Source organism: Chlorogloeopsis sp. ULAP01 (assembly GCF_030381805.1).
Lineage (GTDB): Bacteria > Cyanobacteriota > Cyanobacteriia > Cyanobacteriales > Nostocaceae > Chlorogloeopsis.
Genome location: NZ_JAUDRH010000017.1, coordinates 57,672 through 173,014, shown reverse-complemented (window position 1 = coordinate 173,014; position 115,343 = coordinate 57,672). Strand labels below are relative to the sequence as shown.

Below are 115,343 nucleotides of genomic sequence, written 5' to 3'. Positions count from 1 at the left end.
GGGTCAGTAATTTTACTTAAATTGCCTTGATTGTCGTATTCTAGCTCGGTGATGCGACCAGCAGGGTCAGTAATAGCAGTTACCTTACTTCCGGTATAAGTAAACGTCGTTGCCAGACCGACTGGGTCAACTATCTGAACAAGCTGTCCCGCAGTATTGTATATATACTTAGTTTCATTGCCATTGCGATCGCGCACCAACTCCAGTTTGTTTTGGGCATTGAAGTGGTAAGTAGTTTGGTCTTTCATCGTCCGGCGGAAGCTGCCGTCAGCCAGACGTACTAACGCAGACATATCACCTGGAGGAGAGACGTAAGTACCGCCAGGCGCGGTGGGCGCTTCAAACAACAGTTGACTGCTATCACCATCAATTAGCAGCACGGAACCATCGTCGTTTTTAACTAATTCCTGCAATCCTGCCAGTCCCCAGCCACTGCCAAAGGAACTGTTGATAGTATTGATGTTGATTAATTTGCCCGTACTGGTTGTTGAAGAACCATTTAAGCTGGATGTAAATAGCCCACTTGTGAGTTCGTAGGTATACAGTCCGGAGGGTAGGGAGCGCAGATCTGCCTGAAGAGCAGCATCAATGGTGCCGCCAGAGTCGGGCAGCGACCAGAAATGCTCGCCACCAGATAGTCCATACTGCCCTTTAGCAATACCTGGAACTTGGTAAGTGAAATCGCCCTGTTTGACTGTGAGTTTGGCAACTAACAGACCGCCAGTGGTGTTAACCAACCGAACATCATCGTAGCCAAAATGCACAATTGGTCTAGAGTCGGCACGCAGCGAATTGTATTTCAGGCTGAGTCCGCGAGTTTCGCCCAAGGATTGGTAAGTTACAAGGTCATGGGTTTCCTGCACTGCCCCAGAGTGGAGTTCTACTTCCGAGTTAATCGATTGAGTGGCTTCGCATTCGTTGCAGCCTTCATCTTGATTGCGTGGGTTTTTGTTTAGGTTTTTAGGTGTCCCGAATACAGCTGGTGGTGGGGCAAAGAAATGCCAACTACTGTTGCGAATTCCACCCGAAATCGTCTCAATCACGCTGCCATCAGCACTGACTTTCCCAGTTCCCACGTTGTCAAACAATCCGGTTTTGGGATTAATCGACCACAAATCCATCTGGGTTCCCGGTGGGTAGCCAGCACGATTGGGCAATGTTAAGGGTGCAGGAGCAGTGAAAACCATTTCTCCTGGTTGAACAGTCACCACCAAATCTGGATGCAGGTTTTCTGGCAGTGCTGCGGGAGTCAGGTTTGTTGGTACTTCGGTGATACTCAGCTTGCCCGTAAACAAATTACCTTTTTGGTCGTAAAGCGTATTGGAGGCGACAAATACAGCCGAACCAGGGAGAGCAGCACTTGTAACAGTTTCGTCTACATTGGGGTTAATGGTGTGGGCATTGGCAGTATCAAGGGGCGGCAGGTAGATGGGGCGGCTGATAACGTTGTTAACACCTATATATACCTCGTGTTCCAACACCAATGGCAGCTTTTCAGCAATAAACGGGTATGTCACTGTACCATCAATCGACTCGCCACGTATCTTCAGGGTGTCGCTTGTTAGCGGACCGCTAAACTCTAACAGGAACGAACCATCAGCAGCTGTGGTCACCTGCCAGCCTCCCAACTCAATCACCACCCCTGCCAAAGGCGCTTGGTCGGTATTTTGAATCACACCAGAAATGCGGGTAGTAGTTACCGGGTCTGGGGTAACGGTGAGGGTGACATCTTGGGTAGTTTCTAAGCCACCACTGCTGGCAACTAGGGTAAAATTGTAAGTCCCTATTTCGTCAGGACTGGGTGTGAAAATCAGAGTACCATCACCTGAAAGCTTGCCTTTTGGCAGCGGTCGCTCGGAACGAATCGAAAAGGCGATCGGGTCTCCATTTGGGTCTGACCCGATCAACGGGATTTCCAAGCGCCCACCTACCATTACACTCAAAGAACCTAAAGCATTGAGTTGAGGCGGTTGGTCTGGCGGTCCTTGTAAAAAGACAGGTTCTAAAGCAAAGCGTAACAGCGACGGGTCGTCAAAGACAATTTGCACCGTGTCTGATACTGCTCCAGGAAGCAAACCTCCTGCCTGAATGGCATTGCTGAGATTGATGTAGGGCGAACCGGCAGGATGGGTTCCAGAAGCATTGAGCAAATTCACTCCAGCAGGCAGGTTCGTCAAGACAACCGCTAATTGACGCGAAAGGGTTGTTGTTCCAGCGTTGCGTACCTGTACGTCTGCGGTGTAGCGACCGGTGGTGGGATCGAGGCGGACGTTGCTTACCAACAGTTTGGCATCCAGGGTGGTCTTAAAGCTGTCTACTGGCAGAGCAGAACCAGGTGTTGCCCGGTTAATTTGAGTCGGGAAGACTGGACCGGATACGCCTTCAGGGTCAACAGTATTTGTCAGGTTCTGCACCTGTACTACACTGCCAGTATCGCCGTCGTTGTTAATGAGTTGGAAGACTAGCTGACCGTTGGTTTTATAGGCAAGACTGGTCAGGTCAATTTGGACGCGGCGACCGTCATAGTTCACCAATCCAGGGGTAAACTCAGCTTTGTTACCAGAAAGCGAAAATAACGCCGTTCCTGGTTCACCCTGGTCTAGGAGCGTAACATTGGGATTGGTCGGGTCAACCAGGTACACTAAAAATCGGTCTTCTGAAGCGGCGGTGGTATTAGTGGCATCAAACTGGGCATTGAGTTCAAACTCAAGTTGACGCTTGCCTTGAGTCTGACCTAACTCAACCGTCATGGCAGTTTGCGTCACAAAGCTGTTCTGTTCAGCCAAAGTGATAGAATTGGCAGTCCTATTGCCCCAACCTTCTGTGAGAGTTGATCCGACGAAGAAGTCATTGGAGACTGTAAAGTTAGTAGTTGTTTGTGTGAAATTACCAGCAACGTCAAAAACTTCTAGCACCAGATTGTGGAAACCAGCAGCCAGACCAGATGTGGTAATAATTTGGCTAAACTGTCCCTGGCTGTTGGTGGCAAGAGGTGAAAAGGCTTGTCCATCTATGCTATAGTGAGCGCTGCTGACCCTACTACCCATGTCGCTGGCACTACCAATTAGCCGCGCCGTGGTGCTGTAGTCGCCAATTGAATTTGGCGTTAAAAGCGATACTAGCGGGTTGGCGGTATCGAGGTAAAAGGAAACGCGATCGCCACCCAAGCGGTTGCCTTGCAAATCTTCAAGTTGTAGGTGGAAATTGTAAGCTCCGTCTGGCAGAGATGCGCCATAAATATTTGCCAATAAAGTACGGTCTAATAAAAAGCTACCGTCGGCACTAAGATTATTAGTTATATCTAGGTAGCTGGACGCTGGAGTATCGCCAAAGCCAGCACGCAGACGAACAGTATTGCTTGGGGCGCTGATTCTGCCAGAAACCGTGGGGTCAGATGTAATGCCATCCCGGTTGGTGCCATCGACAGAAGTATCATTTGCCAGTCCTACTTGAATCAGTGACGAATGAATATTGCTAACCAACAAATTCTGGAGTACGTAGTCGCCTAAAGCTCTTCCTGTTGCTAAACCATCGATGTTCCCGGAATTGAAGTGGATGCCGCCGTAGATGCGACTAATACCAGCTTCATCTGCGGCTGCTGTAAAATTGCTGAAGGAGCGAGTTACGCCTGGTAAGCCTGCTGAAGTGCTAGTAAAACTAAAGTCACTGCCAAAGAAGTTGGTCAAAATGACATCGGCAACACCACTAAAGGTACTGTGTCCGGACACGTACTCTGGGAAGGGTGGGGTTTGCAGTAGTGGTGTCCAAGTTGGATCGCTAATTGTGGCTGGATTATTATCGTTGTCTGCTTGCCGAATTGCAGTGACGGGTCGCCAAAAGTCGTAAGTGTACTTGGCATCCCAAGCCGCAATCCCAGCATCAGCTAGACCAATATTAAGCAGGGCAAACAATCGGGCATTTTCTTCTAAAGTGTTGCCTCGCTCTAGAGCCACAGTTTCGGCAATTTTGTTCCAATGTCCTGGAGGAGTATATGTACCTGCACCATCAGCCCAGAATCTAGCAATTTCTGTTTGCTCGGCGGTACGGGTGGTGCTGTCGCTCTTACCTAATTCTTTAACTTGATTGAACTCAGCTGCATACTGCTCGCTATCTAATGCTGGAGGACCGCCAGGACGGAACTGGCTGCCTGCGGTCATGGCAAAGGGAGTTACCCCAGGCCATTGGGGCAACAAAGCCGCACCGTAGCCAGATGGGGTAGGCTGCCAATCTCCAGGGTTGGTGGTTGGAGTATAAGCTAGGACTGTTTTAGACCCATCCGTACTCCGCCAAGCCAGGATTTCATCTGCTACTCGTTGTCCCAAGGCAATGCCATCGTCTTCTGCTTGCCCGTCTGGAATTGCTGCTAGAGATGCTGCTAAAGTAACATCAAATGTAGCTTTTTGCAGGGGATATAAATTAACGAGGACGCGGTAAGCTGCTGCTGCTGCCGCCGAAGCAGCGGAAGTACCAGCAGGAGCGCTGGCGTCTACCACGTAGACGCTGTGGGTGCGAGTAATGGCATTTACAGCATCGTAGATGGCTGCATGTACCATTGCCATATTGCGAGAGGCTAGAGGCGGTGCACTCCTATCCGTCTGGATTGCCTTCAGTACCGTGGCGTTCCAATCTAATACCACGTCAGTCTGAGTAATGCGGGTAATCGAGTTGTTAAATACGCTTTCATTACCAGCCGCATCGGTGACGCTTACAGATACAGCGTTTGCCCCAAACTTAAGGTGTACTCCAGTGAATTGGAAATTACCAGTCGCATCAGCTGTTGTGGTGCTGCCTGTTTCTTGCAGCACGACGGTTGCGTTGGCTTCAGTTTTACCAGTTAGGCTCACTGTTGCAGCTGTTGTCTGCAAGTTGCTATTGTTTGTGGAATCCAATCCTGGATCGAGTCTCAAAACTAGCTGTTGGGGCGGTGTAGAGTCAAGGGTAAAAGTAAAGTCAAAGACGTTGGAAGTGTTGCCGTATTCGTCTATTGCCAACAGACGTAACGTGTGAACGCCATCTGGTAAAGTGCCACCATAAATACTCTCAAGCTGGGTACGATTAAACCTGAAGGTTCCGTCGGCTTGCCGCTGCGGTAAGACACTAACAAAGTTGGCAACAGAAGGGTTTTCAAAGCCAGCCCGGAACTCGACTACATGATTGGCATCGATGACAGTGCCAGCAATCGTGGGATCGGAGGTGATGCCATCTGTATTGTTCGTGCCAGTGTCGCGCACTAAAGAAGCAGTAATTGCGGGTGCTTGTTTATCAAGGGCAAGCGTCACGTTATATTGAGTTGTGGTGACGTTGCCAGCATTGTCGGTGGCAGTGATGAACAGCGTGTGCGGTCCATTGCTAAGACCGATAAAGTCCAGTTCTTGGTCAAAGGCTCCTGTTGCGTTCAGCGATACTGCAATAGGAGCCAAATTGTCGAAGCGGTACGATAGTGCAGTTACAGTACTGCCAGTACCATCGACACTACCAGTAAGTTTCGCTCCTTGCTTTAATGGTGCTATATCAACTGGGTTCGCTAGCACTAGCTGGGGTAAAGCGCTATCAACGGTGATTTGCAATGGCGCACTCACAGTACTGACATTGCCAGCAACATCGCTGGCGATCGCTGTGAGATTGTGTACTCCATCAGTAAGGTTGTTAGTAACGATTTGCCACCTACCACCGTCACCAGTTGTAGCTTTTCCTACAAACTGCCCGTCACTAAATAGCTCAACCGTAGAGCCAACATCAGCATTACCTGCAATCGAAGGCGTGATTTTGTTGGTGAGATTATCGCTATTGCTAGAACCACTGTCGCTTTGAGCTAATAAATCTAAATTGCTAGGTGGAGCAACTTGAGTATCAACGGTAACAGTGAGTTGGTGAGATAGAACGCTAACATTGCCAGCTACATCTTCACAAGAGGCAGTAAATACGTGCTGCCCATCACTCAACTGTCCAACTTGCAACTGCCACTCTCCCGCTTCAGTAGCAGTTGTTTGCCCCAGAAGTTGCCCATCCTTAAACAACCGTACTGTCGTTCCAGCCTCGGCATTGCCTTGAATCGTTGGAGTAGCGTTCTTAGTAATATTGTCGCTGTTGCTAACTCCAGTATCGCTAGCCGATGTTAACTTTAAATTCCTTGGCGCATCAGGAGCAACAGTGTCAATTACTACTTGCAGTGGATTAGATGCCGAACTAACGTTACCAGCAGTATCAGTTGCGGTAGCTGTGAGATTGTAAGTACCGTCAGTGAGACTATTAGTAACAAGGAGCCATGTACCGTGATTGTTGGCTCTGGTTTGACCGACAAATTGCCCGTGATCGAAAAGTTGAACTACCGCCCCAGCTTCAGCATTACCCGTAATCGTGGGTGTATTTTGATTTGTGATGTTGTCAGCGTTACTAATACCGCTGTCATTGCTGCTTAACTCGAGATTGCTGGGTACTGGTGTAGTGGTGTCGAGGGTGAAGGTGAAGTCAAAGACATTTGAGTAGTTACCGTATAAATCTTTTGCTTGCAGGTGCAAAGTGTAAGTGCCATCGCCGAGAGTACCGCCGTAGATAGTCTCTAACTGAGCGCGGGTGAAGCTAAAGCTACCGTCATTATTGCGTTGTGCCAGAACATTAGTACAATTGGCAACTTGTGTGTTATTGAAGCCAGCACGAAACTCGACCAGGGGGCTAGTATCGGCAATAATACCGCTAATTGTGGGGTCGAAGGTAATTGTGTCTGTATTGGTTTGTCCAAAGGGTGCGGTATCGCGAGCTAAAGATGCAGTAATGACTGGTGGAGTAATGTCTGGCATTAAATCGGTGACACCAATCACAGTCGCTTTACCGTTAAAGGTAATATTGCCCTTGGCACTAATTGAACCGTACACTTTTGAGTTGCCGTTGAAGGTAAAGTCTTTGGCACTTAAGAACAACCCACGGGTATGAGTGGCTCCGTTATAAGTAATGCTGCCTGAAGAAAATACTTTCAGGGTGTCACTAGTGTTAGTGGTTGCAGTCGCGCCGTTGAAGATGATGTTACCCGTACTGCTGCCATTTGCCAGTAAAGTCGAACCAGCAAATCTGGCACCACCGTTCATGTTGATAGAACCAGAGGCGAAGACAGATAAATCCCGTGCCTGGATGTTGGAGAGGTTGATGTTACCATTGTTGGCAATTAAGACAACGTTGTTAAAGTTGTGATTGCTACCGTTGAAATTAATATCTCCTTGGTCAACGGTGATGACGTAGTTGTTTAAAGTAACATTGGCGGGAAGATTTAATCCTCCACCTGTAACTCTCACAACAGTTGGAAGTGTTGGCGTACCAGGAGGTGGAAACTTCTTCGCCCAATCGTTAGCATTATTAATGCGGTTTTGTTGAACGTTGAAGGTAACGGTTGATGTTCCGGCTGGGATTGTGCGTGCTAGTTCAAGTTGTTTGATATCTGCATAAACTGGCACGTTTATTGTCTGCTGTTCTACTACTTGTGGGGGAATTAAGCCAGCATACTTGTTGCTCGAACCATTGGCGATGCTTGTGGTATAGCCCGGTGCGACTGCAACGGCTTTATCTACTAAGATTTGTTTGCCCGATGCATCTAGGATGGGGTTGCCGTTGGCATCTCTTTGTACGGGCAGAATCTGATTGCCGTTGATAATAAAACCTTTACCTGCATAAATGAGGGCATCATCTGTTAAATCTGTGGGAATGCCATCAAAATCGCTATTACCGTTGATGGTGAGTGTTCCACCACTACGGATGGCAAAGGGTAGATGATTGGTTTGGCTAGTTGAAAGTTGAGTTTGAGAAGAAGATTTAGTACCCGTGAGAAAATTGGGTGCGTTTGTGTTTACTAGCTCTGTGGAAGTATTATTACCTGTGAGTGGGTCAAATCCTTTGGCTGGGTTGGAATTTTTACTTTTGTTACTGGCAGCTAAAGGTATTGGGGTAAGTGATTGACTGGGGTCAAAAATATTGCTGACACCAGGAGTGTAGGTAATAGCTTCGTTTTGATTTGAGTCTTGATTTGAAGTTTTGGATTTGGATTTTTCTAGTCTTTCTAACTCCTCCGAAATGGGGTCGAAGCTACTAGAAGATTTAAATGCTTTATGTAACTCTGACAAGGGAGAATTGTCATCCAAAGGAGCACCCAAAGATGCACTGTCTAGTAGAGATTCTGGCAGCAGTCCTCCGTGATTAGAAGATGCACCATTGCTTCCTTTTTTTTCATGGCTACTCATGACGCCTACCCTTGCCAGTAATAAATTTTTGATTTTAAAAATGTGGATAAAATCTGAAAGCGTTTGCCACTCGCTTCGCTCGAATTAAAAATTATCAATTCAAAATTCAAACATTTTGAACCCCATCAATGAATTTAGGAGTTGAAAACATAAATTTATTAATTCAAAATCATTGATTTCTTCATCTTAAATTTTGAATTTTGAATTTTGAATTGGTTTGACATCAGTCTAATCTTTGCAAGACTTTCAGCTACTACATGCTAATTACATCAGGGACGGTAGAAGAGTACATAGCTTGTTCGGCAAGAAACTTTGTGTTAACAATTTCTTGGAAAGTTTCTAAATCTACTTGCCAATTTTCAATACCTTGATATAAAGTAGTGAGTTTTTCTGTTTCTGATTCACCGTTGACTTCATAGGTGAAACTACCATTGAACATGACGATGGGAGTGGTTGTTTCATCTGGTGAACGCAATACCGCTTCATTTACATTCAGGTAGAAGGGAGCGCGTTTGAATCTGTAAAATAAGTTGAGTGATGCTCGCATCGGTTCTTCCCCAACTTCAAGCCAAGCACCGGGAGATAGGAGTGTTTTTGTCATGTATTGTCGTGCTGCATCACCAGAACCAGCAAAAGGTACGTATCCTCTAGGATTGATGCCTACAGCTTCAAATTCAATATTTGGCAGAGTTTGCATATATTTGCGAGACATCGCCGGAATTTGAAGTGACTCAGTTGCCAACTCAGCGATTGGTTCTACGAAAATTACTCGGTTGGGTTCGGCAATGATGGTAATACCATTGGTGAAGGTAACTTGGGCAACACTATTGGTATAGATGGGTTGACGAGCTAATTGCCAATCAGATGGGACAATGCCAGTGCAAAAGAGAAAATCTGGATTTAAAATCGTGGGCTTGTGATTTTTAGCGGCAATAATAATTGCTAATTCTTGAACGATTAAATTTTGGCTCATGATGTTTCTCTATAGAAGTAATTTAGATTTCAAAAAGAGTCAGAATACCCGCCCCGTGAATAAGAGGGGATTGAAATCAAGAATTCAGCTATCCTGGAGCCAGAATAAATTCTGAGTTCTGAGTTCTGTAGGCGCGTAGCGACTACTTACAGAAGTCGCTATCGCGCCTACCGCAGGTATTGTGCATTCTTCTTCAATTTGTAATCTTCTTTATTCATAAAAACATGAGGAATTACGCTTAAAAATTACGGATGGAGCAATTTCAGTAAAAAGCGAATTTTTGGGAATGATTTTTAAATTCTTATTGAAAAAGTAGGGTCAAAATTTAATTTTCTAACATAGTGGGGGTTTTGTAAGTAATGCGTAAAGCAGGATTCCTTTATTTTCGCTCAGTTAATGCTGTTTCCTTTACTGCACAACGGTTCGCCACTGTAAGTAGCTCTACTAAAGTAAAGTGTGGAGAAAATTTTGCATATACAAATCAAACGCAAAAGACAACAATTCAAACAGAAACCAAGCTTGATTTTAGTTGCTTGTTGCACTTCTAGCCTCTTTTAGAATAGAGCTATCTCTGCCAATGAAGTAATTTTTTTTGCATTGCACTACGTATCATTACCAGTATATTATTGCAGGCTACAAGCGATCGCCTCCGGTGGACGCTGTTGCCCAACCGTTTTTTATAGATTAGTGGCATAGAGTTAGGTCGAGGGGAAGTATTATCTTCCCCTCGACCTAACTCTATGCCTTTATTATTTTCATCTAGAAGCGTTTGGAGATTTTTTCTTTAAAACTTCATGACTTTATTATTTCTTAGCCCAAACCATAAGTACGTAAAATTAAGCCCTTCACGCTTCTGCAATTTCAAGACTTTATTTTAAATGTTCAATTAAAAATTTGACAGCAGTAATTGAAATAAATTTTCCATTTTTGCTGGTTTTATGAGTCGATAGGTATAATTTCATTAGTATTGGAAACTTCAATTGTAGCATTTGGACTGTTCATATCTGTGGTTTGTTCGAGTAGACGTGTTGCTTCCTCAAGCAATGCGCTTACGTTCTGAAGCAGGGTTCGCACCTGGGTTAACTTGTTTCGCCGTTCTATACCAAATTGTGCTTCTATATACCGCGCATCATCATCATGGCTGAGGTGAATTACCCGTACTTGTTGTTCTTTCTCTGAAGGTGCAAATATTGCGTTTTCGGCAGTTAGTTTATAGTATGAGTACGTACCACTGGGGCGTTTAACATTGTAGATGTGGAGTTCGCAACTAGGTGGTGCGATGTACTGTCCGTCGAAGTTAGTAAGTCCAGTACGAATATTATCTAATGTGGTGGCGATCGCCTCGACGGCGGAGACAATACCTAACGATTCTGGTGACTGTGGGCAACCGCGCCTCATCAGCATCATAATGGCGGCACAACGACGAGTCAGGCGAATTTGTTCTTGATACTGGCGCATTCGTTCTTCCCTGATACGAACAAGTTCGAGTTCTTCATCAGGGGTTAGTTCAACCGCACTCCCACAAGTTTTGTAATTTAAGCAGTCGCCAGGGTCTATACCTGGGTGCAGCATCATACTGGCACAGTCAAATCCAAGTCCACATTTTTTCTTGGGCATGGGTTATCGTTCTTTGTTCTAGTTACTTTTATAATTTAATATAGCTAGAACAAAGGTGAGTGATTTCCTGTGGGCTTATGGGTGAGATAAACGATGTTAGAATTTTTGCGCCGGGGCAAGATATTGCGTCGTGGCAGTCGTTGTTTGAGGAGATGGAAGCGCAGGGACTAATTGAAATTATCCAAAAACCGGACAAGTTTTATGAAGTCAGGGGAAGTGAGAAACTTAAACGAGGGTATTTCAAGATTAAGTTGTTGCGCTCTGGTTTATAAAAACATAACTCATGACTTAGAACCAGAAAACAACCTCGAAATCTATTATGACTCGGATGTACAAATTTTGACGCTAATACGTAGTGGAATTGCTTAATACATCAACCTAGATGTATGAATGCTTTCTACGAAGTATTCAAATTTGAACACTTCGTATTTCATATATCAACAATAGGAATTCTCAGTAGATTAAATTCTCTCTACTAGCAGATTTACTACTGCTCAATACCTCTTTGCGATCGCTGTTTATTCATTAATACTTGTTGCGTAAAGAAACGCAGACTGTCAATCTGCTCAATTTCGTTTCTTGTTAATCGAGTTGGTATTTCTTCGTACCAGCTTCCCTGACTGTAGCAGGTTTGCATCACAGGAGTATTATCCCCATGACGGCAAACACTCAGAGTATTGCTATCTAAGCTGGCACTCAACTCCCGTCCTTTGATACGGAAGTTATTGGTAACAAGCATATAGTCAGTAATTATAGAAGGCAAATGTTTGAGAGTAGAAGGCAGAAGGTTAAGAGAAGGAGGAACAGGGGAAGATTGCTCTTCCAGGAATTGTTTAGCAGTAAGACCATTTTCTTCTGAAATATCCTGTTGTGGGTACTGTTTTTGGGGATGCGGCTGAACTTTTTTCTTAGTGTTATTTGCTTTCAATGTGGGGTTGTCTTCCAATTTGGATTGTATTACTGGAATCTCACTTGGATAATTACTGTTTAGTATACATGTACTAACAGGTGTTTTGGAATTACTATCGGTATCACCATTGCTATCACTTGCACTGCTGCTAGTAGGTTTATCACTATATAAGTAATCATTCTTACTTAGTATTTTGCTATTTATGCGGTTAATTGCTCTGGCTTTAGCTTTTTGAATTACTTCTTTATCTTTATCTGAGTTGTACATTATTCCATATTCAGACCGCAGTTTGTTCCAGCTATAAGGTTTGTATACTTGATAACCTGCAATTTTGACATCATTATGAATGTAGGTAAAGCCTAGTAGTTCTTCCCCCTGCATCTTAGGCAATACTCCAATGCTGTTTTCCTCCAGGCGTTGAATGAACGTAGAGACGGTGGGACTGTCCTTAATGGCTTCTCCTATTGCTTGGCGAATAATTTCCTTACTGGTTGGGGTTTTGTGCTTACTGTTGACTGCTCTAATACTTTTTGATCGGTTGGGGCTGGTGAGTGTAATTATTCCGTACTCTTGCTCTAACCTAGAGGCGACGGCTTCATTTGTTGTCGGTGTTACTTCCAATCCTAGTTCCGCCGCGATGCGTCTAGTTGAGACTTGGGAGTTGAAATAATCATAGGAATCATTAACTAAGCTGCCATCTAACCGAATCCGGGAGGTGATTATATGCAGGTGTTCGTGGTTGCGATCGTGGTGGCGTACTGCCACAAACTGACTGGTAGTTGCTACAGATGATTCTTCCTTGGGCAAGTATCCCATATCTTTGAGATATTCTCTTGCTACATAACTGTACTGACTATCAGATAAATGCTCGTGGTAGTTCGGGCGGTGTGCGATTGAGATAATGAGGTGGGCGCACTGCCGTTTAACTGCTTTGTTTGTGTACTTGATGGTGAGAAACTGCTGGTTAAATTCATCTGGCTTTGTTCCCATCATATTAGTATCGACAATCGCAGCATCATCTTTCCCCAAGACATACTTGAGCGTGTCGAGAAAATTGGGTTTTTTGTAGATGACGGGAATCAAATTGAGACAGCTAAAAGCGTGGGCTATAGAACTTGTAATGCCTTATTTATCTTGGCTTGAGGGTGATTTATCGGGAACGTCTATGTTAAATGCAGCTACGATGGTCTGATCTACAAGTGCGATCGCCTTATTAACAGTATCCAAAATTTGCTGGTTGTTTGTTTCTTTCGCTAAGTGAGATAACATCATCAGTTCGCTTTTAAGGTTTCCAGCAGTAGCGCGGATAGTTATCAAGTCGGCAGACGGTTTTGCCGTTAGTACCCGCCTTAATCCACAGGAACGTAAATACTCAGATGCAGTTACCCCTGTGGCGATCGCTTTTTCCTCAATGGTAGTTTTCTCTTCCTCAAAGAGGTATACCTTGATGGATTTAGTTCGCTTTACGGGGTCATTTACCATACCTTAGTCATCAAAAAGTAAATATAAAACGGAAGTAGTATTTATTAGAACTACATGATAAACGATTGTATTGAATATATTGTCAATTAATCTAATTTATTGCGAATAAGATAAGGATAAAATGACCCCATTGAACATACCTTGTTTTAGTTCTGGATTGTGCGACAACAGCAATGGTTTATTGTGGAACGGGACTGATGTAAATTCATACGCAGAGAGGGTTGTAGAGTTTTGTTCCAAGACGATTGATGTTTGAAGTAATGCTAAAATAGTTGGGTCAATTTGCCCTCAGAATACCTCAATCATGGGAATTCTAAGAGTTTATTTATCAGTTAACAACATATTTTTATTTAAAAAATTAGACCTAATTTTCAATTGATTGGGGTAATTAGTGTGTGAATTGGGGTAGTTAGGAGTAAATACGGGGGTAAGTTCTTCTACAGTGTGGTTAAAGTAAGAGTATTGACAAATAGCTTACTGAAAAGCTTGGTTTGCAGATTATATAGAAGTAAAGGTATGGCAAGAGCGAGTAAGCCTGCTGATTCTGTTGAGTTGGCGCGAATCATGCGGAATAAGGATACTGAAGATGGGATAGTAATTAGCTATCTCCAGTCGAAGAAGCGAGGGCAAACCGAGTTAGTATGTGAGGCGCTGCGGGCGTATTACCTACCGTTTGCACTATCGGCTGCCGGAGTATCTGGTATGGAATTGCAGTCAGCCCTCCATGATGCGATCGTGCAACTTGAAGCCCAGATAATTAAGATGAAACGGACATTTGGGATGGAGGGGTTGCCCCAGGTAGTTCTTGTTAATCCTCATAGTGGAGTTTTCTCGCAAGGTGTAATTGGCTTAGAACAAACAATTGGAACTAATAGTGTGGGAGTAACTCCTGTTTCAGCTAATTTAGTTCCTCCTTCGGTTTCTTTTTTTGATTCCACTGAGCCAAGTCCTGACTCGTTACCTGTTATCTCAGAACCAGCCGGATCAAATATTTTGGAAAAAGATTCTGAAGACGATGGATTCTTTAATGATGATGAGGATGACCCAATTGCTAAAGCAGAAATAGAAGTTGATGCAGGATTTCGTCTGGAGTAAAGGGATTATGAGGAATAGGTGTTAAGTGTTAGAGAAAAGTGTACTCTCTGCCTTCACTACCTGATGTGCTGTATGAGAGGCATCGGCAAGCTCCAAAACAGCATTGATGAATGGACAACCGCGAAAATTGGGACTTGAGTACCACTCACGCAACACATCAAAGGCTGCCAGTAAGCGTTTTTTGAGTGTAATGCCTCGCTCTCCTCATTCACAGGAGGCATTGGGGAGAGAGGCGATCGCCCCTTACCCACATCCTTTCAACTACTCTCCCGCTAATAATCTCGATTGTTTCCCTACAGACCATCTCGAAGTACAAGCCCAGTCTTTAAAACGCAACATCCACAGCAATATCCTGCCAGCGAGTAGCCAAATCCTCCGCAGTAGAAACCTCAACAGCGGCAAGGTTTAATGGATAGTCCACATTGTCTCGCTCGATCCAGCGCACTGCTGTGAATTGACCATTGCTTGCCCTTAATATAAATCCAGACTCTTGGCATTCACCAGAAGCGAGATATAACAATCCGGGGGCTACTTGATCGGGTCGCAACTCAAGAGGCTCATCTTGTACGTTCCACATCCGCGTTTTGGCTACCGGCGAAATCGCATTAACGAGAATTCCATGCTCTTTGCCTTCAACCGCGAGCACATTCATCAGACCTATCTGTGCCATTTTTCCCATCGCATAAGGGGCAAGACCACTGAGTGCATATTGCTGATAAATCGCTCTATCCGAAGTCGTCAGCACAATCCGTCCGTAGTTTTGCTGTTTCATCGTCCCAAAGGCGGCTTGAGCCAGCCATGTTGGTGCCTCTAAATTAATGCTGATGGCGCGCTGTAGAAAATCAGGCGTTAGTTCTTGCACTGACTGATAGGCAACCCATCCGGCATTGTGAATCAAGATGTCGAGGCGACCAAACTTCAAGAGCGTAGTTTCCACTAGACTTTGGCAGTTATCTCTACTATCAAGGATTGCGTTGATTGGGAATGCAACTCCACCTGCTTCTTGAATTTTCCGTGCAGCATCAGCCGCCACGTTCGGATCGAATCCGGTTCCATCTTTGTTAACGCCTGCGTCATGTATAACGACACGCGCTCCTCTTTCCGCAAGCAGGTGGGCATAGGCTGCCCCCAAACCTCGCCCGCTTCCAGTAATAATTGCTACTTGATCGTCGAGCCGAATCACTTCACTTTCTCCTGACTTAAATTCTGCTTTTTAGTAGGTGTATGCACTGTTTAATGACTAGCGAGCGAGCTTAACTACCAGACTCTAATTAAGCTGAACCGCCAAGCGGCTTCGGCTTGAATGAATTGTTAGGCGGCGTACCACTCATTTCTTGGCGCATACCGGACTGTAAGACACGCGAGTTAGGGGGTAGCCATTAACTTCTCGGACTAGTTCTCCGCTTTCAGCCGCTGTCTGCTTCTTGATATCAGTCCATTCTTTGTCTGAGAGGAACTCTTTCCAGCGTAAATCCATTGTGCTTTTGTCCGGCCAAGCCAGAAGATAGATAAATTCAACCTTCTCACCAGAATCACTTTCCCATATGTCAATGATCTTAAAACCATGTCGCTTCATGATCCTTAGAGCATGATCCTGAAAGCGCTTATGAAAAGCCTCTTTGTTGCTGCGATTGACCTCATAGATTCTTAGTTGCTGAAGTTCGCTGCCATTGCTTGGGCAAACATAGCGATCCTGTGCATTAACAATGCCAGGGAAGGCGATGAGCCAAAAGAGTGCTAGAGCTTTGAAAGTGTGCATGATGTTGTGCCTCATGGCTTAGTAAACGTTCTATAGTTACCTAACTAACCATTACCCCACTGTTTTTATCTGTATAATCCGTACTTACAGTAACCTGCTGCCAAGCATCCAAATCCGTTTTGACCCATTCCAGTTTTTCCTGAATCAGGCTCATGGCATCCGTGCCTAACGCCAGTCGCATCGGCGGATGAGGACTTTCCACAGCTTGAATGATGGCTTGTGCCGCCGATCGTGGATTGCCAAGTTGCTTACCATCCATATCTTTGAACCACTGCAACGAGGCACCGGTTACGGTCGCATAGGCATCAATGGATTGTTTAACTGCTGCCAGAGAGCGTCCATTAAAGTCTGTGCGAAATGCCCCAGGTTCAATTAAAGTCACTTTAATTCCAAAGGATCTCACCTCTTTAGCCAGGGCTTCAGATATACCTTCAAGGGCAAATTTAGTGCCACAGTAGATACTGCTACCACCAAACCCCACTAATCCTGCTGTAGATGACATATTCACAATGTGACCGCTACCTTGCTGGCGCATCAGAGGCAAAACAGTTTGGATTAGATGAACTGCCCCAAAGAAGTTGGTTTCAAACTGTTGGCGAATATCAGCATCACTGACTTCTTCGAGTGCGCCAATCAGTCCATAGCCAGCATTGTTGACGAGTACATCAATTCGACCAAATGTTTTGATTGCTGCATCAACGGCTGCTTGTATCTCTTGGCATATGGTTACATCTAGACGCTCGCCGAATGCAGTTTTTGGATAATGGTCAATTAAAGCGCGAAGTTGCTCTGGTTCGCGAGCAGTCGCCAGCAGATGGTCGCCCTTCTTCAACACAGCTTCTGCTAGCGCACGTCCGAATCCTGTTGAGCATCCTGTAATTAACCAAACTTTAGGAGCGACACAATTTTTGTCTAAGTTCATTTGTTTTCTCCAATCCAAAAACGATGAGACGCGCCTCATATTTCTTACGGTAGGAGACAGCCATGCGACTGTCCAATATATATTTGACTAAGATTAATAGGTTAGACATATAAGTAAGATGGAATTACGGCACCTGCACTACTTCATCGCGGTGGCTGAAGAACTACACTTTAGTCGAGCAGCAGAGCGGTTGCACATTTCCCAACCTCCGCTCAGTCAGCAGATTCGTGGTTTGGAAGATGAACTAGGAGTCAAGTTGTTTGAACGAACGAAGCGGCAAGTACATCTGACTGAAGCAGGCAAAATGTTTTTAGATCGCTCCTATGGAGTGTTAGCGCAACTCGAACAGGCGATCGAAGTGACACAACAGATAGGGCGGGGTGAGGTTGGACGGTTGGCGATCGGCTTTGTCGGCTCTGCAACGTATAGTGTACTGCCAGATATTGTAAGTGTCTTTCGAGAACAGTTTCCTGCTGTACAACTGCGATTGCATGAACTGACGACGCAAGAGCAAATTCAAGCCCTGCATCACAAACAAGTTGATGTCGGCATTGTTCGTTCTGCCATCATTGAGCCAGGTTTGAGTGTAGAATGCATTTTGCAAGAATCATTGGTATTGGCGTTGCCAGAAACCCATCCGTTCTCTGCTCAGACTAAAGTGTCTCTCTCCGCTTTGGCAGATGAATTATTTATCCTATTTCCTGCCAAAATGGGACCCATCTTTTACGAGCAGATTATTAACATTTGTCAACAAGCTGGATTTCATCCGAAAGTTGCTCAAGAGGCAGTTCAGATGCAAACTATCATCGGCTTGGTTGCAGCAGGATTGGGCATTGCTTTCGTTCCCGCCTCCTTGCAAAACTTCCACAGAAGCAGAGTCATTTACAGACCCTTACAAGAGCAGATACCTAAAACCGGACTTTATCTTACTTGGCGGCAGCATGATTCCTCACCAGTAATAAGAGCATTTCTGGGCTTGGCACGGAAGACGACACAATGGGGAGAGTGAAGATATTCAAGCGTTAGGTGATGTTATCCCACTCGCAGATCCAAACTTACAAGCACTACGCCGTTTTACGCAACGAATGATTCAAGCACGGGGTTGGCTTGAAGATGATGAAATTGAGGAATTTTTAGCAGTTGGTTATGCTAAACAACAAGTGCTAGAAGTCATTCTGGGTATAGCAATCAAAGTGATGCACAATTACACAAACCACATTGCTAAAACGCCCCTTGATAAACCATTTCAGCCATACACTTGGTCAAAGCCTATGGTCAAACATATCAACAGCGTTTGACTAAAGTGGAAAGGCGATCGCATTCTAACTCCGCAGGTGCAATTACTTTCATGATATTTCATTTGTAAAAGTTGCAATCAACAATTTTGCAACAAAGCAAATTTGTAATAAATCCCATTTGACATACCTTGTTATTTTATTAGACTGCTCAATTGTGGTGCTTTTAGTGAGGTAAGGGGCGTGAGTAGCAACGGAACAGAAAACCGGGATAAGAAAAAAAATCTTGAAAAATCAGTCATTCAGCCATGTATATACATGATATAGTAAGACAGCATGTATAACTTAGGACAATGGATCAATATTCCGGTACTAGACAAAAATCTCAAAGACGACCGCGTACACCAGATGGTAAATTTGAAACTGATTATGGAGATTCCCCCAAACGGTTAAGGTCAATTCGCCTAACCGATGAAGCATGGGAGAAGCTGTTAGAAATAGCCGATAAAAATCAAGTAACCAGAAGTGAAGTGATAGAAATTTTCGCTCGCGGTGGCGAATTATATTAAGTGTTACCTCTAGTTTATTTAGTAAAAAAGTGTAATTTTTTACTAAATTTGGCATGAATCCATATTTCGACAATCAAGAGTATTGTCTATTCTCTTGATAAGTTTTTAATTGTGATAGTTTTAATCATGTAGTCATATACAAATTAAATTTATATTGATAAGTTATTGCCCTAAAGACGGAATTTTTTCAAAAGCAGAAAGTGCTACTTCTTGCGCCCGTTGTGAAGTAATTTTAGAGTTTGGGTCAGTTGGATACAAACTGCTTAGAACAATACCGAAATTCCGAGACCAAATGGGAGCATACAGCGTTAATTAAACAACGCTACAGCTATCAAGAATTTCACTCCCAACCAGAACACTGGAAACTGGTGCGTTGGCTCTACCAACGGTCAACTTTAAGTCCAGAATCTCCCAGCGTTTTGTTTGACTTAACTACAGCACGGTTGGCAGAACGGAAAATACTGTTACCAGGGGTGAGTGTGCTTGCTGGTGCAGCTTTTATTTGGATTCCTGGTGTTGGACCAACGTTAATAATTGGACACTTAGCCAGCACAGCATTATTAGGTGGTATTGAAGGTGCTGTGGCTGGTGCAGTTGGAGGAGGAGTGCTAGGCACTTTAACAGGCTGGGGAATTTCTGCACAGCACGTCCTCAAGTATGAAGATAAGCTCAAAGATGGTAAGTAGTGTCTATGCAGGAAATGATACGTAGCTTTAAGTTAATTATATACGCGGTATGTTGGCCATCTGAAAGTGATACCATTTCACGAAAATCTTGATACAATTCACTCCCCCAGCTTGTCCAAATGTATCAACTTTAAAGTGAAACGGTATAACCCCCTGACTCAGAGCCAATCTTCCAAAACCTTTCTACTCCTAATCTTTGTCGCCGCTTTCATGATTAACTTTGTCTGGGAGATGGGGCAGATGTTCGCTTACGAGCAATTTGCTACATCTGCTGCTCAAACATGGCTAATTTGCGGTTTAGCGTCAATCGGAGATGCTGTCTACATCAGTGTGCTGTACTGGCTTGGTCACCGTATCACCCACGATCGGGATTGGATTGCTCATCTCAATGGCTTAAGAATTCTAACGCTCGCAGGTGCTGGTCTAACCAGTGCAACACTAATCGAGTGGATTGCCTTAGTAATGGGCATCTGGAGCTACAGTGAAGCCATGATCCGACTTCCGCTTCTAGAGGTCGGGATTCTGCCCGTGCTTCAGTTGATGATTCTACCCGTTCTAACTTGGTTGGATTGTGGGACAAATTACTCAAACAAAGGGGATTTAGACTGTTTTGTGTGCGTCATTTGGCGCTTCATTGATGCCAGGCGAATACACCACCGAGGCGCGATCGCAATGGACAAACAAGCCGAACAGAAATCTAAAGATTTAGCCTCTGAGTCTAAGCCGACGTAATAACATGGCATTAATCGAAACAACAACGGTCGAAACGCTCATCAAGATAGCGCCTACTGCCGGAGACAATAGAATTCCAAAGGAATAAGCGACTCCTGCGGCTAAAGGAATAGCAATGATGTTGTAACCCGTTGCCCAAAACAGATTTTGCAGCATTTTATTGTAAGTCGCTTTTGCCAACTTCAATGCATAGGTGGCATCGAGGGGGCTACTATTGATTAATACCAAATCTGCTGATTCAATTGCGACATTGGTTCCAGCCCCGATCGCCAGTCCTAAATCTGCCTCGGTTAGAGCAGGCGCATCATTAATGCCATCTCCCACAAACGCAGTTGGTTTTTCGGCTTTGAGTCTGCGGATAATTGAGGCTTTATCCTGTGGTAGCACACGGGCATAGTAGCGATCGATGTTCAAATCCTCGGCAACGGTCTTGGCAACCGCTTCGGCATCGCCCGTAATCATCACCACTTGCACACCCATTTCCTGCAATCTCGCGACTGCTTCTCTTGCAGGTTCCCGCACTTGATCGGCTAACCCAAAAACAGCCAGTACTTGCTGGTCATCCATAAGAACGATCGCGCTTTCTCCCCGCGACTCACTTTGCTCTAATCCTGCTTGTAAGGCTGCTGGAAATTTCAGCTTTAACTCGCGTACCCATTCGGGTCTACCGACTCGATAACGTTGATTGTTCACTGTGCCTTCCACACCGCTACCGGGAATCGCTTGAAAATCCTCGCCTTTAGTAAATTCAATCTGACGACGATCGGCTTCTTGCACGATCGCTTGAGCCAGAGGATGTTCAGAGAGCGATTCTAATGTTGCCGCAATTCTTAACGCTTTGAGTTCATCAATTTGATCTGTGTAAATTCGTTGAACTCCAAATCGTCCTTCTGTTAATGTCCCAGTTTTATCGAAGGCGATCGTTTGAATGTTTCTTGCTCGCTCAAAGGCTTCTCGACTGCGAACTAAAATTCCATGTTTGGCAGACATCGCTGTTGCATTGACAATTACGAGTGGGATCGCCAAGCCTAATGCGTGTGGACAAGCAATCACTAGCACCGTGACAGCACGATTAATCGCAAAAGTACTATCAGGAGCGAATGCCAGCCAAACAAGGAAGGTCAGTGTTGCAACTGCGATCGCAATCAGCGTCAACCAATACGCTAATTGATCCGCTAAGGCTTGATAGCGGCTTTTAGAGCTTTGCGCTTCCTCAACCAGGCGCATGATTTGGCTGAGGGTGGTTTGTTCACCTGTGCGAGTGACTTTCACAGTCAATGCGCCATCTCCATTTACAGATCCGGCAACCACTTCATCATTAATATGCTTGGTGACTGGGCGGGATTCCCCAGTCAGAAAAGCTTCATTCACACTCGAAGCACCTTCTGTGACTTCGCCATCGATCGGAATTTGTTCACCGGGACGAACCAGAATTAGGTCATCGTGTTGTAGCGTATCGACCTGAACATCCTCAATTCGTCCATTTACCAAACGATGTGCCACGGTAGGTACGAGTTCTGCTAAATTCTCTAAGGCTCGACTTGCTCCCTGAACCGATGCCATCTCGATCCAGTGCCCTAGCAGCATGATGTCAACGAGTGTTACCAGTTCCCAGTAAAACGGTTCGCCTCTCAGCCCAAACGAAACAGCGAGACTGTAAATAAAAGCAACGGTGATGGCGAGCGCAATCAGCGTCATCATGCCAATCTTGCTGTGCAATTCCCGCCATGCCCCGCGCAGAAAAACCCAACCGCCATAAAAGTAGATGACTGTACTGAGAATTGGGGCGATCCACTCTGAACCAGGAAAGGCGATCGCGCGATACCCAAACCACATTTCAAACATGGGTGCGTAGTACAGCACAGGCAAACTTAGCACTAGGCAGATGAAGAATCGTCGCTTAAAGATTTCTGGACGATGGCCTGCGTGCTTATCGTGGTGGGAATGTTGCTGTCCAGCTTCATGTAAATCCTGACGGACATCAGCAAGCTGTTTCTGATGTTCATCATGTCCAACGTACTCTTGCTGGGGTTGCTGATGCCCGTGATGCTTATTATGGCGTTGCATAATTCTCTCTATAAAAGTGCAACAGAAAATAGATAGTTAAAGACTCTTAAAACAACCTACAAGAATTATCCATCTCAAGCTATAAACACTTAATTAAATGATAGAACTAACTGGAGTTTCCGAATTTGACGAAGATTACAAGCGCTATGTTGAGAACACGCCTGCCTTTTTCCTTGTCTCGGTCGTAAGGCTAAGGGCAGTAATACCTAAAACAAAACTTCGGAGGACTGGGGTGAAAAGACGAAAAAGGATAAAAATCCTGTTTAATCGTCAAAATGCCTTTGCTATGGCACTTTTACTGCTGTGCTTATCAATCTGCTATTGGCTGCTGCATTTTGAGGTTAAGCTGTTGACACCAGAGGGCTTTAGACAAGGAGTTAAAAATTTAGGAGTCCTTGGTCCATTAGTCTATATCGGCATATTGACTTTATCTGTAGTTGTTAGTCCTATTCCCAGTGCGCCGTTAGCAGTCGTCGCTGGTGCTATGTGGGGAACGATTCTAGCAGGAATTTACAGTGTGATCGGGGGCTTTCTAGGTAGTTTAATTGCTTACTTTTTAGGGCGCACTTTAGGGCGTTCGGCAATCAAAGCTTTGACTGGGAAAATTATCTATTTCTCTAAGCAACGAGGAGAAACCTATCTTAGCTGGTTAATTTTTATTACGCGCCTGCTGCCAATCTTTTCTTTTGACCTGATTAGCTACGCTGCGGGGATTGCTGGTCTTTCTCTTGCTAAATATGCTATTGCCACTTTTTTGGGCATGATTCCTTCGACGTTTTTACTGACTTATATGGGAGGAGTTTTTAAGATAGGGATGCCTTTGGGAATCGCTATTTCTATTGTTTTTCTGATCATCCTCATTGGTTTGCCTTGGTTAATTAGGCGCTATAACTGGCTAGGCATGAAAGATGTTTTTCGCGTGGAGTAAATGAACTACCTCGTCTATGCCTTTGGCACAGACAAGATTTCTCGTTCAAAAAGCCGTTGAATAGCCTGCAACAAGGCGCACTTGACTATGCTCACTATCACCGCTGGCGATGTCACCTTGCAGACCAATATCAAACACACTCTGATACCCTACCTGCTGGCGTAACCCTACCCCAGCGGACACTATGGCTCCATCTCCTGTTTCCTCACCAGCACGCACCCCTACTTCCGCTAGAATCGTGCGATCAAAACGGCGAGGGTAACCTAGCGGTCTGGAGTAGCCAAGAATTACACCAGGGATAACAGAGCGCTCATCACTATCAGGCACTGTGTTTAGATTCAAATCGACGTTGAAATGCAGGCGATCGTATTGCCCTACGGTCTTGCTGGCAATACCGCGCAAGCGAAAGTCCACACCTCGTGAATCCCGTCCAGTCGGGAAGTAAGTATCAGCTCGGACAGCGAAAGCAGGTGTATTGTTGTATTCTCGGTTGAAGTTATGGAACACACCTACAGATACATCACCGATGTCGAAGTCGGTGTCCTCAGAATCAGTTCGACCACCAATGCTGGGGTGAATACCGATATTGAGGTGGGTGTTAGGTGCAAAGCCATAGAGATACTCGATCTCAAACTCACCACCTACCGAGCGTCCCTGTGGCAGGGTTACCACGCCACCCAATTCTATTGCCTGCTCGCGATAGCCGATAGACTCGGCGTCATCAAAAGATAACGGACGGTTGGCATCAATGTTGTTATGGTCAACGGCGCGTGTCGAAGTAGCTGCTAGCGCTACAAATGCCGTTGCAAATAGGGTGGCGATCGCATGTTTGGTTAGTTGTTTCATTGAATTTTTACTTTTGTATTCGTTATTCTAATGACAAGGGGAACTAAATTAGTGACCGACATGGCTTCCCGCCGGAGTCTTGCCTGTATTAGGTACTGTCATGTCTTGCTGCGTAGTGCTTGAATTATGGTTACTAGAACCGTGATTCATATGCTCATGATTCGTCAAGCCTTCTGGCATCATGCCCATCCCTGGCATACCTTCCATAAAGCGATGGTCGTGCAAACCATCACCACCATAGTTCTCACCCGGTTTCATGCCTTTGTGATTAGCTGCCATCACCATCCAAATTGCACGCTTAATCTGTCCTTCCTTCTGTTGTTCGCTCATCCAGTCAGAAGCGAGAATGTCATTGACCATGTCGTGCAACATATGCAAGTTGTCAAAGACGTTTGAAATGTGTGGAAAACGGGCTGCAAATTTGGGACTGACTTCAGCAAACATTGGCATGAACGGGCGATCGGTACGATACAATTCCACCTCGTGGTATTGCTTACCTGCTGTGGTGTAGGCTGCACGCTGTTGTTCGAGTGTCTTGTTGTAAAGCAAGTCATACATTGAACCTTGCAGCCAGTGGTAGCCCCAGAATAACCCATTCACTTTTGGATACTTACGACGGAATGCCTTGGAATAGGGCTGCGAATCCAAGTAGCCCATGTTCATCGGCAGGCTAGTAATGGCATAGGGTACGTTATCGACATAGAACTTATACAGGCGCTCAATCTCTGCTTCTTTTTGGGCGTCTGTCAACTTGGTGCTTGCTAGCACGTCTACGGTTTGGGCATGGAGAATGTGTGCCCAGTCAAAAACCTGTTCCAACACTCCATATTTGCGCCCGAAAGTCGGTGAGATGTTGGCTTCATCGGGCATGAAGCGCGGAGGATTTTTTAGCACCCAATTAATTCGCTCAAAGGTTTTAGTTTCCAAGTCTTTAGCTTTGCCCGTTACCAAGTCTTCGTAAGCAAAGGCGTGTCCCACAGCGACTGCATTTAAATCCAAAGCCAGCGGTCTAATGTTGTAGATGGCGTCGTTGTAAACACCGCGCTTGCGATAGATATGATTTCTGTCCTTATTGTCCATCCAGCCTGGCAGGTTAGTTGGCACGGGTGGTAGTTTCTGGGCGTTAGGTGTTGGAGCTTTCATGTCATTCATATCATGTCCTTGATGCCCCTGATGTTCCTGGTTTTGCTGCTGGGCAGTTGCTGGATGCAATCCTATACTTGTGAGCAATACAGCAGCGATCGCCATAGCTGTCGTTTGTTTGATAAGTTTGTGTCGCATTGTCTAATACTCCTTGTTCTCAATTAATTGAGGATTAAGCTATCAGCCAAATGCTAATAGCTGATAGCGAAATAACTTAAATCTTTATGCAGTTGGATAGCCAACCGCAGCGATCGCTTGTTTAATTACTGTCTCTGATGCTTGAGTTTCTACACTAACAACTTTTGTTTTTGAATTGGCTTGCACAGTGGCAGTAGCATCTATTGTTTGAATAGCTTTGGTAATAGTTTCTACACAAGCAGAACAAGCCATTTTGGGAACCAAAAATTGCACCTTCATAGCATTAGATCCTTCATCTAGAGTGACTAATCTCTTGATAATAGTTGAGTGAATATTTGATGAATTTACTCAACCTAAAATTAGCTTAAATTCTCCAGTCAACAGGAGAGTCAAGAGTTAAATTTAATTAGGTCAAAAACAAGTTTTATTTCTAACTGAAGTTCATAAATTAATTGAAGGGTTTCCCTTCTGCCTACTTATCCTGCCTTATGGAAACACCTTGTAGCATGATGGAAACCGAGTTTTGTCTGTCTACAGAAGTCACTGTGCGTCTACTGCTTTCTCATCAGCTTAATTGTTTAAGTTTTTTTCAATAAAAGGACAAATTGTTTGCTCTGGAGTTTCAGGTATAATTTCCCAACCTGAAAGCAGTCCTTCTAACTCTTGCCTCAGAATGAGTAATTGCTGAATTTGTTCATCAATGGCTGTCAGCTTATCTTTTAACTTAGTTTTTATATGTTCGCAGGGTAAGTTACCCCCATCATGAACATCCAAGAATTCCTTAATTTCTAATAAAGATAACCCAAGACTTTGGGCACGTTTGATAAAGTTCAAGCGAGCCAAAACATCAGAGTGAAATAATCTAAATCCACCCTCGGTTCGACCTGATGCTTTAAGTAGACCTAACTCTTCATAGTAACGAATTGTTTTAATCGGTATGCCGCTAGACTTAGCAACTGAACCAATAAGTTTTACCTCTTCTTGGACTAACATATTTAGCTACCCTTTAACTAAATACAACTACCAGTTTTATGGTAGACTCTCTAGTTAACTGGAGAGTCAAGTAGAAACAGTACCCTTAGTCAGGTAATAGCGCATTGCGCGATCGCACCAGCTGTTGGCGAATCTTAATAATAATGATGTAGAGTATTGGCACTACAAACAAGCTCAAAAACGTAGAAACGAACATCCCACCAAAAACCGCCGTCCCCAATGACAGCCGGCTGGCAGATCCAGCTCCTGTTGCAACAAGCAGTGGATAGCTGCCGATCAAAGTTGAAACCGTTGTCATGAGAATAGGACGCAATCGTGCTTGTGCAGCTTGCACTACTGCCTTAGTAATTGAAAGTCCCTGTTCTCGTAGCTGGTTGGCAAATTCTACAATCAAAATCGAATTCTTGCTGGCTAAACCAATCAGCATGACTAAACCAACTTGACAGTAAACATCGTTGTACAAACCCCGCAGAGATTGAGCCGATAAAGCTCCCAAGACTGCCAGGGGAACCGCTAGCATAATGATTAAAGGATCGACAAAATTGTTGTATTGCGCTGCCAGTACAAGGAAAACAAAAAAGACCCCCAAACTGAAAATAATTGGAGCTTGACCGCCAGATTCCACTTCTTCTAAGGAGATTCCCGACCATTCAAAACCGAAATTTGCGGGTAAAACCTCAGCCGCTAGCTTTTCCATAGCCGTAATTGCTTGCCCAGAACTAAACCCAGGAGCAGCGGCTCCGTTGATTTCAATGGAGCGGTAAAGGTTATAGTGATTAATTGTTTGTGCTCCAGTCGTTGATTTAATCGTTACAACGTTACTAAGGGGTATCATGTTGCCAACTCTTGAGCGTACATACAAGCGACCAACATCTTTTGGGTTAGAGCGAAATTGTGAGTCTGCTTGAACATAAACGCGGTATGTTCGCCCAAATTCGTTAAAATCATTTACATAGCGCGAACCGATAAAAGTTTGTAGGGTACTGAAAATTTCATCGATTGGAACCTGTAGAGCTTCTGCTTTGCTTCGATCTACTTCAACTATCAACTGGGGCGCGTTGGCAGTATAGGTACTAAAGACTCCTTGCAATCCTGGAGTTTGATTGGCGCGGCTAATTAGCTCGTTCTTGACTCGATCCAGTGCATTAATGTCTCGATTGCTTTGATCGCCTCGGTCTTGCAGTTGAAACACAAAACCGCCTACACTGCCAAGACTCTGGATAGTTGGAGGATTGACGGCTAGAACAGGTGCTTCTGGAATTCCCATCAACGGTGCGCGTACCCGATTGAGAATTGCTGATACCGATTGCTCTGGCTTTTGCCGCTCTGACCACGATTTGAGGGGAGCCATAATCAATCCGCGATTGGGAGTGTTGCCGCTAAAACTAACACCGCCCATTGCAAATACGCCTTCAATCTCAGGGACGTTGAGTAATTCTTTTTCGGCTTTCATGACGACTGAGCGAGTATAATTCAATGAAACCCCATCCGAACCCTGAATCAGGTTGACAAAATAGCCTTGATCTTCCTCTGGCAGAAATGCTTGAGGAACGCGCAGATACAACCAGCCTGTTAATACCAACGACACGGTAAATAACAGCAACACAACCATCTTAAAGCGAGTAACAGTGCTGAGAATCCGTTGATAGCCTCTGCGCATCCAGTCGAGAAGGTCATTTACCCTTGCAAAAAACCAGCCAAGCCAGCCGCGTGGTTGTTGTCCTCGACGTAATAGTATGGCGGACACGGCAGGAGTAAATGTAATGGCATTAAAGGTGGAAAGCGTAATCGAAAATGCGATCGTTAGTGCAAATTGTTTGTAGAGTTGTCCTGTTGTTCCCGGAAAGAAGCCAACCGGAACGAAAACCGCCATCAGAACTAGCGAGGTGGCAATTACAGCTCCAAACAATTCGTGCATTGCTTGAGAAGCCGCCTGACGCGGACTGATACTTTTTTCCTCAAGCAAACGAACCACATCTTCAACAATAATGATTGCATCATCGACAACCATTCCGGTCGCCAGGGTTAAACCAAATAAAGTCAGACTATTAAGTGAAAAATTAAACACTTTGACAAATGCAAAAGTGCCAATTAAGGAAACCGGGATCACAATCGCTGGAACAATGGTAGTCCGCCAATCTTGCAAGAAAATGAAAATTACTCCAACAACTAGCACAATCGATTCAATCAGCGTTTTGACCACTTCCCAAAAGGATGCCTCAACAAATCGGGAAGAATCATAGGGGATTTCATAGGTTAATCCTGGTGGAAAATTCTTTGCCAGTCTTGCCATCTCTGCCTTAGCCGCCTTAGCAATTTCTAAGGCGTTACTGCCAGGAATCTGGATGATTTGATAGCCTACAGAGATGTGACCGTTATAGCGAGCAAATGTGCTGTAACTTTCTGCCCCCAGTTCCGCCCGCCCAACATCTTTCAGTTTGATCAGCGTCCCGTCATTTCCTGCTTTGAGGATGATATTCTCAAACTCCTTGGCTTCTCGCAGTCGTCCAACAGCTTGCAAATCGATCTGGAACTTTTGCCCATCAGGGGCGGGTGGTTGTCCGATTGCACCGATGCCTAACTGTAAATTTTGTTGATTGAGGGCATTCACCACATCTTGAGCCGTCAGATTACGACCAGCAAGGCGATTGGGATCGAGCCAAATTCGCATGGCATAGCGACGTTCTCCAAAGGATAGGACATTTCCCACGCCATTGATACGTCTGAGCGGGTCTAACACATACAAATCTGCATAGTTACTAATAAACGTATCATCGTAGCGATCGTCCTCGCTGTATAATGCCATCGCTAAAACAATCCCACTTGATTGTTTTGTAACCGCGACTCCTGTCTTTTGTACCACTTCTGGTAATTTGGGTTGTGCCAGCAAGACACGATTCTGTACATCAGAGGCTGCAACATTGATGTCATAGCCCTGCTCAAAAGTAATGGTAATTGTGCTATTACCATCATTGCTGCTGGTCGAGTTCATATATCTCATGCCTTCGACACCATTAATCTGTCGCTCTAAAACCGATGTCACGGTTTCTTCGACAATTTGAGCACTGGCTCCAACATAGTTAGCTGTGACACTAATTTGAACGGGGCTAATGTCTGGATACTGCTCTACAGGCAGCGTTGGAATGCTAATTAGCCCCAACACCAAAACTATCAGGGAGCAGACGATCGCAAAGACAGGTCGCTTGATGAAGAAATCTGCGAACATAAGTCAGTAGCAGAATAAACATTGCTAATCAATTGCTTTTCTTGGATTCAGGAACAATTGGCGCACCATCCCTTAAACCAAGCAAACTAGAGATGATGATTCGTTCTCCGGGCTGCAATCCTTTCAAAACCTGGTATTGATTGTCTTCAATACTGCCTAGTTCAACAGGTTTTTGCCGAGCCACAAACTGAGATTGGGCAGAGTGCGTTCGCGATTCTTCAACTACAAACACAAACGTCTCTTTGGCTAAACGAGTTACAGCAGTTGTAGGAATGCGGACTCCAGGACGCCGATCCAAAATCACCCGCGCTCGAACAAATTGGTCGGTTCGCACTCTAGCTTGAGAATTATCCAACAGCGCCTTGACGAGTACTGATTGTGTCTGATTTGCTGTGTTGGGCGCAATGAAAAATACGCGACTGGTACCGACTTTCCGCCCAGAACCGTCTACCAACTCTACTAAACTTCCTAACCGCAATTGAGCTACCTGTTCTGCTGGAACCGAAATGTTAACCTCTAATAAACCGTTTTCAGAAACGGTAATTAACTGGGTAGACGTATCGACAAAATCACCCACTTTAACGGGAATATCACCCACAATACCTGCAAACGGCGCAGCAATTGTATAAAACTGAAGCTGTGCTGCTTGCTCCTTTACGTTTGCCTGAGCTTGGTTAACTAACCTCTGGTTCTTAACAATTGTTGCCTTTGCCTTAGCGATCGCTGCCTGTGCTCTAGTAATCATGGCTTCTTGGGCTGCAATGTCAGCATCCGTCTGAGCAATCTTGGCTTTGGCAGCTTCCAAGCTGTTTCGCCTTTGCTCTAGGATTTGCAAACTGGCAGCTCCTTCTCGATATAGTTGGTTGAAGCGCTCGTACTCGCGCTGATTGAGTTTTAGATCGGACTGTTCGGAAACTCGCCGAGCTTGTAACGCTTTGAGTGTCGCTGTTGCATTTTTTGCTTCGGCTTGGGCACTTGCCTCTTCTGCTTGGGCTGTTTGTAAATCAGCCTGAGTGGACTCATAAGCTGCGATTCTACTGTCAACAGAAGCTTGTTGCTGCTTTGCATCAACCTTCAAAATCGGAGTACCTTTTTTAACCCGATCCCCTGCCCGAACAAGTATCTGAGAGACCTGACCCTGAATTCTCGGTCGCAGAGTGACAGAACGACGAGACTGAAGACTTGCAACAAATTCAGCGCTTTCCTCTATAGTGGCACTTTGCACCGTCGCAACTTGTACCTTTGTTGCTGGGGGTTGGCTAGCTGCCGTTGGAGGTGATTCCTTATCCGGAGCGAGAAACTGCCAAAAACCAACGCCGCCACCAACTAGGAGCAAGGCTAACATTGCCCAGAAGCCCGGTGTTAATTTTGGTGCGAACTGACGTTTACTATTTGAAGGTTGAGACTCAAAAGATTCCATAGTTTCTTTCGTTGCTTGTGAGGAAAAAACCGCTAGTTAGAGGCTTATATCTTGCATCTACGCTCTTGTCCGCCCAGAAATAAATTTCTTGGCTGCCAAGCTAAAGTCCGATCAAGCTATCTTCATGAAACTTGACTCCAGAGCGTGCAAACTCCTGTTTCAACTGAGCAACCCAAGTTTTGATCCGTTCCTGCGTTAACTCAGATTGGTTATCTTCATCTAGCGCTAAACCAACAAACTTACCGTCACGCAATGCTTTTGACTCCGTAAAGTCGTAGCCCTCAGTTGACCAGTAGCCGACAGTTTCACCCCCAAGTTCTGAAATCTTTTCTTCTAAGATGCCCATTGCGTCTTGAAAAGAGTCGGGGTAGCCGTTCTGGTCACCAACCCCAAAGTAGGCAACTTTCTTGCCGTTAAAATCGATATTGTCTAGCTCGTCAAAGAAATTATTCCAGTCGTATTGCAATTCACCTATATTCCAGGTAGGACATCCGATGATGATGTAGTTGTAGTTCTCGAAATCGCTCGATTCTACTTTAGAAATGTCGTAGATATCGACAACGCTATCGCCACCAAACTCTTTCTGAATAAGTTCGGCTTCCGTTTGGGTATTCCCAGTTTGAGTTCCGTAAAATAAGCCAATTTTAGCCATTTTTCCTCCTTGCTAATAAGCGTGAAAATGTTTGAAAGTTTTTTGAAAGTTCAGCTATCAGCAGAGCACAAGCCGATAGCTGATGGTGAAATAGCCAATTACAAATTAAGCGGCTGATGGATAGCCTGCCGACGCGATTGCTGTCTCAATAGCTGTTCTAGATGCTTGAGTTTCTACGTTGATTAATTTAGTTTTTGGATCGGTCTGAACAGTAGCGTTAGCATCAACCTTTTGAATTGCTTCAGTGATAGTTTTGGAGCAAGTAGAGCAAACCAGTTTAGGAACTTTAAATTGTAATGTCATAGCTGTCAATAACCTTTTTTTGGATAATTTGTTGTGGAGTTATATGTGTGATTGAAAAACTCCAACTCATCTAAAATCACTTTAAATCCTCCATTTAGCTGGAGAGTCAAGGGGGTATGTAAAAAATTTATTGAGTGTTTAGTGAAATCTTTTTAAGATAAGAGTGACTTACGAGATATCCCAGTTTTTTATTTAATTTTCTTTTTAGAAGGGTAAAGTTTATTTAAAAAACAAAACTAGGATACTTCCAATTACCTAGTGCTTAATGATGGGAGCGCGAGGAGCAAAAACTGAATTTGCCAAGGAGTAAAAACCAAACTTGTGAGTAAACTAATAGCTGACAAAAGTCGAATAAGCTTCCTATGCCATCGCTAAAATTGATGCTAATATAGGTAGTTATTAGACCCTTTAGCAGCAAAACAAGAAAGAACAGAAACATATATACTCATTACCTCCAAGTTAATCAGCGGTATAGCCACCTTATAACTTAGAGTAGATTAAACTCTCTATTTAACTAGAGAATCAAGTTATTTGAGAATCAAAAATTGCAGATTATTCTGCTCATTACAGAATTGATTTTTAAGTCGGCTCGATAATTGGACAAATTGTATTTTCAGATATTTCAGAAACAGGTTTCCAGTCCGAAAGTAGCCTTTCTAACTCTAACTTCAATACTTGTAGCTGTTCGATTTGGTATTCGATTTCTGCAATTTTATCATTCAGTTTTACTTTAATATGGTCGCAGGGCAAGTCCCCTTGGTCATGCACATCCAAAAACTCTTTAATCTCTAACAAGCTCAATCCAAGGCTCTGGGCACGCTTGATAAAGCTTAGGCGGGCAAAAACACTGGAGTTAAATAATCGAAATCCACCCTCAGTCCTGCCCGAAGCTTTGAGCAAGCCCAGGTCTTCATAGTAACGAATCGTTTTGATGGGAATGCCGCTTTCCTTAGCAACTAAACCAATTTGCTTCTGGGTTTCTTGGGCTAACATCATTCACTCCTAATCAACACGTATAATCAAGGAAACCGTATAGTTAACTTTGTATCTCATCTATAATTAAATATTTGTCTAAAGAACTGTGCCCAGCGTTTGGGAAAGTGTTGCTTGCTAGTTACCAAGCTCACGCTGGGCACAGATGCTCCCGGTTTTCATGCTGAAATCTGCGTAGAAAACTGCTGTGTGCGAAGAGCATTGGATGGCTCTACTTCAATCACACCGCGAAACATATTCATGCCACAGGTAAAGGCGTATTCTCCAGCTTTTTCAGGTGTGAACTCGATTGTAGTTGTTTCATTTAAGGGTAGATCGGCAGCAATGCCAAAATCAGGAATCAGTATTTGAGCAAGGCAACCACTGGGATCTTGACGTAGAAAGTTAAGTTGAACTCTTTGCCCTGCTTTAACTACAATATGGTTGGGTGTGTAGCCTTTATCAACCTGAACAGTGATTCTCTGGACTCCCTGTTCTACAATGGCGTGTACAGCGCCTGTTCCATTCTTGTTCTGGTTTGCGGGTGTTGTCATTATTGGTTGAATATCTGCCATAATTTCATGCTCTTTTGGAGATTGAACTTGCCCAGCTTCGACTTTAACTTCGCCTCGAAACATATTCATGCCGCAGGTAAAGGTGTAAGTTCCTGGCTCGTTGGGAGTGAACTCAATTGGAGTAACTTGGTTTAGGGGTAGCTGTTGGGCAATATGGAAGTCAGGAAATCTGATTTCTTCAAGGCAGCTGCTAGAATCTTTACGGTAGAAGTTGAGACGAACTTTTTGACCTGCATTAACTACCACTTGGCTTGGTTCATATCCACCATCGACGGTAATTGTTACCTCCTGAATGCCCTGCTTTGATTGCGCTTTTTGCGATTTTGGCTTACTCAGCAGAAACCACCATAACTCCAGTCCTATCAATCCTAATCCGCCAGCTGTAACGGCTGCTTTTGCCCATAAGGGTTGTTCGATGCGATGGAACTGACTTGTTTGTTTTGTTTGAGATGGTTGCATTTGTTCGTGGGACATCTGTGCAACTGCTTTGTTAGAAGCAATTCCAAACACCAATCCCAAACTCGCAACACTACCAATGATTGCTATTTTGTTCATTATTTAAACGTCTCCGTAGGCGAATGTAACTAAATTGCAAGCTATGCTAATACACCGGAAATAGCTCCAAGTAAAAATCCAAATCCTACCAAGGTTACGAAAAATGTTACTTTCTTAAGCATTGTTATTACTCCCTGTATTTATTCAACCTATTGTTTTCGGTCGGAAATTACGCAAACGCAGTGCATTTGTTACTACCGACACAGAACTAAACGCCATTGCTGCACCTGCAATAATGGGACTAAGCAACCAACCGAAGAAGGGGAAAAGAATCCCTGCCGCAATTGGAATACCAGCGACGTTATAAATAAAGGCAAAAAAGAGATTCTGACGAATGTTGCGAATCGTGGCACGAGAAAGTTGAATGGCGGTGACAATTCCGTGTAAATCCCCAGAGATGAGGGTAATGTCACTAGCGGCGATCGCTACATCCGTTCCTGTGCCAATTGCCATCCCGACATCGGCTTGAGCCAGCGCCGGTGCATCATTGATGCCATCCCCCACCATTGCCACAATTTTGCCTTCCGACTGAATTTTCTCGACAGTCTTGGCTTTTTGATCTGGGCGAACTTCGGCAAAAACTCGCTTGATGCCCACTTCACGAGCAATAACTTCGGCAGTGCGGCGATTGTCTCCGGTTAACATCACCACTTCCAATCCCATTTTCTGCAATGTGCGAATCGCGTTTACAGAAGATGGTTTCACCGCATCAGCAATACCCATAATCCCTTGGACTTTGCTATTCACTGCAATCCAGATCGCAGTCTTACCAAGATATTCCAGGCGATCCCAATCTTCCTCCAATGCACTTGTATCAATGCCCAACTCTCTCATCCAACGGTGGGTGCCAATTTGTACCCATTGATTTGACACGTACCCTTGCACACCGCTACCAGCGATCGCTTCAAATTCCTGTGCATCCCTCAATTCCACACCTTGAGATTGAGCATAATTCACAACTGCTTCAGCCAAAGGATGTTCTGAATTGCGTTCGACAGATGCTGCAAGGCGCAGAAGATTTAGCTCGTTGCCATTGACTGTACCGTTGACGGTTACAAAATCGGTGACAGTCGGCTTACCTTGCGTAATTGTACCCGTTTTGTCGAGAACAACAGTCTTGAGCTTGTGCGCGAGTTCTAGACTTTCTGCCCCTTTGATGAGAATACCATTTTCTGCACCCTTGCCTGTTCCCACCATGATAGAAGTTGGCGTTGCTAAACCAAGGGCACAGGGACAAGCAATAATTAACACACCGACAGTGGTAATTAGTGCCATCGTCACATTGCCCATAATGTTATACCAGAGGATGAAAGTGAGAATGGCGATCGCAATCACAGCAGGCACAAACCATCCGGTTACTTGGTCGGCTAGCTTTTGAATCGGTGCTTTTGAACCTTGGGCTTGCTGCACTAGCTTGACAATCTGCGCCAAAAATGTATCTTTACCGACTCGTGTTGCACGGAATTTGAAGCTACCAGTTTTGTTAATTGTGGCTCCAATCACTTCATCACCCGGTTGCTTCTTCACAGGCACACTTTCACCTGTGACCATTGCCTCATCGATAGTTGAGGAACCATCAATAATCTCGCCATCTACTGGAATCTTTTCACCTGGACGTACTAGGATAACATCCCCCACCACCACTTGCGCGATCGGAATATCAACTTCTTGATCATTGCGAATCACTCGTGCGGTTCTCGCCTGCAACCCCATGAGCTTACGAATTGCTTCAGAGGTTTTTCCCTTCGCCCGGTTCTGTAACAATCCTCCCAACAGAATCAACGCAATAATAACGGCTGCCGCCTCAAAGTATACGTCCGGGTTGAATCCCTTGTTAATGAACCACTGCGGAAAGAATGTCGGAAATAAGGAGTAAAGGTAGGCTGTCCCGGTGCCAATCGCCACCAGCGTATCCATTGTTGCTGTATGGCGCTTTAAGGCTTTCCAGGCATTGACAAAGAATTCACTCCCTGCCCAAAACAATACGGGAGTTGTAAGGACGAGCTGGAGCCAGGGATTGTGTAACCACATGGGGATGAAGGGAATATGCAACCCAGTCATGGCGGGCAGTGACCCAATCACCAGCACAGCACTGACAATGCCACTGAGCCAAAGCTTACGGGTTAACTTGCGGTTCTCAGCTTGTCGTTCTCGCCGTTCCGTATCATCTTCGGGAGCAAGGACATCATCTTGTATGGGTTGAGCCAAATATCCAGCCGCATCAACCGCTTCCTGAATTGCAGTTATGTCTGTTTTACCAGAATCGTAGGTGACAGTAACTTGTTCAGCCCCAAAGTTTACACTACACGCTTCTACTCCTGGTACTGAGCGAATAGCATCTTCAATGTTATTGGCACAGGAGGCACAACTCATACCTCGCAGTTTTAAGGTTGCGTTTTCCATGTATTACCCTCATTTCTCCAAAAGATAGGATCGATGATTAGACCTTGATGGCGATCCAACCAGTGAACATGAACGCTTTGAACTTTCTTTAGTTTGCAATCTCTAGCCGACTGGAGAGTCAAGGGAGAGCGCAAGCGAATTTTGAAAATCTGTCCAAAGAAAGAACTTCTTAGTTTAAAGGGTTTCACGCTCGGCAACCCGCACAACAAAGGGGACAGTCATCACAAGTCCGTGGCGCTGGAACTGTGCCCATATTTTGTAAAGTCCAGCGTGGGGAAAGCTGGTGTGTGCGCTAATCTGCGTGGCGCTGGAGTCGAATGTGTGTAGTTTGTTAGATTGTGTTTGTTGATGATGAGCAGGTGATATGACTGCATGACTAGCACTGTGTGCTGTCGATACTTCATGCGGCTCCATAGGATGGACATGCAGAAATTCAGCACCGTTTTCACTAATAATGACGAAGTGAGCGAGGGCACCAAGATAAGGTTGAAGATCGGCGACTGGCTCGTTTGTCTGCTCATCTTCAACTGCAAAGTCGAGCATTACTGCTTCACCTGCACGTAATGGTTGATTTGACTTCATGGTGACTCGCAAGCCATCTACAGTCTTGGTTGTGCTTTCGTCTTCAACGAGGGCGATCGCCTCACGCGCTTCTCCACGAATTTGCAGGCTGAGTTGATCAACAACTTGGTGAGTGTCCGGGGTGTAATCGACGTAGAGCCAATAATTACCAGTCCGTGGAAAGAGATGCGTGACGCGAAAACTGCCATCCGCTTCTTGTTTTGGATGCAAATGATAGAACTCACTAAGATCGTCAGATATGATTAGCAGGTGCATTGCCTGTTCATGGACGATTTGGAGATTACGGACAACCTCCCCTTCCGCATTCCGTATTGTGAAAACAAGTGCTACTGTCTCGCCCGCATTAACTTCGGCAGGCTCTGATTTGAATTCAGTGCGATAAACACATGCAGTTGTAGTTGCAAGCGTATTTTCGGCTAAAGTCATGATTTCAATCCTCTGCAATAAACTACTTTCATCTTGAAGTCTCTAGTACGCTGGAAAGTCAAGAGCTACGAGAAAAGATTTTTGTAAAATCCACAAAGCGAAGCTGAAGCAGTTTGGATACTTGGTCTTCCAGACCCCTCTAGTTGGCAACAGTATGGTCTGTGTGCCAAAATCTACAGCATACTGGAATTAACTATAAAAATTTTCTTAAATTCTTGTCTTTGGATTTTTTGCTAAAGTTTAGAATTCTTGTTGTTTTTTTTTAGTGTTGTGTACCGCTTATGATTAAAACTGTTTTTGATAGGCTCTGGGAGACAAGCCTACAGCTTTACGGAAGGCAGTAGTAAACGTACTTTGCTCTGAGTAACCGCATTGAAAAGCAATGTCTGCAATGGTTATTTTCTTCTGCTTTAGTAGCTGCTTTGCCCGCTCTATCCGCTGCTGTATCAAATACTTGTGAGGAGTTATCCCCATTAATTGCTTGAACAAGCGGCAGAAATAGTATTTGCTCATGCCAAATTCAATGGCAATCGCTTCTAGCGATAAATCCTCACCTAAATGTTCATTTATATAAGCGCTCGCTTGATTCAGCTTGTGTTTCGGTAATCCCCTACATTCAAAGCTTGACTCTCGCTCCACATTCATAATTGTTTTCTCTTCAAATACCTACTAGCGTCGTTTAGTTGAACCCTAAATCCAATGGTGGTGGCTTTGTGCGGTTAATAAGCTCTATCATGACGAGTTAGACATGCCGCAGAGCCGTTGTAGCCCCATCAAAGCGCTTTGTGCCATAGACGAATTGAGAGTTTTCTCCCAGCGATTGACCGTGTTTCATCAAATGCAACCCATAGGCAAGTTGCTCTGGTTCCCAGATATCTAAAGCTTGAGGAACGTGGTGGTTCTGTTCAAGTAGAGCATCTGCAAGGGCGATCGCATTAGCAGCAGCTTTCGAGGTGCTGGCAGCAGTGTGAGGACGAGGAATGAAGGCAGCATCACCAACTAAGGCCACTCGCCCAAAGATCATTTGTGGTACTCCTAAGTCTAAAATTGCCTGCACAAAGGGTTCTTTTGTGGCAGCAACCAGCTTTTGAAAGGGTGGAGCCAGTACCGCATCAGCATAGGATCGCATTTCTTGCTCAACAGTGGGAGCTAAAAGTCCTGGAGGAACTGAATAATCTCGCCGTCTTCCCTCTTTATCAGTTAGAATTTGGGGTAGTTCCGTCGTTTCGTCATAGTTGACATACCAAACCCAGTTAAAGCGGCGTTCTCCGTGCACAAGCGATTCATTCTCACCTGGAACCACATATTGCAGAATGTGGGAATTGGGAAACTGGAAGAAGACAAACCGTTCTGTAAAGAGATCCGCTGTCGGTTGGTCAAGTTCGGATTCATCCACTAATCCTCGATAGCCAACGTATCCTGCATAGTGATAGTGGTAATTGGGCAAAAACAGTTGACGCACAGTTGAACCAGGCCCATCTGCACCAACAAGCAATGCAGCGGTGACAGAGGTGCCATCTGCGAATATTGCGGTAACATCTTCATTGGTTTGCTGAATATCTGTCAGTCGCTTTCCAGTATGGTAGTGTTCGACTGGAAAATGCCGCCGCATCAAGCCATAGAGCAGGTTCCAGGAAGTTAAGGTTTGACGCATGGGCATTCGCATTTTAATGCTGCCATCTCGGTTGAGGTAATAGCGTTCCTGTGCAATGACACCCAGCGAATCAACTGGAATACTTGCCCGTTGGAAAGCTTCGATGACATCGGGTTGCAGGACAATGCCACCGCCGCGGCTGTCAAGGGTATGGGTCGATCGCTCATAGATATCTACCTTCCAGCCGATCGATCGCAGCATGATGCCAGTAAATAAACCACCCAACGATCCACCAATGACAATGGCATATTTTTCTGTAGGGTTCATTGTTCAACTCCGATTCACTTTCTAGTTCAATCAGCGTTTTTCTAAATAACCAATAAATCTAGGATTCGGCTAGAAACTTGTGGACAAACGTAACCGCCATTGCACCTTCTCCAACTGCTGAAGCAACTCGCTTAGTCGATCCATGCCGCACGTCACCCGCAGCAAACGATCCCGGAACACTGGTTTCAAGAAAATAAGGATCGCGATCGAGCGGCCAGCAAGCGGGTAAATGACCATTCTGAAGCAAATCCGATCCGGTAATCAAATAACCTGCCTCATCCCTGACAATATTTGTGTCTTTTGCCCACTCCGTGTTAGGCACACCACCAATACAGATAAAGAGATATTGAGTATCAATGGTTCGCACCGAATTTTCGCCAAAGTCTGTAATTTCAACTTGCTGTAGGCTACCCTCACCAACTAGCCCCGTGACTTGAGCATTAAAAAGCACCTCAACATTGGAGGCATTCAGGATGCGATCGATTAAATATTTTGACAGTGTAGCTGCCAGTGTGCTTCCACGAACAATCATTGTCACCTGCCTGGCATACTGTGAGAAGTGCATGACTGCTTGACCTGCTGAATTACCGCCACCAACCACGAGAACCTGCTGATTCAGGCACATTGACGCTTCACTCACACCCGCGCCATAAAATAGCCCCCGGTTCAGAAAGCGATCTTCATTGGGCAAATTTAACCGTCGATATTCTACGCCTGTCGCACAAATGTTGGTACGGGCAATCATTTTGCTGCCGTCTGCCATATCGACATAAATGCGATTGTTTCTAAATTCTGCCTTAATTCCTTCACGCAATAGCAAGAGTTCAACGCCAAATTTGACTGCCTGCTGACGCGCTCGTTCCGCTAATTCTGCACCCCGAATTCCTTCAGGAAACCCCATATAATTTTCAATTAGCGAACTGGTTCCAGCTTGACCCCCAACTGCCTGTCGCTCTATTAGGACAGTCCGCAATCCCTCAGAAGCCGCATAAACTGCTGCACTCAACCCCGCTGGCCCTGCTCCATAGATCGAAAGATCGTATTCTTTGAATTTAGGCTGTGCTACCCACCCCAACCTTTGAGCAATGTCGCGAACGTTTGGTGCAAACAGTCGAGTACCATCTGGAAATTCAACAACTGGTAAACGCAGATCGTTCAGGGCGGCAAATCCCAATTCTCGATGGCAGTCCTCATCGCTTGTGAGTTCAACCCAATCAAACTCAACAACACTTCGATTGAGAAAATCGCGGATTTCGTAAGCTTCTGCTAAATTGGGTTGACCATACAGCCGTACTTGGCTTTGATGTTTCGCTGAATTTGGGTAGTTTAGTTTAGTCATCATCGCACTTAAACCTTCTCTAATTCTGTTGCAGCAGAGCGCAGCGCAGCGAGAAAAATCTCAGTAGGCTGCCCACCCACTAAGACTTCCTTGCCAATGCGGATTGTGGGAACACTACGAATTCCTTGGGCGATCGCTCGACGTTTCAACGCTTCAATATCTTGAATCCCTGCTTGTGAAAGAAGAAATGTCTTGACTTGCGTTGAATCTAAACCAATTTCAGCAGCGAGATTTACTAGCGTGTCAACATCACCAATATCTTGACCCTCTGTGAAGTAGGCTCTAAAAATACGTTCTGCCATGTCCGTTGCTTTACCCGCTTTACCTGCGAACCAGGTCAATCGGTGTGCTTTGAGTGTATTGGGAGTAACTTTTATCAAGTCGTAGCGAAATTCAATGCCGTTGGCTTGCCCTGCCTGCACCGTTTTAGCATCCAGTTGTTGTGAATATTCCCAACTGCCAAATTTATTGGTGCGGTAAGTTTTGCGATCCATACCCGCTTCTGGCATATCTGGGTTTAGCTCAAACGGATACCAGATGCGCTGAATTGCAACCGGAAGATCCAATTGTGCTATTGCTTTGTGCAAGTTGGTGTCTGCTACTAAACACCAGGGACAAATGAAATCTGAAGTCATTTCGATTGTTAACGTCATGGCTGTTTTCCCTTTAAACGTATTGTCATTTCTGCATTTTTATCTCCAGTACAGTAAATCCGCGATCGCCTCAACTAGTGCTTCTGGTGCAATGGGTTTAATCAAATGTCGCTGACCTTAGGATTCTCAATTTCAAGACGCTCTCCCAATCGTCCCTCCGAATTCACCTTTGGTCGCAAATGCGAGATTACCGAGAGCTTTAGCATTTCTTTCACTAATTGCTTTCATCTTTTCAATCCACTGTAGAAGATACTTCCGTGACTGTTACAGGTTTAACTAAATAAACCAGTCTGTCCAAAATGCCTAAAATAAAAATACTTTATGTCAGTATCCGCTGAATTGCTTCTCGTGAACTTTGAATTGCCCAGATTGAACTGTAGACCTGACTCGTAATAATCGATCCCTCAAACAGAACATAAATTGTGTCAGCTAACGAAGCTACTTCAACCTTCTGAGGTGAGGCAGTTTTATCTACGAAAGATTGCACCAACTCCTTGATATACTCCCGCAACTCAGCTTTATGTACCACAATCATTCGCCGAATAACGCTATCCGGTATTGGAAACTCTGATGTCAAATTTAGAAAAGCGCAGCCTCTAAACTTGCTGGTTATAAGCCATTGCTCCAAAAAGGCAAAAAGACTCAGAATACGCTCTCGTGGTTCTACATGGGAGTCAACCTCTTGCTTCAACCAAGAAAACCAATCCCTGTGTCGTTTTTGCAAAAACGCGATACACAAATCCTTTTTAGAAGGAAAGTGATGATAAAAGCTCGCTTTCGCGACGCCTGCTTCCGCAATAATTTGATTGATGCCAGTAGCATGATAACCCTGTTCATAGAATAAACGATAGGCGGTTTCTAGAATCCTAGTGCGCGAATCGCTAGATGTAACTGTTTTAGTCATATTGTCAAAATAAACTAGACAGACTTGTCTGTCAAGAGAATTGTATTCTGGTACGCGTACCCAAAGCTTCAAATCACTTTTTGTGCCTTATGCTGTAGTAGTGCGAAATAACTCAAGGTGTAGCCTTCGCAGATGCTTCTTTCAATTAGAATTGTGTCATTGAGCCATGTGTATACCACCTCATCTTGAATTTGTGGCTTGAAACTCTCAGGAGTTATACTCACAGAATTGGAGAATATGTGGTGGTACTTCTTGACTTTTTCTTGCTATCAATGTTTTCCTAAACCCTTACTTATTGAACAACTAATATTTATATTAAAAATTTAAAAAATCTTGTCTACTGAAGATAAGGAAGTTAAGGACAACCAATTTAGTCGATGTCAAGTTAATGCTTTTAAAGCATGCTTTTATTGATAGCCAATAATTGGGAAAACTATTCCTGCTTAAAGAATTCAACAATTCTTCCTGAACTGGATAGCAACGTTTTTTTCTAGCTTAACAAATTTAAGAACAGAAAAAACTTAAGTTCATTATTAACTGCCCAATCTTCGCTACCCAACGTCTGTCGTTTTTGAAAAACTGTAATTCAGTAGATGGAAACGTAACTTTGATAGAAACAGGAGGAATTAATGATCAAACTCTTCAATCATGAGTTATCAGGGAATAGCTATAAGGTACGACTGATGCTGTCGCTGCTTGGGCTGGAATACGAGGTTGTAGATATCGATCTTAAAGCTGGTGAAGCAAAATCTCCATGGCTTCTGAAAATGAACCCACTTGGTCAAATACCGATTCTCATGGACGGCGATTTAGTCATTTCTGATTCCCATGCAATTTTGGTATATCTTGCGCGTCGCTACGGAAATGAAGATTGGCTGCCAGTAGAAGCCGTGTCAATGAGTAAAGTAATTGAGTGGTTATCTATTTCTGCTAACGAGATTCAAAATGGTCCTTGTACTGCCAGACTGTACTTTGTTTTCAACGCAAAAATAGATCTGGATTTAGCGCAACAGAGAGCACATGCAGTCCTCAAAGTTATAGACAAACACTTGCAACAGCAGGACTGGCTTGTACTTAATCGTCCGACCATAGCAGATATTGCTTGTTACCCGTACATTGGGTTAGCACCAGAGGGAGGTATTTCTTTAGAAGCCTACCCAAATGTAGTTGCATGGATTAACAGAATTAAAGGACTTACAGGTTACATTGGTATGCCAGGCTTATAAGTTTTCTCATCCATCCACGACCTTGCCAAGAAGTGTTCAAATTTTTAGGAAGATTTTACAAAAATCATGCATTCACTACCTCTTACCTCTTAAGTCTTGTCATTGCCTACATCTTTTGAAATTTTTATCTACCAATTGTTTGAAGTGATAATTTATTTGTCACTGATCAAACTTGGTCGATATTGCGTAACAAAAGATATGAAGGTTTCAGAACCTCTGCTTGTGTCAAACAATCAGCTCTTTTAGGACGCAATGATAAGCAGAGAAGAGCTTCTCTAGACCACACAAGACAATCAAAATAAAGGTACGTTACATGATTGAAGTAAATGAAATAAACCAGCGCGTACACGATGTTTGGAATGCAAATGCAGCTTGGTGGGACGCTGAAGTGGGAGAAACAGACTTCTCCCATGAGTACGTTATTAACCCTGCAATGGAGACACTCCTTGCTATTAAACCTGGTGAACGAGTGCTTGACGTTGCATGTGGCAACGGTACCTTCGCACGCCGTCTTGCTCGGTTAGGAGGATCGGTTCTAGCCTTCGATTTTTCAGAAGAACTCTTGAAGTGTGCCAAAGCTCGAACTATCAGCTCACCGGGAAGTATTGAGTACAAACTTATCGATGCGACTGATGCAGCTCAACTTGCTTCTTTGGGAGAGCGCTGCTTTGATGCTGCAGTGGTGTCAATGGCACTCATGGATATGGCGAACATCGAGCCTTTAATGCATGCTCTTAGTCGGTTGCTTGTTTCTAAGGGACGGTTAGTATTCTCAATTACTCATCCTTGCTTTAACTCGTTAGGAGGAACTCACACCCAATGGCTTGGTACAGAAGGCGTTTTGGTGAAGGATTATATACAGCCAGCGACAGGCAATGAAATAGCAAAGCCAGGTCAACCCATACGTCATCCTTTTTTTCACCGACCGTTGTGGCATCTGTTTGGGATCTGCTTTCAGGTAGGTTTTGTTCTTGATGGTCTTCTTGAGCCAGTTCCTCCAGAGTGGCTACAAACTGCTCAACCAGAAAAATGGAAGCGCTATGCTCGAATTCCGCATATTATGGTGACGCGCTGGCGTCTGTTGGGGCAATTTTCAGGATGAACGTAGTTTCCTAAGAGCACCTCACGCAGCGATCGCACATCCATTATGGATGAAAGAAACACTACTCACTTTACACCCATGACACAAAAATCATCATGGAAAAAAGAGCGTTCTTGAGACAGCAGTAAATTTTTGTACTTCTTTTGATGAAGAGATAGTTTCTAAAAAACAACAGAGGAAATAAAAATGACAAATGTTACATCTACAACTGCCAGCGTTTACGAAGCTTTGGATGTGAATGAACTGGAAAGAATATGCGTTAAGCATGCATGGGTCGTTGAGCCTATTTTCAATGCTAGCAAGGCTGTACAGGAAATGCCATTTTTTGAGTGGGTAAGTGAGATAAAATCACCACTGCAATTTAAACCTGCTGCAGTACAACTATTTTACCATTCTGCAACCTTTCCCAAGGTAATGGGTTTAATGCTTGGCACAACCCCAATGTCTGAAAATCATATGATGCCGTTCTATGCAAAGCATGCCTATGGGGAGGCCGATCATCATGAGCTGTTAATGCACTGGATGCTCAGGCATAAGCTGTTGAATAATCGCAAAGAAATTGAAAATGTTGTTCCCACACCAGAGACAAATGCTTGTGTGAATCTAGCGTATCAGCTTGCAATAGAACAGGATCGTGCTAAGTGGGTGGTTACTATCAATAGTGGGATTGAACGATGTTCCAATGAATTCTTTAAGGTAGTAGCACCTAAGATGCACGAACTTGGTGCAGGCGATACTTACTTTGATATCCATGTGGAAGCTGATGAACACCATAGCATCATGGGCATGGATTACATTGAGCCAGAAGATCCTGAATCGCCAAGAGGGCGACAATTAATTGCAAAAGCTTTGGAGGGAATTACTCTCTGGGCAGCAATGCTGCATTCTTGGATTGACGTAGAATTATTTCCAACATTTAACTTGGATGGTACGCTGAAAAAACGTGGACGGAATGAGGATAATATTCAGAATATGTACATTATTCGCTGAAAAATTGAGGAGTTCCACCAGTAATTAAAGCGACGAACTGGGGTTGAACATCAATGACCCTAATATCCAAACCGCCAAATTCTCAGGCATTGCACAAAATAGAAATGACTCTTTTAGGGTAGGCATCTTGCCTACTCTGAAAACATAACGGATTATATTTATCGTCTCGCAGTTCCTGAAAGTTTGTTAAGCAATATGGAATGATTTGAACCTATCGGTCGTTTTATGAGGCGATGGTCTTACTCGCAATATTGTTGAGGTGCTTGTTCTGTTGGAGTTCAGATTAGAAAATGGCGGCAGAGGGCGTGCTGTCGATACTTACTGAATGCAATAGTTGCTCTTAAGAGAAGTTTACACCAAATTTTATAACAGAGATTAAAGCTATTGCTATCTTGAAAAAGCTAGCTCTCAAAATAAATCGAGTGTTTAAAATCTAGCAAGAATTTTTGTCTTGCTGTTTAAGGTACTTAAGGTACTTATAGGTATGAGAAGAGATACAAATCAACTTATATGTAAAAAAATATGTTGTTATTGAAAGGTTTTGAAGTTGAGATTTACACGGGTACAACTCAAGGTGATATTGTAGGAGTTTCTGATAAGATTGTGGCTGCCTTGTACGGATTTACGCAGGAGCCAGACAGCCGCAATGTAGAATATATAACCGCACCCTTGTACAAATATAAGCAATTGTTGTTTGAGTTGGTACGTCCTAGATTGGAGCTGCGAAAGTATTTAAAGCGTATAGGTAATTACACGCTAGTTCCTGGAAGTACTTTATCTTTAGGCAATAGCGAATCCTTCTACCGCTCTGATCCCAGCAACTCTTACCATACCTATATTGAGCAGACCTACGGTACTAACATTGTCACCACTAGCATTCATATTAACATTGGTATCAGTGACCCAGAATTGTTGATGCGTGCCTATCGCCTGATCCGTGTAGAAGCACCATTGTACTTGGCCTTAAGTGCTTCTTCTCCGTTTCTGGATGGCTGCGTTACGGGGTATCATTCCACTCGCTGGAAAATTTTCCCAAAAACTCCAAATCATGTTCCTCTTTTTGAAAGCCATGCTCATTATATAAAGTGGACAGAAGCCCAGCTAGCAGATGGGACGATGCAAAATGTACGCCACCTCTGGATATCAGTTCGACCAAATGGTAATTGCCGTCCCTACAATCTTAACCGACTAGAACTAAGAATCTGCGATCTGATTGTAGATCCTATTGCCTTGCTCGCTGTCACTGCTTTGCTAGAAGCCCGGCTCTGGCAGTTAATAGATGACCCGAGCTTAGACCCACTAGAAAGGAGCATATTTTCAACAGCGACACGATCAGAAGATTTGCTTGCCATAACTAGTGCGAATGAAGCAACCGTTTCTTGCCAGAGCCTGGACGCAGAATTGAGACATTGGCAAGATGGTAGAAAAATTTTCGCTCGGAATTGGATTGAGGAAATTTACCAAGAAGTTTGGCTGATTGCTAAAAAAAAGGGCTTCAGCTTCTTCCTCTCACCCATTCAAAAAATTCTCAGGGAAGGAAACGAAGCGCAGCGGTGGTTAAAAATGCATAAGCAGGGTCTTGACAGCCGGAGTATAGTTATTCAAGCAATCCAAAATATGGTTCAGCAAGAAATAGAGCTAGAGGAGAGGTATTGTCAACTTAAACCTGCTTTGACAAGGTGAAGCGCTCTATTTCTCCATATCAAAGATAACAACTCCGTTGATGCAGCTATCTTAATACCAGCTAATCTTTCTTTTGTCACTCTAGGCAGAGGAAAAGTAGAAATAGTCCTCCCAAACGGGCTAAGATAGATGATTGCAGAAGGTATTCATAATGCCAATCAAACTGGGAAACCCAAGAGAAAGTTGCGGAAGTGGAAATACTTCAACCAAGGTTTAATTTAATTGAAAAGAACACATATGTTGAACGTTAAGATGCAAATAGTTTAGGAGATTTTTCCAACCATGATTTTGATCCCACCAAGGATGTTTGGAAAATCTTTCTGAAACATTTTTCTAATTTGTTCAATGTATTTGAATGGAATCTTAACATTAGATACTGTCCTCAAATTACTAACTGAATTATCTAATGAGGATCTTGAATTTGTTAAGGGATAAATCCCTAAATCCCTAAAGCTTCAGTTCAAATTGCTCTGCACTAAAAACAAATCAAAATGCATTATGTTCTGCATAACCTCTATTAAGGAGTGGGTGCAGGCAGATACTTCTAGGATACGGTGTTAACTGTTCCTAGCTTTAAATTTTTTCATTACCTATATTATTGCAGCAGTTGCTGTACTCTTAAATCGTCTAAAAATTACTAACCAAAAACTGTTGACGTACTTAGAACTATAGGATGTAGAAGTAGAATTATGGAGCGTCAGGAATTGATCGAACTGTACAAGAAGGGGCAAAGATATTTTGGTAGGTTTGATTTGAGAAGCATGGACTTGAGTAATGTTGATTTGAGTGGTGCTGACTTCACCAATGCCCTAATGAACTCCTGTCTTATCGGAGCTAATCTGGCTGGAGCTGATTTGACTGGGGTATCCTTTGCTAAAGCCAGTCTTGTTTATGCTAATCTGACTAAAGCTATTCTTAGAAAAGCTAACTTATATTTTGCCAGTTTTAGGTGTGCCGATTTAACTGGAGCTGATTTAAGAGGGGCTAATTTGGAAAATACCGAACTCTTACAAGCCAATCTGTCTGGTTCTGATCTGCGAGGTGCTAATTTGGTAGGTACTAAACTTATCGGCAGCAATCTTACTGGATCTGACTTGAGAGAGACTAATTTGAGAGGTGTCAACTTGTGTGACGCAAATTTAAGTCAGGCGAACTTGGAAGGAGTTAGTCTGAGAGGTATGTATTTCTGCAACACTATCATGCCAGATGGAAGTATTCGGAATGATAACTGTTGAACTCAAGGCGGTTGATAAGTTTGTGTTACAGAAATTCCCAGAACCACCATTTATGGTTGCAAATACCGAAGACTAAAAGATCAGCAGTATAAAGCAGTTGACTAACTCAGCTTGCAGGTTTTTAGAAAAGTGTGCTCAGTAACCATACCAGTTTAATACGAGAGTAAAACGAAAGCGCTCCAGTTCTTAATATCCATAGGATGCCATTCACAACCGTGCGGTGGTCATTATTTGGCTTGCCTGTTCGCGGTTTTTATGGTAGTGGTAACGGTTTTAAGCGTTTCCACTGTTCGTTACTTAAGTCTCCTCGATTCACCATTGCAACAAAGCGATCGCATCCTTTTTCAGGATATAACGAGTTTGAAAATACGCCCTAGTGCTAATGTTGCAGGTACTCATGATACCTAGCACAAGGAATCCATTTGTTAGATGTTGTTATTACAGTAAAGTTTGCATTTGCTACAAACAAAGTATCTATCTCCCACTGCTGCCTAAACTTTTTGAGAAGCAGAGCAAACGCTGCTTAGTCGGCTTCATTCCCATCTGCCACTTTTAGACATAAGGGAATGTCTCTATCTCCACTGCACATCAAGTCCACTTGGAATTTGTTTGAGATCTGGTTGATGATCTTGTGAGTAACCATAGGTAATTTCAATTGCCCCTGCCTGTTCTGTCTCTTCATTCTTTGTGCTGGCGTACTCTCCATGGATGTGAAATCAACTGGAGTCCAGATACAAGCTATCCTTTTTTACGCCAAACTTTTTGGCTGCATCCGTCGCTAGCGTGACGAATAGTTGTGTTAGTCCCGCCTCATATAGTTGTCCAACACTCTGCCCAAACGGTTCATTTAGAGATTCTGGACTTATCCCCTCACCCAATAGATGCTCTGTTGCTTGGCCCACAAAAAACTTTTCACGCCGGGTACAATGGCGCACTGACTAAACCCAAGCCATTCAGAATCATTGCTTTTACCGCTTGACCTAGAGTGACTATTTTTTGGTGATAAGTACCTGGTATTTGGTTGATTTGCTGTACCAGACACATTTAGTCAATAATGCCTGCCATTATGCCGTAGTGGTCAATATCTTGTACTCTGATTTCTGAGACTGATGATCTCATGAATAAAAAATACCATTAATCTCCTCGCTTACCTGCGGAATTTAAGTTATGAAGTAGAAAAGCTTAAGTTCAGCCTTAACATCCTAATTATCGCTGGTAAAGACGATTCTAAATTGGCAATCTAAATGAAGAACATTCAAGTTGTTATTGAGGAAGTCTTTGTTAAGCAGGTTAACAGCACACGCAGTAGATCTACTGTCTAGGCATTACTATTGTGCCCACAGCACACACATATTTTTAAGGGACTGATAGTAATATCACTACCAAAGTAGATCAACCTCAAACGCAACAAGCTTCTTAGTAAGTACTTTGTTTCAAAGGGGCCAGCAAATGAAAAATATCCTTCTAGTGATATCTTCAAGGAAGAGCTATTCTGGTAAAAAATCCTTGATTACAGCCAATTTCACCTAAAAATTTTCCAGTGATTAACGCTCTTCTTAATAAATGCGATGCGAGCAAAGAATAATAGGCTAAAAGTCTCAGAACCATGAATCAGTTTACTCTCTATCTGCTTAAAAATTGCCGATTGTAATCTCTAGTGAGACTGATATGTTATCATTAATAATGGTTATGAAAGCTGCCTTTGCGGGAAAGACCAAAAATTTGGGTTAACAATGGACTCAGTTAGTGTCGGGAGTGGAAGCAAAGAAAGTTACAGCAACGATAGAAATGGTTAATGTGCGTCTTTTCCATAGATTCTTACAGTTTAAGCTATTCTTTAAGCAAGGTGTGGAACCTGTACTGTAAGCGATAGACCTCAAACTTGCTGCCTTTCCTCAGCAATAATTAGGTTATCGGCATCATGAATTAACGCACAATTACCCAAGTGCTTCATCTGGAGGCTTTTCTATCTTTTATGGTAAAGGTTACCTGCTTGTTCCATATATCAGTTTATAGTTGAACAAGCGACTCTCAGTCACTTCCACTTTTTTTAGGAGTGTATCACTCCGGGCAATTATCAGCCTCCTATGTGGAACTAGAATGATGAGCCTGGTTGCTTCAAAAACTCTGCTTCCTCTGGTGTTGTAGTTCGACATAGAATGTTGTTGCGATGAGGAAAACGTCCGAAGCGCTCGATGATCTCTAGGTGTCGGACAGCAGATGAGGTAATGTACAAGCTATCTGGATCATTGCCGAGTTTGGAAAACAGCTCAACCGACCGTCGCTGATCATTGAGGTTCTCGCTGTGTTCAAAGGGTAAGTAGATAAACCAACGATGTATCGACGGTAGCTTCTGATCAAAGCCTGTAGCGACAGCATAGTGAGCTAAAGAGAGAGCTTGTGGATCAGTTGCATAGGTTTGGGGATGACCACGAAACATATTTCGTGGAAACTGATCTAGTAGGATGATTAATGCCAAGCAACTCTCGGGTGTTTCCTTCCAGTGATCAAGCTTGCCCATTGCAGCTTTCCAATAGTCTTTCTGAAAGCGGATTTGAATCTCCCGATCAAATTTTGGATCTTTAGCAAACCAAATTGTGCGATTTTTTCCGTAATCTATTTCTTCTTTTCTTCCAAACCAAAAATCTAAAATTTCATCAACTTGTAACATTTCATCAACTTGTAACATTTCATCAACTTGTAACATAAGTACCTCCAAAGTAGTACGTAGTTCATCAAGATTAGGTATAAATGAGGCATTGTCAAGTTAATCGAGCAGTTATCCAAAAAGACACTATTCTCCTTGGAGACAAGCAATAGATTAGGATTAGGCAGCAACTTGAGTACCAGGCAACTTTTGCCAATAACTATATTTACGATCAGGAAGTAGGTGTTGTTTGGGGTGAAAGTGTTGTCGAATCAATGGAACTCCAGGGCAAACTGCTGTCCAAACTTCTGACACCACGCTCAATATTGCCTCATGGCTCATATCCATCCCCCGGTACAGCAGCAGTTTTTGCACGTCCCCATAACTCAACGGGAAGGCACAATACAACCAAACTGCATAGCTGATGATTTCTGTGGGAAAGTTTAGATTTCTGACTTACGCTCAGCAACCACCTTATACCGTTTCACTTTAAAGTTGATACATTTGGACAAGCTGGGGAAGTGAATTGTATCAAGATTTTCGTGAAATGGTATTAACTGCATTCTCGGTAACTGAGATATCTACATCTACATCTTTAGCATCAACACTAGGGAGTTCCAGTTTCAAATGTACGGTATTTTCGGTTTCGTGCAGTTGGCTACTGGAGCTTTGTTAAAGGTTGGTGCTTGAAAATCTTCAAGAGCTCCGTCGATTTGACGTTGCAGTGTGTTCAATTCTTGCCAAGGGTTGTAACGTACTAATACCATAACTCGCTCTTATGATTCCTAATTAATTATTTATTGACTTCAGGATTTCATTGCTTTGATTTTTATATTATTGATGATTTAAATGATTGAAAATACGGTTAATAGCACCTAATAAATTGATGATTACCGTCCGAGATTTTCCGCATAATCAAAAGTGGTAAAATCATGTATTTATTAGTACGGTAAACCCAACAATTAGGGAATATAAGCTAATAGAGAAATGTCTTAATCAGGCTTTCAAATAAAGCTGATCAAGAAGGTAGTCAAGTCCAAAAATAATGCAAATATAAAATCAATTGCCGTCAACCGATAACCCCACCTTCCGCAGGTTCCTTAGGTCAAGAGATAACATTTTCGGCAAGGACACTCCTGAACTGGAAAATCCAAAGTTGTTCATCGGTAAGATTGGCAATCTAGGGAAGAGCTGGCGAAGATACCGTAGCCAATTGTCAAGTGCATTGCTGTTTCAACGCGTAGTTTTAGTCAAACGGCTGCCTCTTTTTAACAACAGTTCAAGCAATGTGCAACAGTTTTCGTGCAGCAGCACAATGTGCCACTTTCATGGGCTTGCCCGAAGCCCTCAATCGGTTGTAGAAGATTTTAATGATTGGATTACTCTGACCTGTGTAGTGATCGCTCAGTTGTCCCTCCCGCAAGATAGTTAACAAACTAGATCACCAGTTTAACAATAGACTGGGAAAATTTTTTGAGGAAACATTAATGGCAAAGTTAAACTCTACTATAAAGTGAAACTTCTACTCAGGAACCACCTATGGTTTTAAATACTGAAGATGCCGCAACAGTCCAAGATTTGCCTAAACCACTAGAGAATGCCCAAGATATTGATCAAATACTGAACTCACTTAAAACTTTACTCAATAGCGTAGAAAAAGTCTAAAAAGCTCGCGCTTGTTGTCGGCGATCTTAAACCTTTAGTCGAACGAATGCTTGATGCAGAATTAGTTACAAATCAAGAACTCGAGCAACTCAAGATCGGCATGAGCGGTCTAGTACGTCTGGTTAGTGCTTACAGTGATCATCAAGCAGCACTGGCTAAAGCACAACCTGCAACAAACCTGCTAGACAAAATACTTAAATAGCATCAAGATGAGTAGCAAATCTCGAAAAGCATTGATTGGCATTACAACTTACGGTCGGCAAGCAGCATTACCATTTTCTCTGCCAAGCGAATATATAGATGCAGTTCGTGCCGCAGGCGGTATTCCTATATTATTACCGCCAGGAGAAATTGAGCCTGCCATACTTCTAGATCCTTTGGATGGTTTAATCATCTCCGGAGGTGGAGATATTGACCCTGTTTGCTACAACGGTTTTGCTCATCCTACGATTTATTCTGTCGATGCTGAACGTGATGCTTTTGAATTGCAACTTGCCAAGTTTGCTCTTGAACGTCATCTGCCGATATTGGGTATTTGCCGGGGTTTACAAATTCTCATCGTCGCCTGTGGGGGTACTCTGATTCCTCACATTGGTGATGTCTACGGTACATCTGCATTACATCGTCTAGAGCCTGAACCTGGACGATGTTTACCGACAGAACATCTCGTCAGAATAGATGTAAAAAGCCGTTTAGCTAACTGTGTACAGAATTCTCACATATCTGTAGTTTCTTTGCATCATCAAGCAGTAGATAAAGTCCCATCTGGTTGGCAGGTTGTTGCTCATGCCCCAGATGATGGAGTCATTGAAGCTGTCGAGCATGAACATCATCCTTGGGCAATTGGGGTGCAATGGCATCCTGAGCTTTCAACTCTTAATCCTAGTCATCAAAGAATTTTTCAAGCTCTCGTTCAGGCTGCACATACCCAATAAAGCTAACTGAGAAATTAAAGTATTCTTAAATGTTTTAGTCAGCAATTAAAACTTGTGACGACTACTAAAGTGTCACTTAATTAACACCTGATTGTGGCAGTGAAATTTTATATTTTACATCTATAGCATATACCTAACTAATAGCCACCGACAGTTGATAAAGCTTAAATATAGCAAAGTTTTTGTATGTTTAAATCTAGCTCAAATCAAAAAGCGATACTAGCTTTGTTGTTGTTTGTACAAGTTCCGAGCTTTGGTGTTGCCACTCAATTATATTTTCTTCCTAGAGTGTTAGCGGGACTTAAACAAAAATCAAGCCCAAATATAGCCTAGTTCCCGGTGCAAAACTAGCGAGACAATAAAGAAAAAGTATTATTAAACCTCAAAAATAAAAGATAAAATTGAGAGCAATAGTGGCAAAAAAATTATATGAGAATTCAAATATTTGGGAAATAAAGTAATGTTGATAAAGTGATTTATCACTGGTTAGAAAATATTAATTTAGTTAACATACCTGGTTTGGAAAACTAAACATCGACTGATAATGGTCAAATTATGAGCGATAATTCCCTAGTCCACCCAACGTTTAAATCCCATATCTCCTCTATACAAACAACGTTGGAAACCAAAGCATCGTTTCAAAAAACTAATACATCCTTCTACGCCGTTATGCCAATGGCGGCCTTTTCTAAAATTTCTCTTCCTTTCATGTTGAATTCGTTGCTTACTTCTATAACCTCCTTTAGGCAATATGACTTGTTTTATTCCTAATGATCGGGCATAGTTTTCATTAGTTTGATAGTAAACACCTCTATCACTATAGCAATGCTAAGTGATTTATGAGAAAACACTATAGCCATAAAGTTTTGGAAAGTCAAAAATTTGACTATGTACTGCCAGATTAAATAACTCTTTGACTACAGTAAACGAATGACAGAAAAAATAAAATTCTCTGATGAATCTTTTGGCAAACAGCCAAATATCCTCTACAGGATTTTGTTGTGGTGGATTGGGTGCAAATCTCAAGCAAGTAATCCACCATAGTTCTTTTGATAATTCAGAATTTAAGGAATCTAGGTAATCTTGAATTTCTTGTGAACGATGATAACTGGCACTATCCCAAATGATTAATAGTTTTGCTCCAGGACGCAGAGAGCGCAGATATCCTAAAAAATTAATGGTGTTTTTCGAGTCACCTTTTTCGGCTGCATAAGTGATAAATTCTTTCTTTTGATAATCTAATGCACCAAAATATGTTTGTTTTTCACGTTCATTTACTACTGGTATTGAGATTCGTTCACTCTTTTTACCCCAGACATATCCAATGATGTCTCCCCAAAGTAAATGACATTCGTCAATCATGAATACAACTAACTCTCCTGATTTGATTTCGGCTTTTTTCGTCTCCAACAACTCACAAATCTCTTTTTTTGAATCTACTAATTCCTGATCATATTTGGGATTATTAGCTTGAGTTTTCTTCCAACTAATACACATCCGTATTCAGGATTCCACAAAGATAGGAACTCCAGCTATAAGGATGCGAGATATTGGTGAATGAATTGAACAGCGATCGCTCCCTCACCCACCGCTGAGGCAACTCGTTTCACAGACTTATGGCGCACGTCACCTACCGCGAAAATACCCGGCACACTAGTTTCGAGAAGAAACGGATTGCGCTCTAGTGTCCATCCTTTTGGAAGTGTCCCATTCTGCATAGTGTCAGGCCCAGTCAGGATGAATCCATATTTATCGCGCTCTACAACATCTTGTAACCAATGAGTACGTGGCATCGCACCAATAAAGGTAAAAAGGGCGTTGGTAGGGACAGTTTCAACCTCACTAGTTTCTATGTTTGCAAGAGTTATCGCCTCAAGCTTGTCTTTGCCAAATACTTCAGCAACCTGAGTCAACAATTTTACTGTTATATTGTCAGTTAATTCGATCTGATCGATCAGATACTTAGACATACTTTTCGTTAGTGAGTCACCTCGTACGAGCAGAGTCACACGCCGGGCGTATTTAGAGAGGTACATCGCAGCCTGTCCAGCTGAATTACCCGCCCCGACAATAAAAACGTCTTCGTCTTGGTAGGAAAGTGCTTCGGTGATTGCAGCTCCATAGTACACACCCGCCCCTGTCAACCTGTCAATACCAGGCACATCGAGTTTGCGATACGATACGCCTGTTGCAATCATCAGCGTATGACTGCTCAGTTCCGATCTATCTGCTAGAGTTACAATTCGATACTGACCCTCTGTACGAACGCTAGTTACTTCTTGCGGCGTAAGAATCTCTGCTCCGAACTTGCGAGCTTGTGCAACAGCACGTCTGGCTAAATCTCCCCCAGTTAGTCCAACCGGAAAACCGAGATAATTCTCAATCCGGGAACTTGTCCCCGCTTGCCCTCCTGGGGCCTCTCTTTCAATTATTACAGTATCCAGCCCCTCGGATGCCCCATAAACAGCTGCCGCTAGGCCGCCCGGGCCAGCACCCACGATAATCAAGTCGTAAAACGGCATTGTCGGGCGCATTTTCAGCCCTATTTTCTCGGCAATTTCAATATTTGTCGGAGCTATCAGATTTGAGCCATTGGGGAAGAGCAGTAGTGGTAGTTGTGGGACATCAGAACTGGTGGCGTAGGTAACCAGACGGTTCGCCTCATCTGATTCAACGTCCAGCCACTGGTAAGGAATATGATTACGTGCTAAAAAATCTTTGACTTGATGGGATTTGGGCGACCAGCGATCGCCAATCACGCGAACGCCTTCAAAATATGGGAGAAACGATGTCTGCCAAACCTCTAGCAAATCGTTAAGCACGGGGTACAAACGCTCTTCTGGAGGGCTCCACGGCTTCAGGAGATAGTAATCAATCTTGGCCTTATTGATGGCACGAATAGCATCATCGGTATCTGCATACGCCGTAAGCAAGGCGCGTTTGGCCTGTGGAAAGATTTCCATTGCCTTTTCAAGAAACTCCACACCAGTCATCTGTGGCATCCGCTGGTCTGCCAACAATAGTGCCACTGGCTCATTGCGCAGTTTCAACTGTTTGAGTGCCTCCAAAGCCGTCGCACCAGAATCTGCTCGCAATATCCGGAAGTCGCTACCGTATTTATGCCGTAAATCGCGTTCGATAGCCCATAGGACTTGGGGGTCGTCGTCTATTGTAATTAATACAGGTTTAGCCATAAGTTCCTCATTAATTCACAAGCTACAACATTGAAAAAACAAGGCGCTGGCTCGTTTTAGCAGTTCGTTATTTAGCCCCTTAAAGTTGCTTTGGCTGACTACTAGTTGGGTTTAAAACCTCTACTTCTAACTTGAATCTTTAATAAGTATTTGAATCCCCTACTTATTGGCCTTCTTAAGTTTATTAAGGTACAGGTACAAGTAAAGCTCAGTTGCAAAGAGGCTGTTAACTATCACCTAACACTAGCCATCTTGACAGTTTCATACCTATCCAACACAGTCACACCCTCACAAAATGAACTCATCTGAAGGTAATTCTTCACATGCTCAGCCGCACCAACTATATAGAATTCAACATCAGCACCCAACTTTTGCTTGTTGAAAATAAGCGATCGCAGGCCAGCGCTAGATATGCATTTCAGATTTTCTAGCATCAAAACAATGCGTTTGACTGACTGGCTGGTTGCTTTCTTTAATTCATCCTCGAAAAGTGGTACAGCAGCTGCATCCATTAACCCACTTAAGGAAATCTTGGCGGTACTTTCAGTTACATCTAATAGAGTTGCGTTGAAAAATACCTCAGTGGGAAGAATTCTGACTCGAACTTTTAGTTCATCGGCAGAGGATGGCAGTTTGATTGTGAGGTTGTTGGCATCAAAATTGAAATACGATTGCCCATTGATCCATACATCGGCAATATGCACGCTGCCAGGTGGTAGAATATCTGGCTGAACTCGCAGAATATTATCTTTAAAGGCACCAGGCTTTGGCTTGAAGTACAAATCCATCGGCTGTTTAGTAATCAGCAGGTTTATATAGACACAAGCCAAGTAAGCCAGCTCAAAGGAGTGATAACCACTCATTGAGTGGCTGCCCTTGCCTCGCTCAGTTCCCAGCAGATAGGGAAGTCCATTTGCCAAAACATTGAAGTAGACACCGCCAGCTTCGTAGTCGAGGAACCAAGCGTTATAGAAAGCTGCTGATTCACGTGCCAACCGTTGATACTCAGGTTTACCAAGTGAACCAGTAAGAATTAGATAGGCTAAAATGGCTTGTTCCTGCTGCCACCAAGCTTTTCGGTCATGCCATACAAAGCGGTATATCCCTTCCCCTGGTTTTAGGGCACGCTCTACGACGTCATACCACCCTCCACGCTGGCGATCGCTGCCAACTGCTGGCATGATTTCTGCAATCTTTTCAGCCAGGGCTACATATTTTTCTTTTGGTTTCAGGTGGTTCATCCGCATCAGGTTCCAAGCTATTTTGAGGTTGTGTCCGACAACGGCTCGATTCTGCTGCCACCCCCAAGTCGTGTCGTGGCTCCAATCCTCATAAAAACGTTCTTGAACGAACGGACTATGCTCATAATCCGGAAAACGCTTTTCAATTGTGTCAAAGGTGTACTCAAGGAAATCAGCGTATTTGTCCTCGCCGGTCGCCAGCCATAAATTAATCAAGTAAGCTGGGGCATGATCGCCTACTGAGTTCCAGTTCTTTTTAGCGCGGTTATGACCCAAAGTCTCTGAGTAAGGGCTGAGACTAATCGGATCGATGTGTGAAAATAATCCTCCTCTTTCCGATTTGTCCAGGAAATAGTACTCAAACAGATTGACGGTCAACTCTATGTCCTTCAAAATGTGTGGATCGCCTGTAACCCGGTAAGTTTGGGTAGGACCAACCAACGCATATATCTGCTCATAAGCTGGAATAGCGTCATAATCATCCCCAAATTCTGAGGAAAATATTTTTTGCTCACTTCCATCTGGCTTCACGTCAACTGCATGATACCAATAGCAAATACCTTCACCCTCGTCGAGAAAACGCATATGTCGGCGTAGGTATTCGGTTCCTTTTTCGGCAGCCTCTAGGTAATGGTCTTCCCCAGTCATCATATAGGCTGTGGCAAAACCGTAAACCAGGCGCGAAATAGTGTCAGTTTCCTGACGATTGCTCTTTTCCTTTGAACCAACCAAGCCTATACCAGTGCGATATTTTCGATAATCAATTTCACCATCCTCAAACTGTGCTTTCAGGTAAAAATTGGCAAGATTTTGTATTTGCTTGACCCACCAGTCTTGCTTTTCAAAAAGATACTCGCGTTCTGTCCGACCCAGAAAGACTATACGCTTGGCTTCAAACTTATACTGATCTCCCTCAAGATAGAAAATGCCATATACGAAAATATACTGATTTGGAGCAATTCTTGACCATATCTGACCAGTGCAATCGTAGTAAGGCTCTCCCAAATTGCGCACCAACTCAGCATAGGTGTTTGAGGTCAATGCTACTTCAAAGTTCCTTCCGTCTGAGGTCTTGAGGGTGAAAGTACCATGCTCTCCCTTACTCGTGTCAAAATCAGTAACATACCCAGCGATCAGGTCTGAAAACGTAAAATCTATGTTATTCATTGAATTTTCTCCAAAAGTGAAAATTGATGACCTGGAAATTATTTGGAAATTAAAATGACAACGCTACGACCCTGAACAGTACAGACATTGCCTGAAACTATAGTCTCTTTCCCCTGTTCCATAATATCCATAGGGGAAGGTTCAGCAGTGTCTACAATTTTGTACCATTCCCTCCTACCTGCAATCGAGGGAATTTCAAAGTCGAGAGCTTCCCAATACATATTGAGCATGACGTGAATATCTGCTTCCCCTTCAAAGCCGCCCATAGTATATGCGAGAACTCTGGCATCAGGGTCGTACCAACCTGGACTGAACAACTTGCAACCATGCCAAGAAATGTCCGCCAAACCACGCTCGTTAACTTCGCCACTGAAGAAACGGCTGCGGCGTAAGGCACTATGACAATAGCACTTGCGGAAATCTATCATCAGCTTGAAGAACCTGAATATATCCGAGTTCTTCTCCACAAGATTCCAGTCAAACCAACTAATTTCGTTATCCTGGCAATAGGCGTTGTTGTTGCCCTTTTGGGTGCGTCTGACTTCATCACCAGCTACAAACATCGGTACGCCTTGGGAAAGGAAGAGAATGGCTACGAAATTCTTAATTTGTCGCCGACGCAAAGCATCAATTCCTGGATCGTCAGTCTCTCCTTCAACTCCACAATTCCAGCTCAAATTATCATTAATGCCATCCTGATTATTTTCACCATTGGCTTCATTATGTTTGTAGTTGTATGAAACCAGATCGTTGAGGGTGAACCCATCATGGCAAGTAATGAAATTAATGCTGTTAATTGGTAGGTGACCAGTTGCTTGATAGAGATCGGCACTTCCGGCTATGCGTGAAGCAACTGCCCCCACTAGCCCTGGATCTCCCTTGACAAAGCGCCGGATATCATCCCGATAGTGTCCGTTCCATTCTGCCCAACGATATCCAGGAAAGTAGCCAATTTGATACAATCCGGCAGCATCCCAAGCCTCAGCAATAATTTTGGTTTCAGCTAGGGTATCAGATATTTCAATGTGCCACACTACTGGCGGATGAGCCATAGGTACTCCGTCCTGACCGCGGGCGAGAATAGACCCTTCATCAAACCGGAAACCATCAACATGCATCTCTTTTACCCAAAATTCCAGAGATTCTACAATCAACTTTTCCACAATTGGGTGATTGCAGTTAAAGGTATGTCCACACCCGGTGTAGTCCATATAATACTGCTTATCCCAGGGCACGAGATGATAGTAAGTGCTATTTTCAAAGCCTTTGAAGTTGATAGTCGGACCCATATGGTTGCCTTCACTAGTATGGTTATAGACCACATCTAGGATGACTTCAATGTCAGCCTTATGTAGAGCCTTAACCATATCCCGAAATTCCCTGATATGGCTTCCTTCATCAGAGGCGGTACAATATGAACCTTCAGGAGCAAAGTAGCTGTGTGGGTTGTATCCCCAGTAGTCTTTCAGTTGGTTGCCGTTAACTTCTCGGACAATTTCCTTTTCATCAAAGTCAAATACTGGCAGGAGTTCAACAGCTGTTATTCCCAATTCTTTCAAGTAAGGAATCCTCTCGATAATTCCAGAGAAGGTTCCGCAATTTTTGCAGCCTGAGGAAGGAGACCTGGTAAACCCGCCAACATGTAACTCATAAATGATCGTGTCACTCATTGGTCGGTTGAGGGGGCGATCGCCTTCCCAGTCATAATCCGAGGTGTCAATCACTACACTACGCATTGAGGTAGCTAGGTTGTCTTTTGTTCCCAAAGCATCTATGCGGTTCCAAAGAGCATTGCAGTTTCCCTTGGAGTAGGGATCGATCAGTACCTTGTTCTTGTTGAAGCGGTATCCTGCGCCGTGTAAATTCTGAGGGCCGTCAACTCGGTATGCATAGTAAGTGCCTGGTGTCAACCCTTTTACAAAGATATGCCAGAAATGAAAGGTTTTATTTATTTTTGGGTTTAATTGGATAATCTGAATCGGTTCCGCGTCATCATGCTTATCGAACAACAACAGTTCCACAGATATGGCATGTTCTGAAAAGATTGAGAAATTTACCCCGTCTTTGTATGGCGTTGCACCTAAAGGATGTTGGCTTCCTCGTTCTACTTGGTACTTAGTCGTTACTGGCTCAATTTGATATTTAGTTGTTGCAATCATTATGCCCTTCCTTTTATTGCACAGATGAGTTGTCTATCCTGATTCAGTAAGTATGTAAGGCTCTGCAAAGGTATTGATAAAGCAGGAGGCAACTCCTCTACTCCTCTAAGCTCTTACTCTCTACAACTGGTGTGTCTCTGCGTCAGGTCAATTCACATTTTCAATCAGCAACAGCGCAAATTGTTATTAGAGGTGATTTATAAAGTAATTGTTAACAAGCAAGTCGATTTAACATCAATTTGACCATTGCAGGATAAACAATTGCCTCACTCACTTCCGGTAACATCTCATAATCCGAACTGCCACGCCGATACCACCCTAACCAATTAAATGTTCTCTCTACGACCCAGCATCTGAGCAACACTTCAAAATCAAAGGAATTACGTTTAACAACCTCAATGAATGGCACCACAAATCGCATCAACCACATGGGTAAACTTCTCACAACTAAAACCTACATCAACCGATATCAACTCTATATTTTCACACTCGCATAAAACTTCTGCGATCGGGCAATCGCACACCTCAATCGGTCTTGGGTATTGGCCGAGGTAACTATCACACCTAAAACAACCCAGACAATCGACGATCAAATGACGTTTAAGTCCTTTGACGGATCTTGCTGTGCCGACATCAAAGCCTTATTTATACACCCTCACACATTGCATTCTAATGCGAGTACGTGCTTCAATCTTGTTGTATTTAGATTTACTTTATAAATCAGTTCTTACGCACTAACTTTCTGCATTTGTTGCTTTTTAATTTCCTCTAAAAAGACACCCATGAATTCGTAGGTTACGTCAGGATGTTTTGCTGCGATCAGATTACCGTCGATGTGTAGTGTCTTGGTTCCATCACCCTCAAATTGGACAATTCCTCCCGCATTTTGAACGTCGTAAATCAGATTATGAGCACAGGTGACCTTGCGACCTCTCAGGAGTTCTGGTGCAGCACAGAACAGCCAAAGGCTGTGACAAATTGTTCCAATTTTTAAGTGATTGGCATCCATAACTCTCACAGCTGCTCGGAGAAACTTGACGGCTGGAGATTGGTTGGGTTGACCTGGCTTTGGATTGGCTTCATAGCGAAGACGATCCATAGCATAGCCACCAATGAGAATAATTCCGTCATAATCGGTAGGCTCAACATCTTCCACTTCTGTGCAGACTGTAACCTCTTCAGTAAAATCATTGCCTTTAAAAGTCAGTTGGTCATAATCCCAAAGGTGAGATATGTACTCTACCTGGTATCCATTTTTAGGAAAGAAGTCGTTGAACCCTCGATACTCAGTTTCGTCAAAGTGAGCTTCAATGAGTACACCTATTTTTTGTTTAGGCTTGGACATTGTAGTTACCATGTTGGACTCCTTTGTAATTTAGGTTAATCACTTTCTTGTGAATGTTTTTGCGCGGCGAATTGCTATGTTCTTGTTAACGCTTGATTAATTGCATCTGTTTGACCATAACGTGGAAATTGACTATGCCCAAATTTCCGTTTGGATTCCCAGTTTCTATGCCATCAACATAGGTTTTGGAATTGCCGTTGTTAGTTGCATATCCAATTACCTTACTAAATAAGTTGTGCTCGTTAGACATCAAATATTATGCAACGCCACGTAGAATACTGCCTTTCCATCTCGATCGCGTTCTGCATAATCTGCGTTGCTCATGCTTTTTCCTCCTTTGAGTACAGCTTTTCATAAATTCGTATGGTTAAGGCTCGTAGGTTGTGTTGTCTTCGTCCTCGACTTATAATCATTATGAATTTGTGCAATTCTGTACTTAGAACCCAACCTCTCGCTTGCTTGAAACAAATGTGACTGCTTTCATCCTTACTGCTTTCACTACAGTTTCATAAATCAAAGGTGGTCTGCTATATGTCTAGCTTTCCAATTCAAAAAGGTTTTAGCCAGCGAAATTTAGGAAGTTAAAAACAAATTTAAGTTTTTTTAGTTTTTTCTTTTTGTGGTTGTTGCATAACAAAGCTATTGCAGACTTTCGCTTTGCTCAAATTTAAAACAAAAGGATGCAGAACAACTAAATTTATCTATGGAAATGCAAAAAAAATCAAATCGAGACGCAAAATCCAATATTTGAGGCGTTCTTATTACAATTACTCTAAATTAAGTATTGATTTACGTTTTTAAATTTTATTTTTAATTTTAGAATTTCAATTTTGAATCTCCCAGGTAGATGGTCTAACATTAATTTAATATAGAGATAGACAAAACTTAACTACTCTTCAACCTACTTCCTGCACATTATACCGTTTCACTTTAAAGTTGATACATTTGGGCAAGCTGGGGGAGATGGGGAGGTTGGGGAAGCTGGGGGAGTGAATTGTATCAAGATTTTCGTGAAATGGTATTAGGAAGAGAGAAGAATGTTTCGTTTTTGACCTGCGGTACATTCTGCCACTAAACGCTTAGGCATTATATTGAGTGCATTCTTGCCGATTATAAGTAAAAGACTTAAGTTCGTCCTTAATTTCCCTATCTTTGGTTGCTAAAATCTTTTAAACATCCTAAATTTAACTGATAATTACCTTTAGCTATTATTTGATTTTTGATTAGTTATGATTATCAAAAAAACGGAGAAATCAGATTTTTAGTACAATATTTACGCTGAATACTCCCAAGATAAGTATTTATCCTAAAACTAATAAATGAGATAAATCAATATAATTAGAAAGAATTAATGGAGTAAATATATGAATATTTTTTATTCACTTGTGTTACAGTTCATGGTAAAGTCAAGGTAATATCAAGAATACCAAGCAGGTATCAACAATGAATGTAAAGGGATTTGCATCTAATAAGTTGAAAATAACTTGAACAAAAACTCTTTTTCATAAGTTATACGCACTAAATGGTTTGAGAGAATGTTTGAAAAACCATTTAGCTAAGTTGAGTAATTTATTCCTTAATGTCATTTAAAAATATTCTCTAATTAAGTAAAAGTTGTAGGTAGATAGATTTCGTAAAATCAGTTTTCTTTAACTAACAATAAGGAGGTAGTTTGTTTGTACAGGGGTCAACAGATTTTGATTTATGTAAATAAAGAGTTAAATGCCACGTCTAAGCGTGGTGAGCTTCTCGATAAACCAAAACCACCCATATATTGCAAGAATGGGTAAATCTAGTTAGCTATTCCAGCGCCTGGGACTTACAGTCCCAGTCTCATAGCATAAGTCCATTTTAATGGACTAAAACTAGAACTAGTTTTATAAGTAAATTTTGTTACTGCAGAATATAAGGACTGTAAGTCCCAGTATCATTGTGATTTGAGTTGAGATATTGTCAGCAAAACCCGCCCTTACACAGTCTGGTTAATCTCACGGACATGATATGAGGCTTTAGAACCCAATCTACAAATTGTAGGGTATTGACTGAAACTTTAGGAATTTGTTGGCGAATTCCTTGGGGTTTATACCGATTCTATGCAGCGATCCTTAAAAAGTACTTTTGTTCTTTTGTGCTAACAGTCTTTTTTGGCTGAACGTACAGAAATGCCTGGGAATAACGCTATCGCTCATGAAGTCCGCAATTGCGTTCTTTTGCTTGCTAATGCACAAGTAAGGCTTATGTGGTCAAAATGCTGGAAGATATGGGAGTGCAATATGCGTTTGGTGTTTCGGGAGGCGCGATCGCCCCCAGTAGCACGCACTGCAACATAGTTCAATCAAAGTACTTCACTTTCGTCGCGAAAACAGAACTGGGGATCGCTAACGCGTTAACCGAGCTGTTTACTGCACGGTGGGAAGGTGCGAAGGTAATTATCCCTGAGCAATAACTTTTCCCACGAGTGATTTTCTCTAATTCTGCAACAACCATAAGTGAGGAAAAGAAATATGCGTAATGACTTTTTAATTGATACAGAATCGGCGTGTGTTGTATCTGACGAAGTAGCAGTGAAGATAGCCAATTGCACTAGGCTGCATCAACCCAGTTCTGTAGAGAGGGGGGCTGGCTTTGCTGCAAAAAAGGTTGGTACAGACAGCCTAGCTAAAACTCAGAAGCTTTTAGATAGGGCGATCGCATTAGCCTGGAAGGCTGTGAAGTCGAACCGTAGACCACCAGCCCTGACCCCTACACGTTGGGTATGGCGGCTTGCTGGTGCTTACCATTCAAGTTGCCATACCTCACGACTGATGGAAGAAGCTGCCCAGCGCTTCGCTGTATCTGGTCGTAAGAATTTGGCACAGTGGGCTGTACAGAAAGCCAGAGAGGAAGCAGGCCACGACCGACTCGCTCTGCGCGATATTCAATCAATGGGATATGACGCAGAGGCTGTGGTGCAAGCGCTTGTGCCATCTCCTATAAAGTCTTTGGTCGATTACTTTATCCAAAGTGTGCAGACGACCGATCCAATTGGTTGCGTTGGTTTTTTCTATACAGCCGAACGCTTAGGGACATTTATAGGGGAGGAGTACATCCACAGTGTGGAGGCTTTGTTACCACCAGGTACTCATGCCACACGTTGGCTACGTGTACACAGCAGTGTCGGTGCCGAAGTGAAGCATATAGAGGAGACAGTTAAAGTTGTTGCAGAGCTTACTCCCCAAGAGCATATCCGCATAGCACAAGCCTGTTATGAAACCGCATTGTTGCGCTTTACTCCACCCAAGGAGGGCTATATATCAGACGAGGAACTTCAGAATGTATTGAAACCGCTAGAGTTGAATACTTGTCTGCGAGTGTGAACTAATTTTCAAAAACTAAATAAATGACCCGGTAAGCAAGAAGAGCTTTTCTCAGACACCCTTAACTGTACTGTTCCAACTTTAAGGAGAAGAAGGATGCAATTTCGGATTTTAGATTTTGGATTTTCGATTTTAGTATGGCTAGGTTTAGGTTATGCCTATGAAGTTGTTTTTTCACGGATCTTTCCAAATGCAATAAAGACTGCAACTATAGAGGAGCAATCTTTAAGTCATAATTTCACCAGTAACCTCTTTGAGACTAGTTTCGATACATTGAATGGCATCGAACTAGATGATTTGGAAAGTATCATAAATGAATTCACGCAGGGATTGCCAAGCGATACCGAATTCAGTACTATGTAGATTCAGTCTACATATCTATTTAGTGGCTTAGAATTGAAACAGTTGATTACCCTGGTTGTCTAGCCCCTGTCAAGTTAGGAGCCAAAGCAGCTTTAAGGCTGGTTAGCCCTAGCTACCGTAAAAGCTAGATAGTCAGGGACTAACACTTATCGGACAAAGCTTATCGGACAAAGAAAATCTCCCGTTCGTTAAGCGGAAGTTCCCCCCAAATAAAAATCGCTGATACTTACGTAGAGCGGCTGCACGGGGGAACTTCAGATTAAACTGACGTTTCAGACAAGGTTTGCGGTGGGCTGATCTCTCTCGGTGGTAAAATCTCCATTGGTTTCATATAACTGTTAAATATGCTATTTTTCACCAGCAACTGCCCCCAAAACTTTCAGCGTAGCAATAATCGCTGTAGTTAAACCTGTAACCCCCATAATGTTCATCCGCTTATAGGGTTTCTCCACTTTCAGAACTTTTAAGCACTCACCTGTTGTTACCTCCCACAGTCTTATTGTCTCATCTTCACCGCTGCTTGCCAAAGTTTGATTATCCGGACAAAAGGCGACTGACCTGATCCAACCCCCTGTATGTCCTTCCAAGGCTTTGAGGCATTTACCAGTGCTCAGATCCCACAACCTAACTGTGTGGTCTTGACAGCTACTCGCTAGTATTCGGCTGTCTGGGCTAAAGGCTACTGAGAGTAACCACCCCGTATCTATCTGCAAAATTTTAAGGCATTCACCAGTGCTGACACTCCATAACCTTAACGTTCGATCTGTACTGGTACTTGCCAACAGCTTACCATCCGGACTAAAAGCAACTGACCAAACCCAATTCGTATGCCCCTCTAGGGTCTTGAGGCACTCACCAGTGCTGACATCCCACAGCTTGAGTGTTTCCTCCAACGCGCCGCTGGCTAGTATCATCCCTTGAGGACTGAAGGCAACTGACCAGACCTGAGCTATATGTCCCTGGCAAGTTCTTAAAGCTTGACCCGTGTTGACATCCCATATCCTGACTGTTTGGTCTTCACTGCCACTTGCTAACGTTTGTCCATCTGCACTAAAGGCAACTGACCGAATCGCAGCACGATGTCCCTGGAAAGTCTGCAAGACTTGACCTGTATTAACATCCCACAACCTCACCGTTCGATCTTCACTGCCACTTGCTAGGGTCTGTCCATCTGGACTAAAGGCAACTGACTGGATTGCAGCACCATGTCCTTGGAACGTTTTGAGGCATTGACCTGTACTGACATCCCACAACCTCACCGAAGAATCGTGACTGCCACTTGCTAGCTTCTGCCCATCTGGACTGAAGACAACTGAGAGTACCTGATGAGTATATCCCTGAAGCGTTTTGAGGCATTCGCCAGTACGAACACCCCACAGTCGTACCATCTGATCGTAACTGCCACTAGCCACTAACTCACCCTGTGGACTAAAGGCGACCGAATATACCCAACTGGAATGTCCGTGGAAAGTTTTGAGGCATTCCCCGGTGCTAACGCTCCATAGTCTCACCGTCTGGTCAAAACTGCCACTGGCTAGAATATCACCTTGCGACCTAAAGGTGACTGAGTATACTTCATTTAAATGTCCCTGGAACGTTTTAAGGCATTTACCAGTACTGACATCCCATAACTTAATCATCTGGTCTTCACTACCACTCGCCAGCATTTTACCATCAAGACTGATGGCAATTGACCGTATCCCATCACTGTGTCCGTGGAAAACTTTGAGGCATTCACCGATGTTAATATCCCATAACCGAACTGTGTGGTCATCACTGCCACTCACTAGCATATGCCCATCCTTACTGAAGGCAACGGAGCATACCCAACTTGTGTGCCCTTGGAATGTTCTGAGACATTGACCAGTGCAGACACTCCATAACTTTATTGTATTATCATCACTGCCACTTGCTAGTGTGTTACCATCTGGACTAAAGGCAACTGACCAAACCTCGTCATCGTGTCCTTGCAAGATTTGCAGACATTGAGCGGTGCTGACATCCCACAACTTCACAGTACAGTCAACACTACCACTAGCAAGAGTTCTGCCATCAGGACTAAAGGCAAGCGATACAACCCAGTTGGTATGCCCCTTACAGGACAGAAGTTGTTTCCCATCCGAAACTTGGTACAAGCGAATCTCACCATTGGTATCACCCATAGCCAAAAGTTTGCCATCAGGGCTAAAAATTACTGACAAAACACCACCAAAGGTATCAGCAAAAACAGACTTAGTTAGATTGGCGTTTTGGAAATTTACATCGTGCAATTTCACATTCCGCAAATCTGCTTGCCAAACGGTTAGAGAAGAAAAATCATAGCCTCTGAGATCAGTTCCCAAATGACAAAGCAGATTAATAATATTTCCAGCCGTATAACTTTTTTCTAGCGGTGATGTTTCTCGTAGGGTGGCTAAAATTTGAGTGAGCCGATTTTCAATACTTCTAGGGCATCTCCCAAAGAGAACAAGCAGCCCATCTATAACTGGCTGGAGGATGAGGCGAACTTGAATTTCCCTCACGTAGTCTTTCGCGGTCGCCTTGATCAGAGCATGACACTTGAAAAGTGCTGGTTTCTGAAGGAAAATTTCTGAACACACTTGATCCACCAATCTGTCAGTCACATACTCCATCACTACAGGTTGTAGTGTGAAGTGTGCTGCGCTTTTTTCAACTAGCGTAGGCAAAGCCTTCTCGATGAGCGATCGCCTTACTAAAGACTCTAGTGCTTCTAGTATTTTTTTTGACGGAATTGGTGATACAAAATCTTCTTGCAACTCTAATAGCGAAACTGGCTCACGATTAATTGCCAGCCAGTACATTATATCTTTTTCTAAATCTGACAAACGCTCAAATTGCTGCTCTAAAATATCGTGAATATCGCCAAAAACTGCCGTATTCTGTGCAAAAACTCACTTACGCTACCATTAAAGACATCGAGAATAGCCGTAGCAACTATCTTTAGGGCTAATGGATTACCTGCATAGCGCTCAACTATTGCTGTACATTCCTCTTCTACTCCACATAGTCCCTTTACTTTCAAGATTTCCTGCCCATCCACCGACTTCATACCACCTAGTTGGAATGAACGTAGGCATAGCGTTTTTCCTTCTAGTAATGCCACTTCTTTCGGTTTTTCCCGGCTTGTCAACACCAAGCAACTAGAGTGAGATGTTTCTCCCACCCGTCTGAGCAGCTCCCCATAACACTCGTATCCCTCTCGATAAAGTCCGGCTCGACTACCATCACGCAAAATCGACTCCATATTATCTAGTATCAGCAAACAGCGATACTGCCGCAGATAATCAATCAGTCGCGACACTCTGTCGCATACGCTTTCTGGTAAGTTAGCTTCTGTTTCCTGTTCATTAGACAAAAACTGGATCAGGTTAGCCAGAATCGCTTGAATTGGCGGAGCTTCTCTTAGCGATCGCCAGATAACGTACTCAAAATTATTTTTAATCTGTTCTGTAAGCTTTACTGATAGAGCTGATTTACCAATTCCCCCCATCCCCAAGATTGCCACTACTTGGCAGCGATCCTTTAGGATCAATTGCTCTAAGGTAGCAAGTTCTTCTGTACGTCCGTAAAAAACAGAGGTATCAATCGCTTCTCCCCAATCTAAGTGGCTTTGGGTAATGTTTGAATAGAAACTTTTATCTAGTTCTAAATTAAAAGCTCCGAGAAAACGCTCAAGTGTTCGTTTGTCAACCCCTTCTTCGCGAGCCAGTACTTTTGTGATTGTACCTGTATCTAGTCCAGTGCGTTCACTTAGCTCTTCAAGGGTATACCTTTCTCCAAAATTCTCCTTATTTTCTGACTCAATTCTTGCATCCCGAAGTTTTTGGCACCCTTCAAGGCTGAGAATAACACCGCGCTTACGTCTTTGTTTCTGTGTATTCATATTTGGAAACCTGTTAAATAGTTAACTATGTTTCCTAATGTTTGCCTTTTGCTAGGTCAGCTTTGCTTGTTCTCCCTTACGCGAAAGACTCTATCCTGCCTCTAAGTTCTCAGCTATTTCAATGACAAATCGACTGCCGTTTTCCCAAGCACCGCGCTTTTAGGGGTAATATCAGTGGCTTGGAACTGCCAGTACTTGATACGAACAATATTGACGGGTTAAGGCAGAGCATATAAGTGTAAGAGTATAAAAGAAAATTTGACTTTTCTCTAAAATTACCAACCCCCAATGGATAGAACACAACGAGACCTGATGGTATATTATCAAAAGTCTCTAAGGACTTAAATACCTTAAACTATATAATAAAACTATAAAAACTATAAAATTTTTAGGAATGTTAAGTACCTAGAGAATTTTTAAACAGAGTGCAGACAAGGCTTTTGGGTACCAGTACTAAATTGATTTTGTCAATATCAAAGCGCGAGAAATCTGTGGGCACACGTGATGGAAGAATAACCATTTTGGCGCAGAACATTGAGGGCGAGCCTCCTACCCTACGGGAAGGCTCCGCCTACGGAGGAGCTTCGCTAACGCTTGCACAATCGATAGATTGGCAGGAGCATTCCCCATGCGTATGGTCGAACGATCCTCATCAAAAACCATATCCAGTACCCAAAGTCGTCGATTCTCAATCGCCCAACGCCTGCGAATTCCTTGGGCAAAATCAACTGCTGAACGGACGCCACTAGTAATGTAGTAAGAAACTTGGTGACATGGTTTGCCTACAAGAGTACCAATTCTTTCAACTTTGATTAACGACTTCAAGCCAATCCATTGTTGACTGATACCAGTTAAATCATTGAAAACTTGTACAGTACTTGTTGTGACTCTGTTTCGAGTTCATTCAGTTGTGATATACCGACTCGTTGGTTTGGTATGAGCCGTATGATGCTGAATCTGGCGATGCAAGGAGAGTTGATTCGCTTTAACTGCAAGTCCCTAATCATTGCCACCATCGACAATTAACTGGCAAGTTTTTTTGGTAATGTAGTGCATTGTTCCCATGATGGCGAATAGTAACACCAGCCACGGTGGATGTCTTTGCCCATCTTTTGTTCTAAAGTCTTTAACTTGTCGCAGTTGTTCAATCAAATTTGCAGCCATTGTTTTTCATCCCCTCAGCGCTTGTCATTTTACGTCTTTTAGAGAATGAAACAGCCCTACCTTAAAAAGTGGGGCTTTGCGTAAGTTATAAAAGTTGATAAAATTAATCTTTCAAAACTACGGGGATTCAGAAGTAGAACCACCCGTCCGCACCCATTCATCGACAAGGTGATATAGAACAGAATACATTGTGACTCGCTTGTGTGCGCAGAGGGCTTTGAACTGAAGCTTTAGAGATTCTGGGATATATCCCTTTAAATTCTCATTATCTTGGTTAGAGCTAGACCAATCGACGAGGTATTCAGGAACAGGTCCACCTGCTTGTATCCATTTACCGATCAGATCTTCTAGAACCGAACTCATCTGCAATTTTCTTTGGATGCAAAGAACCTTGAATTGAAGCTTGAGAGATCTTGGCACAGTTCCCTTAACAACGACATATTGCTCAGTGTTTCTATCAACCACAATGCCACACAAGCTTAGAGGATGTACGAAAAGTCTCAATTGTTAGGCTACTCGCCTGATCATAATAGAACTTACGCATTGACAAAATAAACAAAATGTGAATTAAAGAGCAAAAAAAAGATAAGATTTTTCAATTAGGCGATCGCTAATCACTAGGACTTACGCATTGACAAAAGAGGCAAAATGTATGTGTAAAAATATGGCTGAATTAGGGTGCGATCGCTATCTACAAGGGGCGGAACTTGGTTGATAATATCCAAGAGATAAAGCCTTGCTTGTTACTCTTCACAACACCATTCAGCCAATTAGTATATGGCACTGAACCAAAAAAGATGAAAGACCTGGTTGCTAGAACAGAGAACCTCCTTTGGAAAGAGTCATATTGATAGTTGAAGAACTTCACAGCCTCCATGTGTAAATTTAAGGTTTTATCTCAACTGCTGTCTTTGCAACGCAGCTGACAGAAGCTTTTCATTATGTTCCTCCAACTTTGATTTAGCCACCTTGCTCAAATTATCAGGAGTCCAATCCATATTCTTATCCCATTCTAAGCTGATACTTTCAATTTGCTGATATACTTCTAGTCGCTCACGGATTTCCCTCTCAAAATAGGGGAAGTATTCACATCCTGCAGAGGTAAAACGAATTCGTAAAAACACTTTCCAAGCATTGTCTACAGGTTCAACATTGATACTACAAATAAGCCCCATATCTACCATTCCAATTGAGAGACCCCGAGCCAGCCCACAGGGGTCGTAAACCTCATTCATCTTAGTTTGAACCAAAGCAATCACATCTTCTTTAGTTTTAAGTGAATCGTTCATCGTTTAACTTCTCTACTCATTAGTACTCTGTCAAGTTTGAATTGAGGGATAAAGACGCTTAAGTTTAATCCGTGCATCTGCTGTGTAAAACTGCCAGTCAACAGTGCGTGAGCATTGATTTCTCTGTGTCACCCAAGCAGTAACTTCTGTAATTAAAGTTGCTTTGTCAGGTATTTGTCGGTTAAGGCATTCACGAGTTAAAATACTTAGCTCGATTTCAGCCATATTCAACCCTTCAGGTAGCCTACGGGAACGCCTCCGGCGAACGCCAGTCGCTACAACGGGGGACTCGGAGCCTCCACGAAGGAAGGGAAGTGAGATACAGTCTTGCGAATACGACTTTTGAGCCAAGCCCAACACTTATTTCAATTGAATTTGGGTTCATAGCCGCAAAGAAACTACTGCTGCTATGAGGACAGGATTAGCGATCGCTCCTTGGGCTTGGCATGACACTTCTTTAATGCACTACTAATCTCCTCGCTTACCTGCGGAATATAGGCTTAAGACATCAGCCACCCAAGATACCGTTGACCGGAAAATCATCTTCTACTCGCAATTTTATTGACACTTCCTATGCGGGCACGATGTGAACTCCACGGTTCCGCTTTGCCCTTAGCTTTCAGGCGACTCCATCTATCATTTTTAATTCGGTTTTTGATCTGCTCAATGTCTATACCGTGAATCCGTGCCATGTTTTCACCGAGGATTTTCTTTTTAATTTCCAGTGTTAACTCCGGATATTCATATCCTTCACGTAGATCCTCAGGCATCTCAAAGGCTATAAATGCCTTGATAATTGGATCAGGATGATTTAACACGCATCCAGAGCTAAAAAGTAACTGCTCTGGCTTGCCATACTGTAGCAATTTCCCGATAATGTGGGCAAATCGGCGAGGCTGGCGTACAACTAAACCCATCGTGGATTCTAGATTGGCGTAGACGTTGGGATGCATCTGCATTTGTAGTGCTGAATCCTCTAAAAAAGCCCAGCCGGTATGCACAACTTCAAATGTCATGTCAGGAAACACTGCTGCCGCAGTTGAAATGTCTTGGACGTTGACCACGTCTGAAGGTCCAGGCCCTACAGGTTGTGCTTTGTGAAAGGCTACATGTTTGACTCCCAATTCACGAGCTTTTTCAAAGAGCTTATATGCATTTTCTGGATCGTCATAAAACATCGAGACCATCTTGTTTGACTTGATGTCAAACATGCCATTGGAAGGATAGAACTTAAAGCCAACCGCTCCCTGGCTCACTCGTTTTTCCATGTGGTCAAAAAGTGCACTTTTGTCTTCTGCGAAGGTATCTACCTCTGCATAGAGTAGTACGCGGTCAGGAGCTAAACGCTTCAGTTCAACATGAGCATCCCAAGGGCTAGGTCCATTTTGGAGAACCGCCGAGATCTGAACACTGTGGGCGACCACCATGTCCAAATCGGATTCGACAAACAAGGCATGAGCAAGATCTTCCGCTTGCCAACGCTTTGTAAACTCTTCAAAACTCAGCAAATAACCAGGTTCTGGAGATTCTAATGATGCATGGATGACCTGATGCCAAAAATTTTGTACATCCTGAAACTTGTCTGGAGGATAGCTTCTGACTCTGTTCTCGTTTGAGAAGTCAAAAGCGTGTACCGCTGCATCAATTACAAAATTGTTCTCAATCATCGTAATATAACTTGTGAGCTAAGAATGTAACTTGCAAATAACGACTATTTGTTATTTACGTGAACCTGCAAGTGGTTCTGCGATTTGAGAATCTAGTCTGGTAAAATGTGCATTGAGTGCTTCGAGTGCATTCCAGACTCTTAAGAAGCCAACATCAACCGTCAGGTACATGATCATCTCGCGTACCTGCTTTCGTGTCATCCCATTTTGGAGGCACAAGTTGGCATGGAAAGGAAAAGGACCATCTGCACTTAATGTCTGCTGGCACACATCGCCTGAGATAGAAATATAGACCCGTTCCATTGGTGTCAAACCAGGACGTCCCCAAACCTCACCTGCCATACGTGACGAGAGATCGCCATACTGAGGTTCAAATGCTATCAGTCCATCTTTGACATCGGTATCTAATATCCAGTTATGCTCTGGCTTGGGGTGCGAAACCTTATCTCCAGTGAGATACAGACCCTTTTGGTCGAATTCTGTGTAAATTTCCTTCAGCCTGGCAATTGTTTCAAAACACTTAGGGTAGGCTCCGTACACTCCCATATGCAAGATTGCTTCTTTCACGTCCTGGCGAGTCGCACCATTTTCTAAGGCCATTTTGATGTGGAATTCCAGTGAGCCGTATAGTGTTTGTTCGCAAACATCGCAAGCAATGGACATTAAAGCACGCTGTTTCAGAGTCAGACCGGAACTTTCTTGGACTCCACGAGCATACCACTCTGTCAGACCGCCAAAAGCTGAATTTATGTCATTAAAAGCTTGGAATGCTTCTGTAACATTAGATTTTTTCATCATGATTGACCTCTAAGTGGTGATTAACTTCATTAGTCTCTCGGATGCAAAAACATCCCTGTAAAAGGTCAGCTGCTCAGTTTTGAGGTAGCATCCACCTCTATGTCCACGACGCAGATATGTCACATTTCCCTTAGCTAAAGTTTCATTTGTCTCGTCGTCAAGACATTTCCATTCAAAATAGACAGTTTCACCATGAAACATCACAATGGGCCAAACCATAGTTACCTCTGGTTGAGCAATAATTGCCCACCAGTTTGCTTCTCGTTTTGTCCCTGCTGTTTTGCCGTAAAAAGGCCCATCTTGACAAAAGTAAACTAGATTATCGGTGTACTCACCTGCTAGTAGATCACCTCTAGCTTGCCGCAAAGCTTCACAGTGAGTTGGCCACCATTCCTTATTCTCTTTTTCTATGAGTTGTAAGGTGTATTCGGGAGTAATTTCAGGCAAAGTTGGTTTTTGAAGTGCAATATACTTCTCAGCATCACTGATGAGTTTTTTCCCTAGATCATCAGGAACAAGTCCTGGTCTAGAATAATCAGCTGATAAATCTTTGTAGTAGTTAGTTCGCTTCTGCATATAAAGCCTCATTATTTTGATACATCCCTTAAGCAACTCCTGCTTATATTAGAAGGGAACTGATCAGACTATTGATTATGTTTCAGTGCGACTTGCTCACTAATTAAGCACTTCCTTTTTGATATCGATGTTTAAACCTTGACCCACATGCCGTAGTCTGGATCAGCCTTATAGAAGTGGGAAATTTGCCGAAGTTAGAATTCCCGCTTGGCAGTTTTCATTTCATTGACAAGGTTATCCACCAGACGGACTGTTTCCTCTTCCTTCATTCTCAAGTTCACCGCCTGTAAGGTCACGGTAAAACTCAATCGAGCGATCCAGATCGCGGACAGAAGCGCTGATATGGTTAACGTGGTTCAGTTGCATTCTTCATGCTCCTTTTGTTTGTTGCGTGATCAATCAATTCCAATTTTCAACTTCAAAAAAGTTTTAACAAGCGAACATCCGGGTGTTAAGGATGAACTTATCAAGGTTAGGGCGTGTTTGCAAATCACGGTAATCTCGTAATATGAGACGTAACTAATTAACAGACAAACAGTGGAAACGATTGCGATCGCATCTACCACCTGTTTTTACTACAAATTCAGTAAATTCACATCTTGCACCGGAATGCCATTCTTCGCTATCCTTCAGAATCTTATGTTTCGCTTCGCTTAATATTAATTTCAGATACGTCACTGACAGCGTTCTTTTTTCCTCAATTTAGTCATTTTTATCAAAATTTTATATGCTTAAAAAGCACATAGGTGTTGAACCAGCAAAATATATATTTTTTTAATTTCTTATTTAACTTCCTAATATTCCCTGGAGAAAACATTTTTAAATTGCCAGGATAAAAGACAAGCATTTTTGTGCTGATTTTTGTGCTGATTAATGAAAGTGAAGTTATCTAGAGTGGAAAGCTTTATTTTGGGCAGCAATGGCTCGGAGTGATTTCTCGATCAATGCTTACCCTACTGTAAACTGCCCTCCGGGAGTTTACAGTAGTCAGCGGTCAGCTATAGACTAGCTGCTTTGGTGAAAAATTGTCCTTGCTGCTCCCATCAACTACTACAACATATTCGTAATAACCAAATGTGCTGGTTCTGCCGGATCTGCTGGCAGGAAATGCCGTTGCTGAACAAAACCAAGGAGATGAAAAATGACAAATTTATTGATAATTTCTACAACGACTACTGTAATACACGGAAGATGGCAAAGGCGATCGCCTCTAGTGCTATGCCAGTCACCAATACTTAAGTCTCATTAAAATTTGCGGAAGATGTAACAAAGTAGAAACTGTCTAGGTTCTTGCGATGCTTGAGGCATTACGTAAAATACCCCTGTTTCAAGAATTAACAGAGGAGCAACTTCAGTACCTAACGCAGGGTATTCAGGTCTGGCTGAATCCAGGAGAAATGCTGTTTAATCAAGGAGAGCCAGTCGAACTCTTTTATGTGGTACTCGAAGGAACTGTGCGGATTTCGAGAAAGATTTATAACCAGGAGCTTTTTTTAAATACATACGATACTGGTATGTTTTTAGGAGAAGTTCCTCTACTTACGGGTACCGTTCACTTGGCAAGTGGGCAAGCAGTATGCAGAAGCCATGTGTATTGTATAAAAAAAGACGATTTTTGGCAGATGCTCGTAATCTGTCCGTCAGTTAGAAAAGTTATACTTGGTTGTATGGCAAGGCGAATGCAAGAGTTGCAGGTCTTATCTCAACAGCACGAGAAACTCATATCCTTGGGTACACTAGCTGCTGGTCTTGCTCATGAGATCAATAATCCAGCATCAGCAGTACATCGGGTTGCGGAACAGTTGCGCACTCCAATCGCGATATTAGAAGCCCTTGCACTTAGACCGATTGAGCAACACCTCACGCCAGTTCAACTCCAGTGTCTCTCGAAGCTAAAGCGTGATGCTATTGAGCACTTCACTACTCCCAACCGTTTAGATCCGTTGACTCAAATTAAGCTGGAAGACGAATTAGCGAACTGGCTGGAAGATCACGATATTGCCGATGGATGGACCTTCGTTTCTACCCTAGTTGCAGCTGGAATTAACACTACTGAATTGGAATTGATTAGATCGCACTTGAGCGTCGATGCACTTAGCGATGTGCTGAAGTGGCTGGAGGCAACGCTGAGTGTAATAAGTCTGCTGGATGTGCTCAAACAGGGTACTACTCGCATCTCCGAGCTAGTTAAGGCTGTTAAGGCGTACTCCTACATGGATCAATCCTCACTGCAAGAGGTAGATGTGCATGAGGGTCTTGAAAGTACACTAACCATCCTCAGTTATAAACTAAGAAAGAAGAGCGGCATTGTTGTAACACGCGAGTACGACCCGAATCTGCCGCGCATTAGTGCATATGGCACCGAACTCAACCAGGTTTGGACGAATCTAATTGACAACGCTATCGATGCACTAGGCGAATTTGGGCAGATTTGGGTGCGCACTGCACGAGAGATTGACTACGTGCTGGTGGAGATAGCAGATAATGGACCAGGCATTCCTCTGGAGATTCAGTCCCGAATCTTTGAGCCGTTTTTTACAACGAAGGAGGTCGGTGCAGGGACGGGATTAGGTTTAGAGATTGCCTATCGTATTGTAGTGTTTCAGCATCACGGAGACATTCGCTTGTTTTCGGAACCAAGCAACACAAGCTTTAAGGTTCGTCTGCCCATCAATCAATCCTAACCAGGATATGTGTTGACACAAAATCCTCTAACAAAAGCGTTACAAAATTATTGGAACTTCAATCATGGACGAGAATCAAAATAAAAAGATATTGACTACAGATGCAGGAATACCAGTTGCTGATAATCAAAACTCCCTGACAGCCGGACCACGAGGCCCACTGCTCATGCAAGACTTTTACTTGATTGAGAAGATGGCCCACTTCAACCGTGAGCGCATTCCAGAACGGGTGGTTCACGCTAAAGGTTCTGGAGCTTATGGTGTTTTTACCGTTACAAATGACATTACACAATATACAAAGGCAAAACTTTTTTCACAAGTTGGCAAACAAACCGAAGTTCTCGTTAGGTTTTCCACAGTGGCAGGCGAACGTGGTGCTGCTGATGCGGAGCGAGATGTGCGTGGCTTTGCCCTCAAATTCTACACTGAAGAAGGTAACTGGGATTTAGTCGGGAACAACACTCCAGTCTTCTTTGTGCGCGATCCGCTCAAGTTCAGCGATTTCATCCGCACCCAAAAGCGCAACCCCAAAACCAATTTGCGTAATCCTACTGCCATGTGGGACTTCTGGTCGCTCTCACCTGAAAGTCTGCATCAAGTGACAATTCTGTTTAGCGATCGCGGATTACCTGCAAGCTATCGTCATATGAATGGCTATGGTAGCCATACTTTTAGTTTAATTAACACAAACAATCAGCGTTTTTGGGTCAAATTTCATCTCAAAACTCTACAGGGTATTCGCAACCTCACGAATGAGCAAGCCGCTAAGATTATTGGAGAAGACCGCGAAAGTTTTCAGCGTGACCTATTCTATGCGATTGAGCAGGGTAACTATCCCAGATGGCGTTTCTTTGTACAGATTATGCCAGAAGCGGATGCACAAAAGACACCTTACAATCCTTTCGACTTAACTAAGGTTTGGCCACATCAAGATTACCCTCTTATTGAAGTGGGAATCATTGAACTCAACCGCAATTCAGAAAACTATTTTGCCCAAATTGAACAAGCTGCCTTTGCTCCCTCCAACGTCGTGCCGGGAATTTCCTTTAGTCCAGATAAAATGCTTCAGGCACGCATCTTGTCCTACACTGATGCCCATCGCTATCGACTGGGTGTCAACTATGAAAGTTTGCCAGTGAACTGTCCCCATGCAACTGGAACGCATACCTACCACCGTGATGGCTTGATGCGTTTTGACGGTAATGATGGTGGGTCGGTTAACTATGAACCAAATAGCTTTGGGGGGCCAGTAGCAAATCCACAGTATCAGGAACCACCATTGAAGATTTTTGGTGATGCAGATCGTTACGATCACCGCGTTGACAACGACGATTACACTCAAGCAGGTAATCTATTTCGATTGTTGCCAGAAGACTCAAAACAGCGGCTATTCGGCAACATTGCAGACTCAATGAAGGGTGTACCACAATTTATCATCGAAAGACAACTTGCACATTTTGCCAAGGCAGATCAGGCTTATGCTGAAGGAGTTGCTCAGAGAATGTACGAAAAGTCTCAATTGTTAGGCGATTAGCCTAACCATAATACGAATCATTGCTACATAAATGAAGGTTTCGGCAGTTGATGGTAAAGTCTCGTAATCGATAACCAGTCGCCGATAGTACATCAACTAAGCAAAAGTTCTCTCCACTATCCAACACGCCCGGTAAAATCTTGAAACCAGTGTTCCAGGTTCCTTCGCTGCTGGGGATGTTCGGCATGATTCCGTCAAGCGTGTAGCTTCGGCAGTGGGTGAGGAGCAATGGCAGTAACCTTTGTGCATAAATACTTGAAGGAAATGGCTTAATGTCTCAGTCTTTCATTCAACAGCGAACATCACTGATGAGTCTCAACCGCTTCGAGGCATTCAGTGATGGCGTATTCGCGATCGCAGCGACTCTACTCGCGATTGAAATTCGGATTGCTGATCTTTCTCATGCTTCGCCGACAGCGATTTGGCGAGAACTCTTACATCTTGTGCCACATGTCCTGACTTACGCAACGAGTTTCATTGTAATTGGTGTGATTTGGCTAAATCACCATGCCCTATTTCATTTTCTCAAACGGGTGGATCGAATCACGTTAACGCTGAATTTATTTCTGTTAATGTGTATTGCATTTATTCCATGCTCGACAGCGATTGTGGGGCAGTACAGCCAGTATCCAAGCATTGTTGGCTTTTATGGGTTTTCACTCGCGATTACTGGATATGTTTACAATGCACTTTGGTTTTACGTTCTAAATAGGTATATCAAGAGCGAAAACTTGATTCAACGACATATTGTTCGTCAAGCGTCAATTTGGAGCATGGGCTATCCAATTTCATATTCTTTGGCTGCAACCTTAGCGTTGGTTAATGCGACACTCAGCCTTCTTTTGTGTGGTGCTATCTCCTTATTTTACCTATTACCTGGTGCGATCGATCAACAGCTTGCTTGCTTTGATCAAGAACTTGCAAAAGACGCTTAAGTTGAATCCGTATGACCCTTCAAATGTTTTGGTTAATGGCAATTACGTGTGCCGTTGCCGTTGCCAATCTTTACTATAATCAGCCGATACTTGCGGCGATTGCTGAAAGTTTCAATGCCAGTGCCGATCAAGTCGGCTGGATTCCCACACTCACTCAACTGGGGTATGCGTCTGGACTGCTACTTTTCGTTCCGTTAGGGGATCGACTAGAGCGTCGGCAACTAATTGTGACGATGCTACTCATCACCGCAAGCGTTTTGATTATAGCTGCACTCTCTCCAAACCTCAACAGTTTAGTCGTGGCAAGCTATGGAATTGGAGCAACGACGATTGTCGCGCAGATTCTGCTGCCGTTTGCCACTGAGTTAGTTCCACCGAATGCACAAGGCAAAATCGTAGGTAATCTGATGAGTGCCTTGTTTGTCGGCAGCTTGCTTGCAAGACCAGTAGGTGGATGGCTCGGAGAACAATATGGCTGGCGCAGTATTTATTGGAGCGCGGGTGGTGGGATGACTGCATTAGCGATCGCGTCTGCTCAATTGCTGCCGAAAAGCCAGCCCACCCTAAAGCTGACCTATTTACAATTATTGCAATCGCTGTGGGGATTAGTGAAATCGCAGCCCGTCCTTCGCGAAGCCAGTTTAATTCAAGCGATACTGTTTGGTGCATTGAGTGTGTTTTGGTCAACATTGGCGTTTTTGTTAACGCGCCCTCCTTACTCATATGGCAGTAATGTGGTTGGTCTGTTCGGCTTCGTTGGAATTGGAGGAATTTTAGCAGCTCCGGTATTAGGACAAATTGCCGCTCGTGGAACAGCAAAGACCCTACGATCAATGGTCGGCATGGCGCTCGTAGCTTCAATTGCAGCGTATCTAATCTTTTGGAAATTTGAAACTCAGGTGTGGGGCTTAATCGTGGGTAGCATGTTACTCAACTTGAGTAGCCAAGGTGCTTTAGTTGCCAATCAAGTCAAAGTGTATAGCTTGCTTCCCGATGCTCGCAGCCGACTTAATACCGTGTTCATGGTCTCCACATTTTTAGGCGCATCTTTGGGATCGGTCGTTGGAACTTATGGTTGGAGCGCTTTTCAGTGGACAGGTGTTTGTCTTGCTGGGCTCCTGCTTATCGGCATCGCAGGTATCCGGTTTGGAACAATAGATATCTCTACGTAATCATGACTTGAAACCACGCTGAGAATGCTAAAAGCAATGCCGAGGAGAATATGAAAAATGCAATCTTTAGGAAAACGCGTGTTCATTCATCATTGGCAGATTGCTAGACAGATTGTTGGCAGGAGTTTTGCTTTGAGCAATTGCTTGGGACGTAATGATTTACGAACGTTCTCTTCATCAACTCGATAGCCGTGGCGGCAGCATTGTGCTGCAACCCAAGTTTTTGAGGTATTCCAGCAGGCGGGCATTCACTATGAAGAAGCGCTCAGAGTCGTCGCCTATAAACGATATTACTTAAATCGCAACAGCAATGTTGCCCATCCGATGCTGATGCATGTTATTTCTACAACATTTGAGATTTAAAAATAATACTTGCGCTTTACTAAGCAAACCAAAAAGTTAATTTGACTATTATTTACCAATTAATTGTTGGAGGTGTAGGATAATCATGTCTTTACAGAAAAAGTTCTACAACTACCAAATTGCTCGCTACAAATCCTATGACTTTAAAGCCTCATAATAAAATGGCACTAAGATAAGCGATCACAACTCAACCAAGAGATACCGCTTGTGATCTTTGACCAACTTAGCTCCGTCATAACCTACATCCCCTACTATCTCTGTGCTTTTTACCTACTGGTTATCAACAATGGCAGCATTCTTGAGTTCGTTGCCGTCCTTATTAAATCTTAAATTTGTCAATGTCCTATTTAAAATTCAAGTTGCTATGAGGACAAAGCTATGAAACTCACAAAACGAACTCTTGCAGAACATACTGACCACATTTATGATGCAATTGTTGTTGGTGGCGGAGCAGGCGGTTTGTCTGCTGGAATTTATCTACAACGTTATCTCCTCTCCAGTCTAATTATCGATAAAGGCAAAGCCCGATCATTCTGGATGCAAGAACTGCACAATTACGTGGGTTTGCCTGCAGACACACCTGGTCGCACGCTGCTTAAGCAAGGTAGAGAACATTACTTATCCCTTGGCGGAGACCTTCTTGATGGTTATGTGGAAGAAGTAGTAGATGAAGGAGAAACCTTTGCCGTGCACGTCAAAGTTGGCAGGCAAGATAGCGTCTATCAAACCTTTCGTTCCAAATACCTAATTGTGGCTAGTGGTATTATTGACTACTTGGCAGAGATGGAAAATACGCAAAATGTTTACGATTATGCTGGGTACAATCTGCACGTATGTCTCATCTGCGATGGCTATGAAATGACAAACAAAAAGGTAGGTGTGTTTGCAAATAGCAACAGTAATGCAGAAGTAGTCTTTCCTCTTGGTTGGTTTACACCTTACATTACTTTGTTTACCCAGGGGAAATTTGAGGTGGAATTCCAGTTGCGTCAGAAATTACAGAAATATGGTTATCAGTTGGTGGAAACACCTATTAAGCAATTTTTGGGCAAGAACCACCAGATGAGTGGAGTAGAACTGGAAGATGGTACAGTGATTGAGTTAGAAGCTGGATTAATCTCAATGGGTTCAAAATATCACGCCGATTATCTCCAAGGATTCAATCTGGAAAAGCAGGGTGGTAATTTGGTTACGGATAAGATGGCTTGTACCTCCCATCCCCGAATTTTTGCAATTGGGGACCTCAAAGTCGGACTAAATCAAGTAGTTATTGCAGCAGCTGATGGAGCGCTTGCTGCTACACAAATCTGGCGGGATATCCGTCGAAGGCATTGTCAAGTTAATGAAGGTAGCAGCAGATAGTAGAATCTGGATACCCCTCGGTTCCTTACCTCTAGTGCACATCCGCCATCGCCTTCTCACCGAAATCATTAACTATACAGTTTGGTTGTATTTCACCTTTGCGTTGAGCTACGGCGATGTCAAAAAAACATGCGATCGCGTTGTCAGAAAGAGCGCAAGCGAATTTTGAAAATCTGTCAAAAGAAAGAACTTCTTAGTTTAAAGGGTTTCATGTTCGGCAGCCCGCACAACAAAGGGAAAGTAATCACAAGCCCTTGAAGCTTTTTAGGAGCAGTGAAGACTCAGTCGAGCGCAGTTTCAAGTTCCTTGAGTGCATCTGCAAATTAAACCACTATCTGTGTAGTCCGAAAAGCTAGTGAGCCGCAGATAGCCAATTGATGGATTGAGCATTCCAACACCTCAAAATTCGTCTAAGCTCGACTTTATCCAATTAAGCGGCATAAACAGCAATATCCCTCAAACGTTCAAATAAGGTACGAGGGACTTTTACAATTTCAGTTGATTCAGATGATGTCGAAAAAGTCGCAGCCCAGAAAAATCGGCGTACTAGAGCTAGTGTGTCAGAAAAAGTAGGCAACGATTTTGAGTACCAAATAGTTTGTCGAGTTTTCCAAGAATAATGGGCTTGTAAATGATGCGCCAATATAGTTACTAAAGAAAATAATCCTAGTAGTACAGGTGTTGTCCGCGCAATGGCCAAATCCGACCACTGACGCTGTGTTTCCATACCTAAATGTTTCCTAACTTCTTGAAAAGTTACTTCCATTTGCCAACGGCGCACAAACCACTCTAAAATTTGTTTCGGTTGATATTGTGGGTTGGTAGACAACAAAGCTTGCGGTTCAAATTTTCCATTGGGGTCACGTACTAATACCCAACGAATGGGTACTACAGGTAATCCAGTGTGATACCAAACAGCGACTCCGGTACAGATATCAACAGTACGTTCTCCTAGTAACATCATTACCAGCCAGCGTAAACCACTGACTTTGACAAAATGACCATGACTTGAGCGCACAGGATCTCTATAGATACCTCTGGCTTTAATCTTCTGACCTTTTCGACGTTCAATTGTATCGTCTATACCCATGATGATCGGACCACTTGGCACAAACATTGCTACCAACATTATCAGTAAAACTCTGCTTGCTTCTAAATTTGACCACACCGCACGATTTAATACGCGATGATAATGCGCGAAAGTGTTCTTCCTTGCTCACTCCCATGACTGCAAGTACCGAAGTAATAGTACGTTTACCTGTTGTTAAAATCGCTCCCACTAATAAAATTTGGGCATGACTCCAAACTGGCTTGGTAAAAATCGTAGCGAACGGTAGGACGATAGTGACGATTTCAACAGGTATTGTAGTATTCACGGGGAGATGCACGCATAAGTATTTAATTTTCAGCGTATTGCAGAAGTCAACTTGACCCCGTAAAGCTTTATTTTTATGTTATGGATTCTGGCTTAAACTCGTCTTGTTTTATGATCGCTTGCTTTCATAATGCTCCTTCGGAGAATCGCATTTTGCAAAAATGGATAAAGTCGAGATGAGGTTGTGTGCTTTTTTGAATAATGAGCGTCCAAATCGTAGGGTGAACTAATCATCACGGTGGCGGGTGGAATCCCCTGCTCTGTTCGCCAATGAATCGTGTTGTCGCATACATAGTATTGCTGCACCCAAACTCGTCGAAGTGTTTCGACCGCAGGAACCTGACGTAACCAATTTGGACTGTTGCCCTCGAAGATGGCATCGAGCAGTCGTTTGCCATCTTCGCCATACACCTGTGCTTGCTGCTCTCGTCCCGCTTTTGAGACGGGTAAGTGATAGTCTTCCATGCGCTCACTATAACGTTCGATCCATTCTGGCTGACTTTGAGCTTGTAACCAAGCAGGGGCAACAACTGCCAGTGCATTCAACGCCGCCCGCAACGTTTCTCCAGCACATTCAAGTCGAGTCACTGCTCGAATGGTCGCGAGGACATGCGTGGAGTCTGTCCGTTGGCGACCTCTTGCTTGAAGCCAACCTTGTTGTTGACACCAGCTAAGGAGTCGATCAAACACTAAACTTTCAGCTTGTTGAGCGATCAAGCGAGTGCGAAATTCGCTCAAAACAGTGTGATCAAACCCCTTATCTGTTAGCTCTAAACACAGGAGATACTTCCAATCAATTCGGCTTCGGACGGCATCAGCGGCTTGACGATCTGTGAGTCCCTCGATGTACTGCAAGATTGTTACCAGAGCTAATCGCAGCGGAGACGTTCCAGGTTGCCCTTGATTAGAAAACAATGTACTAAAATCTTGGTCACTGAGGAAGCAGCTAAGGCGATCTGCCATCGTGATGCAGAGGTTACTCTTCGGAAAAATAGCTTTGGCAACTTTAGCGGTTTCTGCTGGTACAGTATAGCCCGGTTGTGGATGCAGTGACATCGAACGATACCTCTTGCGATCGTCTTTTAGATCCTAAATAACTCTTGATGGAGCCAACTTATTTGTTAAGCAATATTTCGCCACCAGTATCAAAATTGCGTGAGAACCTGAAATTTTTCGATCTCCTATTAATGCTGCACCCAATAGCAAGTATTTTGGTGTAGGTAAGGGTATTACTTATTACAACTTTACTAGCGACCAGTTCACTGGCTTCCACGGGATTGTCATTCCTGGTACTTTGCGTGATTCGCTGTTTTTATTGTCGGGTTTGTTAGAGCAATTGACTCCTCTCCAGCCTTTGGAAATCATGACTGATACTGCGGGTTATAGCGATGTTGTATTTGGTTTGTTTTGGCTTCTTGGCTATCGGTTCAGTCCGAGAATTGCAGATATTGGTGAGTCCCGGTTTTGGCGCATCGACAATTCTGCTCACTATGGTGCGCTGGATGGATTGACGAAAAACAAGATTAATACTGACCTGATTGCGAATAATTGGGATGATATGTTGCGGGTGGCTGGTTCTCTGAAGTTGGGAGTGGTTAACGCAACTGACTTAATGCGTTCCTTGCAACGGGGTAATCAACCTTCTACTTTGGCCAAAGCTATTGGTGAATTGGGTCGGATTATCAAAACTTTATATCTGCTATCCTACATTGATGATGAGACATACCGCCGTCGCATTTTGACTCAAATCAACCGTGGTGAAAGTCGTCACAGTTTATCCCGAAAGGTTTTTCATGGTCAAAGGGGTGAAATCCACCAAAGATACCGTGAGGGTCAAGAAGACCAATTGGGGGCGTTGGGTTTAGTTGTGAATGTGATTGTGCTGTGGAATACTTACTATATGGATGCCGCAGTCAATGAGTTAAGTTCTCTTGGTCAGGCAACAAATAGAGAAGACATTGCCCGACTCTCTCCGTTGGGACGCAAACATATTAATATGCTGGGTTGTTATTATTTCTTGTTGGCAGAACCCATTTTGAAAGGAGAACTGCGTCCCTTGCGTGACCCTAATGCTCGTGAAGAATTTGATGATTTGTTGTAGGGTTGAGGGCTTATCCCGGTTTCCTGTTCTTAAGTTATGTAACAAAACTATCATGTATATACATGGCAGGCGAGAATAGTGACGCATTTTCAATCCTTTCACCTATGTATATACATGGCGACGGTTTTTTCTAGTTTTTCAACTCAATTTTCTTATCCCGGTTTTCTGTTCCATTGATACTCACGCCCCGGTAAGTGTGGGGATGATTGAGGTAATACTGGGTGCAATAATCACAATTACATTGTTTATTTAACAAGCCAAAGACTAATTTATTTTCTAATTCAACTTTTAGTTGATACAGAATTAGGGTGTAATTGGGGTAATTTGTTCATAATACAGGAGGTAATTTCACCAGCGTGTGTTGAAGAAATTTTTAATACATTAATTCACTTAGAATCTACAGTTTTGGTTTGGTATTAGCGTTATAGAAGAAAATGATCGTAATGGTTTTTTCTCTACTTACTTTGTATGTAAAAAAATTGTTAATCCCTGTAAAGAAAGTGTTTTGCACTATAGCATTATTCCTATTTCAGTTAAATTAATAACAATAGTAAAAGTTAATAAAACATCAATATATATGCCTAAAATTAAGGAGAAAATAGACGTAAAAAAGATAGTAATTACGATTGACATGGGTGCAAGTAAAACTAAGGCTATCGTTCAGGAGTATCCAGAAGGAAAGCCTGTTGTTTTACTTTTAGACTCAGAAATAGCGGATGTTGCTAAAGCCTCAGTTGAAAGCGTCCAACCTGAAGGTAGTCCTGAATCTCGTGCTTGGGTAGGGATAGGCGATGAGTATTTCGCCTTGGGAGAACTTGCTCGTCGTCGGTTTGGGGGTATATCGCAACTGAGGGAGTTAAAGTATGAACTAGCAATTCCCAAAATTTGCGGAGCATTTTGGCTGGCTAAGGAGAAGTTGAACCTGGGTAATGATGTTGCAGCTTACTTGAGTGTCTTGCTGCCGCCGGGTGAGGTACAAGACAAGGAACAGTTACAAATTCGGTTGAAGGATGTGTTTCGAGGGTTTGAGACACCGGCAGGTAAAATGCGGGTGAAAATGCTTCGCTATGATGCAGCGTCTGAAGGTAGCGGGATATTTTTCCACCGTAGGCGAACGCTTGGCGATCGTGTACCTGTTTCGATGTACGTAATGCTTGGTTATCGCAACGCGAGTATTTTCACCTTTCGGAGTGGTTCGATTGGCGCAGGAATAACTAGCAATTTTGGTATGTCTTGGTTAGTAAATAATTTGATTTCCAAAACATCGGGACTAAGCCCTGATAATTCCAATATTATTGAGGTACTGATAGAAGCTGGAGCCAGTTGTGACCCCCAGGTGATGCAAAAACTCTCGCGCAAGCGCAAAGTTGATGAGATTCAACTTGATGGAGAGTCGATGTCCAAAGCTTTATTACTTGCCAGAGACGAATATTGGCGTGCGATCGCTAGGTGGTTGCGCTCGAAGATGGATGAGGATATTGAAGAACTGGTATTTTGCGGAGGAACTGCGGACTACATTCGTCCTGAAATAGATGCTTACTTCCAGAAAGAGGGGATGAAAGTATCCTGGCACGCTAATATTTTTATACCTGATGAAATATCTTCTGGTATGGGCAATAGGATGGCGGATGTTTGGGCTTTCCACCAGCACATGATTATTCAGTTTGATAAGTTAACTGGTTATATACGCTCTGAAGTTGTACCGATAAATAAATCTGTTGAAGGTAATACAAATAATGCAGGTGAAGAAGTCAAACGTAAGTATAACTTTACGCCTTGTGAGCGGCCTAGTACCTTTATTGCTGTAAACGAGAATGTTTGACAGGTTCAGACAAAAATCAATGTACTAAAAAAAGAATCAGCTAGAGTGAAGTGCTGCATAAAACAGTACTTTCTAACTGATTCTTTGAGATTTTAGTATGGCTGTTGCTCTAGCATTTGGGAGCAATCAACGTGAGAATTGTTAATTTCTGGAATGTGCTGAATTACAGAGTTAATTTGCTCCATGTCTGCATATTGTTGTTCTCGTCTTTTGCGGAGTTCCCATGATTTACGGTTATAAGCTAACAAGTCTTCCAAACTCATGTTGAATTTGTATTTGGCGAAATTCAATAATTGTTCTGTGGTGTAACGACAATCTTCAGGACGACCAAAACAAATTTCAAACTGAAGCTTAAAAGCTTTCCAATCGAAATTGTCAGACCCCAGTTGCCGTTGTGATTCGCGTCCGTAAAGGTCACGAATTGAATAGAAAATTGTGTTGTATTTACGCACGTCGAATGATTCAATCTTGAATTGCTCCATTGTTGAATCATCGACTGTAGCAGCTTGAGCTTTAGTAGATTTATTAGCAGCCATAGTTGTTTTCTTGATGAGTGTTTCGCTTTTAGCTGCGTCAGCATTAGTCAAAAAAATAAATCCCACTCTGTATGAGCGAGATTTTCTGTAAAATCAGATGATTTGTGATTATTTTGCTAATAAACGTTCGCGTTGTAGCCAAGTACGTTTGTTGACTTCGAGTAGTTCTTCTAAGTCTTTGTTGAAGTGCTTAATGGAATAGTCAACCATTTGTTGTACACTGTATTTGAGGTTTTCCACTGAGCCGAACGTAGCAATAAATCGAGCTTTAAAAGCATCCCATTGTGTTTTATTCCAGTTAGTCTGTGACTGTGCTTGGATAGTTTTACCCCAGGTTTCTTGTAGCCCGTAGTAGACTGCTTTAAACTTACGCTCGTTGTAGTCAGCAATTTTGTAAATACCCATTGCGTTGTCATCAATTAAACTAACTTTTTTGGTTTTAGTAGCCATAATTTTTATCTCCTATGTGAGAGTTACTTCTTAAAGAATTGAGCGTTAGCTATAGTGCTTTCTCTTCTTTATTTGGACGTAAGTCCGTGTAAAAAATAACAATCTTAAATTGGAAATGAATGCTAACGCCTCGGCTACTATCCTGTTTTCAAAAATTTTCCAATAGAGATAGAGTAGCAAGCCTGTTAACCCGCAGAGTTAACCCACCGAAAGTATGTCTGGATTAAGGAAGATACTTTAGTTAGTGTATGAAATATAAAGTTGACCGTTTCTCAGGTAAAGACGAAGGGTGATTTACTTCAGGAAAGCTAACGATTCATGCACTGAGGTCAATAGAAGTTTCAAATTCTGGGTAATAATATGAACTGGATGGCTTACACATACTGTCACATACTGTTCGTAGATAATAAGCCGATACTCGCAAGTTGATTTGAGCAGAGATAATGAAACATGGGGTTGTAGTGACAACAGGTTGCGGATACAAGCTCATCAATAATGGGCACGATACACGATTGATTCAGCACTATCTAAGACACAAGAACACTCAGCATACAGTGTGCTACACAGAGTTATCTCCACAATATTTTAGTGATTTCTGGCAAGATGCCGGGTGTCTTGAGGAGATTGTATTGAACTAGCAGTTTCACTCACAGCTTCTCGCAACCGCTCCACATCGCGCATCGGTGGTGCGCCAAACAGCCGCTTGTACTCCCGGTTGAAGTGCGAAGCATCGTCATACCCCACCCGGTAGGCAGCACTGGTAGCGTCAAGGTTTTCCCCCAGCATCAGACGGCGAGCCTCCTGAAGTCGCAGTTGTTTCTGGAACTGCAAGGGACTCATTGCCGTGACCGATTTGAAGTGGTGGTGAAAGCCTGACACACTCATACCTAACTCTCGGGCGATGTCTTCAATCTTGATCGGCTGGTTGAAGTCTTTCCGCAGTCGATCGACGGCTCTGGCGATGTAGTGCGTGTAGCCACCCAAAACAGCAATCTGACGCAGCCGAGCACCTTGCTCTCCCATCAGGAGTCGGTAGATAATCTCCTGCTTGATCAGGGGTGCAAGCACATGCGCTTCAGCCGGGGAATCGAGCAGTCTGACAAGCCGCACCACAGCATCCAACAGGTCTGCATTCAATGGACTAACATTGATCGCTTTGACACTAGCACCCCTTTGGGCTGAAGGATAGCCTGCCTCAACCATGACTGAACCAACCAGGGTAGGGTCGAGATCGAGACGAAGACCCAGGTACGGTTTTTCCTGGGTTGCTTCTAGAATTCGGCTGGCAATCGGCAGTTCGACCGTCCCCAGCAAATAATGCATTGGGTCGTACTGATAGCGATCGCTGCCTAGAAGGACTTCTTTGCTGCCTTGAGCAATCACACAAAAGGCAGGAATAGAGACATTATGAAAGCATTCCGAAGGGGAAGAGGAACGGTTGAAGTGCAATCCTTTCAGTGGCTCGATCGCTCCATCTTGACGAATCGCTTGAGCAATTCGCTCCGTTAGTTCCTCTCGGTTGGCTTGCGCTCGGTCTGCCTCGCGAAGAGTCTGAAGGTCATTCATCAAGGCTCTACCGGACTTTTCACTCGTTCTTGCAACGTTCATTTCTAATACCGATTTAAACAAACTTTTGGATACATCAAGCTTCGGCAAGGGTTTGGTAGTACCAGCCCTGTATAAGAATCTAGCGTGACTTGATCTGAAACGAGTGTAAGGCGTGCAGGATTGTACAACGATCTTAGACGATCGTTCTATTGCTTGCCTTTCAGGATTCATAGAATGAAGTTAAAGCAATGAAAAGTGATTCCGGCTTCTGGTAAGCGTCTGGACTTTTATCCAAGAGAAAACTCAGGTTTGTTTGGTCAATCGCTTCTCAGAATTGCACAAGAAGCATCATCCCAATCCACAGTAGGCATCACTCACTGTAGGAAAGCTTTGCATGACTAAGCACAAACATGGAGGAACAGAAATGAAACGTCTCACGATGCCTGTTATGGCATTTTCCTTATTGGCTTTGGGGTTTGCGCAGGCAGGGCATACACAAGTCTCATCTGGCGATCGCTTACAGAAAGTGGAGATCACGCGGAACGGTTCGCAGCCTTCCACTGAAGGATCTGCCGACTATTTCACGGGTTCTGTCCGCATCAATCCTCTTTTTCCGGTGCACGAGCCGTCACGCGCATCTGGCGCAAGTGTCACCTTCGGGCCAGGTGCCCGAACCGCATGGCACACCCATCCCTTGGGGCAAACCCTTATGTGACGGTTGGAGTTGGCTGGGTTCAGCAATGGGGCGGTCAAATTCAGGAGATTAGACCTGGTGATGTCATCTGGATTCCACCCGGAGTGAAACACTGACACGGAGCTACAGCCACCACAACCATGACTCATATTGTCATTCAGGAACAGCTCGACGGTAGGGCTGTGGACTGGATGGAACAGGTCAGCGATGAGCAGTATAGAGGAAGAGCTTAATGCTTTGGAGAGGGTTTCCCACCAAGGGGAAAAATTGCCAGAAAAGAATGCTGATTTTGGTTCTCGCCCTGTTGATGTCCCTGAGTTACTCAGCCTGCCGTGCCGATAACAGTATGACCATTAGCCCCCCGTCAAAGATACCAAATGAAATATCAACTGAGCAGGCAAACAGAATGAAGATAAACATCAAGGCCGGAAACGAAGTCGTTACAGCCACTTTGATCGACAGCAAAACCACTCAGGATTTTATTTCCCTGTTGCCATTAACGCTGACGTTAGAAGATTACGCGAGAAATGAAAAAATCAGTTATCTGTCAAAAAAATTATCTACAGAAGATGCACCCCCAGGCAGTGATCCGGCTGTTGGAGATATTGCTTATTACGCTCCCTGGGGGAATTTGGCGATGTTTTATAGAGATTTTGGATACTCCAACGGACTCGTTATCCTCGGAAAAATAGATGGTGCCATCGATGCTTTTAATGTGCCTGGTTCTGTAAAAGTGACAATCGAGCTTCAATCGCAATAAAGAGGGTACGGAAATGAAACTGCTGACGACGACTATCGAACCGAAGCGAACCCGCTAGATAAACCCACACCTATGGACAACTGAATGAAACACAGCGTTTTAATACCAACCCTCTTGATTAGTGCAATCTGCACAACGGCAGCATTCGCGCTCGACAAAACACAGATCTCGCGTCAGAGATCCCAAGCACCCGTACAACAGTCTGCTGTGGTCAAGGGGGCGGACAACTTCTATAAGAGCGATAAAGTAACTATGCAAAAGATTACGTTCAAAAACCAATACAACATGAAGGTTGCGGGGAATCTCTTCATTCCCAAAACCTTGAATCAGAACGCTAAGAATCCGGCAATCATTGTCGGACATCCAATGGGCGCAGTCAAAGAACAAAGCGCAAATCTGTATGCCCAAAAACTGGCTGACCAGGGATTTGTCACTTTGTCCCTCGATTTATCCTTCTAGGGCGAGAGTGAGGGGCAGCCCCGCAACGTTGTTTCGCCAGATATTTATGCCGAGGATTTCAGTGCGGCGGTCGATTTTCTGAGTACCCAGTCATTCGTTGACAGGAACCGGATTGGCGTTCTTGGGATTTGCGGTAGCGGTAGCTTCGTCATCAGCGCCGCCAAGATCGACCCGCGCCTGAAGGCCATTGCGACAGTCAGTATGTACGATATGGGTGCAGCCAACCGTAACGGGCTGAGGCATTCTACGACCCTCGAACAGAGAAAAAAAGTCATCGCAGAGGCGGCTGAACAACGCTATGCGGAGTTCACGGGCGGCGAGATCAAATATACAAGCGGAACTGTGCATGAACTGAACGAGAACTCCACCGCTATTGAGCGTGAATTTTACGATTTCTACCGCACTCCCAGAGGCGAGTACACCCCCAAAGGTTCGTCGCCGAAAGTGACAACACACCCGACGCTTACCAGCAACGTCAAATTCATGAACTTCTACCCGTTCAACGACATTGAGACGATTTCGCCTCGTCCGATGCTGTTCATCACGGGGGACAACGCACATTCGAGGGAGTTCAGCGAAGATGCCTACAAACGCGCAGCCGAGCCAAAGGAACTCCACATCGTGCCGAATGCGGGACATGTCGATTTGTACGATCGGGTGAACCTGATCCCGTGGGACAAGCTTGCATCCTTTTTCAATCAGCACCTCAGTTGGTAAGCGAGCAACTAGCAACAAGATTTAGAAGAGGAGGATCAAAATGCAGTACAAGCATATCGGGCGCACCGGGCTGCTGGTCAGTCGGCTCGCTCTGGGTACCATGAATTTCGGCATGGTAACGGACGAGTCCACCAGCTTCGAGATCATGGACGAGGCTCTGGAGACCGGAATCAACTTCATCGACACCGCGGATGTGTACGGTGGCCCGCAGTCCCCGGACATGGAGCAGGGCTACGGCATCTCCGAGGAGATCATTGGGCGGTGGCTGGCCCAAAGCGGGCGGCGTGAGCGGATTGTCCTGGCAACCAAGGTGTACCAGCCGATGGGTACCGGGTCAAACGATCGCCACCTTTCGGCGTACCACATCCGAAAAGCCTGCGAGGACAGCCTGCGTCGCTTGCAGACCGATCACATCGACCTCTACCAGATGCACCACATTGATCGACACACACCTTGGGAGGAGATTTGGCAGGCAATGGAACTTCTGGTACAGCAAGGCAAGGTGATCTACGTCGGCAGCAGCAACTTCGCTGGCTGGGATATCGCTACTGCACAATGCGCCGCCAAGGGTCGCCACTTCATGGGCTTGGTGTCCGAGCAGAGTCTCTATAACCTGAACGCCCGCACGATTGAACTGGAGGTGATCCCTGCCTGTCGGCACTATGGTCTGGGTGTCATTCCCTGGAGTCCTCTCGGTGGTGGGCTACTGGGCGGGGTGTTGAATGCCGTCGAGGGTCGCAGAGCCGACTCGCGAATGCAGCAGCAGATTAAGCAGCATCTTGAGCAGCTAAAGTCTTATGAAGCACTATGTCAGGAGCTTGGTGAAAGCCCTGCGGATGTCGCACTGGCCTGGCTGTTGCACAATCCTGCCGTCACGGCTCCGATCATCGGGCCACGCACCGTGGAGCAAATAACTGGGAGTCTGCGGGTCTTAGAAATATCCCTTTCGGACGAGACACTCCGGCGGCTCGACGAGATCTGGCCCGGCCCCGGTGGCGAGGCACCTAAAGCCTACGCCTGGTAGAATGGAGCGCCATTGAAAAGGCAGTTCCGTGTGCTTCCTACTGTTGAACAGTCTGTTGAGTTACTTAACAAAACGAGGAATAAGATGATTAAAGACAAAGTTGTGATTATTACCGGCGCATCATCAGGGATTGGTGAAGCAAGTGCGAAATTGCTTGCAAGTAAAGGCGCTAAAGTCGTATTAGGTGCACGACGCGAGCAGCAATTGAGACCACTGGTTGATGAAATTCAAAAAGCTGGCGGACAAGCCGTCTATCAGGTGATGGATGTGGTTAACTCATCTGATAACGCTGCGATCGTCAAGCTTGCCAAGGAAACATTTGGAGGCGTTGATGTTATTTTCTTGAATGCTGGCATAATGCCAAATTCTCCACTTTCTGCATTGAAAACTGATGAATGGAATCAAACAGTTGATGTCAATATCAAGGGTGTACTAAATGGTATCGCTGCTGTGTTGCCAACGTTTATTAGCCAAAAGTCTGGGCATGTGATCGCAACTTCATCGGTTGCTGGATTAAAAGCTTATCCAGGTGGTGCGGTGTATGGTGGGACGAAATGGTTCGTGCGCGATTTCATGGAAGTTTTACGCATGGAGTCTGCTCAAGAGGGGACTAACATTCGTACTGCGACAATTTATCCTGCTGCAATTAACACTGAGTTGTTAGATCGGATTACCGACCAAGATGTGGTTGAAAAAATGACACAGTTGTATGAGCAATATGGCATCTCACCAGATCGAGTCGCCAATGTTGTGGCGTTTGTAATTGACCAGCCAGAAGACACAAACGTGAATGAATTTACGATTGGCCCAACCACGCAGCCTTGGTAAGAATAGTGCGGTTGTTTAGACTCTCGTGCGATCGCGTCCTCGCTCCCTTTGCGTTTTCCGATGCTACCTGTGAATTCTGCCATAAAGGAATTCACACCGCTTGCGTACATGGTGGTTTTTGGGGAACTATAAATGATGGTGAACTGTTGTCAGCATTCGAGGGAAAGAAGCGATCGCGGCGGTGAAAGAGATGAGTTGACTTCTAGCCATCCATTACTTACAGAGAGTTGTCCGAGACTAGACTACCTTGCTGTAAAGAAGGATCATTTTTCTTCTCTTCTTCTAGAAGTGCTTCAATTTGAGCAAAAAGCTTATTAATTTTTTTTAGCTTTTTCTCATCATTCCAAATTTTACTTTTTCTAAGTGCTTTGTATATTTTGTCAGCTTTTTCTTTTTGCTCTTGGTTATGAGATGATGGCTTACTTTCTGACTGTTGCTGAAGAATATTTCCTACTAGAATCCTAATTTCAGATAGTGATAAACCTTCTGCGATCGCTTTATTTAAAACTTTCTGTCTTTCATCATCATTTTTTACCCGGTTGATTTCCTTAGCTTTTGTGTATTCAATTTCGCCTTTTTGCAATGCAGTTTGGATATCTAAATGGAGTTTGAGTAAAGGAAGACGATTGGCTACAAATGACTGCCAAGTAATTTTTCCTAACTTCGAGAATACATCTTGTATGATTCGTCCTTCTTCACTAACCATAACGTTATGGTTAGAATTTCCTTTGATTTCATTATTCATATCATAAAGCAGCTTTACTACTGTCTCTTGGTCAATATCGAGTTCTTCAGCAAGTAGTTCAAGAATTCCAATAGTTTCTTCATAAGTATTGAGATCTTCCCTTTGGAGGTTTTCAACTAAGCGGAGTTTCCGAGCTTTTTTCTCGTCGCACTCAATAATGAATACAGAAATTTCCTCAAATCCTGCAATTTCACAAGCTTTGAGACGGCGTTCACCAGCGATCAGTTCATACTTGTCTTCTTGAATCTTTCTAACAGCTATGGGTTCTAATAAACCCACTTCCTTAATGCTATCGGCAAGCGATTTAAGTTTTACAGGGTCAAAATAGCGACGGGGCTGACTTGGCGGAAGGATAATTTGAGATAAGGGTAAAGTCGAATCGGATAAAGATTTTTCTTCGTCATCTCCAAATAAATTATCCAGTCCGGTTAGTTTTTCTAGTTCGCGTCTTTGGCTCATAGTTGAATGATGTATTTTGTAATTTCTTCGAGTATGCTAACTGCGGGGTGGTTTTTTTTGTGGAGTGCAAGTGGTAGATGTGCCTGGGTTGCGTCAGGAAAAGCTGTTGATTTAGGAATGGGGGCAGTAACGTGTATCCGTCCTTCAACCTGTTGTTTAATTTCTTCCAGTATTCCTGTGTCTTGAAGATTACGATTATCGTATTTGGTTGGAATTATACAGGCAATTTGTAATTTTTGGTGTCCTCCTTTTTTGAGTCGGGCAATTGTTTCTAGCAGTTGGTTGGTGCCAAGATAGCACTTATATTGCGTTTCAACAGGAATAATAACGTGTGAAGCAGCTACTAAGCTCATAATGCTTAGGATTCCTAGAGAAGGCGGACAATCAATCAAAATATAATCATACTGGTCAAGTACATTTGAAAGCGCAAATTTGAGCCGTTGGCGGTTGTCGATGGTCAGGTCATGGAAAATTTTTTGCTCCGTACCTGCTAATTGGATATTTGTTGGTACAAGGTGCATTCCGTGAATTGGTTTTTCCCATATATAAAGAGGAGTTTCTTCAGCGATCGCACCATAAATAGTTTGCTCGGTTTCAAGCTTGACTTCCCCTAATCCCATAAAGGCTGTTAGCGATGCCTGTGGGTCCATATCCACAAGCAGTACACGGTGTTTTTTAGCAAGGTGGTATCCAAGATTGTGTGTAATTGTCGTCTTAGCCGCACCACCTGACTGATTAAAAGTTGCGATTATTTTGGTTGATGACATATGTTGCTGAAGCGATTTTTTAAATCCATGTCAGCGATTCTACCAAACAGTGGATTTTTATTCTGGATTTTTGTAAAAAAAATAATGCTAAGACCAACAAGTAAACCTGTCTGCACTAGCATTATTCAGTTAATTGGTTCTAAAATGGAGGTTCTTCGTCTAGGTCTTCATTTGTCGAAGTAACGTTATCTTCGAGTAGTTCCTTGGCAAAATCGGGAGTTTCAGGCGAGTGAGAGTTTTTGCTAACTTGGGTGAGTTCGTTAATAGGTTGTGCTGAGATAAAATTTCTAATTACGAATGTGGCAATCTTTTCTTTGTACTCACCCCTGTTATCTATTACTAAATCAAGATATCCTTCTGCTGTACCATGTACGCCTTCCCCCTGTTCGTTGATGACGACAGCAGGTGCGCCCTTGGAACGGAATGGTATCTCGTCAGTAACGACTCCTTCCTTGGAACGATAGTAGAATTCAGCAATCCCAAAAGCAATCAAGGAACCTTCTTTGTCGTGGGTTGTGTTCACTGACTTAAGATTAATAGTTGCAGTATTATGAATCATGGTCGTTTGGTTTGTAGATTGATTAGATGGTTTATCGCCTACGATTTATACTGCATAGGCGATTTGTAATTTCCTAGAAATTCGCGTTAGCTACAGCCTGTGTTTCGTTTGGTGTAGAAGTAGATGTAGATTCTTCCCTACGAGGTGAACCCAATAATTCGATAGCGTTGATTGTGATTACAGGCTTTTGCCGCATAGTGCCAGAATTTTTATCAGCCCAACGATCAAATCCAAACTCGCCAGTAATTGCAATCTGAGTTCCCTTACGAACGTAATTTCCAATCACTTCTGCTTGATTTCCCCAAGCGACTAAATCAAACCAAAGGGCTTGCTCACTTCTGTAGGGTGGTCTTACTGCAATAGAGATTGAAGCCTTAACTGCACCCGACTCGAAAAATTTTAGGTCAGGTTCTTGTCCACATCTGCCAACTAGCATGACTTTGTTGATATAGTTCATAGCGCGAGGATTTATATATTTCTCCTATTGCTGCGTCAGCATTAGTTCTTGTAGGATTTATTGTTTTGACGAGTTGTTTTATATAAAGCACACCTTATTCATACTTATGAATTATTTTTTGTTCCTGTTTCTCATTGCATTGCGGTTTTTACTAAGGAACGAGAAGTTACCCTGTGCTATGGTGGTATCGCAATTATCGTGGTATGTGTCTAAAAATTACAAGTAATGACCTATGCTTGAATATTTTCTCCTGAAGCGAGTAAGTATTTGTAAGCTGATGCTCTTGGCTTTGATGTGGATACAGTTCGATGAAGACAGCCAAAATCAGCTAACTCCTGACTACTCCTCTCCTTTGCAAGTAGAAAATCTTACGTGGTTAGGAGAAACATCTGTTGGAGAAGAAGTTGAGCATTTTTGTGATGTTTCTAATACTGCTAGAATAGGCGTTTGGGGAGATATTCTAGAACTGAAGTTAGTAGATTTAATTGCTGATTTACCGACTTGTTTGCACGATGCTTCATGGTTTGCTCTACTGGCAATTACTATGATGTTGGTGGATAAGGAATTAGAGGGGATATGCGTACACCCACAAGATGAGTATTTTGCCCGGACTCTTGCGCTTGAAAGTTTGGCAGATTTGGGTGATTCTTACTTAGCCAAAGGTCATCCTTATTTAGATTTTCCTTTATCATTAGAAGACGCTAAATCATTACTGCCAGTTAATAGAAAGCAAGAGCTAGAAATCAAATTAGAGAAATTCCTTATTGATACTTATGAACATGATTTTGACGATGAAGCACCGGATATTAGTGAATTTTCATCCATTTATTTGAAAGATATTTTAAAAGAGTTTTTTGTTGAATCTGACTGGCAAGATGATATCAATCAAGAGGCAGTTGCACGGCTTCAAGAGAAGTATGGTTCACAGTATTCAGAAGGTGCATTCTCTCCTAAAACTAAGGAACACGAGCGTTGGGGCAAAACCCTTGTTTTTCTCAAACAGTTTATAGGTCTGGATTCTAATTTTATCGAAAGCCAAAGCGATTTGTTCCTTGATGAATCTCAAGCAGCTGATTTACCTGATTACTTCTGTATTAAGTCTTATTTAGAGCGTTGGCAAGACCGAACAGTTGTCTTATCCAGGTTGGTTCATACTTTAGTTTATTTTTTGCTGGTAGGGCAAAATTATCATCCTAGTCATTTGGAAGATTTGATGGCTATTCCGGCTTCTTCACGGGCTATATCCAGCCTACAAGCTTGTTTAGGTGTAGCTGCTTACAGAAGTGGTTATTACATGGCTGCTTCAAATATTCCTGAATCAGAAGTTGGGCGGAACTGGTTGCTACAAAAAGCTTTCCCTAACCTGCTTGAGTTTTATCAAACAGGTCGTTTGAAGGGAAAACAATAATTAATATTCTGCTGTTGGGTTAATAAATACAAATTTATTTTTATGAAAAAATATTTATTTATAGGATTATTCTTACTGGTTGGATGTTCATCTCCAGAAAAAGAAAATAAAGTTTCAGCTATAGAATCGAATCCTTCACCTACACCTTCATTATCCTCAGCTAATGTTAATAATGCTACGTCGTCACTAAATCCTGAAGCGTTGCCTGATTTATCAAATAAAGAGAAACTTGGAGAAGTTAGTGCAGAAAACGACTTAATTGACTCGTTTTATTTTGATGGTAATGGTGTAAAAGTAAGTTTGACTGTAGCGGCTGATAAAGCTTGTTTTCTCTACGTGCGGCGCGACCGTGTTGGTGAGGTTGAGATTGAGTCACTACGGCGCGAGAAGTTAGGTCTGTGGCGTTCGTATAATACTCAGCGTCTTCTGACTCAACCTGCTGGCAATAGACTAAGCGTTTATTCATCAAGTGAGGAACTTTCTTCTAATTATGAAGATCCTGCCATATCACCAGAAATTCTTGTAGCAGCAAAAGAATTGAAGGAGCGTGCAAAATCATTTAAATTACTTTTGCGTCAGGATTTAAAGGCAAGTGAATCAGCAAGACGACTTTATGTCAATCAGTGTCAGAAATTAGGCAATTTTTATTATAAGCAAGAACTCCCTCCTCTCACGGACAAAGAGAGGAAGGAATTTAGGAGGAGTGTTGAAAAAAGTACTAACAATTAGTTATTAAAACAGTGATAATTGCTCCATCTTAGTATTACTTTCAGTTGAAGTTGCTGTAACAGGGTGTTTGTTGTTATTTGAAGACTTCTTACCCCATCCCTCTTTCGCCGCGTGTTTGACTACACGAGAACGAATATCAGCAGCCAGGGTTTCATAATCAGAGCGGATTTTGTCATACGAAACCGGAGTGGTACCAATCTTCTCCCAGAGGTTTTCGTAGTTGAAATTCTTGAAAGGTCTGTGCCTGACAAGGGCATCATAACTTGCCCAGAGGTAAACATCTGTCCATTGGGATGATAGCGGCACTTCAAAAGCAATTGGCATCATCAGTGCAACAACTTCGCTACTAGAGGCGAGTTTACCTACTTCTCCCTTGTCTATCTCTTGTAAAGCTGCATCTAATCTATCAACTGCGATCGCGCGCCAAACCCAGGACGGAACTGTCTGTTGCCAGCCGTTCTGCTGAGTTACAACTGGCCCGGCGATGTATTGAACAATTTCACGGCTTGCTCCTGCTAGATCGAGTAGGCTGGCTGTCATAGCTTTGTTAATCCCTTGGCTGCTTAGTAACTGAAGTATTTTTCTAGTGCTAGGGGTTAATATTTCGCTAGCTTTTTGACTTTTACTGTTACGGATAGTTTCTTCGACATCAAATAAACTGTGCTGCTGGTTCATATCTTTTATGTGTAAACAAATACTGCCAGCTAGAAATACTTCTAACTGGCAGTGCTTTTTGATAATGAGTGTGTTTTGTTATGGCAGAAGTAGGCTATCCCAAACACTTCTGGGCGTAACGTGATGCAGCAATTGCTTTCTTGCTTGGGTGAATTTAGCTAGTAGCTTAGTGCTTTTTAATTTCTGCCACCAGTTGTATTGCAGGTAGGTAAGCAACCATAACTGCGTCTGGTGATTCCAGCTTGAGATGGAGTTACTCAAACTGAGTGCGTTGAGAATATCGTCAGGAGGCACTTCCAGTTGACTTGTGATTTCTTGTGAGATGGAAGCTAACATTTTAATATTGGCGATCGCTTGACCAGGACTGCCGGAACTGATAGCTAGTATTTTTTCTGTTGCCTCAATCTGTTGGTCTTTAAGGACAGAAATAACCTCCTCGTCAGTTAACCTTTGGAAAGGTATGATTTGACACCTACTCTTGATAGTGGGTAATAGTTTTTGAGGATAGGATGATATCAGAATAAACGTTCCAGTTTTGGGTTCTTCCAGCGTCTTGAGAAGTTTGTTAGCGGCAGTAGGGTTGAGCATATCTGCTTCATAGATAATCACCACCTTTTGCTTGCCCTCAACTGCACTAGTTGAGAGAAATTCAATTACCTCGCGCACCTGTTCTACTCGGATAGCAGGTACACCTTTCTGCTGGGAGGTGTTTTCGGTATAGGTTGGTTTAATTTGTAAGATGTCTAGATGTTTAGATTCTCCTGCGCTCGCCGTCCCTTGCCCGTCTCCTTTAGGAGAAGGCAGGTGTTTCGCCATCGCGGAGCGACTTCCTCTTGAGAGTATTGCATTTGCGAATGCCAGAGCAGTTTTTCCTTTGCCCACTCCCTCAACTTCGTTGCTAAATAGGTATGCGGGAGCGCTTTTGAGTTCCGTTTCGATTTGTAAAAGTAAGGTAAGGTTGTTTTTCAGTTTTTGAATGCCTACAAACTTGATTTCATCTTTGAGGTAATACAATCTTTTAGGGTTTTTCAGTTCGGCTATTTCTGCAATCTTCATATCAGATAACTTAGCTTCTACGCCAGCTTTAGTTATTAGCCAAGTGCGAAAAATTGACGTAAGCGTTGCTACTATTTTGAGTGGATGTTCATTACTATCTAGTAGTTTATCCACCTGCGTTATTGCCAAGGTTGAATGATTTCTTAACATAGCCATAGTAAGCTTTTGGTAGTCAGTATTGTGATTACTAACTAATTGTTTTATTTCCTCAAAGCCAATAATTTTTTCACTTGCATAGACAGCAAGTTTAGCAAATTCGCTATCGGCTCGTGCAGTGTTATTGCCAATTGCTTCGACTAGATAATCAGTCACATCCGGTGTAAGTTTAACTTGATGGATAGCTGCATACTTCCCTATCAAATTAACTATCCCCTTTTTATCCCAGCAAGGAACGAGAGGAAACTCTTCTTGTTGAGCATATTTTAGGATAGTTTTTACTACTGTTCTACGGGAATCTGGCTTTTTGTTACTAGTAATTAAAAGAATGTTACTTGCAGGTATTCGAGAAAGTTGATTTTCAAGTTCTTGGTTATTATCCTCATTTGATAAACTTCCAATTAAATGCTCGCTGTCTGTATGAACAATTTTATTACCCTCTCCAAAGGGTAAAGTCATAACCTCAGTAAAAACCTTGCCAGCAATATTTTTCTCATTTCCAGATAGCTTGATGTAGTTAAAAGCTTTCCATTCAGCATGAACATTTTGATTCACTAAATGGTTGATTTTTTGATTGAGCGAATAGGTATCTTCGCCGTAGTATAGGTATACTGGCATCACAAATTAGATAAACATCTAATTATTATGCGTTAGTTATAAGCAGTGGTTAAAAAAAGAAGAGTTAGTATTAACTCTATCCGCTTGCTTTGTATTTGTTATGTAGTGACCAGTAAACACTTACTTAAGTTTGGACTGGTTGTACGAAATTTTGAATTGAGTCTTTCTCAATATGGTTCTCTACTGGTTTATTACACAAGTATTCGCGCCAAGAATCTAACTGTTGAAGATACTCTATTACTCCACTAGAACCAGTTAACTCGTATAGTGTAATAGCTGTTTCCCATTCCTTTAAGCTGGCTTGTTTCTCTGAGAGCATTTTGACTATAGCTTCTGGAAGTTTAGTGTCTTTACCAGTATCTAAATTTAGCTGCGGTGTGTTTTCTAGTAATGTTTATTGTCCAGATAGAGTAACACCATCATCTTCTATATTTGTAGTATGAAATTTAACACTAATCTCTGATAAAGGAAGAGTATATTGAAGAAATTTTTTAACTTTTTTGGTTTTAGTATTTCTCCTTTTTGGTTTAATGATAACTGGGTTGTTTGGTTCTGGAACTTCGTAACATTGGGGGAGTTCTAGAGAGAGTTGACCTGTTAAGTGCCATGATGCACTTCGTTTTTCTGGTGGGGTAATGCGGTAGGAGAACTCAGATGTTTTCCTGGGATCGCCAGACTTTCTTAGTTTGACCCACATGTTGTAGCTGATAATTCCTTGGATGTAACTTTTTGGGTCTAATATTACTGGGTTTGTGTTTTCCCACCACTCAATTTGAACTACGCGATCGCCATCTAATTCGTAGATAGTTCTAACTCTGGCATTAGGATGAGACGAAAGGAATGAATTTACCCAAGCCCTTTGTTTTTTATTTAGCCTGGGCTTGCGAGAAGAGGATTTATTTTTCATTAGTTACAGACAAGTGAGAATGTATGAATTTGAAAAACCTTTATATTTAGTGCCTTCAAAATTTACCTAAAATCTCAACTTTGTTTATTTAGAAAAGAGATAACTGACGCTTGTTACTTTCTAGTGTTGCAGGAGCAGCTATTTTGAGGATTTCTTCTCGCTTTTTTTCAATCAAGTGAAGATAGTATTGACGTGAATAACTTTCATTACTGCTGATATTAGTTATGCCGCTAATTCCGTAATAGTAAGTTACTACATCTCCAGGTTTCCCTAGTTTGAGGATTTCTTTTTCGCCCTCTTTAATCTTGCGTGTGATTGCAAGTTTTTCTTTTGGATATTCCCTTGATAAAATCTGGGATTTGATGTGTACATAATAGTCTTCTGCTGCTGATACATTTTGAATTAGCAGGGCTAAATACTCAATAGAAAACTCTTTCTCCAGTTGAGAGTGATCGCGGTTGCGCCAGTTGCCTTTAGTGATGATTTTCCCGTCTGGAAGCCATAAAAGGTAATTTTTGGTTCCCCGTTCAGGGATAAACATAGCGTCGGCGATAAACTCTAGCTTGACAGTTATCCCTTCAGGTAATTGAAATTGAAGTAAACTACGTACCTCTTCTGGGTTGGGATGGGTGAAAAACACTCCATCAGTGTCAACTTCCACAGGAGTACCACCGTGCCGAGTGATAATTTCAATCATTAGCTTGAGTACTTTTCGACTGTAGGCTGTAACTAATGCAGCAGCCTCCATATCATTGAAGGCGAGTTCAGAGGTGCCTAAGAATCCAAACTCGGAGTTAGCTAAAACCTTGACGGATTCTCTTTTTTCCTTAGCAGCAACATCTCCAGCAGATGCAAGTTGTTCCAACCTAAATTTTTCATTCACTAAATATTGCAGGATACTTAGCCCAATACGTTCTGTATCCTTAATTGAGCAAATACCCTTATCTAGCATTGCCCAAGGGTGCATTGAGCTAATATCTGCATATCCAACCCTTCTATACAGTCCAGGAATAGAGTAAGCCATCCCTCCCTGAAATTTGTACTTGCGATCGGGTTTTGGTTTATAACCTGGATAATGATGCTCAAATATTCGCTCCCATTTAGTACCATTACCAGCAAGTGTTAGCTGCTGGAGATTCATTTCCGGTACAATTAGTGCTTCGTAATAGTATGAGGGTACAAGTCTATTCGCAATTAGCCGGGTGTCTTCGAGGTCGTACACAAGATACTCTTTCAGACGTTTCCATCCCTTACTGTTGGGGCCATCTTTCCAACAATCGAGGATTTCCTCATAGGGAAGAACTAGCCTAGTGTTCTGGCGTAGTCTCATGTCCAATACAGCCTTTTTGAGCGATCTGCCGTTAGTTAGCTTTTTGGCTATGAAATCCCACCTGAGAACGCAGATATAAATGTCTACGTGTTGGCTATTTCGGATGAACACCTCCTGAATTTTTAGTGGCTCGCCCCGTACTTGGGCGGTACGAATAGTCCGAGATTTGGATGCAACTTTAAATGGGTGTTTTATACCGTGCAAGTTGCATCGAGTAATAATAAATGGAATATCAAATGCCATCCCGTTATATGTGAAAATAACATCTGGATTTCTTTTATTGAGATGGTTGATAAATTTGGTCAGTATTTTAGCTTCTGAGATATCCATGAAAATAGTAGAATATCCCCTTGAATCCATACAACCAATAGCATAAATACGGCTTTCAAATGGGTTTATTCCTGCTGTTTCGATATCAACAAATATTTGTGAAAGTTCCTGATACGGCTTGAGTTGTATTTTAGGCTGCCAAGGTTTTATTGGAGAGGGATCTTGCCAATAAATGTTTAGTTTGTCTTCATCGACAACGATTATCCCTCTAGATTTTTTCACAAAATCTCTGTGGTTATAACTCATTAATTAGAGATTTCCCTAATTCATGTTGATATTAATTTTTAACTATCAACTTAACTGCGTATGCTGCTGTGGTAGTAAATGTTAATTTATTTGGTTATTTGATTGAATACAGAAAGAAATATAGGGTTATAACTATAGTTATAACCCTCCTTAAACTGAACTTCCCCCGGTGCAAATGTACTAAACAGACCTTAAACCCTTGCTACGCAATAAACCTAGCTCTTGATGCACATATTAGTGTACCCATGTAAGCCCTGGAGCTATTGGTACAAATGGGGTAAGCTAAAAATCGGGGGTCAACGCCTCAAATTCGCTCCGCAAGACCCTTTGACAATTTGTACCCAGTAAAGGCGAATCAAAAAACCTTGAAAGTCGCTCTGGTTAACAGTTAGCTCTTTTTGCTTGGGGGGAAGTTCAGCTTAAAGTTAAGCTTGCTGTAATTGTTTTTGTTGCAGCTTTTGGACAGCTTCTACCCAAGCAGGTGCCTTTTTACCATTAATAGGTGTCAGCTTTTGCCAGTGTTCTTGTAACTGGGCTTGTGTTAAGTGGGGTAACTGTTCCTTACCCCAGTTAATCGTATCTTGAGCAGTTTTCCAATCTTTCCAGGGTTGTGATTGGTGACTACCCTTGTTGGTTGGCACTATCTCGATAAGTGTAGCTTCCAACCAAAGGTGCGCGTCTTCATCCCGTATGAGATTTTAGCGTGCCATTAAGATTGCGATCGCATTTCGGATCTGGTCGATATTCCACAACTGCGAGATACTTACTAATTCCTCCCAGGTGTCCTCTTCTATCTGTGTAATATGTCTGCCATTGGGATTAGTTTTGCACACAAGTAAGTCTTTGAGGAAACTGACAAGACTTGTATGAATGGCAGTTGGCTGTTTACCAGATTCAATCCAATCTTGAAGGATACCTAAATTGCCCGTAATTTCTCCTTTGATGATATTTTCACAGACGGTGAGTAGATCGTATTCTGGAATAGTGCCTGATAGTTCCCAAACCCAGTTAGAGGTAATTTCCTCTTCACCTAGTAAGGTTAGCTGATCTAAAAGTTTGAGTGAGTCGCGTAGATGTCCCTTGTTTGCTTTAGCTACGGTGGTAACTGCTGATGGCGCAATGTTGATACTTTCTTGGTGAGATATTTGTTCTAGGTAGCTTGCAACTAGCGAGACAGGAACTCTCTTAAAGTCAAACTTTTGGCAACGGGAGACAATGGTTTCTGGAACTTTGTGTAACTCGGTTGTGCAGAAGATAAATACTACATGACGGGGAGGGCTTTCAATGGTTTTGAGGAGTGCTTGCCACGATTGGCTACTTAAGGCATGACATTCATCAATAATAAATATTTTGAATCTACTCTCCACTGGTGCAAATTGGGTAGTGGATATAAGCTCTCGGATCAGTTCTACCCCACTATTGCTTGCTGCATCCAGTTCGGTTACATCAACAGAAGAAGATGCCGTAATTCCCTTACATGAATTGCATTCTCCACAGGGCTTAGTTGTCGGCTCATTGCTTGACTGACAGTTGAGGGATTTAGCGATGATGCGGGCGGTACTGGTTTTACCTGTACCTTTGGGACCGCTAAATAAGTAAGCAGGTGCAATCTTTTGGAGAGCTATCGCATTTGTTAAAGTATCAACTATATGCTCTTATCCGATAACTTCGCTTAAGATTTGAGGGCGATATTTTAAATGAAGTGGTTGGTACATAGTTCTTTCCAATGATTTATTTGAAATTCCTCCTACCAGTTATCTGGTAGGGGAGTTTGCTTTTATACAGAAGCAGCCTCTTTCTTAGCTCGTGTACGCGAACTTGGCTTACTTTTGTTACTAGCTTTGGCCTCAGCTGTTGATGTCTCTACTTCCGAGGTTTCACCATTGCTTTCCGTTTGAGAAGTCTGAGTATTATTTATGGCTTCTTCTAGTTCGGCTACTACAGTAGTTTCTGTTGTTTCTAATGCTTCAGGAGTTTTCTCTGCTATTGTCGTTTTGCTTGGGGTGGATTTATTTTCAAACCCCTGCTTAATTTCTACAGGCATTACTAAATACAACTGATTGAGCAGTCCTCCCATTGGGCAGATAATGACTGGTTGCGTGGGTTTGTTACACCGCACCACGATTTCGTCAGTACTGATGTGCTTTAATCCTTCGAGAAGGTAGTCGATATTTAATCCAATACTGATGTTTTCTGAATGACTAGTTGCTGGTTTCATCAGTACCGAGTCAACTGCATCCCCGATATCAGTAGCTTCAGTGTATAGAGTTGCCTGTGTAGCTTCCAATTCCCAAAGAATTTTGACAACCTTTTGCTTGCGTTCGGCTAGATAACTTACCCGCTTCAGTGCGCTCTCAAATCCCTTGCGTTCTAATGTAAATTCATACTCAAATGTTCTGGGAATCAAGCTATTGATTTTGGGATATTCTCCCTCTAAAAGTCGGGAAATGACCTTTGTATTAGGAAGACTAAACTCAATAGTTTTATTTGATAGAAGAATATTGCACACGCTTGTATCGGCACTTTGAGAGAGAATTTTGTTTAACTCGCCAAGTGACTTACCTGGAACAGTAAAGTCAATTGGGTCAGAATATTCGCTATCAAGTATTCCTGTGACTAGTGCTAATTTGTGACCATTTGTACTAGCAGCTTGCCACTTATTAGTATCTATTTTGAAGTTGACACCAGTTAAAACTAACTTTGTTTCGTCACCATTGGTGCAATAGAGTGTCCCTTCAAGTGCGGCTTGAAGTTTCTTGGCACTTAAATTTACTTCTATTGGATTTTCTCCCTTGGGAAGAGTTGGAAACTCGTCAGGTTTTCCGCCAATCAGACGGCATTTACCGCTATTGTGAGTAATTATGCAGGCTTGGTTTTCTACCTCTAAGGTAATTTCTCCTCTGACATTGTTAATAGTGTCAGTTAATAGTTTGGCTGGTAGTGCTACCTGACCTGACGTTTCTACATTAGCGGTTGTTGTAGTATGAATTGTGAGGTTAAGGTTTGTTCCTGTTGCTGATACTATCCCATCTTCATTTGCTATTAGTAAGATATTTCCTAAAATTGGGTCAGTAGGTTTAGGACTAATTGCGAAATAAGCGGTTTCTAGAATTTCTGCGAGTTTAGATTGTTCAATGGTTAGTTTCATTTGTTATTTTGCTTTTAGTAGATGATGTTTGAACGGGTGCTAGAAATAGCACCCTTTTCGGTTACATGAGATAGTTTTTTAGTAGGGCAATTCTTCCATCTCAGTACTGTATGCTGTATAAGTCTGACCTGCTGTACTAGGAGGAAGTGCTGCTACTGGCATATCAGATGCACCTACCAGGCGATTATGTTCTGCTACAACAGTTGATGTTTTACCGATGCGGTGAGAGAATTCGGGGTTTGCCTGCATTGTTGTTTGGATATCGATTTCTTTGCCTTCTGAGAAGAATTCGAGAAAATCGCTGCCATCGGGGTTTGGTGATTTGTAGGAAGTGACAACTGCTACCCAAGATTTATCTCTTTGGTTGACTGCTTCTTTAGGTTCAAGAGATGGCGTAAAAGTGGGTTGAAATACACCGAGGCGATGAAACTCTGCACGTTTTTCAGCAACAGTTGTATCAGTAAATCGGGCGAATGCAACCTCTAGTTCGCGTTGGAACTGTTTATAAGCCTCGCCAAATTTTGACGATGCAACGCCTTTGATTGATAAGACAATTGGTACTGAGTGCAGGTTATGATTATTTTCATCAACAAGTTGCAATAAGTAGAACCTTCTTAATACTGCGGCATCTTTGCCAAGTGCTTGGTACATTTCGTACCCATCAGGTGATTCGTACACTCCTACAATTTTGCCGTCATCGCGCTGTTCAATATATCTGGGAGAAACATCAAGAATGTGCATCCTGGGCGATTGCAACAACACTCCCATTTCTGGCGTGCCACTAGAGAAGGTGTGCTTGTGTGTAGGTTCTTGTCCTTGCCAGTTAATTGCTGCTAAGTATTTATCTTTGATAAACAACCCGACTTTTTCTGCTTCCATGTGATTGATTACTTGGCAGATGCAGATGTTACTAATCGGCGCATTGTACTCAGGATTTGCAAATTTAGAAATACCTAATTTACGCTTTTGTATGTTTGTACTATTCTGAACTGTTTGTTCAAGGGGTTCTGATTGTGCTGATGTGACAACGGTTTCTTCAGTGGCGGAAGTATTTAGCTGTGTTTGATTTTTTGGCATAATTTTGGCTATTTGCAACCAAAATTCAATGCGTATGCAATAAAGTCGTGGTCAAAAACTAAAGTCGTTTGATAACAAACAACTTTCAATAAAAAGAAGTCGTGTGAGTGTTAATGCTAGATGCACGATTTTGAAGACCAGAACAGTGGGTAACTGCCGACTTGTAAAATTTTCAATAGTAATATTTGTTTTACTAATATAAAATGGCTCGGTTTGACTAGGGATAAAATTTCCGTTTACAAATACTTAGTTTTGCCTTATTATCAACAATAACTGTATCAAATCAAAAAATGGTTAAAAACTAGCGGTTACCTTGTTGTTTACAGGGTTAGAAAAAATGCAAAAATGCAGTACCTAAAAACAAAGGTTTCAGGCTTCGCTGTTTGCATAGGATTGTGATAGCGAAACGCTGGGCTTAAAAGGCGATCGCGGTGGAAAGACAACCGAATCGGACTGCTCTGGTGGCTATGGAAGATCTTGAGTTTGGACTAATTGGCATTCAGCAGCAATGAATAGAATGGCAAGAGAAAGTTACTCAACTCCTTCTCTTGGCTGAGTTAAGTTTAATTGTTGAAAAAGAAGCAGAAACTAAGCAACAGTTAGGTCGGCATTCTTAAGTGATTCTTCGGATTTAGGTCGTTTAGATGCGTGTTTTTTGACGGTGGGATAGCGGGGACGAGGAGGTGGCTGATGCCCTTGGGCACGACCAGGTGATTTACCGCGAGTTTTAGGCGGTTGAGCAGGAGTTCCAATAGTAGCCAAAATTAGGGGAAATGCTTGTGCTACAAGCCCTGGAGACAGTGTATCCTGAGTTGATTGCCAAGGCAAGGGAGAATCAATACAGGCAAGGCGTGCTAACCATAGTTGCCAAGTTAACAAGGGCATGAGGTCACTCCATCGCTCTGCTGCTTGAGTAGAGCCAAGCTGAGGTTGTGTCCAATATAACCGCTGCTTTGCAAATCGATACCAATGTTCTAGGGCAAAGCGGCGTAAGTATTTGTGCCAAAGGTTCTCTAATGCAGGCATCGTCTTGCCTAACCAAGCTAGCCATAAGGGTTAGAACTTCTGATTGCGTCCTACTGGTTTAATGACCTCGACACGAATGATTTCCATTGCCCGGTTTGGCGATTGAAGGAAATGAAACTCACTCCAATGCATCAGTTTTACTCGACCTATTTTGGGGTCTTCAATTTCTAGAGCCTCCCTTGCTATTGGCCAAGTTTGGGGGTCATTGAGCTTGAACTTATGACCATGCTTGCACGGAGCACCTCGTCCCTTATCAGCACTGGGTGTACCCCAAACACATCGGTTTGAGGCTAAACGCAGCAACAGGTCTACCTCAATGTTCTCTGTTGTTGGACAAATTTGGCGTTGCCATAACCTCGGTCATAAGCAGCAAGCGGTCTAGTGCCTAACTCACGAGTCACAGTTTTGAGTTGAAATACGGCTTTGCTTGTTGGAGTTTCAAAGCTGGTTATCCGTTCATGTCTCAATTGTCTTTGCCCAACTCCCATCTGCCTCTGGTATCCAGGCTAAAGTACTGTAGCTTTGTCCGATGCCTATGCTCCCTCCTCTGTGTGGAGCGTGTGCAAAGCACATCCGCTTTACTAGAGACATCTGATTTCACAAACAGGCACTCCGCTCCAGTCTCTCGAATCAGAGCCACAGTTTCTCAGCTTCTACATCGCATATGTCGTCTAAGATAACTTTTGCGCTAGCAGTACCAAATGTGATCGCGGTTGCTCTGCCAATTCCTGATGTTCCTCCGGTAACTAAAGCCACTTTATCTTGCAGTATCATCCTGTTTCTCCTATTCCAATCAATATTGACCTTCAGCACACAATCAAACTCCGATCCGTTTAGCAATTACCAACGCCTTCAAGAGGGCAGAGGGCAGAAAGAACCTTTTTGGTTGGGGTCACAATCCCCAACCAATTGGAAGCTCCCAAATCGAAGATTTGGGAGGGACTTTATACCCTTACTCCCAAGAGTCGTGGGCAGAGGAGCCACTGCGTTGCGGAGGTCTCGTGCGTTATAGCAAGTGGCGTGGCAGGAGACATTCCTTCTGCCTCCTGCCCTCTGCCTTTCCCGGTAAAGCTGGTCTAATTTTCTGTAAACTTCAGCACAATTTTGCCCCGTGTTCCTCCCTGCTCTAGACGCTGATGTGCCAGAACGACCTGATCCCAAGAAAATACTGAATCAATCACTGGGCGAAGCTGATGACGCTCGATGAGTTTTGTCAAAGCCTCTAATTTTGCTCGGTACTGGGGTGAAAAAACAAAATGAATCGTCAGATTCTTACCCCATGCTTCAAGAAGCGATTGCGGTATTGCAATGTCTACAATGCTTATAAGCCTACCAAAGGGACGAATGATTTCTAGACTACGCTGAATTGTTTCTTTGCCGATCGTATCTAGAACTAAATCCACACCCAGTCCATTTGTTTCTTGACGAATGACTTCTACGTAATCTTCATTTTTGTAATCAATCATCCGATCTGCGCCCAGTTCTGTCACGAAATCTCGGTTTCTAGAACTACACGTCGCAAAAACGTATGCCCCTATCGCTTTGGCGAGTTGAACTGCGATCGAACCCACTCCACCCGCACCCGCATGGATGAGAACTGTTTCACCAACTTGTAGATTGCCCCTAGTCACTAGACAATCCCAAGCAGTTCCGCCTGCAAGCGGAAAAGAAGCTGCCTCAACGTGCGATAGATTTGCAGGCTTCAATGCAACAATCGCTGCATCAGCCACATGATATTGAGCGTAGCTACCGAATTCTCCAAAAACTTGCGGCGAGTAATACACGTTGTCTCCCACCTTGAAATCAGTCACGGCTTCGCCAATTGCCTCAATCACCCCTGAAACATCGACTCCAAGAATGGCGGGTAATCGAACCAGTTCCTTGTAATCACCACGACGAGTTTGGTAGTCGATCGGGTTAATCGAGGTTGCACAAACTCTGACTAACACCTGATTCGCCTTCAGTGTTGGTGTGGGAACAGTTTGAATCTCAAACTTCTCAGCATCACCAAACGCAGTTAATACGGCTGCTTTCATAGATTCCATCTGTGCCAAATCTCCTTGATGTAGAATAAACAGTGACGGGATTTCAATACCACTCAGCGTAAATAGGTTCTCCCTGTTCTGCCGCTTATGCGAAACTCACGGAACAATTGCAGTAACGCGGATTTCAATCCGCATCGTTGGAAGTCCAAGAGCGGCGACACCTACCTGTGTCCAAATTGGGGCATGGTTGGGTATGTAATGACGAAATAGCTTGACCAGCACATCGTTAACTTCAGGGGGAAACCCGCCAACATGGTAAGAATTGACGTGGACAACATGCTCCCAACCCGCACCAGCAGTCGCCAAGGTTCGTTCTACGTTCCGAAACGCCTGGGCAATCTCGTCCGCGAGCGATTCGGGAATTTGCAGGTTGTCATCCCAGCCACCTTGTCCAGATGTCTCCACGTGATCGCCAATTTTTACTGCTTGCGAGTAATGCAATTCATTCAGCAGGCGTTCCCCATAACCAGGGGTGACAAAAAACTTGGGCTTATTCATGGTGTTCCTTGTGTAGTACGTTTGACTCTATCTCGCGTTGCTGAAACGAGTTTGTTTCGGCATCATCCGATTTAGACGCTAATGTTCAGAATTCACTTGCCATGTAATTACAATAATTTCTGCAAATAGTAAGACAACTATCACCCGCGAAAACGCTTGTAAAATGGCTTCCATTGTCCAGTTCTGACTCTGAACCTCCCAGATCATCCAAACAATATTGAATCCAATTACCAACCAGGGTAGAATTACCGCTGAATTCCGTCTGCGATAGAAGCGGATCGTCGTCTCGCGCCAAAATGGGAAGGTGCTGAGGAGACACACAATGTAGGAGGCTCCTGCACTAACGAACAAGCTTGTTTGAAGACTCGAAGGCAGGTTCGGGTATCCAAGTGCGATCGCTGCCAGACAAACTCCCAGCGCGAGATACAGGAAAGTAAACAAGGTAAATCACTTCACTCTTTTTCCGATAAAGCTTATTCTCTGTACCAGAAACGCACACATTGAAAGCAATTGATTGTAACGCCTTGACTAATCATTACTGGGTAGAAACCATTACTGACTGTCACTCCGTAGACATCATCACTTGTGCCTTCTATCCGATCGGGTAAAACGACAGTTTCAAGATTGATCACCTGTGTCGTTGTATTTTCGATCCACTGATTGACAGCACTCACAACCTCAGAAAAAGATTCATACTCGGAAGCTCCGCCGAAGGGTACCTGTTCAGTAATGCGAGGCGAAAATCTTTGCATTTAATCATTTTTCCACCACCTTAAAACTGTAGAG

The 115,343-nt window shown here is 43.2% G+C and carries 102 protein-coding genes and 13 pseudogenes (1 of these 115 only partly in view); 37 read left to right on the top strand and 78 right to left on the bottom strand.

The window, feature by feature from the left end:
* From QUB80_RS29040 to QUB80_RS29030, 3 genes are all read right to left on the bottom strand, one after another.
* Positions 1 to 8,225 carry the 5' portion of an FG-GAP-like repeat-containing protein gene (locus tag QUB80_RS29040; protein WP_289792925.1) on the bottom strand. It extends 6,547 nt beyond the left edge of the window, so the window shows 8,225 of its 14,772 coding nt (coding positions 1-8,225); the start codon lies at positions 8,223 to 8,225; its stop codon lies beyond the left edge, outside the window.
* A 253-nt stretch (positions 8,226 to 8,478) separates the two neighbouring features.
* On the bottom strand, positions 8,479 to 9,198 hold the full coding sequence (locus tag QUB80_RS29035; RefSeq protein ID WP_289792924.1) for a hypothetical protein: 720 nt from the start codon (positions 9,196 to 9,198) through the stop codon (positions 8,479 to 8,481).
* Positions 9,199 to 10,134: 936 nt separating this feature from the next.
* Positions 10,135 to 10,815, bottom strand: a complete 681-nt coding sequence (locus tag QUB80_RS29030) for a hypothetical protein (protein WP_289792923.1) — start codon at positions 10,813 to 10,815, stop codon at positions 10,135 to 10,137.
* Positions 10,816 to 10,892: 77 nt separating this feature from the next.
* Between QUB80_RS29030 and QUB80_RS29025 the strand changes: the two genes are divergently transcribed.
* The gene (locus QUB80_RS29025; RefSeq protein ID WP_289792922.1) at positions 10,893 to 11,087 is read left to right on the top strand and encodes a hypothetical protein; all 195 of its coding nucleotides are present in this window, start codon (positions 10,893 to 10,895) and stop codon (positions 11,085 to 11,087) included.
* 215 nt (positions 11,088 to 11,302) lie between these two features.
* Here QUB80_RS29025 and QUB80_RS29020 read toward each other — a convergent pair whose 3' ends face one another.
* Entirely contained in the window at positions 11,303 to 12,808 is a 1,506-nt protein-coding gene (locus QUB80_RS29020) for a relaxase/mobilization nuclease domain-containing protein (protein WP_289792921.1), read from the bottom strand.
* 42 nt (positions 12,809 to 12,850) lie between these two features.
* Positions 12,851 to 13,207 (bottom strand): plasmid mobilization protein, encoded by a 357-nt coding sequence (locus QUB80_RS29015; RefSeq protein WP_289792920.1) that lies wholly within the window; start codon positions 13,205 to 13,207, stop codon positions 12,851 to 12,853.
* A 516-nt stretch (positions 13,208 to 13,723) separates the two neighbouring features.
* Here QUB80_RS29015 and QUB80_RS29010 point away from each other — a divergent pair.
* Positions 13,724 to 14,302 carry a hypothetical protein gene (locus tag QUB80_RS29010; RefSeq protein WP_289792919.1) on the top strand — a complete coding sequence of 193 codons (579 nt, stop codon included), beginning with the start codon at positions 13,724 to 13,726 and terminating at the stop codon, positions 14,300 to 14,302.
* Positions 14,303 to 14,359: 57 nt separating this feature from the next.
* Here QUB80_RS29010 and QUB80_RS29005 read toward each other — a convergent pair.
* The 4 genes and pseudogenes from QUB80_RS29005 to QUB80_RS28990 form a co-directional block, all read right to left on the bottom strand.
* Positions 14,360 to 14,503 (bottom strand): annotated as a pseudogene (locus QUB80_RS29005) (TetR/AcrR family transcriptional regulator); the annotation flags it as partial.
* A 124-nt stretch (positions 14,504 to 14,627) separates the two neighbouring features.
* Positions 14,628 to 15,485 carry an SDR family NAD(P)-dependent oxidoreductase gene (locus tag QUB80_RS29000; protein ID WP_289792918.1) on the bottom strand — a complete coding sequence of 286 codons (858 nt, stop codon included), beginning with the start codon at positions 15,483 to 15,485 and terminating at the stop codon, positions 14,628 to 14,630.
* Between the two features lie 144 nt (positions 15,486 to 15,629).
* On the bottom strand, positions 15,630 to 16,061 hold the full coding sequence (locus QUB80_RS28995) for an NIPSNAP family protein (protein WP_289792917.1): 432 nt from the start codon (positions 16,059 to 16,061) through the stop codon (positions 15,630 to 15,632).
* A gap of 40 nt (positions 16,062 to 16,101) precedes the next feature.
* Positions 16,102 to 16,983, bottom strand: coding sequence for an oxidoreductase (locus tag QUB80_RS28990; protein ID WP_289792916.1), 882 nt, complete (start codon positions 16,981 to 16,983; stop codon positions 16,102 to 16,104).
* Positions 16,984 to 17,101: 118 nt separating this feature from the next.
* On the opposite strand from QUB80_RS28990, the gene QUB80_RS28985 reads away from it, so the two are divergent.
* The 5 genes from QUB80_RS28985 to QUB80_RS28965 all read left to right on the top strand — a co-directional run bounded on the left by QUB80_RS28985 (position 17,102) and on the right by QUB80_RS28965 (position 20,205).
* Positions 17,102 to 17,992 (top strand): LysR substrate-binding domain-containing protein, encoded by an 891-nt coding sequence (locus QUB80_RS28985; protein ID WP_289792915.1) that lies wholly within the window; start codon positions 17,102 to 17,104, stop codon positions 17,990 to 17,992.
* 76 nt (positions 17,993 to 18,068) lie between these two features.
* Positions 18,069 to 18,281 carry a carboxymuconolactone decarboxylase family protein gene (locus QUB80_RS28980; protein ID WP_289792914.1) on the top strand — a complete coding sequence of 71 codons (213 nt, stop codon included), beginning with the start codon at positions 18,069 to 18,071 and terminating at the stop codon, positions 18,279 to 18,281.
* Positions 18,282 to 18,571: 290 nt separating this feature from the next.
* Positions 18,572 to 18,787: a transcriptional regulator gene (locus QUB80_RS28975; RefSeq protein ID WP_190752392.1), complete on the top strand. Its 216-nt coding sequence runs from the start codon at positions 18,572 to 18,574 to the stop codon at positions 18,785 to 18,787.
* Positions 18,788 to 19,035: 248 nt separating this feature from the next.
* On the top strand, positions 19,036 to 19,473 hold the full coding sequence (locus QUB80_RS28970; RefSeq protein WP_289792913.1) for a DUF4158 domain-containing protein: 438 nt from the start codon (positions 19,036 to 19,038) through the stop codon (positions 19,471 to 19,473).
* Between the two features lie 210 nt (positions 19,474 to 19,683).
* Positions 19,684 to 20,205: a hypothetical protein gene (locus tag QUB80_RS28965; RefSeq protein WP_289792912.1), complete on the top strand. Its 522-nt coding sequence runs from the start codon at positions 19,684 to 19,686 to the stop codon at positions 20,203 to 20,205.
* Here QUB80_RS28965 and QUB80_RS28960 read toward each other — a convergent pair.
* The gene (locus tag QUB80_RS28960; protein ID WP_289792911.1) at positions 20,179 to 22,272 is read right to left on the bottom strand and encodes a heavy metal translocating P-type ATPase; all 2,094 of its coding nucleotides are present in this window, start codon (positions 22,270 to 22,272) and stop codon (positions 20,179 to 20,181) included. The two genes, QUB80_RS28965 and QUB80_RS28960, sit on opposite strands and share 27 nt — an antisense overlap.
* Positions 22,273 to 22,504: 232 nt before the next feature.
* On the opposite strand from QUB80_RS28960, the gene QUB80_RS28955 reads away from it, so the two are divergent.
* A complete protein-coding gene (locus tag QUB80_RS28955) occupies positions 22,505 to 23,200 on the top strand; it encodes a TVP38/TMEM64 family protein (RefSeq protein WP_289792910.1) in 696 nt (231 codons plus the stop codon).
* 45 nt (positions 23,201 to 23,245) lie between these two features.
* On the opposite strand, the gene QUB80_RS28950 is transcribed toward QUB80_RS28955, so the two are convergent.
* From QUB80_RS28950 to QUB80_RS28870, 18 genes and pseudogenes are all read right to left on the bottom strand, one after another.
* Positions 23,246 to 23,872 carry a transporter family protein gene (locus QUB80_RS28950; protein WP_289792909.1) on the bottom strand — a complete coding sequence of 209 codons (627 nt, stop codon included), beginning with the start codon at positions 23,870 to 23,872 and terminating at the stop codon, positions 23,246 to 23,248.
* A 222-nt stretch (positions 23,873 to 24,094) separates the two neighbouring features.
* On the bottom strand, positions 24,095 to 25,327 hold the full coding sequence (locus QUB80_RS28945) for a hypothetical protein (protein ID WP_289792908.1): 1,233 nt from the start codon (positions 25,325 to 25,327) through the stop codon (positions 24,095 to 24,097).
* Between the two features lie 84 nt (positions 25,328 to 25,411).
* On the bottom strand, positions 25,412 to 25,606 hold the full coding sequence (locus QUB80_RS28940; RefSeq protein WP_289792907.1) for a heavy-metal-associated domain-containing protein: 195 nt from the start codon (positions 25,604 to 25,606) through the stop codon (positions 25,412 to 25,414).
* A 291-nt stretch (positions 25,607 to 25,897) separates the two neighbouring features.
* Positions 25,898 to 26,320, bottom strand: coding sequence for a heavy metal-responsive transcriptional regulator (locus QUB80_RS28935; protein ID WP_289792906.1), 423 nt, complete (start codon positions 26,318 to 26,320; stop codon positions 25,898 to 25,900).
* Positions 26,321 to 26,405: 85 nt separating this feature from the next.
* Complete coding sequence (locus tag QUB80_RS28930; RefSeq protein ID WP_289792905.1) at positions 26,406 to 29,546, bottom strand: efflux RND transporter permease subunit; 3,141 nt, start codon at positions 29,544 to 29,546, stop codon at positions 26,406 to 26,408.
* A gap of 28 nt (positions 29,547 to 29,574) precedes the next feature.
* Entirely contained in the window at positions 29,575 to 30,966 is a 1,392-nt protein-coding gene (locus tag QUB80_RS28925) for an efflux RND transporter periplasmic adaptor subunit (RefSeq protein WP_289792904.1), read from the bottom strand.
* Positions 30,967 to 31,066: 100 nt separating this feature from the next.
* Positions 31,067 to 31,618, bottom strand: a complete 552-nt coding sequence (gene fldA, locus QUB80_RS28920) for a flavodoxin FldA (RefSeq protein WP_289792903.1) — start codon at positions 31,616 to 31,618, stop codon at positions 31,067 to 31,069.
* A 105-nt stretch (positions 31,619 to 31,723) separates the two neighbouring features.
* Complete coding sequence (locus QUB80_RS28915) at positions 31,724 to 31,921, bottom strand: heavy-metal-associated domain-containing protein (RefSeq protein WP_289792902.1); 198 nt, start codon at positions 31,919 to 31,921, stop codon at positions 31,724 to 31,726.
* A 579-nt stretch (positions 31,922 to 32,500) separates the two neighbouring features.
* The gene (locus QUB80_RS28910; RefSeq protein ID WP_289792982.1) at positions 32,501 to 32,914 is read right to left on the bottom strand and encodes a heavy metal-responsive transcriptional regulator; all 414 of its coding nucleotides are present in this window, start codon (positions 32,912 to 32,914) and stop codon (positions 32,501 to 32,503) included.
* Between the two features lie 158 nt (positions 32,915 to 33,072).
* Positions 33,073 to 33,375, bottom strand: a pseudogene (locus QUB80_RS35350) (cupredoxin domain-containing protein); the annotation flags it as partial.
* Positions 33,376 to 33,504: 129 nt separating this feature from the next.
* Positions 33,505 to 34,023 (bottom strand): annotated as a pseudogene (locus QUB80_RS35345) (cupredoxin domain-containing protein); the annotation flags it as partial.
* A 144-nt stretch (positions 34,024 to 34,167) separates the two neighbouring features.
* Positions 34,168 to 36,426, bottom strand: a complete 2,259-nt coding sequence (locus tag QUB80_RS28900) for a heavy metal translocating P-type ATPase (RefSeq protein WP_289792900.1) — start codon at positions 36,424 to 36,426, stop codon at positions 34,168 to 34,170.
* A gap of 174 nt (positions 36,427 to 36,600) precedes the next feature.
* Positions 36,601 to 37,434, bottom strand: coding sequence for a DUF8832 domain-containing protein (locus QUB80_RS28895; protein WP_289792899.1), 834 nt, complete (start codon positions 37,432 to 37,434; stop codon positions 36,601 to 36,603).
* Positions 37,435 to 37,719: 285 nt separating this feature from the next.
* Positions 37,720 to 38,079, bottom strand: coding sequence for an AraC family transcriptional regulator (locus QUB80_RS28890; RefSeq protein WP_289792898.1), 360 nt, complete (start codon positions 38,077 to 38,079; stop codon positions 37,720 to 37,722).
* Positions 38,080 to 38,176: 97 nt separating this feature from the next.
* Positions 38,177 to 39,355 (bottom strand): FAD binding domain-containing protein, encoded by a 1,179-nt coding sequence (locus tag QUB80_RS28885; RefSeq protein ID WP_289792897.1) that lies wholly within the window; start codon positions 39,353 to 39,355, stop codon positions 38,177 to 38,179.
* A 58-nt stretch (positions 39,356 to 39,413) separates the two neighbouring features.
* Complete coding sequence (locus QUB80_RS28880) at positions 39,414 to 40,697, bottom strand: FAD-dependent oxidoreductase (RefSeq protein WP_289792896.1); 1,284 nt, start codon at positions 40,695 to 40,697, stop codon at positions 39,414 to 39,416.
* 5 nt (positions 40,698 to 40,702) lie between these two features.
* Positions 40,703 to 41,347 (bottom strand): DsbA family oxidoreductase, encoded by a 645-nt coding sequence (locus tag QUB80_RS28875; protein ID WP_289792895.1) that lies wholly within the window; start codon positions 41,345 to 41,347, stop codon positions 40,703 to 40,705.
* Between the two features lie 319 nt (positions 41,348 to 41,666).
* Positions 41,667 to 42,251 (bottom strand): TetR/AcrR family transcriptional regulator, encoded by a 585-nt coding sequence (locus QUB80_RS28870; RefSeq protein ID WP_289792894.1) that lies wholly within the window; start codon positions 42,249 to 42,251, stop codon positions 41,667 to 41,669.
* 629 nt (positions 42,252 to 42,880) lie between these two features.
* Between QUB80_RS28870 and QUB80_RS28865 the strand changes: the two genes are divergently transcribed.
* The 6 genes from QUB80_RS28865 (at position 42,881) to QUB80_RS28840 (ending at position 48,864) form a co-directional block, all read left to right on the top strand.
* A complete protein-coding gene (locus tag QUB80_RS28865; protein WP_289792893.1) occupies positions 42,881 to 43,477 on the top strand; it encodes a glutathione S-transferase family protein in 597 nt (198 codons plus the stop codon).
* A gap of 313 nt (positions 43,478 to 43,790) precedes the next feature.
* Positions 43,791 to 44,579, top strand: a complete 789-nt coding sequence (locus QUB80_RS28860) for a class I SAM-dependent methyltransferase (RefSeq protein WP_289792892.1) — start codon at positions 43,791 to 43,793, stop codon at positions 44,577 to 44,579.
* A 186-nt stretch (positions 44,580 to 44,765) separates the two neighbouring features.
* On the top strand, positions 44,766 to 45,569 hold the full coding sequence (locus QUB80_RS28855) for an iron-containing redox enzyme family protein (protein WP_289792891.1): 804 nt from the start codon (positions 44,766 to 44,768) through the stop codon (positions 45,567 to 45,569).
* A 522-nt stretch (positions 45,570 to 46,091) separates the two neighbouring features.
* Positions 46,092 to 47,252, top strand: a complete 1,161-nt coding sequence (gene gshA, locus QUB80_RS28850) for a glutamate--cysteine ligase (RefSeq protein ID WP_289792890.1) — start codon at positions 46,092 to 46,094, stop codon at positions 47,250 to 47,252.
* Positions 47,253 to 47,941: 689 nt separating this feature from the next.
* Positions 47,942 to 48,487: a pentapeptide repeat-containing protein gene (locus QUB80_RS28845; protein WP_289792889.1), complete on the top strand. Its 546-nt coding sequence runs from the start codon at positions 47,942 to 47,944 to the stop codon at positions 48,485 to 48,487.
* Positions 48,488 to 48,687: 200 nt separating this feature from the next.
* On the top strand, positions 48,688 to 48,864 hold the full coding sequence (locus QUB80_RS28840; protein ID WP_289792888.1) for a hypothetical protein: 177 nt from the start codon (positions 48,688 to 48,690) through the stop codon (positions 48,862 to 48,864).
* Positions 48,865 to 48,938: 74 nt separating this feature from the next.
* On the opposite strand, the pseudogene QUB80_RS28835 reads toward QUB80_RS28840, so the two are convergent.
* From QUB80_RS28835 to QUB80_RS28820, 4 genes and pseudogenes are all read right to left on the bottom strand, one after another.
* Positions 48,939 to 49,606, bottom strand: a pseudogene (locus QUB80_RS28835) (IS1634 family transposase); the annotation flags it as partial.
* A 976-nt stretch (positions 49,607 to 50,582) separates the two neighbouring features.
* On the bottom strand, positions 50,583 to 51,194 hold the full coding sequence (locus QUB80_RS28830; RefSeq protein WP_289792887.1) for a DUF924 family protein: 612 nt from the start codon (positions 51,192 to 51,194) through the stop codon (positions 50,583 to 50,585).
* A 120-nt stretch (positions 51,195 to 51,314) separates the two neighbouring features.
* Positions 51,315 to 51,509, bottom strand: coding sequence for a hypothetical protein (locus tag QUB80_RS35340; protein ID WP_502875335.1), 195 nt, complete (start codon positions 51,507 to 51,509; stop codon positions 51,315 to 51,317).
* 248 nt (positions 51,510 to 51,757) lie between these two features.
* Positions 51,758 to 51,901, bottom strand: a complete 144-nt coding sequence (locus QUB80_RS28820; RefSeq protein ID WP_289792886.1) for a hypothetical protein — start codon at positions 51,899 to 51,901, stop codon at positions 51,758 to 51,760.
* A 772-nt stretch (positions 51,902 to 52,673) separates the two neighbouring features.
* Between QUB80_RS28820 and QUB80_RS34980 the strand changes: the two genes are divergently transcribed.
* Complete coding sequence (locus QUB80_RS34980; RefSeq protein WP_336622359.1) at positions 52,674 to 52,799, top strand: hypothetical protein; 126 nt, start codon at positions 52,674 to 52,676, stop codon at positions 52,797 to 52,799.
* Positions 52,800 to 53,008: 209 nt separating this feature from the next.
* The gene (locus tag QUB80_RS28810) at positions 53,009 to 53,734 is read left to right on the top strand and encodes a gamma-glutamyl-gamma-aminobutyrate hydrolase family protein (RefSeq protein WP_289792885.1); all 726 of its coding nucleotides are present in this window, start codon (positions 53,009 to 53,011) and stop codon (positions 53,732 to 53,734) included.
* A 573-nt stretch (positions 53,735 to 54,307) separates the two neighbouring features.
* Here QUB80_RS28810 and QUB80_RS28805 read toward each other — a convergent pair.
* From QUB80_RS28805 to QUB80_RS28770, 8 genes and pseudogenes are all read right to left on the bottom strand, one after another.
* Positions 54,308 to 54,553: pseudogene (locus tag QUB80_RS28805) on the bottom strand (ISNCY family transposase); the annotation flags it as partial.
* Between the two features lie 18 nt (positions 54,554 to 54,571).
* Positions 54,572 to 55,225 (bottom strand): annotated as a pseudogene (locus QUB80_RS28800) (IS630 family transposase); the annotation flags it as partial.
* A gap of 41 nt (positions 55,226 to 55,266) precedes the next feature.
* A complete protein-coding gene (locus tag QUB80_RS28795) occupies positions 55,267 to 56,928 on the bottom strand; it encodes a response regulator (RefSeq protein WP_289792884.1) in 1,662 nt (553 codons plus the stop codon).
* A 233-nt stretch (positions 56,929 to 57,161) separates the two neighbouring features.
* Positions 57,162 to 59,336: an AGE family epimerase/isomerase gene (locus tag QUB80_RS28790; RefSeq protein ID WP_289792883.1), complete on the bottom strand. Its 2,175-nt coding sequence runs from the start codon at positions 59,334 to 59,336 to the stop codon at positions 57,162 to 57,164.
* 38 nt (positions 59,337 to 59,374) lie between these two features.
* Positions 59,375 to 61,495, bottom strand: a complete 2,121-nt coding sequence (glgX, locus tag QUB80_RS28785; protein WP_289792882.1) for a glycogen debranching protein GlgX — start codon at positions 61,493 to 61,495, stop codon at positions 59,375 to 59,377.
* A 211-nt stretch (positions 61,496 to 61,706) separates the two neighbouring features.
* Positions 61,707 to 61,940: a hypothetical protein gene (locus QUB80_RS28780; protein ID WP_502875334.1), complete on the bottom strand. Its 234-nt coding sequence runs from the start codon at positions 61,938 to 61,940 to the stop codon at positions 61,707 to 61,709.
* Between the two features lie 282 nt (positions 61,941 to 62,222).
* Positions 62,223 to 62,852, bottom strand: coding sequence for a DJ-1/PfpI family protein (locus QUB80_RS28775; protein WP_289792881.1), 630 nt, complete (start codon positions 62,850 to 62,852; stop codon positions 62,223 to 62,225).
* 73 nt (positions 62,853 to 62,925) lie between these two features.
* A complete protein-coding gene (locus QUB80_RS28770; protein ID WP_289792880.1) occupies positions 62,926 to 63,090 on the bottom strand; it encodes a hypothetical protein in 165 nt (54 codons plus the stop codon).
* A gap of 1,989 nt (positions 63,091 to 65,079) precedes the next feature.
* Here QUB80_RS28770 and QUB80_RS35335 point away from each other — a divergent pair.
* From QUB80_RS35335 to QUB80_RS28755, 3 genes and pseudogenes are all read left to right on the top strand, one after another.
* Positions 65,080 to 65,271, top strand: a pseudogene (locus QUB80_RS35335) (thiamine pyrophosphate-binding protein); the annotation flags it as partial.
* 73 nt (positions 65,272 to 65,344) lie between these two features.
* On the top strand, positions 65,345 to 66,196 hold the full coding sequence (locus tag QUB80_RS28760; protein WP_289792878.1) for an iron-containing redox enzyme family protein: 852 nt from the start codon (positions 65,345 to 65,347) through the stop codon (positions 66,194 to 66,196).
* Positions 66,197 to 66,292: 96 nt separating this feature from the next.
* On the top strand, positions 66,293 to 66,559 hold the full coding sequence (locus QUB80_RS28755) for a hypothetical protein (RefSeq protein WP_289792877.1): 267 nt from the start codon (positions 66,293 to 66,295) through the stop codon (positions 66,557 to 66,559).
* A 347-nt stretch (positions 66,560 to 66,906) separates the two neighbouring features.
* Here QUB80_RS28755 and QUB80_RS28750 read toward each other — a convergent pair.
* The 11 genes and pseudogenes from QUB80_RS28750 to QUB80_RS28700 all read right to left on the bottom strand — a co-directional run bounded on the left by QUB80_RS28750 (position 66,907) and on the right by QUB80_RS28700 (position 76,635).
* Positions 66,907 to 70,463 (bottom strand): annotated as a pseudogene (locus QUB80_RS28750) (WD40 domain-containing protein).
* Positions 70,464 to 71,012: 549 nt separating this feature from the next.
* Positions 71,013 to 71,342, bottom strand: a pseudogene (locus tag QUB80_RS28745) (ISAs1 family transposase); the annotation flags it as partial.
* A 120-nt stretch (positions 71,343 to 71,462) separates the two neighbouring features.
* A complete protein-coding gene (locus QUB80_RS28740) occupies positions 71,463 to 71,627 on the bottom strand; it encodes a hypothetical protein (protein WP_289792876.1) in 165 nt (54 codons plus the stop codon).
* Positions 71,628 to 71,744: 117 nt separating this feature from the next.
* Positions 71,745 to 71,990 (bottom strand): hypothetical protein, encoded by a 246-nt coding sequence (locus QUB80_RS28735; protein ID WP_289792875.1) that lies wholly within the window; start codon positions 71,988 to 71,990, stop codon positions 71,745 to 71,747.
* Between the two features lie 530 nt (positions 71,991 to 72,520).
* A complete protein-coding gene (locus QUB80_RS28730; protein WP_289792874.1) occupies positions 72,521 to 72,916 on the bottom strand; it encodes a metal-sulfur cluster assembly factor in 396 nt (131 codons plus the stop codon).
* A 30-nt stretch (positions 72,917 to 72,946) separates the two neighbouring features.
* Positions 72,947 to 73,147: pseudogene (locus QUB80_RS28725) on the bottom strand (IS630 family transposase); the annotation flags it as partial.
* A gap of 308 nt (positions 73,148 to 73,455) precedes the next feature.
* Positions 73,456 to 74,583, bottom strand: coding sequence for an amidohydrolase family protein (locus tag QUB80_RS28720; RefSeq protein WP_289792873.1), 1,128 nt, complete (start codon positions 74,581 to 74,583; stop codon positions 73,456 to 73,458).
* A gap of 51 nt (positions 74,584 to 74,634) precedes the next feature.
* On the bottom strand, positions 74,635 to 75,381 hold the full coding sequence (locus QUB80_RS28715) for a carboxymuconolactone decarboxylase family protein (RefSeq protein WP_289792872.1): 747 nt from the start codon (positions 75,379 to 75,381) through the stop codon (positions 74,635 to 74,637).
* A gap of 9 nt (positions 75,382 to 75,390) precedes the next feature.
* The gene (locus tag QUB80_RS28710; RefSeq protein ID WP_289792871.1) at positions 75,391 to 75,957 is read right to left on the bottom strand and encodes a hypothetical protein; all 567 of its coding nucleotides are present in this window, start codon (positions 75,955 to 75,957) and stop codon (positions 75,391 to 75,393) included.
* A 234-nt stretch (positions 75,958 to 76,191) separates the two neighbouring features.
* On the bottom strand, positions 76,192 to 76,323 hold the full coding sequence (locus QUB80_RS28705; protein ID WP_289792870.1) for a VOC family protein: 132 nt from the start codon (positions 76,321 to 76,323) through the stop codon (positions 76,192 to 76,194).
* A 153-nt stretch (positions 76,324 to 76,476) separates the two neighbouring features.
* Positions 76,477 to 76,635, bottom strand: a complete 159-nt coding sequence (locus QUB80_RS28700) for a hypothetical protein (RefSeq protein WP_289792869.1) — start codon at positions 76,633 to 76,635, stop codon at positions 76,477 to 76,479.
* A 339-nt stretch (positions 76,636 to 76,974) separates the two neighbouring features.
* On the opposite strand from QUB80_RS28700, the gene QUB80_RS28695 reads away from it, so the two are divergent.
* From QUB80_RS28695 to QUB80_RS28670, 5 genes are all read left to right on the top strand, one after another.
* Complete coding sequence (locus QUB80_RS28695; protein ID WP_289792980.1) at positions 76,975 to 77,196, top strand: hypothetical protein; 222 nt, start codon at positions 76,975 to 76,977, stop codon at positions 77,194 to 77,196.
* 56 nt (positions 77,197 to 77,252) lie between these two features.
* Positions 77,253 to 78,641 carry an ATP-binding protein gene (locus QUB80_RS28690; protein ID WP_289792868.1) on the top strand — a complete coding sequence of 463 codons (1,389 nt, stop codon included), beginning with the start codon at positions 77,253 to 77,255 and terminating at the stop codon, positions 78,639 to 78,641.
* A gap of 64 nt (positions 78,642 to 78,705) precedes the next feature.
* Positions 78,706 to 80,175: a catalase gene (locus QUB80_RS28685; RefSeq protein ID WP_289792867.1), complete on the top strand. Its 1,470-nt coding sequence runs from the start codon at positions 78,706 to 78,708 to the stop codon at positions 80,173 to 80,175.
* A gap of 272 nt (positions 80,176 to 80,447) precedes the next feature.
* Positions 80,448 to 81,110: a TMEM175 family protein gene (locus QUB80_RS28675; protein WP_289792866.1), complete on the top strand. Its 663-nt coding sequence runs from the start codon at positions 80,448 to 80,450 to the stop codon at positions 81,108 to 81,110.
* Positions 81,111 to 81,121: 11 nt separating this feature from the next.
* On the top strand, positions 81,122 to 82,282 hold the full coding sequence (locus QUB80_RS28670; RefSeq protein ID WP_289792865.1) for an MFS transporter: 1,161 nt from the start codon (positions 81,122 to 81,124) through the stop codon (positions 82,280 to 82,282).
* 89 nt (positions 82,283 to 82,371) lie between these two features.
* On the opposite strand, the gene QUB80_RS28665 is transcribed toward QUB80_RS28670, so the two are convergent.
* Positions 82,372 to 82,530, bottom strand: coding sequence for a hypothetical protein (locus QUB80_RS28665; RefSeq protein ID WP_289792864.1), 159 nt, complete (start codon positions 82,528 to 82,530; stop codon positions 82,372 to 82,374).
* Between the two features lie 493 nt (positions 82,531 to 83,023).
* On the opposite strand from QUB80_RS28665, the gene QUB80_RS28660 reads away from it, so the two are divergent.
* Positions 83,024 to 84,007: an NAD(P)/FAD-dependent oxidoreductase gene (locus tag QUB80_RS28660; RefSeq protein ID WP_289792863.1), complete on the top strand. Its 984-nt coding sequence runs from the start codon at positions 83,024 to 83,026 to the stop codon at positions 84,005 to 84,007.
* Positions 84,008 to 84,437: 430 nt separating this feature from the next.
* On the opposite strand, the gene QUB80_RS28655 is transcribed toward QUB80_RS28660, so the two are convergent.
* Both QUB80_RS28655 and QUB80_RS28650 read right to left on the bottom strand, forming a co-directional pair.
* Entirely contained in the window at positions 84,438 to 85,175 is a 738-nt protein-coding gene (locus QUB80_RS28655) for a hypothetical protein (protein WP_289792862.1), read from the bottom strand.
* A gap of 384 nt (positions 85,176 to 85,559) precedes the next feature.
* Positions 85,560 to 86,438 (bottom strand): annotated as a pseudogene (locus tag QUB80_RS28650) (transposase); the annotation flags it as partial.
* Between the two features lie 127 nt (positions 86,439 to 86,565).
* Between QUB80_RS28650 and QUB80_RS28645 the strand changes: the two are divergent.
* Both QUB80_RS28645 and QUB80_RS28640 read left to right on the top strand, forming a co-directional pair.
* Positions 86,566 to 87,483: pseudogene (locus QUB80_RS28645) on the top strand (Tn3 family transposase); the annotation flags it as partial.
* Positions 87,484 to 88,060: 577 nt separating this feature from the next.
* Positions 88,061 to 89,305 (top strand): ParM/StbA family protein, encoded by a 1,245-nt coding sequence (locus tag QUB80_RS28640; RefSeq protein ID WP_289792861.1) that lies wholly within the window; start codon positions 88,061 to 88,063, stop codon positions 89,303 to 89,305.
* 92 nt (positions 89,306 to 89,397) lie between these two features.
* Here QUB80_RS28640 and QUB80_RS28635 read toward each other — a convergent pair whose 3' ends face one another.
* The 4 genes from QUB80_RS28635 to QUB80_RS28620 all read right to left on the bottom strand — a co-directional run bounded on the left by QUB80_RS28635 (position 89,398) and on the right by QUB80_RS28620 (position 92,400).
* Entirely contained in the window at positions 89,398 to 89,892 is a 495-nt protein-coding gene (locus tag QUB80_RS28635) for a hypothetical protein (RefSeq protein WP_289792860.1), read from the bottom strand.
* A gap of 57 nt (positions 89,893 to 89,949) precedes the next feature.
* Positions 89,950 to 90,291: a hypothetical protein gene (locus QUB80_RS28630; RefSeq protein ID WP_289792859.1), complete on the bottom strand. Its 342-nt coding sequence runs from the start codon at positions 90,289 to 90,291 to the stop codon at positions 89,950 to 89,952.
* A gap of 585 nt (positions 90,292 to 90,876) precedes the next feature.
* On the bottom strand, positions 90,877 to 91,899 hold the full coding sequence (locus QUB80_RS28625; RefSeq protein ID WP_289792979.1) for an AraC family transcriptional regulator: 1,023 nt from the start codon (positions 91,897 to 91,899) through the stop codon (positions 90,877 to 90,879).
* A gap of 288 nt (positions 91,900 to 92,187) precedes the next feature.
* Positions 92,188 to 92,400 carry a hypothetical protein gene (locus QUB80_RS28620; protein WP_289792858.1) on the bottom strand — a complete coding sequence of 71 codons (213 nt, stop codon included), beginning with the start codon at positions 92,398 to 92,400 and terminating at the stop codon, positions 92,188 to 92,190.
* Between the two features lie 117 nt (positions 92,401 to 92,517).
* Here QUB80_RS28620 and QUB80_RS28615 point away from each other — a divergent pair, with 117 nt between their 5' ends.
* The 8 genes from QUB80_RS28615 (at position 92,518) to QUB80_RS28580 (ending at position 96,506) form a co-directional block, all read left to right on the top strand.
* Positions 92,518 to 92,649 carry an AraC family ligand binding domain-containing protein gene (locus QUB80_RS28615; protein ID WP_289792857.1) on the top strand — a complete coding sequence of 44 codons (132 nt, stop codon included), beginning with the start codon at positions 92,518 to 92,520 and terminating at the stop codon, positions 92,647 to 92,649.
* 91 nt (positions 92,650 to 92,740) lie between these two features.
* On the top strand, positions 92,741 to 92,875 hold the full coding sequence (locus tag QUB80_RS28610; protein WP_289792856.1) for a hypothetical protein: 135 nt from the start codon (positions 92,741 to 92,743) through the stop codon (positions 92,873 to 92,875).
* 64 nt (positions 92,876 to 92,939) lie between these two features.
* On the top strand, positions 92,940 to 93,293 hold the full coding sequence (locus tag QUB80_RS28605) for a cyclophilin-like fold protein (RefSeq protein ID WP_289792855.1): 354 nt from the start codon (positions 92,940 to 92,942) through the stop codon (positions 93,291 to 93,293).
* A gap of 84 nt (positions 93,294 to 93,377) precedes the next feature.
* Positions 93,378 to 93,752 carry an alpha/beta hydrolase gene (locus QUB80_RS28600; RefSeq protein WP_289792854.1) on the top strand — a complete coding sequence of 125 codons (375 nt, stop codon included), beginning with the start codon at positions 93,378 to 93,380 and terminating at the stop codon, positions 93,750 to 93,752.
* 42 nt (positions 93,753 to 93,794) lie between these two features.
* Positions 93,795 to 94,469, top strand: coding sequence for an alpha/beta hydrolase (locus tag QUB80_RS28595; protein WP_289792978.1), 675 nt, complete (start codon positions 93,795 to 93,797; stop codon positions 94,467 to 94,469).
* A 40-nt stretch (positions 94,470 to 94,509) separates the two neighbouring features.
* Positions 94,510 to 95,493 carry an aldo/keto reductase gene (locus QUB80_RS28590; protein WP_289792853.1) on the top strand — a complete coding sequence of 328 codons (984 nt, stop codon included), beginning with the start codon at positions 94,510 to 94,512 and terminating at the stop codon, positions 95,491 to 95,493.
* A gap of 30 nt (positions 95,494 to 95,523) precedes the next feature.
* Positions 95,524 to 96,321: an SDR family oxidoreductase gene (locus QUB80_RS28585; protein WP_289792852.1), complete on the top strand. Its 798-nt coding sequence runs from the start codon at positions 95,524 to 95,526 to the stop codon at positions 96,319 to 96,321.
* 5 nt (positions 96,322 to 96,326) lie between these two features.
* Complete coding sequence (locus tag QUB80_RS28580) at positions 96,327 to 96,506, top strand: alcohol dehydrogenase catalytic domain-containing protein (RefSeq protein ID WP_096560807.1); 180 nt, start codon at positions 96,327 to 96,329, stop codon at positions 96,504 to 96,506.
* Positions 96,507 to 96,538: 32 nt separating this feature from the next.
* Here QUB80_RS28580 and QUB80_RS28575 read toward each other — a convergent pair whose 3' ends face one another.
* The 4 genes from QUB80_RS28575 to ssb form a co-directional block, all read right to left on the bottom strand.
* A complete protein-coding gene (locus tag QUB80_RS28575; RefSeq protein ID WP_289792851.1) occupies positions 96,539 to 97,525 on the bottom strand; it encodes a ParB/RepB/Spo0J family partition protein in 987 nt (328 codons plus the stop codon).
* Positions 97,522 to 98,292: a ParA family protein gene (locus QUB80_RS28570; protein WP_289792850.1), complete on the bottom strand. Its 771-nt coding sequence runs from the start codon at positions 98,290 to 98,292 to the stop codon at positions 97,522 to 97,524. Before QUB80_RS28570 ends, QUB80_RS28575 begins: the two co-directional genes overlap by 4 nt.
* Before the next feature lie 139 nt (positions 98,293 to 98,431).
* A complete protein-coding gene (locus QUB80_RS28565; RefSeq protein WP_289792849.1) occupies positions 98,432 to 98,851 on the bottom strand; it encodes a hypothetical protein in 420 nt (139 codons plus the stop codon).
* A 73-nt stretch (positions 98,852 to 98,924) separates the two neighbouring features.
* On the bottom strand, positions 98,925 to 99,308 hold the full coding sequence (gene ssb, locus QUB80_RS28560) for a single-stranded DNA-binding protein (RefSeq protein WP_289792848.1): 384 nt from the start codon (positions 99,306 to 99,308) through the stop codon (positions 98,925 to 98,927).
* A 232-nt stretch (positions 99,309 to 99,540) separates the two neighbouring features.
* Between ssb and QUB80_RS28555 the strand changes: the two genes are divergently transcribed.
* Together QUB80_RS28555 and QUB80_RS28550 are read left to right on the top strand one after the other, a co-directional pair.
* The gene (locus QUB80_RS28555) at positions 99,541 to 100,716 is read left to right on the top strand and encodes a hypothetical protein (RefSeq protein ID WP_289792847.1); all 1,176 of its coding nucleotides are present in this window, start codon (positions 99,541 to 99,543) and stop codon (positions 100,714 to 100,716) included.
* Between the two features lie 42 nt (positions 100,717 to 100,758).
* Positions 100,759 to 101,445 carry a hypothetical protein gene (locus tag QUB80_RS28550; RefSeq protein WP_289792846.1) on the top strand — a complete coding sequence of 229 codons (687 nt, stop codon included), beginning with the start codon at positions 100,759 to 100,761 and terminating at the stop codon, positions 101,443 to 101,445.
* 3 nt (positions 101,446 to 101,448) lie between these two features.
* On the opposite strand, the gene QUB80_RS28545 is transcribed toward QUB80_RS28550, so the two are convergent.
* The 16 genes and pseudogenes from QUB80_RS28545 to QUB80_RS28470 form a co-directional block, all read right to left on the bottom strand.
* Positions 101,449 to 102,120, bottom strand: a complete 672-nt coding sequence (locus QUB80_RS28545) for a hypothetical protein (RefSeq protein ID WP_289792845.1) — start codon at positions 102,118 to 102,120, stop codon at positions 101,449 to 101,451.
* A gap of 78 nt (positions 102,121 to 102,198) precedes the next feature.
* Positions 102,199 to 103,950 (bottom strand): DNA polymerase III subunit delta, encoded by a 1,752-nt coding sequence (gene holA, locus QUB80_RS28540; protein ID WP_289792844.1) that lies wholly within the window; start codon positions 103,948 to 103,950, stop codon positions 102,199 to 102,201.
* A 124-nt stretch (positions 103,951 to 104,074) separates the two neighbouring features.
* A complete protein-coding gene (locus QUB80_RS28535) occupies positions 104,075 to 104,269 on the bottom strand; it encodes a hypothetical protein (RefSeq protein WP_289792843.1) in 195 nt (64 codons plus the stop codon).
* A gap of 75 nt (positions 104,270 to 104,344) precedes the next feature.
* Entirely contained in the window at positions 104,345 to 104,857 is a 513-nt protein-coding gene (locus QUB80_RS28530) for a hypothetical protein (RefSeq protein WP_289792842.1), read from the bottom strand.
* Between the two features lie 88 nt (positions 104,858 to 104,945).
* Positions 104,946 to 106,763 (bottom strand): 3'-5' exonuclease, encoded by a 1,818-nt coding sequence (locus tag QUB80_RS28525; protein ID WP_289792841.1) that lies wholly within the window; start codon positions 106,761 to 106,763, stop codon positions 104,946 to 104,948.
* 425 nt (positions 106,764 to 107,188) lie between these two features.
* Positions 107,189 to 108,478: pseudogene (dnaX, locus tag QUB80_RS28520) on the bottom strand (DNA polymerase III subunit gamma/tau).
* Positions 108,479 to 108,540: 62 nt separating this feature from the next.
* Positions 108,541 to 109,911 (bottom strand): DNA polymerase III subunit beta, encoded by a 1,371-nt coding sequence (dnaN, locus tag QUB80_RS28515; protein WP_289792840.1) that lies wholly within the window; start codon positions 109,909 to 109,911, stop codon positions 108,541 to 108,543.
* A gap of 78 nt (positions 109,912 to 109,989) precedes the next feature.
* The gene (locus tag QUB80_RS28510; RefSeq protein ID WP_289792839.1) at positions 109,990 to 110,988 is read right to left on the bottom strand and encodes a DUF5895 domain-containing protein; all 999 of its coding nucleotides are present in this window, start codon (positions 110,986 to 110,988) and stop codon (positions 109,990 to 109,992) included.
* Positions 110,989 to 111,576: 588 nt separating this feature from the next.
* A complete protein-coding gene (locus tag QUB80_RS28505) occupies positions 111,577 to 112,014 on the bottom strand; it encodes a hypothetical protein (protein WP_289792838.1) in 438 nt (145 codons plus the stop codon).
* 30 nt (positions 112,015 to 112,044) lie between these two features.
* Positions 112,045 to 112,317, bottom strand: a complete 273-nt coding sequence (locus QUB80_RS28500) for a hypothetical protein (protein ID WP_289792837.1) — start codon at positions 112,315 to 112,317, stop codon at positions 112,045 to 112,047.
* Positions 112,318 to 112,322: 5 nt separating this feature from the next.
* Positions 112,323 to 112,481, bottom strand: coding sequence for a hypothetical protein (locus QUB80_RS28495; protein ID WP_289792836.1), 159 nt, complete (start codon positions 112,479 to 112,481; stop codon positions 112,323 to 112,325).
* A 163-nt stretch (positions 112,482 to 112,644) separates the two neighbouring features.
* Positions 112,645 to 112,788: an SDR family NAD(P)-dependent oxidoreductase gene (locus QUB80_RS28490; RefSeq protein ID WP_289792835.1), complete on the bottom strand. Its 144-nt coding sequence runs from the start codon at positions 112,786 to 112,788 to the stop codon at positions 112,645 to 112,647.
* A 302-nt stretch (positions 112,789 to 113,090) separates the two neighbouring features.
* Complete coding sequence (locus tag QUB80_RS28485; RefSeq protein WP_289792834.1) at positions 113,091 to 114,059, bottom strand: zinc-dependent alcohol dehydrogenase family protein; 969 nt, start codon at positions 114,057 to 114,059, stop codon at positions 113,091 to 113,093.
* A 96-nt stretch (positions 114,060 to 114,155) separates the two neighbouring features.
* Entirely contained in the window at positions 114,156 to 114,557 is a 402-nt protein-coding gene (locus QUB80_RS28480; RefSeq protein ID WP_289792833.1) for a RidA family protein, read from the bottom strand.
* Positions 114,558 to 114,635: 78 nt separating this feature from the next.
* Positions 114,636 to 114,998, bottom strand: coding sequence for a hypothetical protein (locus QUB80_RS28475; protein ID WP_289792832.1), 363 nt, complete (start codon positions 114,996 to 114,998; stop codon positions 114,636 to 114,638).
* Between the two features lie 32 nt (positions 114,999 to 115,030).
* Complete coding sequence (locus tag QUB80_RS28470; protein WP_289792831.1) at positions 115,031 to 115,309, bottom strand: hypothetical protein; 279 nt, start codon at positions 115,307 to 115,309, stop codon at positions 115,031 to 115,033.
* Between the last annotated feature and the right edge of the window lie 34 nt (positions 115,310 to 115,343).

What these genes read in the sequence shown, in the direction of transcription:
- QUB80_RS28485 (WP_289792834.1), bottom strand. Translation starts at nt 114,059, where the DNA reads ATGGAATCTATGAAAGCAGCCGTATTAACTGCGTTTGGTGATGCTGAG.
- QUB80_RS28875 (WP_289792895.1), bottom strand. Translation starts at nt 41,347, where the DNA reads ATGACGTTAACAATCGAAATGACTTCAGATTTCATTTGTCCCTGGTGT.
- QUB80_RS28570 (WP_289792850.1), bottom strand. Translation starts at nt 98,292, where the DNA reads ATGTCATCAACCAAAATAATCGCAACTTTTAATCAGTCAGGTGGTGCG.
- QUB80_RS28565 (WP_289792849.1), bottom strand. Translation starts at nt 98,851, where the DNA reads ATGATTCATAATACTGCAACTATTAATCTTAAGTCAGTGAACACAACC.
- QUB80_RS28930 (WP_289792905.1), bottom strand. Translation starts at nt 29,546, where the DNA reads ATGTTCGCAGATTTCTTCATCAAGCGACCTGTCTTTGCGATCGTCTGC.
- QUB80_RS29025 (WP_289792922.1), top strand. Translation starts at nt 10,893, where the DNA reads ATGGGTGAGATAAACGATGTTAGAATTTTTGCGCCGGGGCAAGATATT.
- QUB80_RS28615 (WP_289792857.1), top strand. Translation starts at nt 92,518, where the DNA reads ATGGCACACCCATCCCTTGGGGCAAACCCTTATGTGACGGTTGGAGTT.
- dnaN (WP_289792840.1), bottom strand. Translation starts at nt 109,911, where the DNA reads ATGAAACTAACCATTGAACAATCTAAACTCGCAGAAATTCTAGAAACC.
- QUB80_RS28685 (WP_289792867.1), top strand. Translation starts at nt 78,706, where the DNA reads ATGGACGAGAATCAAAATAAAAAGATATTGACTACAGATGCAGGAATA.
- QUB80_RS28525 (WP_289792841.1), bottom strand. Translation starts at nt 106,763, where the DNA reads ATGAGTTATAACCACAGAGATTTTGTGAAAAAATCTAGAGGGATAATC.
- QUB80_RS28900 (WP_289792900.1), bottom strand. Translation starts at nt 36,426, where the DNA reads ATGGAAAACGCAACCTTAAAACTGCGAGGTATGAGTTGTGCCTCCTGT.
- QUB80_RS28830 (WP_289792887.1), bottom strand. Translation starts at nt 51,194, where the DNA reads ATGTTACAAGTTGATGAAATGTTACAAGTTGATGAAATGTTACAAGTT.
- QUB80_RS28600 (WP_289792854.1), top strand. Translation starts at nt 93,378, where the DNA reads ATGAAACACAGCGTTTTAATACCAACCCTCTTGATTAGTGCAATCTGC.
- QUB80_RS28940 (WP_289792907.1), bottom strand. Translation starts at nt 25,606, where the DNA reads ATGAAGGTGCAATTTTTGGTTCCCAAAATGGCTTGTTCTGCTTGTGTA.
- glgX (WP_289792882.1), bottom strand. Translation starts at nt 61,495, where the DNA reads ATGATTGCAACAACTAAATATCAAATTGAGCCAGTAACGACTAAGTAC.
- QUB80_RS28965 (WP_289792912.1), top strand. Translation starts at nt 19,684, where the DNA reads ATGATTAACTTTGTCTGGGAGATGGGGCAGATGTTCGCTTACGAGCAA.
- QUB80_RS29015 (WP_289792920.1), bottom strand. Translation starts at nt 13,207, where the DNA reads ATGGTAAATGACCCCGTAAAGCGAACTAAATCCATCAAGGTATACCTC.
- QUB80_RS28980 (WP_289792914.1), top strand. Translation starts at nt 18,069, where the DNA reads ATGATTCAAGCACGGGGTTGGCTTGAAGATGATGAAATTGAGGAATTT.
- QUB80_RS28720 (WP_289792873.1), bottom strand. Translation starts at nt 74,583, where the DNA reads ATGATTGAGAACAATTTTGTAATTGATGCAGCGGTACACGCTTTTGAC.
- QUB80_RS28555 (WP_289792847.1), top strand. Translation starts at nt 99,541, where the DNA reads ATGCTTGAATATTTTCTCCTGAAGCGAGTAAGTATTTGTAAGCTGATG.
- QUB80_RS28975 (WP_190752392.1), top strand. Translation starts at nt 18,572, where the DNA reads ATGGATCAATATTCCGGTACTAGACAAAAATCTCAAAGACGACCGCGT.
- QUB80_RS28605 (WP_289792855.1), top strand. Translation starts at nt 92,940, where the DNA reads ATGAAGATAAACATCAAGGCCGGAAACGAAGTCGTTACAGCCACTTTG.
- QUB80_RS28990 (WP_289792916.1), bottom strand. Translation starts at nt 16,983, where the DNA reads ATGAACTTAGACAAAAATTGTGTCGCTCCTAAAGTTTGGTTAATTACA.
- QUB80_RS29030 (WP_289792923.1), bottom strand. Translation starts at nt 10,815, where the DNA reads ATGCCCAAGAAAAAATGTGGACTTGGATTTGACTGTGCCAGTATGATG.
- QUB80_RS28845 (WP_289792889.1), top strand. Translation starts at nt 47,942, where the DNA reads ATGGAGCGTCAGGAATTGATCGAACTGTACAAGAAGGGGCAAAGATAT.
- fldA (WP_289792903.1), bottom strand. Translation starts at nt 31,618, where the DNA reads ATGGCTAAAATTGGCTTATTTTACGGAACTCAAACTGGGAATACCCAA.
- QUB80_RS28470 (WP_289792831.1), bottom strand. Translation starts at nt 115,309, where the DNA reads ATGCAAAGATTTTCGCCTCGCATTACTGAACAGGTACCCTTCGGCGGA.
- QUB80_RS28610 (WP_289792856.1), top strand. Translation starts at nt 92,741, where the DNA reads ATGAGCAGTATAGAGGAAGAGCTTAATGCTTTGGAGAGGGTTTCCCAC.
- QUB80_RS28995 (WP_289792917.1), bottom strand. Translation starts at nt 16,061, where the DNA reads ATGCACACTTTCAAAGCTCTAGCACTCTTTTGGCTCATCGCCTTCCCT.
- QUB80_RS28735 (WP_289792875.1), bottom strand. Translation starts at nt 71,990, where the DNA reads ATGAGTTCGGTTCTAGAAGATCTGATCGGTAAATGGATACAAGCAGGT.
- QUB80_RS28530 (WP_289792842.1), bottom strand. Translation starts at nt 104,857, where the DNA reads ATGAAAAATAAATCCTCTTCTCGCAAGCCCAGGCTAAATAAAAAACAA.
- QUB80_RS28625 (WP_289792979.1), bottom strand. Translation starts at nt 91,899, where the DNA reads ATGAACGTTGCAAGAACGAGTGAAAAGTCCGGTAGAGCCTTGATGAAT.
- QUB80_RS28630 (WP_289792859.1), bottom strand. Translation starts at nt 90,291, where the DNA reads ATGGCTACTAAAACCAAAAAAGTTAGTTTAATTGATGACAACGCAATG.
- QUB80_RS28795 (WP_289792884.1), bottom strand. Translation starts at nt 56,928, where the DNA reads ATGGCTAAACCTGTATTAATTACAATAGACGACGACCCCCAAGTCCTA.
- QUB80_RS28730 (WP_289792874.1), bottom strand. Translation starts at nt 72,916, where the DNA reads ATGAACGATTCACTTAAAACTAAAGAAGATGTGATTGCTTTGGTTCAA.
- QUB80_RS28480 (WP_289792833.1), bottom strand. Translation starts at nt 114,557, where the DNA reads ATGAATAAGCCCAAGTTTTTTGTCACCCCTGGTTATGGGGAACGCCTG.
- QUB80_RS28710 (WP_289792871.1), bottom strand. Translation starts at nt 75,957, where the DNA reads ATGCAGAAGCGAACTAACTACTACAAAGATTTATCAGCTGATTATTCT.
- QUB80_RS28890 (WP_289792898.1), bottom strand. Translation starts at nt 38,079, where the DNA reads ATGAATGTGGAGCGAGAGTCAAGCTTTGAATGTAGGGGATTACCGAAA.
- QUB80_RS34980 (WP_336622359.1), top strand. Translation starts at nt 52,674, where the DNA reads ATGGTTTTAAATACTGAAGATGCCGCAACAGTCCAAGATTTGCCTAAA.
- QUB80_RS28640 (WP_289792861.1), top strand. Translation starts at nt 88,061, where the DNA reads ATGCCTAAAATTAAGGAGAAAATAGACGTAAAAAAGATAGTAATTACG.
- QUB80_RS28775 (WP_289792881.1), bottom strand. Translation starts at nt 62,852, where the DNA reads ATGGTAACTACAATGTCCAAGCCTAAACAAAAAATAGGTGTACTCATT.
- QUB80_RS28880 (WP_289792896.1), bottom strand. Translation starts at nt 40,697, where the DNA reads ATGATGACTAAACTAAACTACCCAAATTCAGCGAAACATCAAAGCCAA.
- QUB80_RS28870 (WP_289792894.1), bottom strand. Translation starts at nt 42,251, where the DNA reads ATGACTAAAACAGTTACATCTAGCGATTCGCGCACTAGGATTCTAGAA.
- QUB80_RS28840 (WP_289792888.1), top strand. Translation starts at nt 48,688, where the DNA reads ATGCCATTCACAACCGTGCGGTGGTCATTATTTGGCTTGCCTGTTCGC.
- QUB80_RS28790 (WP_289792883.1), bottom strand. Translation starts at nt 59,336, where the DNA reads ATGAATAACATAGATTTTACGTTTTCAGACCTGATCGCTGGGTATGTT.
- QUB80_RS29035 (WP_289792924.1), bottom strand. Translation starts at nt 9,198, where the DNA reads ATGAGCCAAAATTTAATCGTTCAAGAATTAGCAATTATTATTGCCGCT.
- QUB80_RS29010 (WP_289792919.1), top strand. Translation starts at nt 13,724, where the DNA reads ATGGCAAGAGCGAGTAAGCCTGCTGATTCTGTTGAGTTGGCGCGAATC.
- QUB80_RS28945 (WP_289792908.1), bottom strand. Translation starts at nt 25,327, where the DNA reads ATGCGACACAAACTTATCAAACAAACGACAGCTATGGCGATCGCTGCT.
- QUB80_RS28550 (WP_289792846.1), top strand. Translation starts at nt 100,759, where the DNA reads ATGAAAAAATATTTATTTATAGGATTATTCTTACTGGTTGGATGTTCA.
- QUB80_RS28665 (WP_289792864.1), bottom strand. Translation starts at nt 82,530, where the DNA reads ATGCCCGCCTGCTGGAATACCTCAAAAACTTGGGTTGCAGCACAATGC.
- QUB80_RS28675 (WP_289792866.1), top strand. Translation starts at nt 80,448, where the DNA reads ATGTCTCAGTCTTTCATTCAACAGCGAACATCACTGATGAGTCTCAAC.
- gshA (WP_289792890.1), top strand. Translation starts at nt 46,092, where the DNA reads ATGTTGTTATTGAAAGGTTTTGAAGTTGAGATTTACACGGGTACAACT.
- QUB80_RS28575 (WP_289792851.1), bottom strand. Translation starts at nt 97,525, where the DNA reads ATGAGCCAAAGACGCGAACTAGAAAAACTAACCGGACTGGATAATTTA.
- QUB80_RS28505 (WP_289792838.1), bottom strand. Translation starts at nt 112,014, where the DNA reads ATGCCTGCATTAGAGAACCTTTGGCACAAATACTTACGCCGCTTTGCC.
- QUB80_RS28860 (WP_289792892.1), top strand. Translation starts at nt 43,791, where the DNA reads ATGATTGAAGTAAATGAAATAAACCAGCGCGTACACGATGTTTGGAAT.
- QUB80_RS28705 (WP_289792870.1), bottom strand. Translation starts at nt 76,323, where the DNA reads ATGCAACTGAACCACGTTAACCATATCAGCGCTTCTGTCCGCGATCTG.
- QUB80_RS28770 (WP_289792880.1), bottom strand. Translation starts at nt 63,090, where the DNA reads ATGTCTAACGAGCACAACTTATTTAGTAAGGTAATTGGATATGCAACT.
- QUB80_RS28935 (WP_289792906.1), bottom strand. Translation starts at nt 26,320, where the DNA reads ATGTTAGTCCAAGAAGAGGTAAAACTTATTGGTTCAGTTGCTAAGTCT.
- QUB80_RS28545 (WP_289792845.1), bottom strand. Translation starts at nt 102,120, where the DNA reads ATGAACCAGCAGCACAGTTTATTTGATGTCGAAGAAACTATCCGTAAC.
- QUB80_RS28820 (WP_289792886.1), bottom strand. Translation starts at nt 51,901, where the DNA reads ATGGTATTAGTACGTTACAACCCTTGGCAAGAATTGAACACACTGCAA.
- QUB80_RS28985 (WP_289792915.1), top strand. Translation starts at nt 17,102, where the DNA reads ATGGAATTACGGCACCTGCACTACTTCATCGCGGTGGCTGAAGAACTA.
- QUB80_RS28670 (WP_289792865.1), top strand. Translation starts at nt 81,122, where the DNA reads ATGACCCTTCAAATGTTTTGGTTAATGGCAATTACGTGTGCCGTTGCC.
- QUB80_RS28760 (WP_289792878.1), top strand. Translation starts at nt 65,345, where the DNA reads ATGCGTAATGACTTTTTAATTGATACAGAATCGGCGTGTGTTGTATCT.
- QUB80_RS28925 (WP_289792904.1), bottom strand. Translation starts at nt 30,966, where the DNA reads ATGGAATCTTTTGAGTCTCAACCTTCAAATAGTAAACGTCAGTTCGCA.
- QUB80_RS28895 (WP_289792899.1), bottom strand. Translation starts at nt 37,434, where the DNA reads ATGACTTTAGCCGAAAATACGCTTGCAACTACAACTGCATGTGTTTAT.
- QUB80_RS28740 (WP_289792876.1), bottom strand. Translation starts at nt 71,627, where the DNA reads ATGGCTGCAAATTTGATTGAACAACTGCGACAAGTTAAAGACTTTAGA.
- QUB80_RS28810 (WP_289792885.1), top strand. Translation starts at nt 53,009, where the DNA reads ATGAGTAGCAAATCTCGAAAAGCATTGATTGGCATTACAACTTACGGT.
- QUB80_RS28510 (WP_289792839.1), bottom strand. Translation starts at nt 110,988, where the DNA reads ATGCCAAAAAATCAAACACAGCTAAATACTTCCGCCACTGAAGAAACC.
- QUB80_RS28590 (WP_289792853.1), top strand. Translation starts at nt 94,510, where the DNA reads ATGCAGTACAAGCATATCGGGCGCACCGGGCTGCTGGTCAGTCGGCTC.
- QUB80_RS28535 (WP_289792843.1), bottom strand. Translation starts at nt 104,269, where the DNA reads ATGCTCTCAGAGAAACAAGCCAGCTTAAAGGAATGGGAAACAGCTATT.
- QUB80_RS28690 (WP_289792868.1), top strand. Translation starts at nt 77,253, where the DNA reads ATGCTTGAGGCATTACGTAAAATACCCCTGTTTCAAGAATTAACAGAG.
- QUB80_RS28660 (WP_289792863.1), top strand. Translation starts at nt 83,024, where the DNA reads ATGAAACTCACAAAACGAACTCTTGCAGAACATACTGACCACATTTAT.
- QUB80_RS28885 (WP_289792897.1), bottom strand. Translation starts at nt 39,355, where the DNA reads ATGAACCCTACAGAAAAATATGCCATTGTCATTGGTGGATCGTTGGGT.
- QUB80_RS28755 (WP_289792877.1), top strand. Translation starts at nt 66,293, where the DNA reads ATGCAATTTCGGATTTTAGATTTTGGATTTTCGATTTTAGTATGGCTA.
- ssb (WP_289792848.1), bottom strand. Translation starts at nt 99,308, where the DNA reads ATGAACTATATCAACAAAGTCATGCTAGTTGGCAGATGTGGACAAGAA.
- holA (WP_289792844.1), bottom strand. Translation starts at nt 103,950, where the DNA reads ATGCCAGTATACCTATACTACGGCGAAGATACCTATTCGCTCAATCAA.
- QUB80_RS28915 (WP_289792902.1), bottom strand. Translation starts at nt 31,921, where the DNA reads ATGACATTACAATTTAAAGTTCCTAAACTGGTTTGCTCTACTTGCTCC.
- QUB80_RS28490 (WP_289792835.1), bottom strand. Translation starts at nt 112,788, where the DNA reads ATGATACTGCAAGATAAAGTGGCTTTAGTTACCGGAGGAACATCAGGA.
- QUB80_RS28910 (WP_289792982.1), bottom strand. Translation starts at nt 32,914, where the DNA reads ATGTTAGCCCAAGAAACCCAGAAGCAAATTGGTTTAGTTGCTAAGGAA.
- QUB80_RS28715 (WP_289792872.1), bottom strand. Translation starts at nt 75,381, where the DNA reads ATGATGAAAAAATCTAATGTTACAGAAGCATTCCAAGCTTTTAATGAC.
- QUB80_RS28855 (WP_289792891.1), top strand. Translation starts at nt 44,766, where the DNA reads ATGACAAATGTTACATCTACAACTGCCAGCGTTTACGAAGCTTTGGAT.
- QUB80_RS28960 (WP_289792911.1), bottom strand. Translation starts at nt 22,272, where the DNA reads ATGCAACGCCATAATAAGCATCACGGGCATCAGCAACCCCAGCAAGAG.
- QUB80_RS28865 (WP_289792893.1), top strand. Translation starts at nt 42,881, where the DNA reads ATGATCAAACTCTTCAATCATGAGTTATCAGGGAATAGCTATAAGGTA.